General features: G+C 57.8%; 101 protein-coding genes and 7 pseudogenes (2 of these 108 cut by a window edge). 56 read left to right on the forward strand and 52 right to left on the reverse strand.

Annotated elements, in window-relative coordinates; translation table 11 throughout:
* A protein-coding gene (locus tag KGA83_RS27120; protein WP_223531280.1) for a polyurethanase crosses the window boundary here: on the forward strand, positions 1–1,115 show its 3' portion. 583 nt of this gene lie to the left of the window's left edge; the window shows 1,115 of its 1,698 coding nt (coding positions 584–1,698); the start codon falls outside the window, past its left edge; its stop codon occupies positions 1,113–1,115.
* 105 nt (positions 1,116–1,220) lie between these two features.
* On the forward strand, positions 1,221–3,074 hold the full coding sequence (locus KGA83_RS27125) for a polyurethanase (RefSeq protein ID WP_223531281.1): 1,854 nt from the start codon (positions 1,221–1,223) through the stop codon (positions 3,072–3,074).
* A 98-nt stretch (positions 3,075–3,172) separates the two neighbouring features.
* Here the strand turns inward: KGA83_RS27125 and KGA83_RS27130 are convergent.
* From KGA83_RS27130 to KGA83_RS27155, 6 genes and pseudogenes are all read right to left on the reverse strand, one after another.
* Positions 3,173–3,303, reverse strand: a pseudogene (locus tag KGA83_RS27130) (IS110 family transposase); the annotation flags it as partial.
* A gap of 147 nt (positions 3,304–3,450) precedes the next feature.
* Positions 3,451–3,594, reverse strand: a complete 144-nt coding sequence (locus KGA83_RS27135) for a hypothetical protein (RefSeq protein WP_223531373.1) — start codon at positions 3,592–3,594, stop codon at positions 3,451–3,453.
* 294 nt (positions 3,595–3,888) lie between these two features.
* Positions 3,889–5,001, reverse strand: coding sequence for a phage integrase Arm DNA-binding domain-containing protein (locus tag KGA83_RS27140; protein ID WP_223531368.1), 1,113 nt, complete (start codon positions 4,999–5,001; stop codon positions 3,889–3,891).
* A complete protein-coding gene (locus tag KGA83_RS27145; protein WP_223531282.1) occupies positions 5,001–5,213 on the reverse strand; it encodes a hypothetical protein in 213 nt (70 codons plus the stop codon). The genes KGA83_RS27140 and KGA83_RS27145 overlap by 1 nt, the downstream gene beginning before the upstream one ends.
* 219 nt (positions 5,214–5,432) lie before the next feature.
* Positions 5,433–5,870, reverse strand: coding sequence for a hypothetical protein (locus KGA83_RS27150; protein WP_223531283.1), 438 nt, complete (start codon positions 5,868–5,870; stop codon positions 5,433–5,435).
* Between the two features lie 79 nt (positions 5,871–5,949).
* A complete protein-coding gene (locus KGA83_RS27155) occupies positions 5,950–6,537 on the reverse strand; it encodes a hypothetical protein (protein ID WP_223531284.1) in 588 nt (195 codons plus the stop codon).
* 114 nt (positions 6,538–6,651) lie between these two features.
* Between KGA83_RS27155 and KGA83_RS27160 the strand changes: the two genes are divergently transcribed.
* Together KGA83_RS27160 and KGA83_RS27165 are read left to right on the forward strand one after the other, a co-directional pair.
* Positions 6,652–7,215 (forward strand): hypothetical protein, encoded by a 564-nt coding sequence (locus KGA83_RS27160; protein ID WP_223531285.1) that lies wholly within the window; start codon positions 6,652–6,654, stop codon positions 7,213–7,215.
* A 167-nt stretch (positions 7,216–7,382) separates the two neighbouring features.
* Positions 7,383–7,748 (forward strand): hypothetical protein, encoded by a 366-nt coding sequence (locus KGA83_RS27165; RefSeq protein WP_223531286.1) that lies wholly within the window; start codon positions 7,383–7,385, stop codon positions 7,746–7,748.
* A 45-nt stretch (positions 7,749–7,793) separates the two neighbouring features.
* Here the strand turns inward: KGA83_RS27165 and KGA83_RS27170 are convergent, their stop codons facing one another.
* Positions 7,794–8,138, reverse strand: coding sequence for a hypothetical protein (locus KGA83_RS27170; protein WP_223531287.1), 345 nt, complete (start codon positions 8,136–8,138; stop codon positions 7,794–7,796).
* A gap of 4 nt (positions 8,139–8,142) precedes the next feature.
* A complete protein-coding gene (locus KGA83_RS27175) occupies positions 8,143–8,451 on the reverse strand; it encodes a hypothetical protein (RefSeq protein ID WP_223531288.1) in 309 nt (102 codons plus the stop codon).
* 99 nt (positions 8,452–8,550) lie between these two features.
* On the opposite strand from KGA83_RS27175, the gene KGA83_RS27180 reads away from it, so the two are divergent.
* On the forward strand, positions 8,551–9,087 hold the full coding sequence (locus tag KGA83_RS27180; protein WP_223531289.1) for a hypothetical protein: 537 nt from the start codon (positions 8,551–8,553) through the stop codon (positions 9,085–9,087).
* 34 nt (positions 9,088–9,121) lie between these two features.
* Here the strand turns inward: KGA83_RS27180 and KGA83_RS27185 are convergent, their stop codons facing one another.
* A complete protein-coding gene (locus KGA83_RS27185) occupies positions 9,122–9,682 on the reverse strand; it encodes a hypothetical protein (protein ID WP_223531290.1) in 561 nt (186 codons plus the stop codon).
* Between the two features lie 129 nt (positions 9,683–9,811).
* On the opposite strand from KGA83_RS27185, the gene KGA83_RS27190 reads away from it, so the two are divergent.
* Positions 9,812–10,639, forward strand: a complete 828-nt coding sequence (locus KGA83_RS27190) for a hypothetical protein (RefSeq protein ID WP_223531291.1) — start codon at positions 9,812–9,814, stop codon at positions 10,637–10,639.
* A gap of 29 nt (positions 10,640–10,668) precedes the next feature.
* Here KGA83_RS27190 and KGA83_RS27195 read toward each other — a convergent pair whose 3' ends face one another.
* The 3 genes from KGA83_RS27195 to KGA83_RS27205 form a co-directional block, all read right to left on the reverse strand.
* Positions 10,669–10,977, reverse strand: a complete 309-nt coding sequence (locus KGA83_RS27195) for a hypothetical protein (RefSeq protein WP_223531292.1) — start codon at positions 10,975–10,977, stop codon at positions 10,669–10,671.
* A gap of 81 nt (positions 10,978–11,058) precedes the next feature.
* Complete coding sequence (locus KGA83_RS27200; RefSeq protein ID WP_223531293.1) at positions 11,059–11,367, reverse strand: hypothetical protein; 309 nt, start codon at positions 11,365–11,367, stop codon at positions 11,059–11,061.
* Positions 11,364–11,555 carry a hypothetical protein gene (locus KGA83_RS27205; RefSeq protein ID WP_223531294.1) on the reverse strand — a complete coding sequence of 64 codons (192 nt, stop codon included), beginning with the start codon at positions 11,553–11,555 and terminating at the stop codon, positions 11,364–11,366. The genes KGA83_RS27200 and KGA83_RS27205 overlap by 4 nt, the downstream gene beginning before the upstream one ends.
* A gap of 17 nt (positions 11,556–11,572) precedes the next feature.
* On the opposite strand from KGA83_RS27205, the gene KGA83_RS27210 reads away from it, so the two are divergent.
* Positions 11,573–11,782 (forward strand): hypothetical protein, encoded by a 210-nt coding sequence (locus tag KGA83_RS27210; protein WP_223531295.1) that lies wholly within the window; start codon positions 11,573–11,575, stop codon positions 11,780–11,782.
* A 95-nt stretch (positions 11,783–11,877) separates the two neighbouring features.
* Positions 11,878–14,070, forward strand: a complete 2,193-nt coding sequence (locus KGA83_RS27215) for a hypothetical protein (RefSeq protein WP_223531296.1) — start codon at positions 11,878–11,880, stop codon at positions 14,068–14,070.
* A gap of 88 nt (positions 14,071–14,158) precedes the next feature.
* Here KGA83_RS27215 and KGA83_RS27220 read toward each other — a convergent pair whose 3' ends face one another.
* Positions 14,159–14,896, reverse strand: a complete 738-nt coding sequence (locus tag KGA83_RS27220) for a hypothetical protein (RefSeq protein WP_223531297.1) — start codon at positions 14,894–14,896, stop codon at positions 14,159–14,161.
* Positions 14,897–17,602: 2,706 nt separating this feature from the next.
* On the opposite strand from KGA83_RS27220, the gene KGA83_RS27225 reads away from it, so the two are divergent.
* Entirely contained in the window at positions 17,603–17,821 is a 219-nt protein-coding gene (locus KGA83_RS27225; protein WP_223531298.1) for a hypothetical protein, read from the forward strand.
* A gap of 279 nt (positions 17,822–18,100) precedes the next feature.
* On the opposite strand, the pseudogene KGA83_RS27230 reads toward KGA83_RS27225, so the two are convergent.
* The 6 genes and pseudogenes from KGA83_RS27230 to KGA83_RS27255 all read right to left on the reverse strand — a co-directional run.
* Positions 18,101–18,205 (reverse strand): annotated as a pseudogene (locus tag KGA83_RS27230) (integrase); the annotation flags it as partial.
* 119 nt (positions 18,206–18,324) lie between these two features.
* Positions 18,325–19,593 (reverse strand): OprD family porin, encoded by a 1,269-nt coding sequence (locus KGA83_RS27235; protein WP_223531299.1) that lies wholly within the window; start codon positions 19,591–19,593, stop codon positions 18,325–18,327.
* Positions 19,594–19,769: 176 nt separating this feature from the next.
* Positions 19,770–21,542, reverse strand: a complete 1,773-nt coding sequence (locus tag KGA83_RS27240) for an acyl-CoA dehydrogenase C-terminal domain-containing protein (protein ID WP_108217680.1) — start codon at positions 21,540–21,542, stop codon at positions 19,770–19,772.
* Positions 21,543–21,610: 68 nt separating this feature from the next.
* Positions 21,611–23,281 carry a cation acetate symporter gene (locus KGA83_RS27245; RefSeq protein WP_108217679.1) on the reverse strand — a complete coding sequence of 557 codons (1,671 nt, stop codon included), beginning with the start codon at positions 23,279–23,281 and terminating at the stop codon, positions 21,611–21,613.
* The gene (locus KGA83_RS27250; protein WP_223531300.1) at positions 23,281–23,607 is read right to left on the reverse strand and encodes a DUF485 domain-containing protein; all 327 of its coding nucleotides are present in this window, start codon (positions 23,605–23,607) and stop codon (positions 23,281–23,283) included. Before KGA83_RS27250 ends, KGA83_RS27245 begins: the two co-directional genes overlap by 1 nt.
* Before the next feature lie 122 nt (positions 23,608–23,729).
* Positions 23,730–25,352: an acyl-CoA synthetase gene (locus tag KGA83_RS27255; protein ID WP_223531301.1), complete on the reverse strand. Its 1,623-nt coding sequence runs from the start codon at positions 25,350–25,352 to the stop codon at positions 23,730–23,732.
* Between the two features lie 219 nt (positions 25,353–25,571).
* On the opposite strand from KGA83_RS27255, the gene KGA83_RS27260 reads away from it, so the two are divergent.
* The 5 genes and pseudogenes from KGA83_RS27260 (at position 25,572) to KGA83_RS27280 (ending at position 31,152) form a co-directional block, all read left to right on the forward strand.
* Positions 25,572–27,845, forward strand: coding sequence for a PAS domain S-box protein (locus KGA83_RS27260; protein ID WP_223531302.1), 2,274 nt, complete (start codon positions 25,572–25,574; stop codon positions 27,843–27,845).
* 10 nt (positions 27,846–27,855) lie between these two features.
* Positions 27,856–28,491 carry a response regulator transcription factor gene (locus KGA83_RS27265; protein ID WP_108217675.1) on the forward strand — a complete coding sequence of 212 codons (636 nt, stop codon included), beginning with the start codon at positions 27,856–27,858 and terminating at the stop codon, positions 28,489–28,491.
* A gap of 385 nt (positions 28,492–28,876) precedes the next feature.
* Positions 28,877–30,259, forward strand: a complete 1,383-nt coding sequence (locus KGA83_RS27270) for an NfeD family protein (RefSeq protein ID WP_411741926.1) — start codon at positions 28,877–28,879, stop codon at positions 30,257–30,259.
* A gap of 3 nt (positions 30,260–30,262) precedes the next feature.
* Positions 30,263–30,355, forward strand: a pseudogene (locus KGA83_RS27275) (slipin family protein); the annotation flags it as partial.
* A 389-nt stretch (positions 30,356–30,744) separates the two neighbouring features.
* Positions 30,745–31,152, forward strand: a complete 408-nt coding sequence (locus tag KGA83_RS27280; protein ID WP_223531303.1) for an acyl-CoA thioesterase — start codon at positions 30,745–30,747, stop codon at positions 31,150–31,152.
* A gap of 240 nt (positions 31,153–31,392) precedes the next feature.
* On the opposite strand, the gene KGA83_RS27285 is transcribed toward KGA83_RS27280, so the two are convergent.
* Positions 31,393–32,340: a LysR family transcriptional regulator gene (locus KGA83_RS27285; RefSeq protein WP_223531304.1), complete on the reverse strand. Its 948-nt coding sequence runs from the start codon at positions 32,338–32,340 to the stop codon at positions 31,393–31,395.
* Between the two features lie 263 nt (positions 32,341–32,603).
* Between KGA83_RS27285 and lysA the strand changes: the two genes are divergently transcribed.
* The 5 genes and pseudogenes from lysA (at position 32,604) to KGA83_RS27310 (ending at position 38,355) form a co-directional block, all read left to right on the forward strand.
* Positions 32,604–33,959: a diaminopimelate decarboxylase gene (lysA, locus tag KGA83_RS27290; protein ID WP_223531305.1), complete on the forward strand. Its 1,356-nt coding sequence runs from the start codon at positions 32,604–32,606 to the stop codon at positions 33,957–33,959.
* A 243-nt stretch (positions 33,960–34,202) separates the two neighbouring features.
* Positions 34,203–34,313 (forward strand): annotated as a pseudogene (locus KGA83_RS27295) (serine dehydratase beta chain); the annotation flags it as partial.
* A gap of 11 nt (positions 34,314–34,324) precedes the next feature.
* Positions 34,325–35,350 (forward strand): GlxA family transcriptional regulator, encoded by a 1,026-nt coding sequence (locus KGA83_RS27300; protein WP_223531306.1) that lies wholly within the window; start codon positions 34,325–34,327, stop codon positions 35,348–35,350.
* 226 nt (positions 35,351–35,576) lie between these two features.
* Positions 35,577–36,788 (forward strand): M24 family metallopeptidase, encoded by a 1,212-nt coding sequence (locus KGA83_RS27305; RefSeq protein ID WP_108217669.1) that lies wholly within the window; start codon positions 35,577–35,579, stop codon positions 36,786–36,788.
* Between the two features lie 226 nt (positions 36,789–37,014).
* Positions 37,015–38,355: an MFS transporter gene (locus tag KGA83_RS27310; protein WP_223531307.1), complete on the forward strand. Its 1,341-nt coding sequence runs from the start codon at positions 37,015–37,017 to the stop codon at positions 38,353–38,355.
* A 120-nt stretch (positions 38,356–38,475) separates the two neighbouring features.
* On the opposite strand, the gene KGA83_RS27315 is transcribed toward KGA83_RS27310, so the two are convergent.
* From KGA83_RS27315 to KGA83_RS27325, 3 genes are all read right to left on the reverse strand, one after another.
* A complete protein-coding gene (locus KGA83_RS27315) occupies positions 38,476–39,492 on the reverse strand; it encodes a GlxA family transcriptional regulator (protein WP_223531308.1) in 1,017 nt (338 codons plus the stop codon).
* A 308-nt stretch (positions 39,493–39,800) separates the two neighbouring features.
* On the reverse strand, positions 39,801–41,195 hold the full coding sequence (gene gabP, locus KGA83_RS27320; RefSeq protein WP_223531309.1) for a GABA permease: 1,395 nt from the start codon (positions 41,193–41,195) through the stop codon (positions 39,801–39,803).
* 79 nt (positions 41,196–41,274) lie between these two features.
* Complete coding sequence (locus KGA83_RS27325; RefSeq protein ID WP_108217665.1) at positions 41,275–42,057, reverse strand: creatininase; 783 nt, start codon at positions 42,055–42,057, stop codon at positions 41,275–41,277.
* A gap of 432 nt (positions 42,058–42,489) precedes the next feature.
* Here KGA83_RS27325 and KGA83_RS27330 point away from each other — a divergent pair, with 432 nt between their 5' ends.
* The 4 genes from KGA83_RS27330 to KGA83_RS27345 are packed head-to-tail and all read left to right on the forward strand — an operon-like array spanning position 42,490 to position 46,483.
* Positions 42,490–43,617 (forward strand): extracellular solute-binding protein, encoded by a 1,128-nt coding sequence (locus KGA83_RS27330; RefSeq protein ID WP_223531310.1) that lies wholly within the window; start codon positions 42,490–42,492, stop codon positions 43,615–43,617.
* Positions 43,618–43,640: 23 nt separating this feature from the next.
* On the forward strand, positions 43,641–44,561 hold the full coding sequence (locus KGA83_RS27335) for an ABC transporter permease (protein WP_223531311.1): 921 nt from the start codon (positions 43,641–43,643) through the stop codon (positions 44,559–44,561).
* Entirely contained in the window at positions 44,558–45,355 is a 798-nt protein-coding gene (locus KGA83_RS27340) for an ABC transporter permease (protein WP_223531312.1), read from the forward strand. The genes KGA83_RS27335 and KGA83_RS27340 overlap by 4 nt, the downstream gene beginning before the upstream one ends.
* Positions 45,356–45,394: 39 nt before the next feature.
* A complete protein-coding gene (locus KGA83_RS27345) occupies positions 45,395–46,483 on the forward strand; it encodes an ABC transporter ATP-binding protein (protein ID WP_223531313.1) in 1,089 nt (362 codons plus the stop codon).
* A 323-nt stretch (positions 46,484–46,806) separates the two neighbouring features.
* Here KGA83_RS27345 and KGA83_RS27350 read toward each other — a convergent pair whose 3' ends face one another.
* Both KGA83_RS27350 and KGA83_RS27355 read right to left on the reverse strand, forming a co-directional pair.
* Positions 46,807–47,997, reverse strand: coding sequence for an acetyl-CoA C-acyltransferase (locus tag KGA83_RS27350; protein WP_223531314.1), 1,191 nt, complete (start codon positions 47,995–47,997; stop codon positions 46,807–46,809).
* Between the two features lie 61 nt (positions 47,998–48,058).
* The gene (locus KGA83_RS27355; protein ID WP_108217659.1) at positions 48,059–48,826 is read right to left on the reverse strand and encodes a 3-hydroxyacyl-CoA dehydrogenase; all 768 of its coding nucleotides are present in this window, start codon (positions 48,824–48,826) and stop codon (positions 48,059–48,061) included.
* A 391-nt stretch (positions 48,827–49,217) separates the two neighbouring features.
* On the opposite strand from KGA83_RS27355, the gene KGA83_RS27360 reads away from it, so the two are divergent.
* From KGA83_RS27360 to KGA83_RS27380, 5 genes are all read left to right on the forward strand, one after another.
* Entirely contained in the window at positions 49,218–50,243 is a 1,026-nt protein-coding gene (locus tag KGA83_RS27360) for an AraC family transcriptional regulator (protein ID WP_223531315.1), read from the forward strand.
* Between the two features lie 343 nt (positions 50,244–50,586).
* Positions 50,587–51,930: an MFS transporter gene (locus KGA83_RS27365; RefSeq protein WP_223531316.1), complete on the forward strand. Its 1,344-nt coding sequence runs from the start codon at positions 50,587–50,589 to the stop codon at positions 51,928–51,930.
* A gap of 45 nt (positions 51,931–51,975) precedes the next feature.
* Positions 51,976–52,722 (forward strand): nitroreductase, encoded by a 747-nt coding sequence (locus KGA83_RS27370; RefSeq protein ID WP_177413252.1) that lies wholly within the window; start codon positions 51,976–51,978, stop codon positions 52,720–52,722.
* Positions 52,719–54,371, forward strand: coding sequence for an AMP-binding protein (locus KGA83_RS27375; RefSeq protein WP_108217656.1), 1,653 nt, complete (start codon positions 52,719–52,721; stop codon positions 54,369–54,371). The genes KGA83_RS27370 and KGA83_RS27375 overlap by 4 nt, the downstream gene beginning before the upstream one ends.
* 279 nt (positions 54,372–54,650) lie before the next feature.
* Entirely contained in the window at positions 54,651–55,958 is a 1,308-nt protein-coding gene (locus KGA83_RS27380) for an OprD family porin (protein WP_108217655.1), read from the forward strand.
* 330 nt (positions 55,959–56,288) lie between these two features.
* Here KGA83_RS27380 and KGA83_RS27385 read toward each other — a convergent pair whose 3' ends face one another.
* Both KGA83_RS27385 and KGA83_RS27390 read right to left on the reverse strand, forming a co-directional pair.
* On the reverse strand, positions 56,289–56,645 hold the full coding sequence (locus KGA83_RS27385) for a hypothetical protein (RefSeq protein ID WP_223531317.1): 357 nt from the start codon (positions 56,643–56,645) through the stop codon (positions 56,289–56,291).
* 95 nt (positions 56,646–56,740) lie between these two features.
* Positions 56,741–56,893 (reverse strand): DUF4406 domain-containing protein, encoded by a 153-nt coding sequence (locus KGA83_RS27390; RefSeq protein ID WP_108217653.1) that lies wholly within the window; start codon positions 56,891–56,893, stop codon positions 56,741–56,743.
* Positions 56,894–57,092: 199 nt separating this feature from the next.
* On the opposite strand from KGA83_RS27390, the gene KGA83_RS27395 reads away from it, so the two are divergent.
* The 3 genes from KGA83_RS27395 to arsJ all read left to right on the forward strand — a co-directional run bounded on the left by KGA83_RS27395 (position 57,093) and on the right by arsJ (position 59,773).
* Positions 57,093–57,449: a metalloregulator ArsR/SmtB family transcription factor gene (locus KGA83_RS27395; protein WP_223531318.1), complete on the forward strand. Its 357-nt coding sequence runs from the start codon at positions 57,093–57,095 to the stop codon at positions 57,447–57,449.
* 74 nt (positions 57,450–57,523) lie between these two features.
* Positions 57,524–58,528, forward strand: a complete 1,005-nt coding sequence (locus tag KGA83_RS27400) for an ArsJ-associated glyceraldehyde-3-phosphate dehydrogenase (protein WP_108217651.1) — start codon at positions 57,524–57,526, stop codon at positions 58,526–58,528.
* 9 nt (positions 58,529–58,537) lie between these two features.
* On the forward strand, positions 58,538–59,773 hold the full coding sequence (gene arsJ, locus KGA83_RS27405; RefSeq protein WP_223531319.1) for an organoarsenical effux MFS transporter ArsJ: 1,236 nt from the start codon (positions 58,538–58,540) through the stop codon (positions 59,771–59,773).
* Positions 59,774–59,856: 83 nt separating this feature from the next.
* Here arsJ and KGA83_RS27410 read toward each other — a convergent pair whose 3' ends face one another.
* The 4 genes from KGA83_RS27410 to KGA83_RS27425 are packed head-to-tail and all read right to left on the reverse strand — an operon-like array spanning position 59,857 to position 62,911.
* On the reverse strand, positions 59,857–60,621 hold the full coding sequence (locus tag KGA83_RS27410) for an ABC transporter ATP-binding protein (RefSeq protein WP_046031503.1): 765 nt from the start codon (positions 60,619–60,621) through the stop codon (positions 59,857–59,859).
* Between the two features lie 16 nt (positions 60,622–60,637).
* The gene (locus KGA83_RS27415; protein ID WP_108217649.1) at positions 60,638–61,348 is read right to left on the reverse strand and encodes an ABC transporter permease; all 711 of its coding nucleotides are present in this window, start codon (positions 61,346–61,348) and stop codon (positions 60,638–60,640) included.
* Positions 61,345–62,073 (reverse strand): ABC transporter permease, encoded by a 729-nt coding sequence (locus KGA83_RS27420; protein ID WP_223531320.1) that lies wholly within the window; start codon positions 62,071–62,073, stop codon positions 61,345–61,347. The genes KGA83_RS27415 and KGA83_RS27420 overlap by 4 nt, the downstream gene beginning before the upstream one ends.
* A 55-nt stretch (positions 62,074–62,128) precedes the next feature.
* Positions 62,129–62,911, reverse strand: coding sequence for a transporter substrate-binding domain-containing protein (locus tag KGA83_RS27425; RefSeq protein ID WP_223531321.1), 783 nt, complete (start codon positions 62,909–62,911; stop codon positions 62,129–62,131).
* Between the two features lie 676 nt (positions 62,912–63,587).
* Here KGA83_RS27425 and KGA83_RS27430 point away from each other — a divergent pair.
* The 3 genes and pseudogenes from KGA83_RS27430 to KGA83_RS27440 form a co-directional block, all read left to right on the forward strand.
* Positions 63,588–64,253, forward strand: coding sequence for a GntR family transcriptional regulator (locus tag KGA83_RS27430; RefSeq protein WP_108217646.1), 666 nt, complete (start codon positions 63,588–63,590; stop codon positions 64,251–64,253).
* A gap of 14 nt (positions 64,254–64,267) precedes the next feature.
* Positions 64,268–65,119, forward strand: a complete 852-nt coding sequence (locus KGA83_RS27435; protein ID WP_223531322.1) for an urea carboxylase-associated family protein — start codon at positions 64,268–64,270, stop codon at positions 65,117–65,119.
* Positions 65,120–65,214: 95 nt separating this feature from the next.
* Positions 65,215–65,595, forward strand: a pseudogene (locus tag KGA83_RS27440) (SDR family NAD(P)-dependent oxidoreductase); the annotation flags it as partial.
* A gap of 195 nt (positions 65,596–65,790) precedes the next feature.
* On the opposite strand, the gene KGA83_RS27445 reads toward KGA83_RS27440, so the two are convergent.
* The gene (locus KGA83_RS27445) at positions 65,791–66,372 is read right to left on the reverse strand and encodes a TetR/AcrR family transcriptional regulator (protein ID WP_223531370.1); all 582 of its coding nucleotides are present in this window, start codon (positions 66,370–66,372) and stop codon (positions 65,791–65,793) included.
* 2 nt (positions 66,373–66,374) lie between these two features.
* Positions 66,375–66,725 carry a hypothetical protein gene (locus KGA83_RS27450; RefSeq protein WP_223531323.1) on the reverse strand — a complete coding sequence of 117 codons (351 nt, stop codon included), beginning with the start codon at positions 66,723–66,725 and terminating at the stop codon, positions 66,375–66,377.
* A 94-nt stretch (positions 66,726–66,819) separates the two neighbouring features.
* On the opposite strand from KGA83_RS27450, the gene KGA83_RS27455 reads away from it, so the two are divergent.
* The 13 genes from KGA83_RS27455 (at position 66,820) to KGA83_RS27520 (ending at position 84,561) form a co-directional block, all read left to right on the forward strand.
* The gene (locus KGA83_RS27455; protein ID WP_223531324.1) at positions 66,820–68,244 is read left to right on the forward strand and encodes a DUF1329 domain-containing protein; all 1,425 of its coding nucleotides are present in this window, start codon (positions 66,820–66,822) and stop codon (positions 68,242–68,244) included.
* A gap of 23 nt (positions 68,245–68,267) precedes the next feature.
* Positions 68,268–69,914: a DUF1302 domain-containing protein gene (locus KGA83_RS27460; protein ID WP_317850604.1), complete on the forward strand. Its 1,647-nt coding sequence runs from the start codon at positions 68,268–68,270 to the stop codon at positions 69,912–69,914.
* 8 nt (positions 69,915–69,922) lie between these two features.
* The gene (locus tag KGA83_RS27465; RefSeq protein ID WP_223531326.1) at positions 69,923–72,337 is read left to right on the forward strand and encodes an efflux RND transporter permease subunit; all 2,415 of its coding nucleotides are present in this window, start codon (positions 69,923–69,925) and stop codon (positions 72,335–72,337) included.
* A gap of 13 nt (positions 72,338–72,350) precedes the next feature.
* Positions 72,351–73,316 carry a WD40/YVTN/BNR-like repeat-containing protein gene (locus tag KGA83_RS27470; protein ID WP_223531327.1) on the forward strand — a complete coding sequence of 322 codons (966 nt, stop codon included), beginning with the start codon at positions 72,351–72,353 and terminating at the stop codon, positions 73,314–73,316.
* Between the two features lie 165 nt (positions 73,317–73,481).
* Complete coding sequence (locus tag KGA83_RS29990) at positions 73,482–74,465, forward strand: PAS domain-containing methyl-accepting chemotaxis protein (RefSeq protein ID WP_317850605.1); 984 nt, start codon at positions 73,482–73,484, stop codon at positions 74,463–74,465.
* A 244-nt stretch (positions 74,466–74,709) separates the two neighbouring features.
* The gene (locus KGA83_RS27485) at positions 74,710–76,215 is read left to right on the forward strand and encodes an acyl-CoA dehydrogenase family protein (protein WP_223531328.1); all 1,506 of its coding nucleotides are present in this window, start codon (positions 74,710–74,712) and stop codon (positions 76,213–76,215) included.
* Positions 76,216–76,268: 53 nt separating this feature from the next.
* Positions 76,269–77,402 (forward strand): saccharopine dehydrogenase family protein, encoded by a 1,134-nt coding sequence (locus KGA83_RS27490; protein WP_108217637.1) that lies wholly within the window; start codon positions 76,269–76,271, stop codon positions 77,400–77,402.
* Positions 77,403–77,412: 10 nt separating this feature from the next.
* Positions 77,413–78,972 (forward strand): AMP-binding protein, encoded by a 1,560-nt coding sequence (locus KGA83_RS27495; protein ID WP_108217636.1) that lies wholly within the window; start codon positions 77,413–77,415, stop codon positions 78,970–78,972.
* Positions 78,973–78,989: 17 nt separating this feature from the next.
* The gene (locus KGA83_RS27500) at positions 78,990–80,228 is read left to right on the forward strand and encodes a thiolase family protein (protein WP_108217635.1); all 1,239 of its coding nucleotides are present in this window, start codon (positions 78,990–78,992) and stop codon (positions 80,226–80,228) included.
* Between the two features lie 11 nt (positions 80,229–80,239).
* Positions 80,240–81,604, forward strand: coding sequence for an NAD(P)/FAD-dependent oxidoreductase (locus KGA83_RS27505; protein WP_223531329.1), 1,365 nt, complete (start codon positions 80,240–80,242; stop codon positions 81,602–81,604).
* A gap of 114 nt (positions 81,605–81,718) precedes the next feature.
* A complete protein-coding gene (locus KGA83_RS27510) occupies positions 81,719–83,197 on the forward strand; it encodes a flavin monoamine oxidase family protein (protein ID WP_223531330.1) in 1,479 nt (492 codons plus the stop codon).
* Between the two features lie 9 nt (positions 83,198–83,206).
* The gene (locus tag KGA83_RS27515; RefSeq protein WP_108217632.1) at positions 83,207–83,863 is read left to right on the forward strand and encodes a c-type cytochrome; all 657 of its coding nucleotides are present in this window, start codon (positions 83,207–83,209) and stop codon (positions 83,861–83,863) included.
* Between the two features lie 35 nt (positions 83,864–83,898).
* Positions 83,899–84,561 (forward strand): hypothetical protein, encoded by a 663-nt coding sequence (locus KGA83_RS27520; RefSeq protein WP_223531331.1) that lies wholly within the window; start codon positions 83,899–83,901, stop codon positions 84,559–84,561.
* A 147-nt stretch (positions 84,562–84,708) separates the two neighbouring features.
* Here KGA83_RS27520 and KGA83_RS27525 read toward each other — a convergent pair whose 3' ends face one another.
* The 7 genes from KGA83_RS27525 to KGA83_RS27555 all read right to left on the reverse strand — a co-directional run bounded on the left by KGA83_RS27525 (position 84,709) and on the right by KGA83_RS27555 (position 90,839).
* Entirely contained in the window at positions 84,709–85,386 is a 678-nt protein-coding gene (locus KGA83_RS27525; RefSeq protein WP_108217630.1) for a c-type cytochrome, read from the reverse strand.
* On the reverse strand, positions 85,386–86,873 hold the full coding sequence (locus KGA83_RS27530; RefSeq protein WP_108217629.1) for a flavin monoamine oxidase family protein: 1,488 nt from the start codon (positions 86,871–86,873) through the stop codon (positions 85,386–85,388). Before KGA83_RS27530 ends, KGA83_RS27525 begins: the two co-directional genes overlap by 1 nt.
* Before the next feature lie 316 nt (positions 86,874–87,189).
* The gene (locus KGA83_RS27535; protein ID WP_223531332.1) at positions 87,190–87,870 is read right to left on the reverse strand and encodes a TetR/AcrR family transcriptional regulator; all 681 of its coding nucleotides are present in this window, start codon (positions 87,868–87,870) and stop codon (positions 87,190–87,192) included.
* A gap of 208 nt (positions 87,871–88,078) precedes the next feature.
* The gene (locus tag KGA83_RS27540) at positions 88,079–88,375 is read right to left on the reverse strand and encodes an EthD family reductase (protein ID WP_223531333.1); all 297 of its coding nucleotides are present in this window, start codon (positions 88,373–88,375) and stop codon (positions 88,079–88,081) included.
* A gap of 83 nt (positions 88,376–88,458) precedes the next feature.
* Entirely contained in the window at positions 88,459–88,875 is a 417-nt protein-coding gene (locus KGA83_RS27545) for a RidA family protein (RefSeq protein WP_108217836.1), read from the reverse strand.
* Positions 88,876–88,889: 14 nt separating this feature from the next.
* Positions 88,890–89,723 (reverse strand): phytanoyl-CoA dioxygenase family protein, encoded by an 834-nt coding sequence (locus KGA83_RS27550; protein WP_223531334.1) that lies wholly within the window; start codon positions 89,721–89,723, stop codon positions 88,890–88,892.
* Positions 89,724–90,608: 885 nt separating this feature from the next.
* Positions 90,609–90,839 (reverse strand): hypothetical protein, encoded by a 231-nt coding sequence (locus KGA83_RS27555; protein ID WP_177413253.1) that lies wholly within the window; start codon positions 90,837–90,839, stop codon positions 90,609–90,611.
* A 175-nt stretch (positions 90,840–91,014) separates the two neighbouring features.
* Here KGA83_RS27555 and KGA83_RS27560 point away from each other — a divergent pair, with 175 nt between their 5' ends.
* Positions 91,015–92,676 (forward strand): SulP family inorganic anion transporter, encoded by a 1,662-nt coding sequence (locus KGA83_RS27560; RefSeq protein WP_223531335.1) that lies wholly within the window; start codon positions 91,015–91,017, stop codon positions 92,674–92,676.
* A 21-nt stretch (positions 92,677–92,697) separates the two neighbouring features.
* Here the strand turns inward: KGA83_RS27560 and KGA83_RS27565 are convergent, their stop codons facing one another.
* The 4 genes from KGA83_RS27565 to KGA83_RS27580 form a co-directional block, all read right to left on the reverse strand.
* Positions 92,698–92,886 carry a ribbon-helix-helix protein, CopG family gene (locus KGA83_RS27565; RefSeq protein ID WP_223531336.1) on the reverse strand — a complete coding sequence of 63 codons (189 nt, stop codon included), beginning with the start codon at positions 92,884–92,886 and terminating at the stop codon, positions 92,698–92,700.
* 278 nt (positions 92,887–93,164) lie between these two features.
* On the reverse strand, positions 93,165–94,082 hold the full coding sequence (locus tag KGA83_RS27570; RefSeq protein ID WP_223531337.1) for an MBL fold metallo-hydrolase: 918 nt from the start codon (positions 94,080–94,082) through the stop codon (positions 93,165–93,167).
* Between the two features lie 76 nt (positions 94,083–94,158).
* Positions 94,159–95,361 carry an NAD(P)/FAD-dependent oxidoreductase gene (locus KGA83_RS27575; RefSeq protein WP_223531338.1) on the reverse strand — a complete coding sequence of 401 codons (1,203 nt, stop codon included), beginning with the start codon at positions 95,359–95,361 and terminating at the stop codon, positions 94,159–94,161.
* Positions 95,362–95,591: 230 nt separating this feature from the next.
* Entirely contained in the window at positions 95,592–95,984 is a 393-nt protein-coding gene (locus tag KGA83_RS27580) for a response regulator transcription factor (RefSeq protein WP_223531339.1), read from the reverse strand.
* A 325-nt stretch (positions 95,985–96,309) separates the two neighbouring features.
* Here KGA83_RS27580 and KGA83_RS27585 point away from each other — a divergent pair.
* Positions 96,310–96,702 (forward strand): annotated as a pseudogene (locus KGA83_RS27585) (LysR family transcriptional regulator); the annotation flags it as partial.
* 52 nt (positions 96,703–96,754) lie between these two features.
* On the opposite strand, the gene KGA83_RS27590 reads toward KGA83_RS27585, so the two are convergent.
* Complete coding sequence (locus KGA83_RS27590; RefSeq protein ID WP_223531340.1) at positions 96,755–97,765, reverse strand: GlxA family transcriptional regulator; 1,011 nt, start codon at positions 97,763–97,765, stop codon at positions 96,755–96,757.
* Between the two features lie 308 nt (positions 97,766–98,073).
* Here KGA83_RS27590 and KGA83_RS27595 point away from each other — a divergent pair, with 308 nt between their 5' ends.
* Positions 98,074–98,745, forward strand: a complete 672-nt coding sequence (locus tag KGA83_RS27595) for a response regulator transcription factor (protein ID WP_223531341.1) — start codon at positions 98,074–98,076, stop codon at positions 98,743–98,745.
* An 83-nt stretch (positions 98,746–98,828) separates the two neighbouring features.
* Entirely contained in the window at positions 98,829–104,324 is a 5,496-nt protein-coding gene (locus KGA83_RS27600; protein ID WP_223531342.1) for an ATP-binding sensor histidine kinase, read from the forward strand.
* 160 nt (positions 104,325–104,484) lie between these two features.
* Here KGA83_RS27600 and KGA83_RS27605 read toward each other — a convergent pair whose 3' ends face one another.
* Positions 104,485–105,465: an alpha/beta fold hydrolase gene (locus KGA83_RS27605; protein WP_223531343.1), complete on the reverse strand. Its 981-nt coding sequence runs from the start codon at positions 105,463–105,465 to the stop codon at positions 104,485–104,487.
* A gap of 516 nt (positions 105,466–105,981) precedes the next feature.
* Between KGA83_RS27605 and KGA83_RS30210 the strand changes: the two genes are divergently transcribed.
* The 5 genes and pseudogenes from KGA83_RS30210 to KGA83_RS27630 all read left to right on the forward strand — a co-directional run bounded on the left by KGA83_RS30210 (position 105,982) and on the right by KGA83_RS27630 (position 109,996).
* Positions 105,982–106,101, forward strand: coding sequence for a LuxR C-terminal-related transcriptional regulator (locus KGA83_RS30210; RefSeq protein ID WP_411741928.1), 120 nt, complete (start codon positions 105,982–105,984; stop codon positions 106,099–106,101).
* Positions 106,102–106,647: 546 nt separating this feature from the next.
* A pseudogene (locus KGA83_RS27615) lies at positions 106,648–106,833 on the forward strand (transporter); the annotation flags it as partial.
* A gap of 103 nt (positions 106,834–106,936) precedes the next feature.
* Positions 106,937–107,614, forward strand: coding sequence for a DUF3313 domain-containing protein (locus KGA83_RS27620; protein WP_223531345.1), 678 nt, complete (start codon positions 106,937–106,939; stop codon positions 107,612–107,614).
* A gap of 243 nt (positions 107,615–107,857) precedes the next feature.
* Positions 107,858–108,316 carry a glycine zipper 2TM domain-containing protein gene (locus KGA83_RS27625; RefSeq protein WP_223531346.1) on the forward strand — a complete coding sequence of 153 codons (459 nt, stop codon included), beginning with the start codon at positions 107,858–107,860 and terminating at the stop codon, positions 108,314–108,316.
* A 201-nt stretch (positions 108,317–108,517) separates the two neighbouring features.
* Entirely contained in the window at positions 108,518–109,996 is a 1,479-nt protein-coding gene (locus KGA83_RS27630; RefSeq protein ID WP_411741927.1) for a DUF1254 domain-containing protein, read from the forward strand.
* Between the two features lie 86 nt (positions 109,997–110,082).
* Here the strand turns inward: KGA83_RS27630 and KGA83_RS27635 are convergent, their stop codons facing one another.
* The 6 genes from KGA83_RS27635 to KGA83_RS27660 form a co-directional block, all read right to left on the reverse strand.
* Entirely contained in the window at positions 110,083–110,754 is a 672-nt protein-coding gene (locus KGA83_RS27635; protein ID WP_108217619.1) for a MepB family protein, read from the reverse strand.
* 269 nt (positions 110,755–111,023) lie between these two features.
* Positions 111,024–111,401: a hypothetical protein gene (locus KGA83_RS27640; RefSeq protein ID WP_223531347.1), complete on the reverse strand. Its 378-nt coding sequence runs from the start codon at positions 111,399–111,401 to the stop codon at positions 111,024–111,026.
* Between the two features lie 63 nt (positions 111,402–111,464).
* Entirely contained in the window at positions 111,465–112,259 is a 795-nt protein-coding gene (locus KGA83_RS27645; RefSeq protein ID WP_223531348.1) for an SDR family NAD(P)-dependent oxidoreductase, read from the reverse strand.
* A gap of 57 nt (positions 112,260–112,316) precedes the next feature.
* Complete coding sequence (locus tag KGA83_RS27650) at positions 112,317–113,555, reverse strand: thiolase family protein (protein ID WP_223531349.1); 1,239 nt, start codon at positions 113,553–113,555, stop codon at positions 112,317–112,319.
* A gap of 55 nt (positions 113,556–113,610) precedes the next feature.
* Positions 113,611–115,167 carry a class I adenylate-forming enzyme family protein gene (locus KGA83_RS27655; protein WP_115947724.1) on the reverse strand — a complete coding sequence of 519 codons (1,557 nt, stop codon included), beginning with the start codon at positions 115,165–115,167 and terminating at the stop codon, positions 113,611–113,613.
* A 21-nt stretch (positions 115,168–115,188) separates the two neighbouring features.
* A protein-coding gene (locus KGA83_RS27660) for a saccharopine dehydrogenase family protein (RefSeq protein WP_223531350.1) crosses the window boundary here: on the reverse strand, positions 115,189–115,343 show its final stretch. The gene runs 976 nt beyond the window's last position; only the last 155 of its 1,131 coding nucleotides appear in the window; the start codon falls outside the window, past its right edge — the gene reads right to left on this strand; it ends in the stop codon at positions 115,189–115,191.

A 115,343-nucleotide genomic window follows, 5' to 3' on the forward strand; every position in this document is an offset into this window, starting at 1 on the left:
ATAACGTGCTGAACATTGGTTACGAGAACGATCCGGTGTTTCGGGTACTCGACGGCACCACCTTCAGCAGTGGCTCGCTGGGCAAGCATGACGGTCATCAAGCGTCGGCCACCAACAACATCGTCAACTTCAACGATCACTACGCATCCACTGCGCAAAACCTGGTGCCATTCAGCATTCTCAACCCGATGAGCTGGTCAGCCCATGGCTCGCTGGGCTACGCCGACGGATTGAACCGGGTGATCGACTCGCGCTTCTACGAGTTGACCGACAAGGATTCGACCCTGATCGTTTCCAACCTTTCGCAGTCGGCACGAGGTTCCACTTGGGTCGAGGATCTCGGACGCAGTGGCGAACCACACACCGGCAGCACGTTCATCATCGGCACCGACAGCGGCGACCTGCTCAAGGGCGGCTTCAGCAATGACTTTATCGAAGGTCGGGACGGCAACGACCGTTTCCGTGATGACGGCGGCTTCAACATTCTGTCGGGGGGCAAGGGCGTCAACACCTTCGAGCTGCAGAAACCGTTGCAAAACTTCAGCATCGCCAATGACGGCGAAGGCACATTGTTCGTGCGCGACGCGTATGGCGGCATCAGCATGACCCGGGACATCGGCGCACTGGTGGGCAAGGAGTCCGGGTCGTGGTGGGGGAGCAAGGAAGTCACCTACAGCGTGACTGCCAATGGTCTGCTCAATGATAGCGAATTGACCCACTACAGCCATTCGCTCAACGGTGACGCTTTGGGCAACACGCTGGAGGCCAGTGTCGTGGGCGACTGGCTGTTCGGTAACGGGGGTGATGATTTGCTGCGCAGCGACAAGGGCCATGTGACCTTCGTCGGCGGCGCCGGCAACGATGTGCTGCATTCCGGTGGCGGCAGCAACACGTTCCTGTTCAGCGGCGCCTTCGGGTTCGATGCGATCAATGGCTACCAGGGCAGCGACAAACTGGTGTTCATGGGCGTGGAAGGCGCGGGGCATGGCTACGACTACCGGCAACATGCGTCACAGGCCGGTCAAGACACACTACTCAAGGTTGGCGACTTTTCCGTGACCCTGGTAGGCGTCGGGCTGGATACCCTTTCGGATTCCGGGTTCGTGTTTGCGTAACGGGTTCAAACAACTGCACTGGATGCTCCGGGGCGCCTCGTGATGAAGGTGTCCTGGTCGTGAGCTATCTCTGACAATTCCAACAAAGAGAGAGAGGCAATACCCATGGGTGTATACGACTACAAAAACCTCGGCACAGCAGACGCCAAAGCGTTGTTTACCGACGCGATGGCAATCACGCTGTATTCCTATCACAACCTCGACAACGGCTTTGCCACCGGTTACCAGCACAACGGATTCGGCGCAGGTTTGCCGGCAACGCTGGTCACGGCGCTGATTGGCGGCACTGATTCCCAAGGCGTGATTCCCGGCATTCCCTGGAACCCCGATTCCGAAAAAGCCGCACTGGATGCGGTGCAGAAGGCCGGCTGGACCCCCATCACCGCCACGCAGCTGGGCTATGATGGCAAGACGGATGCGCGCGGGACTTTCTTCGGTGAGAAGGCCGGGTACACCAGTGCTCAGGTAGAGATCCTCGGCAAGTACGATGCACAGGGTCATCTCACGGAAATCGGCATCGCCTTTCGCGGCACCAGCGGCCCTCGGGAAAGCCAGATCAGCGACTCCATCGGCGATGTGATCAATGACCTGCTGGCGGCATTGGGTCCCCAGGATTATGCGAAAAACTACGCAGGCGAGGCCTTCGCAAAACTGTTCGGCGACGTTGCTGCGTTCGCCAGCGCCAATGGCCTGTCAGGCAAGGATGTACTGGTCAGCGGGCACAGCCTCGGCGGGCTGGCAGTCAACAGCCTGGCGGATTTGAGCAACGATAAATGGGGCGGTTTCTTCAAGGACTCGAACTACGTCGCTTATGCCTCACCGACCCAAAGCGCCACCGATAAAGTGCTGAATATCGGCTATGAAAACGATCCGGTGTTCCGTGCGCTCGACGGCTCATCGTTCAACCTGGCATCGGTCGGCGTGCACGATGCCCATCAAGACTCGGCGACCAACAACATCGTCAGCTTCAACGACCACTATGCGTCGACGGCGTGGAACCTGCTGCCATTTTCCATCCTCAACATCCCGACCTGGATTTCGCACCTGCCCACCGCTTACGGCGACGGCATGACCCGGGTGCTGGAGTCGAAGTTCTACGACCTCACCAGCAAAGACTCGACGATCATCGTTGCCAATCTTTCGGACCCGGCACGCGCCAACACCTGGGTCCAGGACCTGAACCGCAATGCTGAAACCCACAAGGGCAGTACCTTCATCATTGGCAGTGACGGCAGCGACCTGATTCAGGGCGGCAAGGGCAATGACTATCTGGACGGCGGTGATGGCAACGACACCTTTCGAGACAGCGGCGGCTACAACATCCTGCTGGGCGGCAAGGGCAATAACGTGTTCGATTTGCAGCAGTCGGTGAAGAGTTTCGATTTTGCCAATGACGGCGCCGGCAACCTGTACATCCGCGACGCCAATGGCGGCATCAGCATCACCCGCGACATCGGTAGCATCGTGACCAAGGAGCCGGGTTTCCTGTGGGGACTGTTCAAGGATGACGTGACCCACAGCGTGACCGCCAATGGCCTCGCGATCGGCAATCAACTGACTCAGTACGCCTCAACGGTGAAGGGCGGTGCAGGGGCCGATACGCTAAAGGCACAGGCTGTTGGTGATTGGTTGTTTGGCCTGGATGGCAACGATCATCTGATCGGTGGCAAGGGCAACGACGTGTTTGTCGGCGGGGCAGGCAACGACCTGCTGGAGTCAGGGGGCGGGATCGATACGTTCCTGTTCAGCGGTGCGTTCGGCCAGGACCGGGTGGTTGGGTATCAGGCGAACGACAAACTGGTGTTTCTCGGGGTTCAGGGCGTGACGCCGAACGACGACTTCCGGACCCATGCCACGGTGGTGGGGCAGGATACCGTGCTGACGTTTGGCAATGATTCGGTGACGCTGGTTGGCGTGGGGCTGGACAGTCTGTCCAGCGGCGGGATCGTTATCGCCTGAGTGTGATGCGGTTTCTGCAGGGCCTCATCGCGAGCAAGCCCGCTCCCAGAGGATATGCGCCAACCTTGTGGGAGCAACTGCCTTCACCATGCCACTCGTCACCGCCATTCGGTGCCGTCCCGCAACATGGCATTCAGTCTAATCAATAGGACCCGCATGCAGGCAGGAGCGCGACTTTCGCGCTCTTGCCTCGCTCCCGAAGCGCGTCATAACGTGCCTTGAAGTCAGGCTGATGAAGAATTTCGTCCATAACATGAGCTTCAAGAAGGGCGCCGGGTTCTTGGCCGTTGCCGCCCTTTGATGCTCAGCGCTTCGCCGTAACCGAATAACTGACCGGTATGTAGGAGTAACAGGCGTACTCTTTTTTCTGTTCGCCCTACCAATACCGATAGAACAGGCTGACCGATACACCGCCGTTGTGCACTGAGATTCGACCGGCCAGATTGCCACCTTCCCTGAGGATCCGGCCGACATCGGTTACGGTCAGCGACTCGAGTTCTTTGATGGTGATTTTGGCCATGAAATGGGTTCCCCCTACTTTTACCCCTACAAAAACGTCGGCTCTTGATGGACGTTCCTGGACTCTCGTGGAGCAGAACACCGCTGGAGCTCAAGTAAATACTGGCTTGGAAAAATCCAGAGTAAAATTTTGGAAGCTTTCAAGACGTATGAAAAAGAAGATGGGGTGCTAGGGGTCGAGTGTTCGAATCACTCCGTCCCGACCATATTTACTGAGTAAAATCAGACACTTAAGCCGATCAGATAGATCGGCTTTTTTGTGCGTGCGCAAAACCCGCGCAAAACTGGCGCAAAACTACCCGGTGATTTCGCTGATATTCAGGTCAGGAATCGCCTCAGACCAGACGATTTCCTCGTGGTCCCGCTGGTAGTTTTTGGTCATGCCTTCGCTCGCATGACCAGCGATTTTCTGCCCATCCTTTCCGGCTTTCTTGTATAGGTGCAGCGACAGCGCTCGCACTTCGTGGAAGCCCGGCATCTCTTCTTCCTTCCATCCCGCGTAGCAGTTTGCCGCCTCTCTGGCCTCCTTGAATGCTCGCGTCAAATACCGCTCTTCAATCTTCGTCCAGTGATCCTTGGTCTGTGCCTGTTTCTGTTTCAGGCGATCGGGCTTGCGGTGCACCAAGTACGGCGAAGCAGTGTCATCACGGCAGCGGCTGATCACGGCCTGCAATTCAGGTGTCAGCCGGAAGCGGATCCACGCCGCGTCACTGGCCTTTGCCGTCTTCTTCTGCACCAAGTACAGGAAGCCCTCCCGAACACCGTCGAAGCGCATGTCCAGGATGTCGGTCCGGCGCTGGGCGGTGATCAGGGCGAGGTCAATCGCATTCTGTAGCCAGGCTGGGGCTTTTTTCCGGATGGCTTTCAAGCCTTCGACGGTATGGCGTTTGCGCTGTTTCTTCTCAATGCGGTTGATTGTGCTGGCCGCCGGGTTGTCCGGGCACAGGCCCTTGGCGGCAGCGTGATTGAATATGTCGATGAGCAGCGTCCGGCATTGGTTTGCCGTCCGAGGGGTGAGGGCATCCAGCATCTCCGCGACCATGCGGATCGTGATCTGGTCGACTGCCTTGCCTTCGAACTGCTTGCGAAATCGCCGAAAGTGCACCGCATACAGATTGAGTGTGCCCTTGGCCAACTCGCGCGGAGGCAGGACATCGCGCTCGTAGGTATCGAAGAACCCGGCAAACGATTCGGCAGATTTGTTCAGCACAGTACCGACCAAGTCGGCACCGCGCATAAACTCCAGGTTCAACTGCTTCGCAGCGTCGATTGCTTTGATTCGGTCGGTACCAAACTGGAACCACTTGCCGTCGGTTGGCCGGCGGTAGCGATAGGTCGAGCGCCGCGCATCGAAGTACAGGTTCTGCGGAAGGTTCTTGTTCGCAGTGTTGCGCGGCCGTGGTGCCATCATGCAGCTCCTTTCAATACCATCGCCACCAGGTCGTTGCCGTCCGAGCGGGTGAATGCGGTCCAGTCAACGTACCAGAGTTTTCCGATCTGCTCGCCGGGGACTATTCCGTTGCGGATATGGTTGCGAATCGCTTGGGGGCATTGCGGAGTTCCGTTCTCGCGCCAGCGCCGGCATTGAAACTCGCTGATCTTGATCAGTTCTTTTTTCATTGGGTGCTCCATGCCGCTCGGGGCGGCAGAGGGTGGTATGTAAAACTCTGATGAAGGGTGTGAGGCACGCTTTGAGGTTGGGCTACGGTTTATTGGTTCACCTCGCCAGTTGCGTACACGCTTTCTCCCCTGAGGTGACTGGCGGGGTGAACCCTTAGCGCCACGGCCCCTTGTAGATGTGCCATAGCATGTAGAGCGGCGCTGCTATTGGCAGGAGGATCATGGCGTCACCTTCTGGCCGAGATCTGACAGCGAAAACACAATGCCGCGGCAGTAGTGGTCCTCTCCATCCAGCACATCGAAGTTCGCGTGGGGAACATCGGTTGAGTAGGTCCATGAATAACCGTCCTCCTTGCACCAGAGCGCCTCGATCTTTCTGGCCATAGGCTTGCGCTTGAAGTACTCCTGAAGTTCGTCGTCATCCTCGATGTTCTCCCGCTCGGGCAGCAGGCCTTGGGCATCGATCAGTGCGGTACCGCCGTCGTAAGAGCCGAACTCGTCGCGGGTGGCGCCTTCGAATTCCATCAGATCATCGCTGGCGCCGAAGACGATCACCAGGCCGGCGGCTTTGGCGGCCTCGATCTGGTCCTTTGCGATGCTTCGATGCGCCGGGTACTGAATGCCGTCCAGCAGTGCGGCTAGGTATGCTTTGATCATGACTTCGTCCTTGCCGCTATAGCGGCTGACTTTGAAGGGGGAGGGAGTTACAGAGGTGGGGTGGAGTACGGATGTACTCCTATCGGGATTCGGCTGACTGTGCACCGGCTGGATGAGTTGCGTTCCAGAGTTCAAACGCTTCCTGAGAGGTGGCCGCCGTGATCTTCTCGTCGCAGGTGTAGCAGTGCGCTACGCCACCAGCAGCGCCGATATCCCGGTGACCTTGCTTGCATGGGTTCATGTGCCAGTCGCCAGCTTCTACCGAGTCTGCGTCAGCGGCTTCAACAATCAGCGCCTTCCCGCAGGAGTGACAGAAGTGCATGCCATTCTCTTCCGGACCGTCATCATGGAATGACCAGGTCACGCCGCAGCCGCTATTCCAGATGCCACTGTCGTCTTCCCGACCCCACTCGCAGGTACCGGCGCGGTCATCAATCCGCTGATCGGCTGCGTTCAGGCGCTGCTGCAGGGCTTGCTCGCGAGCTTTGACGTCCTCGAGGTGCTGCGCCAACGTGCACGCGAAGTCGCCGGCCAGCCGCTCAGCGATGTACTGGCGATAGTCGTGACGCCTGAGCACGGTCTTGAACAAGTCGGCGATGTAGCCGCGCCCGCCTGCTGAGGTGTTCAAGTTAAAGCCAGGCTCGGCCGGTTTGTTTTCTGTGGGCATGGGGCGTCCTCATTGCTATATTGCTGCAGTTTTGTTGAGAGGGCTTGCGTCGATTATCAATGCGAAGTCTATTGGCGTTGTTTTGTGTTTGTAGAATGCTCAATAAGTGAGTTCATGAAATCTATTACAGCAATTATTGAATGGTTTGGTCCCTATGATTTTGCTGGAGCCAAGGAGGCAATGGCCAAAGATTATGGAGATGGGCTATATATGTTCGTTGGGAAACTTGGCGGAGAGTCTAGATCAAAGCTTCAGTATGTTGGGATTGCAAAAAATCTCAGGTCGAGACTAAACGCTAGGCACCCTATACTTGCGCAATTTTTAGCTGAGCACCCGAGTTATAAGGGCTTGTGGTTAGGTGAGGTTGTTTCCCCTCGGACTCCTGGTAAGAAGCTGAAGGCAACCGATCAGATGCTTGATCTCGCAGAGTGGGCCCATGCGTATTTTTTGCAATTGCCATTGAATACTCAAAAAAGGAAGACGCCGCCTGAAAGGCCTATAGTTGTTTACAATCGATGGTGGAAAACGGATTACCAAACGCCACATTCCGTTCGTCCTAATGGAGCCTGGCCCGATTTAATTGATTGGGTGGGGGAGGACTATCCAGTTAAGCTGGCTTGGTTTGGCGGAAAATTTATAAATAAACATGCCGAAGAATTCAAAACTCCAAACCCATGAAAGCTTGGTGTGTTTAATTTGTGCGATTTCTTGTGGTGGTCATTTAGTTCCTGCGGATGCAAGGCCATGGTCGTGGCCTCGATGCCCGAGCAGACCGAACCGTAAGTGATAGGCATAGAAAGGCCTCGCCGGTATATTCGGTTTTTTTTGTTGGAATCGGAGTGGGTATGGCGTTCAAAGAGCCAACAGATACGGAGTTACAACGCAGCTTGAATATCGCTTGGGGTCTTGTATTTCTCGCCGTCCTGGCACCGATTCTTTCGTTTTTGCTGCCTTACCCGCACGTGCAAGATCTGGATCGTGGGGGATGGTTTGGTCGAAGCGGTGCCGTTACTACTGTATTCGCCATTCTGGCGGAGGGCGTTTTAATCCGGGCCAAGCTTTCTATCACTCCTGTCGGTTTTGGATGGGTAGGACTACAGGAACAGCGCGATAGGTTTATTCCAAAATTCAACAATCCAGAGTGGATCATTTTCTCGCTCACCATTGTCGGAACACTTATCTGGGCATATGGTGATCTGCCATTCAAATAGCGATCAGCGCAATAGGTGAGCGTGGGTTAGGCGGCCGCTGTTGATTCAGGCGAGTAGTCCATCCACGAAAGCTTGGTCGCCGACTTCCGCTTCGCATCGTTCTGCGGCAGCTTGATCTTCGCCCTGATGATCACGTCGCGGCATCGGCCCAACTTCCGGATGCGCTCCGCATACTCGGCGGCATACTGGGGGGGCATCAAACATGCTGCTGAGTTGGGCGACCCGCTTGCCATCCATGATCTTGATCACGCGGTCTTCGACAGCCTGGAGCCACTGGCTCATGGACAGTTCGATCCGCTTACCTTTCTCGATCTTGAAGTCGCGAACCTTGCGTTTCGCCTCTTCGCGGGCGAAGTGCTCATTCATTCCGAATACAGCAAATGTGCTCATGGGTTCACTCCAGGCGGCCGAGTGCTTTCTGCAGCAGCTCGTTTACTGAAAATTGTTTTTCCTCTGGGTTCATCGCGCGACGGATGAACTCACAAGCGTCCGACATATAGGTTCGAAGCAGATTTGCTTCGTCCTCGGCGTCATCCGCCTGGCTTTCGATCATGCGAATATCTTCGCGAAGATCTTCCAGGCCCGCGTTCGGGTCTATGTCGCCCGCGGCAATTCGGCGCGCCAACTCGTCGGCGGCGCCCGGCTCCAGGGAGGCGTAGTGGAAAAGCTCATCTTCCTTTAAAGCGTTCGCGGGAATTCCCATGATGTTCTCCAGGCAGACGCCTGCCTCGCCGGCTGGCGTGATTCGTTGAAGTGGGGTATTGGTGTTCGGCCCGGCATGGAGCCGGATTGAGAGGCGCTGATGAAAGAGCTAGTCCAGAAAAAAGATTTGCCGGCGTACCTGAGGGGGCTGGCTGCCGCATCTATGCTCGTAGTGAGCATGAGCACCCCAGTTTTCGACATCGCATCGACCCTTAAGTCGTCTTATGAGATGGCGCACGTCGTCGAAAATTATGGCCAGTACATTGGCGACGGGCCGTACATGATCGAAAGCAAGGAGGCCCACGAGTGGAAAGACACACCAACTCCTGATCCGATTATCGCTGGCTACGCCCTAGCGTTCACTGCCCAGGCGAGGCTGACACGTACAGGTGAAGACATCGGGGGCCACAACACGCTGCGCGAGGCATTATCAGGATACGAGTACCTTCAAATGGCCAGGCCAAATGATGACGAAAGGGTTACTACGATCTTAATCAAGATGCCGTCTGACCCCGTTGAACTGCGAAAGCTTCGCGAGGTGCTAGCTGAAACCACAATCATGTTCTCTATCGATGATGGATCAGGTTTCTTCCACCCTGGAAATACGATGATGGGTAATGGGCTTTCTCACGCCTGACCCTTCGATGCGTAGCGCAAAAGGTGAGGATGGATCAGGCGGCCTTGCGCCGATTCAGCACCAGCTGGCGCGCAGCTTCAAACTCGCTCGCCACAATCTCGGTGGCGCTATCGATGTGCTCGCCGTCTTCCTTCAGCTGGAACCCGAGATTGAGATAAATGGCACCTTCATGTTTGAAGAACACGCCACCGCTCAACCACACGCTGCCCGAGTCCGCGCCGAGCGCTTTCCATACGTCATCCTTGCTGATGCGTTCCGGGCAGTGCTCTTGCCACAGTGCAGTCAGGCGCTCATGTTCAGCCTTGTACGCCGCTCGCGCTTCTTTCGTTGCGCCTTTCTCAGGCTTGGCCGCATGTTGTAGGGCGCGGTAGCCGTATTCGTCCGGGCGCCGCCAATGAACGTCCAGATCCCGGCTATCGCTGATCTTCACGCCGCCGACATAGCTGTCACTGCCTGAGTACATTGGAGAGCCTGGGCCGCCGAACACGTTTTTCAGCTTTTCCCGCTTAGCGTCGAAGTCCGCCTTCTTGGTTTCCCAGTCGGAAACAGCAGCCATGGCGGAAGGCGAAGTGGTTTTGTAATGGTAGCTGCTCATGCGCTATCTCCAGTCAGGCGCCGCCCTCACAGGCTGGCGTGATTCGTTGAAGTGGGCTATTTATTGATGTCTTGGCGTAACGCTGACGACGGCAAGTGGGCGGCCCCACTACAACCAAAAGGAATTTTTGTGACTATTTCTCAGCAAGTAGATGATGCTAAATTTCTAATTGCACAAGGGCGACATATTGGGGCTTTGACGATTTTGTCATTGGCCGTTGCTGCATCATCAAGAAAAGTCTTTCCAGCAAAAGTAACGAAATCCCTCAGAAATAATGACGCAATGCGTGATGAGGAAGCGTTTACATTATTTCTAGGTGGGAGGATTAGACGGATAGTTCAAAATGTAAACATAGGCCCCGAATTTTGTGCCTCTGGCTTTACTGTAATGTTCAAGGGGGAACCGAAAGCTGTCGAGTACTTAATATACAAATATTACAGGAACGGATTGGTCCATGAGGCTGATTTGCCAGAGGACGTCGAGTTTGTAGAGTCGCAGCCAGGGGGCGTTACATTTGCCAATAATGGTGTGAGTGTTGGGATCAGCTGTGGGGATAAACTTATTCTCGATTACGGATGGCTTGATGTATTGGTTAAGGCGGTAGTTGAGGCACCGTGCAACGGCGAGGAATTCGGAATAAAGCATTACAAGCTAGTCGCAAATGACGGAATAGATGAAGTTGAGTTTGAGAGTGGAATTATTGCTAAATATAATGCCTCGCCAGCGCGGGTTGGTACTTTTAAGGAAATAGTCAGGTTGCTTTCTCATGACTCCATCCTTAGTTCAAGTGATGATGAACTTATTGGTCTGTTCCTTGCTCGGGTCGGAACCGGTGAAATTAGCGGTGTTTCTCGCTTGGGCTCTAGAGGTCTTGCTGATACTAGAGGTCGGTTGCAACCCTCTGGTTTGGCAATGCTGCGAGACATCGCGGCAGCTTATTCCTTAGTTGAGTATTAACTACCGCTAAAGTCGCTTTAGTCGTATGGCTATTGTTCAACGCCCGTCTTACGGAACTCTTCAAGCTGTCGCGACCACTTTTCCTTCACTATTATTTTAGGTCGCAACATGGCGGCAAAGCGGGCGGACTCTTCAGTGGGCGCTGAGGCGAGGTTGATCAGGAACGTCGACACCGTTTCCTGCCACTCCTCGAAGTCGTGGCGCTCGCCCAGCACCTGGAGCGCATCATCCAGCGCTTTCGACACAATCAGCGCTCGTTTCTCGGCGCCGATCCGGTCGAGCAATGCCTTCTCCTTGGCGTGCTTGTCCCTCTGAATATCCGCGTTGCTCTTGGCCATGGCCTGCCTCTTCAATTCCGTGGGCCGGTAGATCCAGCCATGTCTGTCGTCGGCGCTGGCGCACCTGGCTGCTGATGCGCTTCACGATGTGAACTTGAAGCCGTTTTCACGGGCGATCAGGCGGGCGCGCTTGGCTTCCATGCCGCACTCTCTGGCAGCCTTGGCGACGGGCGTGCCGGCCTCGGCCAACTCCTTAAGCCTGGGCGCGATCTTGTCCCGCTCGGCGCGCAGCTTGTTGCTGTGTGGCGTGGTGCCGAAGTGGGGCGCTTCAGCGCTGACGCCTGAGGCGATCTGCTGCGCTGTCTTGCCAGAGCCGAAGAACTGATCCAGCTTTCGGTTGAGGTCCTCGATGATCGAGTCCTTCGGGTTGGGCATTGGTATGCCGATCATTTGTCCCACCCATCGATGTTCACCTTCATGCCGTCAGCGCGCGCTTCCAGTACTTGGGCCAGGTTGATCGCTGCCTTCCAGGTGAAGCGGAACCCCTTCACTTTGCCGGTGGCACGCTCAATGACGTGGTAGGCGTTGTCGCCTTGAGCACATCCTGTTATCGGGCTGCTTGTGGTTTCAGTGCCCACTCAAAACGCCGCTGGGCATGGATGAACACCGGGCGCGCTTTGTTGATATCTACGAGGGACCAATTCTGGTCGGCGAGAGCTTCTGGCGCTTTACCGCGAAGCTGGAACTGTTCAAACGCCCGATTCTGGATGCCGAATGGGTTATCGAGGCGCCGGACTACATTGCAATGGCAGACATCTTCGACATAACCAAGAATCGGGATTGGCCTCGGTATTGTGAAGAATGATTCATCCAGGTAATGGCAAGCCTGGCCATCACCTCTGTACGAAATTTCCACCGGTATACTGCCGACTTTTCCTGTGTTTTTGAGGTTTGGTCGTCATGGTAAGTCGCCGGCAATTGTTAAAACTCAGCGCCCTCGGCACCGGATCCTTTGCGGCGCCGCTGGCGTACTCTGCGAGCAACATAACCATAACGCATAACACCGGCAATCCGATTGGCTCAACCTCGCCAAAAGATTTATCCGATAACACACGGAATTTGGATTACTTGTTGCTTGGGCCAAACTCATCCTATGCCGATCGCAGAGGCGTGCCGCGCAAGTCCTGGGCAGGTATGGAACAGGATTTTGATAGCGATCGGGCACGGCGTGAATCTGAGTTTGGTGGTGATCAGGCAGTACGCATCGAGCAATTCAATCGCTTAATGGCGTCCAGTGGCTATGAGTCTCCCGTGCCCTACGGGACTGGCCTCACCTTAGAACGCATAACTCAAAGCGTGACCTATCACGGCAATGACTACCGGGTAAAAAGCCAATTCCTACCTCTGGTAACGACTGATTGGGCGACTGATGGACCGAAGTTAAAGCTGATTGGCGATGACTCACTTCGACAGGATATTGCCAACCCGATAGATCCGAGCAAAGGGGCGGGGATGCTGGGGTGTATCCGCACACCATTAGCCTTGGCGATTGAAGGGACCGTCGCCAAGAGTCTGTCTCAGGCCCAGATAGATTTGTGGGAATTTTCTCACTTGGTAACGTCACGCCCGGTGCCGAATGATTTCGGTACTTGGGACTGGACACCTGCCTTTGAAGCCGCTCGTATTATGTTGGGATCCTTCGGCGGTGGTGACCTTACATTCGGTACCGGTGGGGTGTACCAGGCACGGTATATCCGTTTGGATCGCACTATTGTGCTCAATGGCCGGGGCGTTAATGCCACCGAACTGAAACAGATTGCAGGCGCCAATCGGGACTTTATCAAGTCGGAGAACTTTGATGTTTTGACCGGCACTGGCCTGACCGTGACTGACTCCCGCGTTCCATCTTGGATGGGGCTCAAGGATATTCGCGTCAATGGCAACCGTTACAACCCGACAACCAACCCCACCGGCAACACCTCCGGCGTTCCTGTGAAGCTATACGGTCCTTCGATGATCCTTGCAGGCACTGTCCTTATCTACGACGGCGCGGGTGGCGGCTTGTACACAGAGGACTCTACCAGCGCCTCGGGTACAAGCTGGCGCGGACAGGAAGAGGGCAAGTTCGGCAACATTATCTGTCGTTCTAATGGCGGTTTTGCCGGCTGGCATTGCCGAGGTCCTCATAACACCAATGCAGATAGCGTCATCGTTTGCTTCAACGACGGCTGGAACTTCTACTCGGAAGAGTCGACCCTGTACTGTGGCAGCTTTGACCGCATCGGCCTGCTGCACTCCTATGCTGGCGGCCGCTCTGCGGAGCCCGCATTAGATACAGGTGTTTATATTGGCAGCATTGCGCGCATCGAGACCCTCGTGGTCGACGGGGACAATGCTTTCCTGCAGGCCAACGAGCTTCAAATCGATAAGATGCGGGCGTACAACATTGGTGGGCAGCAAGATGGAATAGTTGTTAACGGAAGGAACTGCTATATCGGCCACCTGAACGCTCTTGTTTGGGGGTTATCAGTCGGGAAGACCGCTTTAATCGTCAATGGAGACAATGCTGATATTAGCGGTATTCTTGCAACCAATAACCCGGATAACGAAGGGGCAGTAGTCAAAGGTTCCGGTTGTAATGTCGAGATGACAATCATAAACTTTAGTGCTGTCGGTCGTACAGGTCTGAAGTTGGATGGCATTGATAACGAGATTAATTGCAAAATCCGAAACTGTAACACTGCTTTCGATTATGTTTCCGGGAGTGAGAATCAAGTTGATCTGAGTATTGCAACTACAGTTGGACAAAAGCCTGTCAAAGGGCTCGCCCCAAGGGCGACTGACCGTATTAACATCCGTAGTCGTGGAGACACAGTCGGTGGCTGCAAGACGAATCTGGAGACCGACCAGGTGGCAATGGATATTACGACTTATACCATAGTCGTTATAGCGCACGGTCTGCTTTATACGCCTCCGCGCAAAGCTGTGCGCGCTAACTGGATGGCTACTGATCCGGATTCCTCAGTTTGGGATGAGGCTATTTTACGAGTAGTCACCACGACCGATAAAGAAGTTGTGCTGGGTTACAAGTTGGCCGGGGCAGCCCCTGCCGGTACAAAGGCCAGGATCGGGATATCTATTGACTTGACCTGATACCGCCTCTTGGAAATCCTAAACAAGCGCCCGCAAGCCGCGCGCTTTTTTACGCCTAGAGAACGATGCCCATCACCGAGCAACGCATTTACTTTGCATTTTCGATGTTAGGGTTGGCTCTTTCTATTGCCCTATTTCTAAGATATTTCAAATCGCTCAACCATTCCTCCAAAGGCACAACAGGGTAGTTCATTATGTCAACTGGACACAACAGCGAGGGGGTGGTGCCCCCATAACACTTGCCGAAAGGCCTCGAATGCGAACCATTTTCGTGTATAAAAAATGTGAGTACTCCTGCGGGGAAGTGCTTCTTGGCGGCTAGTAGAGCATTTTTTATAATGTCTGAGATCCGTTGGCCGTATTCTACGGTTTTTGCGTAGTCGGTTATTTTACCCTTGTGTATTACGCTATTTCGAAAGGAGCTTTGATTTGTTGTAAGTATGTCTGCAGTTGAGCCTGTTGTTAGAGTATATACAGATACGAATGCCCCAAGCTGTCGTTCTGATTGATTTGAGATAGGTGACCAAAAAGCGTCTACTTCATCTTTTGTGTGGCCTTTTTCGTAAAGCGAAGATTTAATGAAAAGTTCGTAAAAGCGTTCGAGGCTTGAGCTGAATGAAGATATCGCCTCTCTGTGATAGCCATCTATTATCGCGTTACAGGCGATTTCAAATAATGTCTCGTATTTTGAGCATCCATTTACAAAATATGTAATGTGACCATGGTCGCATTTTATTTCGTAATCTTGAGTGTCTTGAACATTTAATAAATAGTATTTTGAGGGGGTCTCGAACGAGCATTCCTTGCAGAAAACTGAGATTTTCATTTTGCTTCCGAGTCGGCCTTTAGATTTAATGTTTTGAGTTTTCTAGACTCTAACCCATGAGGAACCCCAAAAACTATCGGTTTTGTTTTCCCGCATTTTTGGGGCATCAGTCCAGCCCATATCAACGCACAAGCTTGACTCCACAGCCCCTGCCGGGATACAGGCCCGGATTGGAGTTTTTATTGACTTGACCTGATAGGCGCGGTAACTCTTTGCACGATCTGGGCAGATCGTCACCATCGATCACATTAGGCTTATGCAGTGAATGGGCATGATCGAGCAGTGCCTTGTGGTGAGTATCAGGTGCGGTAAGCAACGCGGCTTCGTCACGCAGTGAATCGTTTCACTTCGCAAGAGCGGCTACCTTCTTGGTAGACGGTCCGATATGTTCCTGGATCATCATTGGCACCCTCAGTTTTATGCAGATAACTGTATGTGCATACAAACAAGGTCAGTTGGCGAGTATTCCAATAATCGTCCTATAAAGCGCTGACCAATCCCACCAGGTGCTGCGCACGAAATCGTGGGGTCGAAGAAAAAAACCGAAGAAAAAGCACTTATCCCCCTCCCGCCGACGGGCTTTGTATACTTTTTTTGTGCAAATTCAGATGTAGCGCAAACGAACCTGCAGCCCAGGCGGGCCGTGGGACCCTGCAGGCGATCGACCATTTCACAAAATGCAAAGTTTTGAAAGAAAGTGCAGCGCGGTTGCACTGCGGCGCTCGGGTCGGTCGCGGAGGGGGTGACGGTGAAGTGCCCGGTTTCATTGGGCGAAAACTTTGAAAGCTTAGGTTTCGATGGGTTTTCCTATTCTGTACCGCTCCCTCATGTGCGTAATTTGATCCAGTCGGGAGCTATGGTGGAATGCCTGAGAGTAAAAGCGTGCGGGGCTCTTCGGGCATTCGGTAATTTTCATTGGTTAGCGTATGTAGTTTCTCCCTCGCACTCACGGTGCCTACCATTTCGCTTAGTAAGCATCTCTTGGATGCTTTTTGATCTGAAGCCATGGATAAGCGTTAGTACGGAGGGTAGAAGGACCATGGACTCTTGCTAGGTAGTTGTGCGAGCCATCGACAATTCTCGAAGGTCCGAAACCGATATTCTTCAAACCCATGTTCAATCTCAAAGAGAGAAATCAGAAGAGAGAAACTCAGTATGGTCCCTCCGATCGTCTGGAAGTTTGTGGAGCCGTGAAGGGACTGATTCCTCCAACCATAAATCAGATCGAACGGATCTTGGCTTGCATCCAGGGTAGTGAGACGCTCGCAAAAGCGGTCCAAAAGATTTTTTAGCTTTGGGCTGGCAACGACTGTGCTGTGCAGAAATAGTAAGTCTCGCAAGCTACTGCATTGGCGATTACGAAATGGTCCGTTTGGATCGTACTCTCTTGGATTGCCTTGTTTGTTCGGAACCGAAAATGCAGAGACCACTCGACCGTCGAAGGCAACATAAGCTGCACATGCCCGCTTAAGTACTGCTTCAAGTAGAGGGAAAGCCAGATGGGCGAGAATTAAACTGGATTGTTTAATAAGTAGTTTCGCATGGTGGGGTTGCAAGTCTTCTATACGATTCTGCTCTTCCCATTCCTCCTCTGTCTCCGTTGGTTTACTACAGAAAGCCAGCGCAGCGTGGATAGATGCTGCGTAGAGAGAGTGTATTTCGGATTGCGCTGCTGGGAAGTGGCGGGAGCGAGAATTCAAAAGGAGCTCTCCACACCATGACCATAGAGCGTAGTGGTCATCATTTACGATCGTACTGAACCCAGGGAGAAGGAGCACTTTAGAAAGGCCTATTAGCGCTGCGCACAATTCTTCGTGATTGAGTTCATGAAATACGACACCGTTCGCCAAAAGTCGGAATCTCTCCGTCTCTGGTCCGATCCGCATCCCACCTTCGGGAGGAGTTGATGCGGCGAACCAGTTGTCACAGAGCTTCTCAATATATGCTGCAGTTGGGTTTGGCATAGATTGACTTCACTCTCCATAGGAACCGAATGGCGCATTGGGGGATAACGCTCGGAGCCGAACAGCACCCACCGCTTGAGAGGCGGTGTGAGCAAAGGAAGGACGAAGAGTTTTTTCTCCATGACGACAATTCCCTTTGCATTCGTTGTGCTTGGCAGACTTCGAGAATAGCGTGGGACGCTGAGAAAAAACAATCGAGTAGCAATGGTAGTCCTACGGTTGGGTGACACGGCGAACGCATTTTTGCGACCGTTTTCAGGTTGTCATTCCGGGCTATGAAGGTGGCGAGCAAAAGTAGATTCAGACGAAAATTTATTTTAGAGGGAAGGGGGCTATGTGAAAAGAGCGATATCAGCCATACGGGGTCGGCAACTGGGCTGGAGACTCCGGTTTTACTGGGCTTTCGGTATTACAAGAGAAGGTAATATGAAGCGATATGAAAAGTAATATTTCTGCCAAGCCCCCGGTTTCACTGGGTTTTATAGAATAGAAATATAGCTTTATAGAAAGGTAATACTATTGCCCTCTTATCGCTAAAATATCGCCTTTTGAAAAAATCGCTGAAGGCATTGATCTACAAGGTCTGTAGCCGTTTTTCGGGATGGATATTACTAATATTGCTCTTTTTCAGCCCCCCCATGGATTTTAGGATTTCAACGCCTACAGGAGCCGCTTCGGGCTCTTAACATCGACGTGGTCGTCAGTCAATAACCTGCAAAGCCGTTTGAAAAGGATCTGATTAATGGAAAACATGGCACCGGCGTTTATTGCATTTAAGGTTGCTGTATTAGTAGGGTTCTGCAGCCATTTTGTAGCTGAGGACTACCGTAGGTTTAGAGACGGACAGGCAATAGCAGCAGTACTGGCGGGTGAACTCGGCTCGATAATGATGTCGCTTCCAGGGCTGCGGCCAAGCCTTGTCGAGATGAAAGTCATGCTAGATAGGGTTTCATGCCGGTAGGCGTGGAATAGTGTTCGGTCGTCAGGAAGACGATGGGGGGGCAAAAAAGGCCGAGTGACTTTTCGAGTGACTCTGTCACTCACGGTTCAGCACTGTTGGGCATCGTTGCAGCGAGCGCCAAGCGCGAAGCCTTGAAATTAGCGGCCTGTAGAGATACAAGCGTGCATGGGGTGCTAGGGGTCGAGTGTTCGAATCACTCCGTCCCGACCATATTTTTCAATGACTTAGCCCAACTCTAGCCAGTTGGGCTTTTTCATTGGTGGGGAGTTTTTCGGGACTTCATCCAGTTTTCCTCTTCAAGATCGTCAGCACCGGCCGCCGCGAGTCAGTTGCTGATACCCTATTTGCAGCCTCAATCAGATGCCCGAGCTCAGCGCCCGAGTAACCGCGTCATGGCTAGCCGACTCCTATGAAGGCGTGAGTGAGAAAAGCTGAAAGCTGCGCAAGGCAGCCTTCAGCTATAAACCATGTGTACTGGGCAATAGTGACGCAGAGCAGAACGCCTACCAGATTGGTAAGGTGTAGCTGACGATCAAACGGTTTTCATCCAGATCGCTGCCAAAGTTGGTCGAACGCACAGTCGCGTTGCGCCATTTCACCCCGACGTTTTTCAGCGGGCCGCTTTGCACAACGTAACCGATGTCGGTATCGCGTTCCCATTCCTTGCCTTCCGGGCGGTTGCCGCCCAGATCGATATTGTCGCCGGTGAGGTAGCGGGTCATGAAGGTCAGGCCAGGTACCCCGATGGCCGCGAAGTTGTAGTCGTAGCGAACCTGCCAGGACTTTTCGTCCTTGCTGGCGAAGTCGCCGATCTGCACGAAGTTCACCAGGAACGCGTCGGTGCCGTTGACGTAGGCGTAGCCGGTATCGCCGCTCATGCCCTGGTAACCCAGGCCCAACGCATGCCCGTCGACGCTGTAGGTGAACATCGCGCCGATGGCATTGTTATCGACATTGCTGCCACCGTCGTCCGTGGAGCGGGCGAAGCGCAGATCGGTCTTCAGCGACTGGCCGATTGTGACCGGCAACACGTAGGTCAGGTTGACCAGGTGCTGGCTGTAGAAGTTGTCGAGGTGACCGTAGCTGTAGCCGGTGGCGAGGTTGCTGGTCCATTTGTAGTTCAGGCTGGCGAAATCGAAGCTGTCGCTGTCGACATGACGTGTGGTGATGCCTTTGGCGCCGGTGCGGGTGATGCCCATGTCTTCGTAATTCGAGGAGTCGCGCTGATTGACCTGCGTCAGTCGCCCGGCATCCACCGTCATGCCTTCAATCTCCAGCGATGTCAGCTGACCTCCCTCGAACGTTTGTGGCAGCAGCCGTGAATCGTTGGCCAAGATCGTCGGCAGTTTAGGCATCAGCGTGCCGAGTTTCAGCGCACTTTTGGAGACGCGCAGTTTAGCGGTAAGGCCCAGTTCGCCATACTCGTCCTGGGAACCATTGCGGGGGTTGCTGTGGCGTTTGAGCAGGCCGGAACCCGCGCGATCGGGGCTGGAATCAAGCTTGACGCCCTCAAGGCCCAGGGCATCGAAACCCACGCCAATCAAACCTTCGGTGTATCCCGACTCATAGCGCAGCAGGAAACCCTGTGCCCATTCCTCTTGCCTGGATTGGGGAGCATTGGTCTGACGATAATCTCGGTTGAAGTAGAAGTTGCGCAGTTCAAGGCTGGCCTTGCTGTCCTTGATAAAGTCAGCAGCAGCCGGGGCTGAAAGACTGATGACACCACCCGTGAGCAGGATTCGGGAGGCGAGATTGCGGGTGCTGCGGTCCATGGTGAAGCTCCTTTGTTTTTATTTTTGGAATCATGGGGCTGCCACTGGGCGACTGGGCGCGATGTCCGTGGGGCAGTAGGTGTGAAGCAGCCCTCGCCAGAGGGGCGAGAGCTAATGGATAAAAAAACGCCAACGCCGAAAGAGAGGAGTTTTTTGACGCGGCGTCGACTTAATCGTTAGAACTGTTCCGCGCTCAGGCCATACAACGAGGCACTGCCGGCCCGAATGGATTGTTCCAGGCTCAAAATGCGTGGTAGCAAGCGCTGGATGTAAAAGTCGGCGGTGGCGATTTTCGCATCGTAGAAATCTTCGTCTTCGGTGCGTTTTTGCCGGGCAACCTGAGCCATACGCGCCCAGAGCCAGGCGTAGGCGACGTAACCGAAAAGGTGCAAATACTCCACCGAGGCAGCGCCGACTTCATTGCGGTTGGTTGCCGCCCGATCCTGCAGCCAGTCGCCGATGTCCTCCAGCCGCTGCACGGCATCGAGCAGCTGCGTGGCATAGGGTGCATCGGGCTCAGCGGCGAAACGGCGAATCTCGCCGGTGAACTGGCGAAGCACGACGCCTTTATCGGCGAGCACTTTGCGTCCGAGCAGGTCCAATGCCTGGATGCCATTGGTGCCTTCGTAGATCTGTGCAATTCGCACATCACGGACCAATTGTTCCTGGCCCCATTCGCGGATGTAGCCATGGCCGCCAAAAACCTGCTGGCCATTGATGCAGCTTTCCAGGCCGGTGTCGGTAAAAAACGCCTTGGCCACCGGCGTCAGCAGCGCAACCAGGTCCTGCGCACTGTCGCGCTCGCTGGCATCGTTGGAAAACTTCGACAGGTCCAGTTGTTGCCCGACATAACTGGCGAATGCGCGGCCGCCCTCGGTCATGGCTTTCATGCCGAGCAGCATACGCCGCACATCCGGGTGAACGATGATCGGGTCGGCCAGTTTGTCCGGGGTCACGGCACCGGTGGGCGCCCGACTCTGAATGCGTTCGCGAGCGTAGGCGACGGCGCTCTGGTAGGACGCCTCGGCGCAGCCGATGCCCTGAATGCCGATGGACAGGCGTTCGTAATTCATCATGGTGAACATCGCCGCCAAGCCTTTGTTCTCCTCACCGACCAGCCAGCCACTGGCGCCGTCGAAGTTCATCACGCAGGTGGCCGAGGCCTTGATGCCCATCTTGTGTTCGATCGAACCACAACTCACGGCGTTGGCAGCACCGAGGGAGCCGTCGGCATTGACCAACACTTTAGGTACGACAAACAGCGAAATGCCTTTCGGACCAGCAGGCGCGTTCGGCAGTTTGGCCAGTACCAGATGCACGATGTTTTCGGTCAGGTCCTGATCGCCCCCGGTGATGAAAATCTTGCTGCCGGTGATCTTGTAGCTGCCGTCAGCCTCAGGTTCGGCGCGGGTGCGGATTAGCCCGAGGTCGGTGCCGGCATGGGCCTCGGTCAGGCACATGGAGCCGGCCCAGCGGCCTTCATACATCGGTGGCAGATAGATTTTTTTCAGGGTGTCGCTGGCGTGGGCATCCAGCGCCAGGCAGGCACCGGAGCTCAACGCCGAATACAGAGCAAAACTTGAGTTGGCGCCGTAGAGCATCTCTTCGAACTGCACGGCGAGCATTTTCGGCATGCCCATACCACCGAACCCGGCATTGCCGGACAGTCCCACCCAACCGCCTTCGATGTAGGTAGCGTAAGCCTGTTTGAAACCGGTGGGGGTGGTGACCCGACCCTCATGCCACTGCGCGCCTTCTTCGTCGCCGCTGCGATTGAGGGGCGCAATCAGGTGCGAGGTGACTTTTGCCGCCTCCTCAAGAATGGCGTCCGCCGTATCGGTATCGATGCTGTCGGCCAAGGCCGGCAGGCGCGCCCACATGGCCGGGGCATCGAACACTTCGTGCAGCACAAAGCGCATGTCGCGTAGCGGAGCTTTGAATTCGGGCATAACGTGAACCTCGTTGGGACAGTTGTGTCACGGGCACAGCGCCGCACAGGCGGGCCGTGCCCCTTCAGTCAATGGCTGGAAGCGGCGGCAGCGCCGAGGCCGGTCTGAGCTCGAACGAATTGGTCGGCGTAGGCGTCACGCTCCTTGTCGGCGCGCGCACTGCGGTCGAGCCTGGACACGACGACGATCACCAGGAAGGCCAGCGGCATGGAGAACAGCGCTGGATGGTCGTACGGGAAGATCGCTTGCGCATGACCGAGTACGGTCACCCAGACAGGTGGCGACAGGATCACCAGTGCCAGTGCGCAGATCAGGCCGGCAAAACCGCCCAGGATCGCGCCTTTGGTCGTCAGGCCTTTCCAGTACATGGCCATGATCAGCACCGGGAAGTTGGTCGAAGCGGCGATGCCGAACGTCAGGCCCACCAGAATGGCGACGTTCATCTTCTCGAACACAATGCCCAGCACAATCGCGATGACGCCCAGGCCCACAGTGGCCATGCGGGTCACGCGCATTTCCTGCTTCTCGTTGGCGGTGCCTTTCTTGTATACGGTGGCGTAAAGGTCATGGGAAATCGCCGAAGCACCGGCCAGCGCCAGGCCGGACACCACTGCAAGGATGGTTGCGAACGCTACAGCGGCGAGGAAACCGAAGAAGAGATTGCCGCCGACAGCTTTGGCCAGGTGCATGGCAACCATGTTGCCGCCACCAATCAGGGCGCCGCCGACTTCGCCATTGACGTAGTACTGCGGATCGGTGCCTATGATCACCATCGAGACAAAACCCAGGGTGCAGACTACGAGGAAGAAGAAACCGATGAAACCGGTGGCGTAGAACACCGACTTGCGGGCTTCCTTGGCGCTCGGCACGGTGAAGAAGCGCATCAGGATGTGCGGCAGTCCGGCAATCCCGAACACCAGGCCCAGCGACATCGACACGGTGTTTATCGGGTTGGCGAGCAGTGAGCCCGGGCCCATGATGTTCCAGCCGCTGGCGTGAACCTTGACGGCTTTGTCGGCCAGGGTTTCATAGCTGAAACCGAACTGCGACATGGCCATGACCGCGAGGGTGGTGCCGCCGACGAGCAGCAGCACAGCCTTGATGATCTGGACCCAGGTGGTGGCGATCATTCCGCCGAAGATCACGTAGATCAGCATCAGCGCGCCAACGATCATCACCGCAACCGGGTAGTCGAGGCCGAACAGCAATTTGATCAGTTGGCCGGCACCGACCATCTGCACGATCAGGTAGCAGCACACCACCGTCAGCGAGCCGAAGGCTGCGAAGATCCGCACCTTGTTCTGGTCCAGTCGATAGGAAACGATGTCGGCGAAGGTATAGCGCCCGAGGTTGCGCAGACGCTCGGCCATCAGGAAGGTAATGATGGGCCAGCCAACGAAGAAGCCGATGGTATAGATGAAGCCATCGTAACCTTTGGCGAATACCAGGCTGGAAAGCCCCAGCAGGGTAGCTGCGGACATATAGTCGCCGGCAATCGCCAGGCCATTCTGAAACCCGGTGATACCACCGCCCGCCGTGTAAAAGTCCGAGGTGGATTTGGTTTGGCGCGCGGCCCACCAGGTGATGGCCAGCGTGCCGAGGACGAACACGAAGAACATGCCGATCGCATTCATATTCAGTGGTTGCTTTTCCACCGCGCCCATCGTCGGCGCGGCGAGCGCAATGGAGGCTGGCAGCAGGCCGGTAGCGGCGAGGATCAGTTTACGCAACAGAGTCATCACTTGCTCTCCTCGATAATGGCTGCGCCCAGGGCGTCAAAACGGGTATTGGCGCTGTAGACATACCAACCGGTCAGTAACCAGGAAAACACGATGATTGCCGCGCCAACCGGCATACCCAAGGTCAACATCCGATGTTCGCCCAGCGGTGCATGCAGCCACTGCGGGGCAAACGCCACCACGAGCATGAACAGGTAATAAGTGCCCGATACAACGGCGCTCAACGTCCAGGCCAGGCGTGAACGGCTGCTCACCAGCTGAAGGAATTTCGGATTGCGCCGAATGCGTTCGCAACGTTGGGTATCGGTTGAATGGATGTCGATCATCGGTAGCTCCACATTGTTTTTGTTGTCGTTGTGTAGGGCAGGGCACTGCCGAATTCGGCCTGCACGAACCCGCAGCAGCAGGTAAAACACCTGCTGCTTGATGGATGCAATGTCAGATGGGGTTAGAGCGCCTTGGCCCGGTCGCGCAACACGTACTTCTGGATCTTGCCTGTGGAAGTCTTCGGCAAGAGCGTGAAAACCACTGTTCGCGGTACCTTGAATCCGGCCAGATGCTCACGGCAGAAACTGATGATGTCGGCCTCGCGAACGTCCTGGTGATCAGCCTTCAAGGTGACGAAGGCGCAGGGCGTTTCGCCCCATTTCTCATCGGGACGGGCGACCACGGCTGCTTCCATCACACCCGGGTGGCGATAGAGCACGCCTTCGAGTTCGATGGTGGAGATGTTCTCGCCGCCCGAGATGATGATGTCCTTGAGCCGGTCCTTGATTTCGACGTAACCGTCGGGATGCCAGACGGCCAGGTCACCGGTGTGGAACCAGCCGCCCTCGAACGCTTCGGCAGTGGCGGTCGGGTTCTTCAGGTAACCCTTCATGACAGTGTTGCCGCGCAGGAAGATCTCTCCGATGGTCTGGCCGTCGCGCGGGGTTGGCTCCAGCGTTGTGCTATCGCCGACCATCACGCCTTCCAGCGTCGGGTAGCGCACGCCCTGTCGCGATTTGATTTGCGCCCGCTTCTCCAGAGAAAACTCATCCCATTCGGCGTGCCAGGCGCAGACCGTCACCGGGCCATAGGTTTCGGTCAGGCCAAACACGTGAGTGACCTTGATGCCCATCTCTTCGACGGCACCGATCACTTTGGCCGGTGGCGCAGCGCCCGCAACCAGGGCGTTGACCGGGTGATCGATGGCCGCTTTGGCTGATTCGGGCATGTTCACCAGTGCATTGAGCACGATCGGCGCACCGCACAGGTGAGTGACCTGATGCTCGCGGATCAGTGTGAGGATTTTCTGTGGATCGACCCGGCGCAGGAATACGTGCACACCTGCCAGGGCGGTGATGGTCCATGGGTAGCACCAGCCATTGCAATGGAACATCGGCAGGGTCCAGAGGTACACCGGATGGTTGCCTATGGCCCAGGTCATCTGGTTGCCCAATGCGCTCAGGTAAGCGCCGCGATGGTGGTAGACCACGCCCTTGGGGTTGCCGGTGGTGCCTGACGTGTAATTCAGCGAAATGGCTTGCCACTCGTCGACCGGCCATTGCCAGTCGAATGCCGGGTCGCCTTCGGCCAACAGCGCTTCGTAGTCCAGGTCGCTCGCGGCCTGACCTTCACCGTATTCCGGGTCATTGACGTCGATCACCAGAGGCGGGTGATCGAGCATGCCAAGCGCCGCCTGGATCACATCATGGAACTCGCGGTCGGTAATCAACACCTTGGCCTCGCCATGCTGCAGCATGAAGGCGATCGCCTCGGCATCGAGGCGGACGTTGAGCGGGTTGAGCACGGCACCGATCATCGGCACACCGAAATGCACTTCAAGCATCTCGGGAATGTTGGGCAGCATCACCGCGACCGTGTCGTCCTTGCCGATACCGCGACCGGCCAGCGCCGAGGCCAGACGTCGGCAACGGGTGTAGGTCTGCGCCCAGGTGCGACGAATCGAACCGTGGATAACGGCGGTGTGATCAGGATAAGTGCTAGCGGTGCGCTCGATGAAACTGAGCGGAGACAAGGCTATGTGGTTCACAGCCGAAGGGCCTAGGCCCTGGTCATAGATAGACATGTGCGGGTACTCGATGGCTGATTGTTAGCTCTATGGTTGACCTCGCCGAGGCCACCTTCAAAGTCCGGATTACCTTATATAACATTCTGCTGTGAATATGGAAGTACAACCTATGTTATATAGTATATATACTATATTTTATTCTTTTGACTCCAAATCGCCGCCGCCAGCCCTCCAAGGCTGGTATATGCTTGGTTTCCCTGACGAAGTGGACCCGCAATGATCCTGACTCCCGTTCGATTGCACAGTTGGTTGCGCCTGCAGCGCGAGGGCGTGTCTCTGGCCGCCCGGGCCGATGCGTTGTGTCGGGCGCTGCAGGATTGTCCCGAGGTGCAGCGGGCGGTTTACCTGAGTTGGCAGCCCAATGCGCGGATCTACAGCCATGAGGGCACCGCCCAGCATTTTCCGCCGGGACTTGGCGATCCGGCGCTGGCCAGCGACCAGTTGCTTTTCGAGCATCTGGTCGAGGCAGGGCGCCTGGACCTGTCTCAAGTCCGTCAACTCGATTGCTGGTTGTCCGGCCGGTTGCGGCGGGCCGCGATCAGCCATGGCCAGGTATTCGATCTGGCCTTGCAGCCGGGGCAGCCGGGGTTGTTGCTGGTGCAGGTGTGCGAGGGCGTGAGTCTCGATTGGCTGGGCTGGGTGCAGGATTTGCTGACGACGCTGCTGAGCAGCGTCAACGGCATGCTGCGTGGTTCGCCGCTGCTGGGCCACGATCCACAACCGAGCCTGTTGCTCGATGCACAAGGTCGACCGCTGGAGTTCAACGCGGCACTGATGGCACTGCTCGCCGAGAAGTCGCTGACCGATGTGTTGGGTTTTTTACCGGTCAATCATCGGGTGCTGGTGCGTGCCTGCCTGGACCAGCAACGCGCCATCGAAGGCGTCGAGGCTCAGTTTGAAGCGCAGATCCTGATCTGGACGTTCATCCCCGACCCCCAGGACAACCGAGTGCTCGCCCGTTGCCGCGACGCCACGGCCCAAGTGCTTGCGGAGCGTGAAGCGGCCACCGCACGGCGGCTGTACCGGCTGATCATCGAAAACACGACCGACCTGATTTCCCGTCACACGCCGGATGGGCACGTTATCGATGCGTCCCCGGCATCCTGGACCTTGCTTGGTTACTGGCCCGAAGAGTTGCGCGGGCAATTGGCCCAGGGCCTGTTTCATGGCCAGGATCTGGCCGGTCTGGTGCAGCGCGCGCGTGATGCGCTGGAGCAGGATGGCTATCACACCATGACTTATCGCATCCGCCATCGCGACGGCCATTACCTGTGGTTCGAAACTGCCAGCCGGGCGATCCGGGAAACCTACACCGGGACGGTGGTAGAAGTCGTCAGCGTATCCCGGGACATCACCGCCCGAGTGCAGGCCGAGGAGAACAAGCGACGCCTGGCCGAAGTGGTCGAGGCCAACATCGATCCGGTGTTGTTCATCGCCCCCGAGGGCCAGGTCACTTACCTCAATCCAGCCGCGCGCCGGATCCTCGGGATTGATGAGCAACAACCCATGCCGTCCCTGGCCGCGTTGTTCGCCAGCGGCGACCTTGCGCGTCTGCAACGCGATGGCTGGCAGAGCGCCGAGCGCGACGGTGTCTGGAGCACCGATGCGCGGTTGCAACCACCGGGTGGCGGCACATCGGTGCCGGTGTCGCTGGTACTGCTGGCGCACCGTTCCGCCGGGGGCGAGCGATATTACTCATTGGTCGCGCGCGACATGACTGAACGCGAGCTGCGGGAAGAGCAACAGCGCCGTCATCAGGATGAGCTGGCACACACCGCACGGTTGGTTACCCTCGGTGAACTGGCCTCGGGGATCGCCCACGAAATCAACCAGCCGCTGGCTGCCGTGGTCAATTATGCGAATGCGAGCCAGCGCTATCTACAGACACTGGATTCCAATCCCCAGGCCGCTGCCAGAGTGACCCAGGGCCTGGAACGCATTACCCATCACGCCACCCACGCCTCCGAAGTGATCCGGCGTTTGCGCTCCTTTTTGCGCAAGGGACAGCGGCGCATGCAGGCGCTGAACTTGACTGACGTCGCCCGCGAAGCCGTGCGCTTGTGTGCCTGGGAGGCGAGTAATTGCCAAGTGACAATCGAGGATCGACTGCCGGATAATCTGCCACCCGTTTATGCCGACCGCGTGTTGCTGGAACAGGTTCTGCTCAATTTGTTGCGCAATGCCATCGACGCCAACCGTGAGCAACATCCCGGGCTACCTTCGCAGATCGTGATGACCGTGGAGCAGGGCAGTGGCGCCTGCGTGGAAATCCGTGTGCGAGACCAGGGGCCAGGCGTCAGCGAGCCGGAACTGGAACAGATATTTACCCCGTTCTACACCAGCAAGGCCGATGGTCTGGGGCTCGGTCTGTCCATGAGCCGCAGCATTATCGAAGGTTTCGGTGGCGAACTGAATGCCCGGCGTCAGCCCGTCGGGCTGCTGATGTGTTGCCGCTTGCCGCTGGCCGGCCCGACAAAACAACAACAATAGGAATCAGGTAATGGCAGGTGTAACGGAGCAGGTTGTGTACGTGGTCGATGATGACCAGGGCATGCTCGAATCGACGGTCTGGTTGTTGGAGTCGGTCGGCCTCAAGGCTTTGCCGTTTACCAGTGGCGTCGCGTTCCTCGATGCCTGCGATGCAAGCCTCGATGCCTGCGTGTTGCTCGACGTGCGCATGCCCGGTATGGGCGGCTTGAACGTGCAGGAGGAAATGCGTGTGCGCCAACTGAACCTGCCGATCATCTTCGTCAGCGGGCATGCGGATGTGCCGATCGTAGTGCGCGCGTTCAAGGCCGGTGCCCATGACTTTATCGAGAAGCCCTACAACGAGCAGCTGTTGCTGGACAGCGTGCAACAGGCGCTCAGCAACTGTGCCGCCAACCGTTCGGGCAACCAGGGTCACGAAGCCTTGCAGGCGCGCTTGCTGAGCATGACCCCGCGCGAGCGCGATGTCATGTTACCGCTGGTGCAGGGGTACACCACCCGCGAAATCGCGGAGCAACTGGGCGTGAGCGCAAAAACCGTTGATCTGTATCGCGCGCGCGTCATGAAACGCATGCAGGCCAACACGTTGCCGGAACTGGTGGGCATGGCCATCGCGGCGCAGATGGTCGATCCGCTGAAGTTGCGTTGATCCCTCGCTCTTTATATTTCCAATGTTGTCGTCCACTTCATCATGGTCCTCGCGGAATGACGTTGACTGGCAAGCGGTGTTTACCGGCTCACAGTGACCGTCCGCTACTGGCCGAGGCTGTGTAAAAACACTTTCGTGCAGATGCGGCAATCAAAGTCGGCGCGAAAAACACGCTCCTACGCAACATCCAGTTCAGCCCGTAGAGTCCAGATTGTTTTGGTACACCATTTTCCCTCCAAGAGGCACAGTAGGGTGACATGAGATCCTGGCGAACAGTTCTGGCACTTGCCCTGCACTGACCGCCGCGCCTGTATCGCCTATGGCTGACTCAACTACGCTTTAAGTGAAGGCTGAAGACTGCCGAACCCGCTCCTGGGAGGGTCCCGTGAACAGTCACTGGTGGCGCCGCCTGCTTTTGGTAATGATGCTGGTCTGGCTACCGACGGTTTCGACGACGGTGTCGGCTGCGGGCAGTGTCGTGATTCTGACCGTCAACGATGCTATTGGTCCGGCCAGTGCCGACTACGTGGAACGCGGCTTGATACGTGCGGTGACCGAGGGCGCACAGTTGGTGGTCATCAACCTCGACACCCCCGGCGGGCTGGACACTTCGATGCGCTCGATCATCAAGGCGATTCTGGCCAGCCCCCTGCCAGTGGCCAGTTTCGTTGCCCCTAGTGGCGCACGCGCGGCCAGCGCCGGCACCTATATTTTGTATGCCAGCCACATTGCCGCCATGACCCCGGGTACCAACCTGGGCGCCGCTACGCCGGTGCAGATCGGCGGCCTACCCGGGACCGCACCCGAACCACCTCGCTCACCCACCACTGACAAGAATTCTCCGCCTGAGCTACGAGACACCATGACTCGAAAACAGATCAACGATGCGGCGGCTTACATCCGTGGTCTTGCGCAATTGCGCGGACGCAATGCCGACTGGGCCGAACAAGCGGTACGTGAATCGCTCAGCTTGTCGGCCGACGAAGCGCTCAAACTCAAGGTGGTCGATTATGTGGCCAATGACGTGGCAGACCTGCTCAAGCAACTGGACGGTAAGAACCTGAATGTCGCCGGTCAAACGTTGAGGCTGAGCACCGCCGGGGCTACGCTCATCGACCAAGCGCCTGATTGGCGCACACAACTGTTGGTGGTGATCACAAACCCCAGCGTGGCATTGCTGCTGATCATGTTCGGGGTCTATGGCCTGATATTCGAATTCATGAGCCCGGGATCAGGCGTCGGAGGGGTACTCGGTGGCATCTGCCTGTTGCTGGGGCTGTATGCCCTGCAACTGTTGCCCGTGAATTACGCCGGGGTCGGACTGATTCTGCTGGGGATCGCCTTCATGATCGCCGAGGCGTTTCTACCGAGTTTCGGTGTAATCGGTTTGGGTGGGGTGGTTGCCTTTGTAGTCGGCGCAGTGATTTTGATGGACACCGATGTACCGGGTTTCGGCATTCCGTTGGCGCTGATCATCAGCATGGCACTGATCAGCGCCCTGTTGCTGATGACTCTGGTCGGCATGGCGCTCAAGGCCCGACGCCGTGCCCTGGTCAGCGGCGATGCGGGCTTGGTCGGCAGCCTGGCTACGGTGACGGGGCTGCTGCCGGGTCTGCCGATGAGCGGCTGGGTGCAACTGCAGGGCGAAAAATGGCAAGTGCGGAGCCGCTCGCCCCTGCACCTGGGCCAACAGGTCCGGGTGGTGGCGCGCACGGGTTTGATGCTGGAGGTCATTGCATCGGATGAAACGCCACCGCGAGGAGGTTGATCCATGTTCGTCGAATTGGGTTTTGGCGCGCTGCCAGCCCTGCTCCTTGTGTTGGTGTTCTCGGCCGTCCGGATTCTGCGCGAATACGAGCGCGGGGGCGGGGATTACCAGGCTGTCGGTGATTACGGAGAAGCAAGAGACGTTGAAGTCTCTCGAGTTTTTACATAATAGGGGGGAGTATGGTCCGTCTCCCGGCGGAGAAGAGAAATAAGTCGGTACTGGTTAGATCGTTTATTTCTTTCAGTTATGTAAAAAGATTTAAGTTGCGTATCCAAAGCCGATGAAACGGCGTGATGGCTTTAAAGAGAACCGTTCTCCGGGGCCGAGAACAAGATCGGCCGTTCCTTTATTTCAGGCATGACTTCATCCTTGCCGCTATAGCGGCTATGCATTAGAGATGAGAGGGAGGTATCGTCTACCCCGGACAAACAGGCGCTGCGACGTGGTTGTTTGAGCTCTGTCACTCAATATTAAGGATTGATCTTGTGTCGAACTCAGTGACTATTAAGAGAAGGGTATTGTTCGGCGACTGTGATCCGGAGGGGATTGTCTATACACCCAGGTTTTCGTATTTCGTTGTCGAGGCCATTCATGATGCCCTTACGGTCTGGCTTTCCGGTCCCGGATTAAGAACCCTGCTAGGTTTTAACCTACTGCCTCCAGCAAGGGCCTTCTCGCTAGAGTTTCTTCATCCGGTCACTTGGGATGACGAACTTTCCATGAAGGTAAGTGTTTCCAGTATTGGGCTTCACTCGTTCACATTTCTAGTCGAGGGTAATGTAGCGCCAGATGTCATGGCATTTACTTCTAGCCTTACACACGTTTGCATCTCGCCGGTCACCAGGGAAGTGATTGAGGTTCCAGAGCAACTGAGGGCGCTGCTCCAGTCTTGAGCGTTGTAGTCGCTCGGACGAGATAGAGCTGGGCAGGCGACTGTCTTGCGCTCCACAGCCATCCAGGGAACATTGGCTGGCTGAGGTAGATCTGCTTCATGCGGCAGCCTGCTGATCCCGCGATCCAGGCAGTTCAATACGTAGTCCCAGCCGCAGTTGGTGACGAACTCCGCGACGGTGCGCGGCCCCATGCCGCCCCGGTTTTCTCCAGGGCTCGCTTCGATATGACCGGGTGAGTTGTCACTGGTCTGGGTGCGGTCTGTTTGCGCTGTCAGTGATTGATTGGAGCTGACGGGTCAGCACCTGGCAGCAATGCCTCAATGAGCTTATGAAGTTGTCGACCAGCGGCGAATAGGGGCGGTGCTGCGGGCGAACAACACTGACGGTGTACGGAATGGAAAGTGACAGCCCGCGAATTTTCAGCCCAAGTTTGGCGTAGGCCAGTGCTGTGAGCGGGTTGATGATTGCAATGCCGACCCCTAGGGCCACCGTCGCGCAGACTGCCGCTGCGCTGTGCGTTTCAACCACCAACTGTCTGTTGATTCCGAGGCTGTCGAAAAAACTGTCGATCTTGTTGCGATAGGGGTCGTTGGTTGCCAGAGAAATAAAGTGTTCGCCTTCAAAGTCCTCGGGGAACAGGACGGCTTTTTCACACAGTCGGTGGTCGGTGGGCAAGATGCAGACAATGTCCGACGTGAAGATGGTCTCCAGGTCTGTGCCGCGAGGGGCAATAGTGTCCTCGATAAGCCCCAGATCAAAGCGCTGTGAAGAAAGCCACTCGTTGAGCAGGGGAGAGTCCTGGGGAGTGATGCTGACTCCCACGCCGGGGTATTGATCGAGGAAATGTTTGCAGACAGAGGGCGCCATGGCCTGGGAGAAAGCAGGCAGGCAAACGATGGTGATCTGCCCGTGCCTGTACTGGCGAATGGCGTCAGCCGCTTTGGCTATCCGCTCAAGGCCAAAATAAGCCCTTTTGACTTCGTCGAAGAGCATCAGCGCTTGTTCGGTCGGGATCAATTTGGCATTGGCGCGTTTGAACAACGTCAACTGGGTCACCGACTCAAGCCTGCCCAGTTCTCGGCTGATTGTCGGCTGTGAGGTGCGCAGCAGGGCTGCGGCGGCTGTCGCGCTACCTGTCGTCATGACCGCCCAGAATATCTCGATATGCCTGAAGTTCAGCGTTGCCATGGCGATCCTTGCCTCGGTGATGGGGAGGGTTTGACCATATCAGATATGAATCGATTATGAGTAAATTGATATTTTTAATCTGAATGTACGTTGCAGATAATAGCCAGCAAGCAAGTTCAGCACTTAAGCAAATGCTCTGGATTATTGGTGCTTATTTGTGCGAGAGCGGCAGGTTGAATTGAATTGGCGACGCCTCGCCGCATGACTGACATTAAAAAACATGCAATGACTATTTTACTGCCGGGTTTTTCAGAGAGGTTCGAATGGACGGTTTCAGCTACAAACAAGGTGTTCTGCATGCCGAAGGGGTGAACCTGGACAGCCTGGCTGAAAAGTTGGGTACACCCTTGTTTGTTTATTCATTGAGTACCTTGGCGTCGCACTTGCAAAGCATGCGCGATGCTTTTTTTCTGATTGACCCGCTGATTTGTTTTTCAGTCAAAAGCTGCAGCAACTTGAGCATCCTGAAGTTTCTGGTGGAGCACGGCGCGGGTCTGGACGTCGTCAGTGGTGGCGAAATCTATCGAGCCCTGCTGGCCGGTGCTCGCCCCGAAACCATTGTATTTGCCGGGGTGGGCAAGTCTGCGCAAGAAATCAAATATGCACTGGAGGCAGGCGTCTATCAGTTCAATGTCGAGTCTGAGGGGGAACTGGCAAGGATCGATGCTATTGCGGGTCAGTGCGGCTGCAGGGCCAGGGTTTCTATTCGGATCAATCCCGACGTTGCTGACCGTGATACCCCACAAAAAACATCTACAGGTGGACGCCAAACCAAATTCGGCATTCCGGTGACGCGTTCGGCGCGGCTTTACGCAAAGGGTTTGTACAGCAACGTCGACGTTGTCGGAATCCATGCGCACATTGGCTCGCCTATCCATGACAGCGCTTCTTACCTGGCTTGCATTGAGGTCATCGAGACGTTGTTGGATGAGGTGGAACAGGCGGGCGGCACAGTCGATACGATCAATATCGGTGGTGGTTTTCCAGCCATATACGAGGCCTCCCATTCCGATAGCATTTCGTTGCAGGAAATGGGCCGCGTCATTTCTCACCGGCTTAAGGGACTCAAGGCGCGCGGCCTGCGGTTCGTGATCGAACCCGGTCGCTCGATCAGCGCCAATGCCGGCGTGTTGCTGACCGGCGTCGAATACATCAAGGATGGCTGGGACCGTCAGATTGTCATTGTCGATGCCGGCATGAACATCTTGCTCAGACCTACACTGTACGGTGCCCACCATGCCATGTGGCCGATCCGATACGGCCATTTCAATGGGCACTGGACGCACGCGACCAATCCTTCGCAACCCTGGCCAGACGGGGCATTGTCGCCGGTGGATGTGGTTGGGCCGATTTGTGAAACAGGGGATTTTTTCGCGTTGTCGCGTCCGCTGCCGACGCTTTCGGAACATGACACCCTGGCCATTTTTTCAGCGGGTGCCTACGCGATGAGCATGGCCAGCCAGTACAACTCGAAAGTTCGTCCGGCTGAAGTGGTGGTCATGGGCGAGCACTATCAAGTCGTGCGCCAGAGAGAGCGCTACGAGGATCTCGTTGCCCGGGAAATGGACGGCATTGAAACAGTCAAGTCTGATGCTGAAAGTTTGAAGCTGGTTAAGTAATACAAGGGATGCGAGCGAAGATCTATCGGATCGATGATGTCTTGCCGTCGATGAGCCGCGTGGTGGAAAAAATTGAGGGTCAGTTCAGGCAAGTTTGTCTCCAAGGCTCCTGCGAGCAACACATCCAGCTCGCCCTTGGTAGTGACGAACACTTAGGGGTCGATATCTGACACGCCTTGATGATTCCTGACGCCGACAATCGGGTGAATTCCTGACACCTTTGATGCGGCGCGGAGATCGACGATGGCTATCAGTGTTTTTGACTTGTTCAAGATGGGTGTCGGCCCCTCCATCTCCCATACCGTCGGCCCGATGCGTGCCGGGGCTTTGTTTGTTGAGTATCTTGACCAACGGGGGAGTGGAACATGCTGCAATTGACCGAGTCTGGCCGGCCACAACCGCCGATGCTGCGTATTGGTTTCTGGTTGATGGAAGCCTTCGATTTGTATGGCCTTGCCAATGCGCTGGAGCCATTGCGCCAGGCCAATCAGTTGGCGGGGTGCAATGTTTGCCAATGGCAAATGCTTAGCCTGGACGGACAGCAACTGAACGCCAGCAACGGCATCGCAACCGCCACCGCACGACTGGATCAGGCACAAACGTTCGATGTATTAATCCTCTGCGGTGGGGATAACCTGCAACTTCAAACTGAAAATCCAGACTTGCTCCAGCAGCTGAACCACTGGGCGAGGCAACCGATCAGCCTGGGGGCGTTGGGTAAGGCCGGTTGGCTACTGGCGCAGATTGGCGCGCTGGATGGTTTCCGCTGCAGCTTGCCGCAGCCCACCCCATCACTGACCTTTGCTGCTTTGCGCGAGTTGACGCCGGTAGCAGCACCGTTCTGTGTCGATCGCCAACGTCTGACCTGCGTCGGCCCGCAGGCCGTTCAAGGGTTGATGCACGAGCTTCTCGCCCGGACCCACGGTCGTGGTCTGATACTGCGGATGGAAAAACATGCAGCACGCCAGGCCCGGCCGCTACTTCCCTTGCATGACGCCCCGGAAAAACTTCAAGCAACACTGGCATTGATGAACGAGCACTTGCGCCGAACGCTGGGTATCGACGAACTGGCCGACACCATGGGCATTTCCCGGCGACATCTGGAACGGCTGTTCAAGCGCAGTCTGGGTTGTTCGCCGTCCCGACACTACCTGGACTTGCGGCTGCAACAGGCGCGCCAGTTGTTGCGGGCCGGTGAACATTCCTTGTCAGATGTCGCCGGGGAGTGCGGTTTCGTCTCGGTGCAACATTTCTCGCGCTGCTATCGCCAATACTTCGGAGCACACCCTCGCGATCATATGGGCGCGAGCTTGCTCACGAAGGCGCAGAATCAGCGGGTAGCAATGTTGAACGCACCGGCCACATCGCGAGCAAGCACGCTCGCGCACTGACTGCGTTGTCCTTTGCCAATGCCCCCGCCAAGCGGCTTTTACCGCGCTTGCCGGGGGCATTTTTGTTTCTGCCGGGGGCTCGGCAACCACATTCGCAAACAGCGGGTATGACCAACTACAGGTCGGATTCGCACAAAAAACCTCACCTTGCATCTGTTCGAATGATCTTCAGCGGCTCGCCAGATTGGCGCCTTCTGTTGCTCAAACAATGACAAGGATAAATGACATGCAAATGCCGAAAACCATCCAGATCAAGAACGGCGAAAAAGTGAATCCGACGTTCTCGGCTCAGGAATATGCCAACCGCCAGGCCAAATTGCGGGCTTATCTGGCGCAGAACAATATCGACGCGGCAGTCTTCACGTCTTATCACAACATCAACTACTACAGCGATTTCCTGTACTGCTCCTTCGGGCGTCAGTACGCGCTGGTCGTGACCCAGGACAGCGCCGTGACCATCAGCGCCAACATCGATGGCGGTCAGCCATGGCGCCGTACCGTCGGCACTGAAAACATCGTCTACACCGACTGGCAGCGCGACAACTACTTCGTCGCGATCCAGCAGGCCTTGCCCAAGGCCGGGCGCATCGGCATCGAGTTCGATCATCTGAACTTGCTCAATCGCGACAAACTCGCCAGCCGCTATCCGCAGGCTGAGCTGGTGGATATCGCCGCACCGTGCATGCGTATGCGCATGATCAAGTCCGCCGAAGAACACGCGATCATTCGCCATGGCGCGCGCATCGCGGACATCGGCGGTGCGGCCATCGTCGAAGCCTTGCGTGATCAGGTGCCAGAATACGAAGTTGCCCTGCATGCCACTCAGGCGATGGTGCGCGAAATTGCCCGCACTTTCCCGGATTCCGAACTGATGGACACCTGGACCTGGTTCCAGTCCGGTATCAACACCGATGGTGCACATAACCCGGTCACGTCGCGCAAGGTCAACAAGGGTGACATCCTCAGCCTTAACTGCTTCCCGATGATTGCCGGTTACTACACCGCACTGGAACGTACCTTGTTCCTGGACCACTGCTCCGATGAGCATCTGCGCTTATGGGAAGTTAACGTCAAAGTGCACGAGGCGGGTCTGAAGCTGATCAAGCCAGGCATGCGCTGCTGCGATATCGCGCTGCAACTGAACGAGATTTTCCTGGAACACGATCTGCTGCAATACCGCACCTTCGGCTACGGCCACTCCTTCGGTACGCTGAGCCATTACTACGGGCGCGAAGCCGGGCTGGAATTGCGCGAAGACATCGACACGGTGCTGGAGCCAGGGATGGTGGTGTCCATTGAACCGATGATCATGCTGCCCGAGGGCCTTCCGGGTGCCGGCGGGTATCGTGAACACGACATCCTGATTGTCAACGAACAGGGTGGGGAAAACATCACCAAGTTCCCGTATGGCCCGGAACACAACATCATCAAGAAGTAAGATCCCGCGCCGCACAGTGAACCTGTGCGGCGTTTTGCTTTGACGAGTGGCGAAAAATCTTCCCGGTGGCTGAGATAAACCGGAACAAAACAATGCATGCGCACTAAATAGCGCGCAGCATTTACCGAGCCTTGACCCTGCCAAGTAAAACAATAGAGGGTTTTGTCATGTTCTACGCCTCGACTCTTCGTTTCGATCACCACACCTCTGACACCGGAGGTGCCCAATGAGCACCCAAAGCGCAAGCCTGACGCCGACCCTGGCGCAGAAACTTGAACAGACCGCCGAGCGCAAGGCCCTGCGGCGCGCGGCCAGTGCCAGCTTCATGGGTAATTTCGTCGAGTGGTTCGACTATGCGGCCTACGGCTACCTGGCAACCGTCATCGCGCTCACGTTTTTTCCGCAAACCGACAAGACGACCGCGCTACTGGCGACGTTCGCCGTGTTTGCGCTGTCGTTTATCGTCCGCCCGCTGGGGGGACTGGTCTGGGGCCACTTCGGTGACAAATACGGGCGGCGTAGTGCGCTGTCCTGGTCGATTCTGATCATGTCGATCTCGACCTTTTGCATCGGTGTCCTGCCGACCTACAACCATATCGGCCTGTGGGCTCCGGCTTTGTTGTTGCTGATTCGCTTGTTCCAGGGTTTTTCCGCTTCAGGTGAATACGCCGGGGCCTCGGCCTTTCTCGCCGAGTATGCGCCCGAGGGTAAACGCGGTTTGTACACCAGCATTGTCCCGGCGAGTACGGCGGCAGGTTTGCTCTTCGGCGCGGTCTTTGTCGCCGGCCTGCATGCGTGGATGAGTGTCGAGGATCTGCACAGCTGGGGCTGGCGTTTACCCTTTCTGCTGGCAGCGCCATTTGGGCTCGTGGGGCGTTACATCCGCATGAGTCTGCAAGACACGCCCAAGTTCCTGGAGATGGAAAAACGCCTTGAAGCAAAGGAATGCGCAACCCACGCTCCGGTTCGCGAATTGCTGACCGTGCACCGACGCAGTGTGATGATCGGGATCGGCGCGACCTGCCTGAATGCGGTGGCGTTCTACTTGTTGCTCAGCTACATGCCGACCTACCTGTCCACCGAAATGGGCATGAGCGAAAGTGATTCGTTCCTGGCATCCACGGTATCGCTGGCGACTTACATCGGGCTGATCTTTCTGATGGGCAAACTGTCGGATCGGTTCGGGCGCAAAACCATGCTGCTGAGCGCTTCAATATTGTTCCTGGCGCTGACATTTCCGCTTTTCGGGATGTTGGAGAATCAGCCGCTGATCGTGATTCTGATGATCCAGATTGCTTTCGGCGCGATCCTGGCGATGAACGACGGCACCTTGCCGTGCTTCCTCGCCGAGATATTTCCCACCCGCGTCCGCTTCAGTGGTTTTGCCTTCAGTTTCAACATCGCCAATGCCGTGTTCGGCGGCACCGCGCCGTTTATCGCAACCTGGCTGATTCAACTGACCGGCAACAAAATGGCCCCGGCCTGGTATCTGCTGGCGGCAGCGGCGGTGGCATTGATTGCCATGCTGGCGAGCCGGGAAACGGCGCATAAGGCGTTGCAGGACTGATCTCCATCCGGTGATTTCATAGATGCCTTCGCGAGCGGGCTCGCTCCCACATTGAACCGCGTCCGCCTGGACAACACGGTCAACCGTGGGAGCGAGCCCGCTCGCGATGAGGTCATTCAATCAATGCACCGCCGCTACCTGCTTGCGCTCACCCATCGGCGATACGCCAAAGAAACGGCTGTAGCATTTGGAGAAATGCGCAGGCGAAACGAAGCCGCAGGCGAGGGCGATATCACGTACCTGCGATTCGCTGCGCAGCAATAATTGACGTGCCCGTGCAAGACGCAATTCAAGGTAATACTGACTCGGCGTGCGCTGCAGATGCTTGTGAAACAGGCGTTCGAGCTGGCGCACCGACACCTCGTTCAACCGCGCAAGTTCCTCAAGGCCCACCGGCTCCTCGAGATTGGCTTCCATGATCGCTACCATCTGGCTGAGCTTGGGCTGCGAGGTGCCCAGCTTTTGCCGCAATGGCACACGCTGTTGTTCCTGTGCATTGCGTACCCGATCACACAACAACAACTCGGCCGCATGGGCTGCGATATCGCGACCACCAGGTTCGCGGGCGATCAACTGCAGGGTCATGTCCATGGAGGCCACGCCACCGGAGCAGGTGTAGCGATCACGGTCCAGCTCGAACAACTGGTTGGAAATGATGATCCCCGGAAAACGCTCTTTCAGTGCTTCGATGTCTTCCCAGTGAATCGTGCAGCGATAGCCCTTGAGCAGATCGGCGCGCGCCAACAAGTGGCTGCCGGTGCAGATCCCGCCCAGTGGTACCTGATCATGCGCCAGCTTGCGTAGCCAATTGAGCAGTGGTCGGCTGCTGTGATTGGAGACGATCGGGTTTGATCCGACAACGAACAGCATGTCGAGTCTGGGTGCGTCGGTGATGGTATGGTCAGGCAGGATGCGCATGCCGTTGCTGGCCGTCACCGGCTCCAGGCTGGCGGCGATGATGACCGTGCGGAACAGCGGTTTGCGCGCGGCCAGGTTGGCCATGCGCAGTGTTTCCACGGCGGAGGCGAAGCCGATGGTGGTGAAGTTGGGGATGACCAGGAAACCCACGGTTTTCACCGGTCGTTGTTCATTCGCCGAACGTCCTGCGGCGGGTTTCACCACCTGGAGTTTCGCCATTATTACCGCTCCTCAACTGCATCAGTGACATGCGCCGCGGCAAGCTGCCGATACGGGCAACGTCATCTCGTTTTTGTGATTGTAAGCCCTGTTTACAGGCTTCAGGATTTTACTGTGTGTGTCCGGACAATGGACCGTGACGAAAGGAATTCGCACGCAAGATGTCATGAGTCTCGATTGGCCGAAGGGGGGCGTAGAAAACGTGGGGAGTAAGGCATGAGGATCAACAAAAAAACCGGCCAGCTCCGTGGTGGAGAGCGGCCGGAAAGAGGTGAACGAGGATGAGTGTTGCTATCGTGGATAGCGCTTCAAGCGTTTTCGGTTCGTGCGATGTCGACGGCTTGCACTGTCTTCTTCCTGGAGTTGAAGATTGCGCCCATACAGACGATGGACAGTGTCAGCGCACCTGTCGCTACAACTTCCATGCGATGCTGCGGCAAGATCAGCATGATCACCAGGATGCTCAAGATGCAGGCAATGACCAGGTAGCTGAGCCAGGGGAAAAACCACATCTTGAACGCGATCGGTTGCCCCGAAGCATTCATCTTCTTGCGCAGTACCAGTTGCGAAACAGCGATGACCAGATAGACCAGCAGCGCAACGGCACCGGAGCTGGCCAGGAGGAAGGAGAAGACTTCGTTGGGTGCAAAGTAATTGAGCGCCGTGGTCAGAAAACCGACCGCGGTGCTGGCCAGCACCGCGATATAAGGCACCCCTGAAGTCGACGTCTTCTGCAGTACTCGAGGACCATCACCGCGTTTGCTCAGGGAGTAGACCATGCGTGACGCGGTATAGATGGCTGAGTTGAGGCAGCTGGCGACAGCAATCAGCACGACGATATCGACGATCATTTTCGCGTGTGGAATGTTCATCAACTCGAGCGCCCTCTGATAAGAGCCGACTTCCATGAGCATGGGGTCGTTCCAGGGGACGATGGAGATGATGAGGAATACCGAGACGATATAGAAAATCCCCATTCGCCAGACGACGGAGTTGGTCGCGCGGGTGATCTGTTTGGCGGGGTTTTGCGATTCGGCAGCGGCAATGGTGACGATTTCCGTGCCCATGAAGCTGAACACGGTGGTGAGCATCGCGCCGATGACGGCGGTCATGCCATTGGGCATGAAACCTCCGAACTCATGACTTAGTTGAACGACTCCACTCACCGTCGTATCCGGTAATCCGCCCACCAGGGCAAGCGCGCCAAGCGCGATAAACCCCAGAACCGCGATGACTTTGAGCATGGCGAACCAGAACTCGAACTCCCCGTACCGGGCGACACTGAACAGGTTGGTCAATGTCAGCAGGCCGGTGACCGCTATGGCGAACTCCCAGGTCTGAATGGCGGGAAACCAGGCGTGCAGGATGGCGGCAGCGGCGATGGCTTCAATCGGAATGACCAGTACCCAGAACCACCAGTACAGCCAGCCGATGGTGAAGCCGGCGCTGCGTCCCATCGCCCGCTCGGCGTAGGTCGAAAACGATCCTGTATCGGGCGACGCTACGGCCATCTCTCCCAGCATGCGCATCACCAGCACGACCAGGGTGCCGGAAAAAATGTACGCCAGGATGGCGGCCGGCCCCGCCGAGGCGATGGCGTGTCCTGAACCGATGAACAGGCCGGCGCCAATGGCACCGGCAATGGAAAGCATGGTGACGTGACGCTGCTTGAGGCCTGGGGCCAAGGTTGAGCTGCTGGACATGAGACTTACCCTTTTTATTTTATTTGGGGAGGGTGAAGCAATAACCGTGAGTACTCGTTTGGGCACGTCCGTGTGTTCTTCAGGTGTCCAGATCAAAAGCCTCGCGCACAGCGGCGCTGATGCCAGAGACACAGACTTCGAGAATCAGCTCGCCTTTCTCGCGACTGGAACCTTTAGGGGATGACAGTGTTCCGCAGGCCGGCGTGCGCTCGGCAATGATGGGAAAGACGTCGTAAGGCGGGAAGGTCGCGGGAGGATGATCAACCGCACGACTCAGATCGACCTTGTCGGGGTGCAGGGCCAGCATCAAAGAGGTTTCGAAAATACCGCCATGCTCGATATCCCAGCCGAGAAATCCCTCGGGATATAACTTTTCGATGACGGCAGGGTCGTTGACGAAGTCCCAATAGGACAGCACGACGACCTTGAAGTCACTGATGCCACCGTAGCGAAGTTCCCGAAGGGCAAGGTCTATGCCCTCGACAATGAACATCGAGTTTTCAAAGTGCCCGTTCATCATCACCAGTTTGCGTGCGCCATGGCGGGCAAGTTCTCTGATGATGTCCTGCACGGTATGGGTCAGCGTGGCGCCATCGAGGCTGGTTGTTCCCGGGAAGTGGTTGCCGCCGCCTGATTTCTGCTGAGACTTGTAGCCATAGGCAAGGGCAGGCAAGACCAGGCCGCTGACATTCTGCGCTACCGCCTTGCATATCGCGGTAGGCAGCAGCACATCGACTTCCATGCACATGTGATGTCCATGCTGTTCCAGTGCACCCACGGGCAGAAAGATCGGGCTGCCGGCAGCGACCTTCTCTGCATACGCAGGCCAGGTGAGTTCTCCAATAACGACACTGTTGTTCATCTGCACACCCTCTGAAAGTGTTTGACCGTTGGTGATTTTCAACCGGTGGTTGGGGGCGTTTGCCTATCGTCTGACTGACCTTCCAGATTGCAGGAATCGAAGGCGGCGCATGGATCAATTCGATCAGAGGGGGAGGGTGCAGAATTGTCTAAATCCGACCCGTAAATGACAAAACACCCTCTGGTTTGTCATTTCTGTCCGGTTATCGGATTGGGGCTCGTCGCTTTTGCGTGAGAAGGGGCATGAGTCGGATCTGACAAAGTCCAGGTCGAGCGCGCACAAAAACGGGTGATGGCGACCTGCTGCAATGCATCCAGCCAGCGAATGATGCTGTGGTTGGCAGCGATAGCAGGCAGCAGGCAAGAGCAAAAGGATGAGACGGACAGGAGCACTTTTCATCAGAGCCACTTTCCATCACCAGGCGAGACAATAATGAAAAATCGCATCGACCTTTCACGCCGTACATTCCTCAAGACCTCCAGCATCCTGGCAGGCACCGCAGCGCTTTCTGGTTTGCTGCCCTTGAGAAGCTTCGCCGCAGTGGAAAAAGAACTGGTCATACTCGCATGGGCCGGACACGCAGAACCGGACATCGTCGCTGATTTCGAGCGCCAATATGGGGTCAAGGTCCGGGCCAAGTACTACACCGGCGGCGACAACATGCTGGGGTTGATCTCACAGTCCCCGCCCGGCACTTTCGACCTGATCCTGTCCGACGCCGAATACGTCCAGCAACTCAATGCCGCCGAGTACATCGAGCAACTTGACCCCGCTGACTACCCCTTCGATGACTTCTACCCGGAGTTCCAGCATTTTCCCGGCCACTGGCAGGGGGACAAGCTCTACTCGGTCCTGATTCGCTTTGGCTTCCTCGGCATCGCCTACAACACTCAACTCGTTCCCGAAACCAAGGTGCACAGCTATGACGTGTTCTGGGACGAAAGCCTCAAGGGCAAGGTTGGACACTTCGACTGGCACCTGCCGAATCTCGGACAGATCAGCTTGATGAATGGCAACGCGCGCCCGTACGACATCGATACCGCGCACTGGCAAACGGTGCAGCAGAAGATGATGAGCTTGCGTGCGCAAATCGGTGGCTTCTTCGATTACGGCGGAACCTTTTCTTCTCTGAAGAATGGTCAGATCCATGCCATGTGCGGCATCGGCGACTGGATCACCGGTGTCTTGCAACGTGCCGGCGCACCGGTGAAAACCGTATTGCCCAAGGAGGGCGGGTTGCAATGGACGGAGTCTTACTGCATCGCTAAAAAAGCACACAGCCCGGAGCTGGCGAAGAAGTTCATCCAATACATCACCTCACCTGAAGGCCAGGTCAAGTCGGCGAAGATGGCTGCTTATCCCGCGCTGATCCCGAGCAAAAAGGGCTGGGAACTGCTGAACCAGACCGATCTCGCCGAGGCGAAGCGCCAAGGCATGCTGCTCGGTCAGCGCAACGTCATGGATGACATCCGCGATGGTCGTATCAAGTACCGCGAACTCCCGGTCCGGCAGAGTCTGGATGAGTGGAATGACTTCTGGTCGCAATACAAGGGTGCTTGACGAGACGAGTGGAGGTGGTCGCTATGATTTCAGACAAGTTGAAGGCTTCGCCGTCGGTACTCTCCGGTAATGCCGGTGCCCGAACAGAGCGCCGTTCAAGGAGGGTGTGGCGCTTGCCCTGGTTTGGCCTCTGTTTCTCGATGCCTATCCTGATCTGGCAATTGATGTTCTTCGTATTCCCGCTGGCGTTTCTGGTGGCCATCAGCTTTTGGCTTGTACGTAACTTCCGGATGGTGCCGACGTTCGAATGGCTCAACTGGAGCTATATGCTCAGTCGCGCCTTTTTTTGGGACGCCTACGTCCATACACTCGCCATGGCGGCAGGTGCCACTGTGCTGGTCAGCCTGGTGGCCTTTCCCTGCGCTTATGCAATCGCCTTCAAGTTTCGCGAGTCGGCAAAGCAGCTGCTGGTGTTGCTGCTGGTCACTCCGTTCTTCACCAGCTACCTGGTGCGCACTTATTCATGGCAGGTGTTCCTCAGCGATAACGGCATCTTCAATGCCGCGCTTGGTCTGCTTGGGATAGAGCCGTTTGCCATGTTGAATTCGGCGTTCGGTACTTATGTCGGTTATTTCACGCTGTGCCTGCCATTGGTGGTTTTGCTGCAACTGTTCAGCTTGATGTACATCGATCGTTCGTTGATCGAGGCCGCGCACAACCTCGGCTGCGGACGATTGCGAACGGTGCTGCTGGTGGTGGTGCCGTCGGCGCGGATCGGCATTGTCGTCGCGGCACTGTTTTGTTTCATCCTGAGCTTCGGCGACTTTGTCAGCCCGCTCTACCTGGGCGGTGGTCAGCCGCCGACCTTGAGTACGCTGATCACTGACACCACCAAGTCGGGCCAGCAATGGCCACGCGCGGCGGTGATCGCAACGATGATGATTGTGACGTTGCTCATCGTGGCTTTTGGTGCGGTTCGCTTCGCTTACCGGAGGCGCGCATGAACGAGCATCGGTTGATTAACTTCTTGCTGCGCAGCTTTGTCGTACTGGTGTTCCTCTTCATCTTTTTGCCGATTGCCGGCAGCTTCGTGTTCTCGTTCAACATTGACCGTTTCCCTTCCTTGCCACTGGGCGGGTTCAGCCTGCACTGGTACGAGACGATCGCCAGCGATCCGGCGGTCTGGCAGGCATTCAGGAACAGCCTGACGGTGGGTGTGGTCGTGTCGCTGGTATCAACCCTGCTTGGGTTTACGGCGGCTTACACAGACTTCCGTTACCCGTTCTTCGGCAAGTCAATCTATATGGCGCTCGCGCTACTGCCGCCCACCATTCCGGTGGTGATCATGGGGCTGGCGATGCTGGCTTTCCTGTCGCGGGTCGGGCTTTCCGGCGAGATCTACGCGGTGATGATCAGCCATATCGTGATGTGCGCTCCGTTCGCAATGGCGGTCATCAGGATGCGCCTGGCGCAGATGGATCCGAACATTGAGGCGGCGGCCTGGAACCTGGGAGCCAACCAGTGGAAGGCCATGCGTCATGTGATCCTGCCATTCACGGCGCCGAGCATTTTCGCCGCGCTGTTCGTGACCATGGCCGTTTCCTTCGATGAGTTCGCTGTCGCCTGGTTCGTGTCGGGGCTTAACGAAACGGTGCCTGTGCGCATCCTCAATACGCTGCAAGGGCAGGTGAGCCCGACCATCAACGCGATCGGCACCATCGTCTTTATCACGACCATGACCCTGGTGATCCTCGCGCAACTGCTGTTGATGCGGCGGCGTAAGCCCGCCAGTGCCTGATACCACCCTGACAATCATCCGAACACGAAGGATTCAGCCATGACTCAACCGTTGGTGGTATTCGACAACGTGGTTAAACATTTCGGTAGCTATCAGGCTGTCGAGCGTATGAACCTGGAGATTTACAAAGGTGAGTTCGTCGCGATCATGGGGTCGAGCGGCTGCGGCAAGACCACAACGCTGCGCATGCTCGCGGGGCTGGATAAGCCCAGTGAAGGCGAAATTCGTCTTAACGGTGAGCGCATCAATGATCTCTACTCCTGGGAACGGGAGACGCCGCTGGTCTGGCAAAACCTGGCGCTGTTCCCGTTTCTTGACGTGCTGGAGAATGTCGAGTTCGGTCTGCGAATGAGAGGGATGGCCAAGGCTGAGCGACGCAAGAAGGCGCTACTGTGGCTTGAGCGGCTCGGATTGGAGGAGTTCGCCACTCGCGATATAAGCCTGCTCTCCGGTGGCCAGCGGCAACGCGTGGCGTTGGCGCGCTCGTTGGTCACCGAGCCGCCGATCCTGCTGCTCGACGAGCCCCTGAGCGCCCTCGACGCTCATCTGAGTGTGCGCATGCAAGGCGTGCTGACTGGACTGCAGAAGGACCTGGGTATCACTTTTGTCTACGTCACTCACAGTCAATCCGAAGCCTTTGCAATGGCCGATCGAGTAGTGATCATGAGTCGAGGCCGGGTCGAACAGATCGGCTCGCCTCAGGAGGTTTTCCTTGAGCCTCACAACCGCTTCGTTGCCGAGTTCGTTGGCGGTAAAAACATCCTTGAAGGCACTGTCGTTGGCTTCGACGATAGCGGGTTGGTTTGCCTCGATTCGCAGCATGGTGGATTCCTGGCGCGGCTGCCTGAGGGTAAAACGGTAGTTCCCGCTGAGCGCGTTACAGTCTGCGTAAGCGCCGAGCATATCGACTTGACCGCGCAGCCTATGCGACGCAACCGGCTGAACTGCACCGTGGTCGGTGAAGAGTTCATCGGCTCGATGGTCAATATTTATCTCGAAGCCAGTGGCGGGCTTGAGTTGCAGGTGCAGAAACGGCATGCCGATTACAACTTGCCTGGCGTGCACTGCGGGCAAAAAATCTTCGCCGAGTGGGATGGCGCAGATGCGCTGATTCTGCGTGGGGGCTGACCTGGTGAAAATCAGGGCCTGCCTAGCGGCAGGCCGTTACCGGCCCGCACACAAAAAATCTGACAGTCCCCAGTTCTTTCTCTGCCACGGTATCTCCTGGATTCTGCAGCGTTAAACTCGCAACACCGACGCTCAAAACCTGGCTGCGCGTTTCTCCACAAATGCTCGCATCCCTTCTTTCTGGCCAGGCGTTGTGTTGACCGTATTCAGCGCGTGATCAAGCCAACCCCTTTCGGGGCTGGTAGTTCACAAACAAATCCTTTGCGCAAAAAAAAGATTTCCGAGGCGCAGCGGGAGACTTATTACGGCCAGTCAACGCTCCTCTATGAGAGGAGTTCGATAGCAATCGCGGTCGACTCGCCGCCACCAATGCACACAGATGCGATGCCACGCTTTAGCGTGTTCTGCCTCAAGGCATTTATCAACGTAACAACAACACGCGCGCCTGACGCGCCAATCGGGTGCCCCAAAGCGCATGCCCCACCGTGGACATTTAATTGCTCATGTCCGACGTTCAAGTCTCGGATAACAACCATGGGAACCACGGCAAAGGCCTCATTGATCTCAAAGAGATCAACATCCTGCATTGACCAGTTGGTTCGCTCCAGCAAGCGTTTAATCGCACCGACCGGAGCGCAGGCAAAGAGGCCGGGAGCGTGCGCGTAGGATGCATGACCTGCTATCCGGGCCAACGGTGTAAGGCCTCTACGCTCGGCTTCAGACAAGCGCATCAGCACGAGGGCAGCCGAGCCATCCGAAATAGAACTGGAGTTCGCTGCAGTCACCGTCTCGCCTTCGCGAAACGCAGGTTTCAACGTAGGAATTTTGTCGATCCGGGCCTTACCCGGCTGTTCATCGCTTTCAATCGAAACCGTCTCACGGCCAGACGAAGCCTGCACCGGGACAATCTCGTCCTGGAAACGCCCTTCGGTGATTGCCTTCTGAGCTCGGGTCAACGAGCTGATCGCAAACTCATCCTGCTGGCCTCGAGTGAATCCATAACTCTGAGCACAGTCTTCGGCGTATGTGCCCATGAGCCGGCCTTTCTCGTAGGCATCTTCCAACCCATCGAGAAACATATGATCAATGATCTTGCTGTGGCCCATTCGATAGCCTGAGCGAGCTCGCTCCAACAGGTAGGGAGCGTTTGACATGCTTTCCATACCTCCGGCAACTACCACCTCCGCGCTCCCCGCATGGAGAAGGTCGTGGCCGAACATCAGCGCTTTCATGCCAGAGCCGCACATCTTGTTGACTGTTGAGCACACCACTTGCTCCGCAAGATTCGCCAACAGGGCAGCTTGGCGAGCCGGAGCCTGGCCTTGCCCAGCTTGTAGCACGCATCCCATGATGACCTCGCCAATGTCACTGGGCTGCAGGCTGGCTCGTTCCACGGCGGCACGAATTGCTACCGCACCCAGCTGCGCAGCAGTGACTTCCTTGAAGTTCCCAAGAAAGCCTCCTAACGGAGTTCGGACAGCACTGACAATGACGATAGGGTCGGTATGGCTCATAACTGAATCCTCTGTTTCATGTTGGGGGGGCTTGTGCCCGATCACAGACTTTTAGCTCGAACTATTTCGCGGCCATTCTCAAAGCACCATCCAAACGAATCACCTCACCATTGAGCATGGAGTTTTCGATGATGTGCGCTGCCAGCGCTGCGTACTCGGAAGGCCGTCCCAGCCGTGGAGGGAACGGCACATTGGCTGCCAATGATGCCTGCACGTCCCGAGGCATTCCCGCCATCATCGGGGTCTCGAATATTCCGGGTGCAATGCACATGACACGGATGCCTGAACGAGCCAGGTCGCGAGCCAATGGCAATGTCATGGCAGCAACTCCACCTTTGGACGCGGCGTAAGCGGCTTGGCCCGTCTGACCGTCAAAAGCTGCGACAGAGGCCGTATTTATGACTACGCCGCGCTCACCTTCTTCATCGGGCTCTCCTCCCGCCATAGCTTCAGCAGCAAGGCGAACCATGTTGAAGCTACCGATCAAATTGATTTCGATAGTTCGGCGAAAACTCTCAAGCCCATGTGCGCCATTACGGCCTAAAACCCGTTCGGCTGGCGCAATACCCGCGCAGTTGATCACCCCTTGCAACGCGCCAAAGACGCCTACTGCAGAGGCAATGGCTGTACGGCAATCACTTTCACAGGTGATGTCTGCTCGCACGAAAATCGCACGTTTTCCTAGCTCGTCAGCGCGAGCTACACCAGCGGCTTCGTTCACATCGACCAGCACTACGTTTGCACCTCGGCCCACCAACTCGCGCGCCGAAGCCAGCCCGAGTCCAGAGCCTGCGCCAGTAATCAGGAAGACTGAGTTTTCGATGCGCATGATGTTTCCTCACAATTTGGCAGTACCGCATACGCGGTTATTTGACATGTAAAAGGCCCAACGGCCAGATCGGTTCCGGCCGCCGGTTTACTTCAGGTGTAAGCCGCGCTGGAGATTCTTGGACGGATATTGTCGGTGATCAGTGGCCTCGACAATGCTCAAACGCCTCAGCTTGGTTGAATGCTTTGGATAATCGAGACCAGGCATCGAGGGCCAGGAGGAGGGGTTGCAAAAGCGTTCCCTGATAACAAAACCTTCGGGTTGACATGCAATGCTGTGAAGCCGGAACGTAGATAAACAATTCAGGCTCGTCAGGTTGCTCAAAGCAGACCTGCCGTAGAGATTTGAAGATCAGCATCAAGTCAGATATCAACTGCGCAGAGGAATAAGCATGCTCATCCAGGACAAGGGAACTACTTCGATTGGATTGGTGCATGAAGCCCTCGATGGCGCATTGCGACGCCAACTGGACATATCCGGCGCATTGCAGCAAGCACGTATAGATCCGGAGCTCCTCACTTCTCCCCAGGCCAGGGTTTCGGCTGCTGCATTTTCTCGCCTGTGGGTCGCTCTTTCAGATCTACTCGACGATGAGTTTTTCGGAATCGACAGCCATCCAATGCGACGAGGTAGTTTCCGATTGATGTGCCAGGCTTCGATTGACTGCGAGTCGTTAGAGCAAGCGTTGCGGCGGATTCTGAAGTTTCTACGCCTTGTGTTGGACGATATTCACGGTGAGCTGAGGCTTGAAGATGACTCCGCCGTCATCGTTATCCATGACAAAGGAATTGAGCGTCGCCTCTTTAGCTACGGAACATGGCTGATCCTGGTACATGGATTGCTTTGCTGGCTGGGTAACAGGCGCATTCCGATAAAGGAACTCTGCTTCAGACCGAATCGACCGCTCGACGATAGCGACTATCGGATGCGCTTTTGTGAAGAAATTCAGTTTGGCGCTCCCGTTACGATGATGCGTTTTGACCGTATTTTTCTAAGCCTCAAGGTCGTGCAAAACAAGGCCAGCCTATCGACGTTTTTGAAAGAGTCGCCTGCTAATCTGCTGGTGAAATATCGTAACGAGGACAGCATCAGCGCCCAGATCCGAATGAGATTGAGAGACCTGAATCCAGAGGAATGGCCAGAGCTGGATAAGGTGGCCAAAGTGCTCCGCATGTCATATTCGACGCTTCAGCGAAGGCTCCAGGCCGAGGGGGTCAGCTATCAGCGTTTGAAAGACAATCTGCGCCGCGACATGGCGATCAACCTGCTGTGCCAGCCAAATATGACAGTCACCGAAGTCGCTGCGCTCACAGGCTTCCAGGAAAGCAGTGCCTTTCACCGCGCCTTCAAGAAGTGGACGGGAGTGAGCCCTGGCGCTTATCGCCGCTCCAATGCGCAAGATCCGGGCGAAAGCTAAAAGCCTTACTTGCGGAACAAGAGCACTACTTCCCCCGCCAGATTTCGTACTGAGATCTGCAACCCGTTGCACCCGCCAAAATGCCGATGGACAGCTCTTCCCCAAGATCACACTGGTGGTTTCTGGCCAGCTATGGGTGTCCAAATCGGTCAAACAGAACGATGTCGTAGGGCATAGGCCGCAGCAAGCCCAACTCCTACGATGCGACGCAGGTAACCCAAGTGTCGCATCTCAAGCAGACCACCGAGCCTTCAGCCGGTACGTCCCCCCTCGATATGCCTCCAGGACCGGGTGCCTGGCACGTCACAAACAAAAACAAAAACAAGATCGAAGGAGACGCGATATGCAGCCGGTAAACGTTTATGCGCTCGCGGTTGAATCGAAGTTCAACCGCTTCCATGGGCTCATTCTATTTTGGTGTGTCCTCATTCTGATAATCGATGGCTATGACCTCGCTGTAGTCGGTGCAGCCCTTCCGGCGATCATGAAGGACATGAACATTGATCCAACCAGCGCCGGCATCATGGCTGGTTCTGCGCTCTTCGGAACGATGCTCGGAGCGATATTTCTTGGCACGCTGGCTGACCGCATCGGGCGTCCCAGGATGATCGCAATCTGTGTGGCCTTGTTCAGCATTTTCACTGCCGGGGCTGGTCTCACCAGTGACCCGGTCAGCTTCAGCATTTCTCGCTTCATCGCGGGCCTTGGCATCGGCGGCGTACTGCCAATTTGCACCGCTCAGATGGGTGAGTTTTCTCCACTCAAACTCCGTACTCGCCTGGTGACCCTCGTTTTCGCGGGGTACTCCGTGGGCGGTATTCTGGTTGCACTGACTGGCAAGCAACTCATTGAGAGTCATGGATGGCAGTGGGTGTTTTATGTGGCGCTGCTGCCAGTGCTTTTGATTCCTATGATCCTGAAGACCATGCCTGAGTCCATAGGCTACCTGCTGAAAACCGGACGTCACGATGAGCTACGGGCTATTGCTCGCAAGATAGACCCTACTCTCATGATCGACGAAAACACTGTGATGACCGGAAACGCCACCGTATTGGATAAACAGGAAGCGCCAGTTCGTAACTTGTTCAAGGATGGTCGAGGCTTTAGCACCGTCATGATTTGGGCGGCGTTCATGACCGGCCTCTTCATGGTGTACGCCCTTAACTCTTGGTTGACCAAGCTTATGGCGATGGCTGGATTCAGTCTTGGCTCTGCGTTGAACTTTGTGATTGTTTTCAATGTGGGGGCCATCGCCGGTGCAATTGGCGGAGGATGGTTGAGCGACAAGCTAAACATCAAACACGTGCTGGTCTGCTTTTATATCGTAGGAGCAATGGCTCTAACAATCTTGGGCTATACGCGCTCAACAACTTTGCTGTTTCCAGTGGTGTTCACTGTCGGGGCATCGACTCTTGGTACCCAACTGTTGGCCTATGCGTACGCCGGGGATTTCTACCCGTCATCGATTCGTTCAACCGGAGTGGGTTTCGCGTCTGGTGTAGGAAGAATTGGCGCTATCGTCGCCCCCGTCCTCATCGGTTGGCTGGTATCACTAAACCTTCCGCTTGAGAAAAACTTCATGGCTATCAGCCTTGCTGGTCTTATTGGCGCTGCCGCAGTCACCATGATTAACCAGTCCCGCGCAGACTCGACTCAAGTCAGAAAGGCCCCAGCCCTGTCTAGTTAATACCATGATGCATCCGTCTGTAACTGAATCCGTGGACTCTAACGCATGAAAATGAATCGCTTATCCCAACCGCCAGTATCGTCTGAACTGCTTAGCCAAACGGTTGATTGGGCGATAGCTTCACGACGCAGCATTCGGGCTTTTTTGCCCACGCCTGTACCACGCGAAGAAATTGAATCGATCCTTGATATCGCTCGATTCTGCGCAACGGGAGTGAACATGCAGCCTTGGCGCGTCCATGTTGTCACTGGAGAAGCAAAGACTCGTCTTTCATGCGCCATCGCGGAAATTGACAACGATCCGTCACTCAGCAACCACCTTGAAGACGCATACGAATATTACCCACGCGAATGGACTTCACCCTACGTGGATCGGAGAAGGCAAGTAGGCTGGGAGCTCTACGGATTGCTGGGAATCGAGAAGGGTGACAAGCAGCGAATGCATGCGCAACACGGCCGCAATTACCGTTTCTTTGACGCGCCAGTCGGCTTGATCTTCACCATTGATCGAGTGCTAAAGGAAGGGAGTCTCCTCGACTACGGAATGTTTCTGCAGGCCGTGATGGTGGCAGCACGAGGGAGGAAGTTGCACACCTGCCCGCAAGCCGCCTTTTTGAAATATCACCGCGTTATCTCGCAATCCCTTGCGATCCCCGCTGATCAAATGCTGGTTTGCGGAATGAGTCTTGGATACGCCGACGAGACCAGTATTGAGAACACCTTGGTTACTGATCGGGAGCCGGTGAGCGCGTTTTCCACCTTTCATCACAATAATAAGGAGACAACACCATGAAGCCTGGTGCTTATGAGAATGGGCTTGATCACTGCAAGGCAAACTATTTGCCCCTGACTCCCCTTGGATTTCTGGATCGGGCAGCACTTGTGCACCCGGATCGGATAGCGGTAGTTCATGGAGAACTTCGCAGAACCTGGAGTGAAACTCGCGAGCGGTGCTATCGACTCGCCTCAGCACTTTCCAAAAAAGGCATGGGTGCGGGAGACACCATTTCAATTCTGTCTCCCAATACTCCTGCCATGCTCGAAGCCCATTTTGGGATCCCTCTCTGTGGCGCGGTACTGAATACAGTTAACTACCGCCTGGATGCAGAAGGCGTGGCATTCATACTTCGCCATGGGGAATGCAAGCTCCTCTTGGTGGATCGAGAGTTTGCAGCACTGGCCGATGCCGCGCTTGAACTCCTGGAGCACCGTCCGTTGGTCATCGACATCAATGACCACCTGGCGCCCATTTGCAAAAGCATTGGAGACATCGATTACGAGACCTTGATTTGTAGCGGTAGTCCAGATTTCGAAGGGGTTTGGCCAAGCGATGAGTGGCAGCCGATAGCGCTCAACTACACCTCAGGTACAACCGGCGATCCGAAGGGTGTCGTCGCCAGCCATCGCGGCACTTACCTCATGAGTATGCTGCAGATGACTAACTGGCCGCTTTCTCGGGCTCCTCGTTACCTGTGGACACTCCCTATGTTCCACGCTAACGGATGGTGTTTTACCTGGGCGATCACTGCGGCGGCCGGCACGCATGTGTGCCTGAGAAAGGTTTCCGCAGAGACGGTGTTTGAGTCGATAGATAACCATGGCGTCGACCACTTCTGTGCGGCGCCTATTGTTATGGCCATGATTGCGAACGCCGCAGACCGTCCTGCGCTTAAAACGCCGGTACGAGTGCTGACTGCCGGTTCCCCACCTCCGGCCAGCGTACTCAACGCCGTAGTCTCACGAGGCTTCGACGTTGACCACGTTTATGGAATTACTGAAGTTTCCGGCACCCCGATCAGCTGCGTATGGCAAGACGGTTGGGACGATTTGACACCGAGTGAGCAGGGCGCTTTTCGTGTGCGCCAAGGGGCTCGTGCAGCAGCCTTCGAAGGCTTGATGGTCGCTGACTCCGAAACGATGCAGCCAGTTCCAAAGGACGGCCAAACAACGGGTGAGCTGCTGCTCAAGGGCAACACCGTTATGATGGGTTATCTGAAGAATGAAAGCGCAACCCGAAAAGCCTTTGAAGGCGGCTGGTTTCATACTGGTGATGTAGCCGTTGTGCACCCCAACGGTTATGTACAAATTACCGACCGTTGCAAGGACGTCATTATTTCTGGAGGGGAGAATATCTCGTCCGTAGAGATCGAAGAAACCATCCATTGTCATCCAGCTGTTTTACATGCTGCAGTCGTCGCTCAGCCTGATGACAAATGGGGGGAAGTCCCGTGCGCGTTTGTCGAACTAAAAAGTGGTATTGAGCTTCCCACCGAGGCAGAAATAATTGTGTTCTGCCAGAGCCGTCTTGCTCGATTCAAATGCCCTCGCAGAGTGATTTTTACAGAGTTGCCAAAAACCGCAACCGGGAAAATCCAGAAGTTTTTACTTCGAGAGCAAGCAGGCAGTCGCGATGCAATTGTCCGTTTGGCTTCAAATTGCTAAGGCGTGCTCAGCTCACCCCAAGGGGAACTGAATTGTTTAGTATGGATGAAAACTTTGGTTCGCAGATATAACTCGCACGGTGCTGCCAATTAGGTAGTCAAAAATCATACGCACTGCAAACAAACAAAAGTTGCCTGAAGGGTTGAGCAATTTGCGCATATTCAGTTGATGAATTCGCGTGAGCGAACTCTGCGTGGGATTCGTGTGTGTTGCGTTGGCCTGGAAGATTTCCTTGTTGCTTCTGTTACTTACAAATATAAAAAAATCGGAGCGTTATAAGTGAGCGTAAAGAAAGTTTCTGCAACTTTGCTGTTTGGCAGCATTGCCCTGAGTAGCCAGGCGTTTGCTGACTTCCTGAGTGATAGCAAAGCTGCCTTGGGAATGAGGAGCTTCTACTTCAATAACGACAACCGTGATGGCACCGCTGCACCTTCGAAAACCGAAGAGTGGGCGCAAGGTTTCATGTTGGACTTCAAGTCGGGATATACCGAGGGTACCGTTGGTTTTGGTGTTGATGCCCTGGGGTTGCTGGGCATTACCCTGGACACTGGCAAGGGACGACACGTCGGCAGCTCTATGATTCCCTCGGACAGTGACAACCGCGCCGTCGACGAGTGGAGCCGGCTGGGGCTGACCGGAAAAGTCAAAATGTCGAAGACTGAACTGCGCTACGGCACCTTGATTCCGAAACTTCCGATTCTGGTCGCCAACGATGGGAGGGTGCTTCCACAAACCTTCGAGGGCGGCCAAATCACCTCGAGCGAGTTCAAGGATCTGACCCTGACGGGTGGGCGAATTGAACATGCAACAGGTCGCGGTTCAACGGATCAGACGGGGCTGGCCGCTATGGGCGGTACGCGTGAAAGCAACCAGTTCGACTTCGTCGGGGGCGACTGGAAAGTCACCAGGGATCTGACGGCTCAGTACTACTATGCCCATCTCGAGAACTACTATAACCAGCAGTTTTTCGGACTGATTCACACGCTTGCGTTCTCGGACAATCAATCCCTGAAAACCGACCTGCGTTACTTCAAAACTGACTCGTCAGGTGAAAACAGCTCCGGTACATCAGGTTACAGAATCAGTGGCTTCACCGAAAACGGTGATGGCGTGATCGACAACCGTCTCTGGAGTGCTGCATTGATTTACAGCCTTGGCGCCCACGCATTTACTGCGGGCTACCAAAGCGTTTCGGAGGGTAGCAGCTTCACCCAGCTCAACCAGGGTAGTTTGGTGGATAAAGGCGCCGCAGGCAGCAGCTTGTACCTGTACACAGACCGTCTGATCCAGAGCTTCACCCGCGCAGGGGAACGTACGTCATTCGGTCAGTACGCCTATGACTTTGCCGCCCTGGGTGTCCCTGGCCTGAAAGCCTCGGTCATGTACCTCTCCGGGGACAATATCAAGACGAGAACCGGCGACAATCAGAAAGAATGGGAAAGGGATATCTTTCTGGACTACGTCGTTCAATCCGGTGCACTTAAAAACGTGGGTTTCGGCTGGCGCAATGGTAAATCCAATAGCGAAGCCGCCCGTGATCAAGACCAGAACCGGGTGTTTGTGAGCTACAGCATTCCACTTCTCTAAGAGCGCAGCATAAGCGTATCGCGCTCATTTCGAGAGTTCTGAACGGGTCAATTTACCTCTGCGCCGACACGTCCTGTTGACGCCGACGCCGAATTGACCCACGTGCCGAGTCAAGACTGACTCACCTCTAAATCTGCACAAATCCCGCATAGGAAAAGGTTCGAGAGGAACAGACAGGCTCAGTGACATCTCGGCGACTGGGTCAATTCGGCATCGGTGCCAACACACCAGGACGTATCCAGTGCGGCTTTCAAGGTCGGCTATGAAAGTCCATCGCAGTTCAGCCGTGAATACTATAGCGGCTGACTTTGAAGGGGAGGGGGAATGGTGTTACTTGAGGGAAGACGCAGAGATTTTGGAGTAAGTGTCGACATCAGTTGTGGCAAGAAGGCAACGGCCATCCTTGAATTTTGCGTAGAAAGTTATTTCCTTTTCTTTGTCGCATAGCCACCAGCCCGCAGCCAGTCCAACCGGACCTAAAAGCAATGCTCCAGCCAGGCTCCATCGAATAACGCTGCCTTTCTTATTAACTATTTCCTCGGTTGCTGTTTCTAAAGTTTCTATTTTTGAAAGGGGTATCTTTATTTTAAGGGAAGGTTTTACTGCGGATTTCAAAATGAACAGTCCAGATTGAAATTCAGCATCACCTGTCAGAAAGTCACCGGATATCACCGTTATCTTCGACATGGTGTTCCTCTCCTGATCAGGTTTAGCCAGCTGATCACTGGGCTCCAAAGGTCTCTGTCAGTCAATCGGCTTACGACAAAAGGTGAGACCGACAGTCACCCCATCGATACCGGATCCTGGTCATTCACAACCGTCATGCCGAGGCGGTCGGCGATCAGCACTTCCAGTCGTGCGCCTTTCGAATGCGCCCAGCCAGGGAGCGTGGCCACGGTGTCGCAGTCCATCAGGGCGTCGATGTCGAGGCGCATGCAGTGGTACGAAGTCCAATCGCTTTGATGTATTGGTTTGCAGTTGTCTCTTTACGTTGCATACGGTAATCCATATATGCGATAAACCGTATATGATCCGAGGCTTCATAATGACCGGCAAAGCCCGTGTCCTCCTTCACGAAATGCATGAGCGCATCAAGATGTTCGTCTTGGTCAAAAACAAGCACTGAGAACCGATATGGCTGACCATCTGACACCGACCACTGTTTTCAAATGCCTGGCTGACGACACTCGGGTGCGCACGATGATGCTCATCACCCGTGAAGGAGAGTTATGTGTTTGCGAGCTGACCTGCGCGCTGAACGAGAGTCAGCCAAAAATCTCCAGGCACCTCGCACAACTGAGAACTTGTGGTCTGTTGTCGGACCGTCGGCAAGGCCAATGGGTCTATTACCGACTGCACCCGACTCTCCCGGATTGGGTTCATCAAGTGCTGACAACGGTGCTCGAAAGCAACAAGCACTGGTTAAGTCCTGATGCCAAACGCCTTGAAGAGATGGGCGACCGTCCTGAAAGGGCACTCGCCTGTTGTTAAAGCCAGGTCGACTACATCGGCCAGTTCGAGATCCAGTCGAACGCCCACTGACAACAAATACAGAGCACAACAACATGACTATCAAAGTTGGCATCAATGGTTTTGGCCGGATCGGTCGCCTCGCGCTGCGGGCCGCCTGGAGCTGGCCAGAGTTTGAATTCGTGCAGATCAACGATCCGGCAGGGGACGCGGCGACCCATGCGCACCTGATCAACTTCGACTCGGTGCATGGCCGTTGGCACAATGAAGCCAGCACCGAAGGCGACAGCGTCGTCATCGACAATAAGCGCATCAAGGTCACGGCCAACAAGGCGATTGCCGACACCGACTGGTCGGGCTGCGATCTGGTGATTGAAGCCAGCGGCAAGATGAAAACCGTGGCGGTGTTGCAGGCCTACCTGGACCAAGGCGTGAAGCGTGTGGTGGTCTGTGCACCGGTCAAGGAGCAGGGCGCCTTGAACGTGGTGATGGGCGTCAACCAGCACCTGTTCGACCCAGCGCAGCACCGCATTGTGACCGCCGCCTCCTGCACCACCAATTGCCTGGCGCCAGTGGTGAAAGTCATCCACGAAAAGCTGGGCATTCGCCACGGTTCGATCACCACCATCCACGACCTGACCAACACCCAGAGCATCCTCGATCAGCCGCACAAGGATCTGCGCCGTGCGCGTGCGTCCGGGATGAGTTTGATTCCAACCAGCACCGGCTCGGCCACCGCCATTGCCGAAATCTTCCCGGAGTTGCGCGGACGCCTGAATGGTCACGCGGTACGGGTGCCACTGGCCAATGCATCGCTGACCGATTGTGTCTTTGAAGTCGAGCGTGCCACCACTGTGGAAGAAGTGAATCAGTTGCTCAAGGACGCTTCCGAGAACGAGCTCAAAGGCATCCTCGGTTTCGAGGTGCGTCCGCTGGTGTCCATCGACTACCGTACCGACCCGCGCTCATCGATCATCGATGCGCTGTCGACCATGGTCATCAACGGCACCCAGGTCAAACTCTATGCCTGGTACGACAACGAGTGGGGTTATGCCAACCGCACTGTCGAACTGGCGAAAATGGTCGGTCTGGCGGTCTGAGGAGCGGTCATGAAAGCGTTGTCAGCCCTCGCTCCGCAAGTGCGGCAGTACCTGCTCGTGACAGGCAACTACTGGGCCTTCACCCTCACCGACGGCGCCTTGCGCATGTTGGTGGTGCTGCACTTTCACGCGTTGGGCTACAGCCCACTGCAAATCGCGGCGTTGTTTCTGTTCTACGAACTCTTTGGCGTGATCACCAACCTGGTGGGTGGCTACCTCGGCGCCCGGCTGGGGCTGAACCGAACCATGAACATCGGGCTGGGCCTCCAGGTCGCGGCGCTGCTGATGCTGACGGTTCCGGTGGCCTCGCTGACCATCCCATGGGTGATGGGCGCGCAGGCGCTGTCGGGGATTGCCAAAGACCTGAACAAGATGAGCGCGAAAAGCTCGATCAAGCTTCTGGTTCCGGATGGGCAGCAGGGCAAGCTCTACCAGTGGGTGGCAATCCTCACCGGCTCGAAGAACGCGCTCAAGGGTGTCGGCTTCTTTCTTGGTGCAGCCTTGCTGGCCTTGATCGGCTTCAAGGGCGCCTTGCTGGCCATGGCCGGTGTCCTGGCGCTGACCTGGATCAGCAGTTTGATCCTGTTGAAGAAGGATCTGGGCAAAGCGAAAGCCAAGCCAAAGTTTCGCGACATCCTGTCCAAGAGCCGGGCGATCAATATCCTCTCGGCGGCGCGTATGTTCCTGTTCGGTGCCCGCGATGTCTGGTTCGTGGTGGCCTTGCCGGTGTACCTGAGCGGTGTCTTCGGCTGGGACTTCTGGCAGGTTGGCGGCTTCCTGGCGGCCTGGGTGATTGGCTACGGCATCGTGCAGTCCTTCGCGCCCCACATCACTGGCAAGAAGCGCGGGCACGTACCGGATGGTCGTGCGGCATTTCTGTGGGCGCTGGCACTGGCCGGTCTGCCGGCGGCCATTGCTCTCGGGCTGGACACCGGGCTGTCGCAACAGGTGGTGCTGCTCGGCGGATTAATGGTTTTTGGTGCGTTGTTCGCAGTGAATTCGTCGCTCCACAGCTACCTGATCGTGTCCTACGCCAAGGAAGATGGTGTGTCGCTGGATGTGGGGTTTTATTACATGTCCAACGCCATGGGGCGCCTGATCGGCACGGTGCTTTCCGGTTGGGTTTATCAGGTGTATGGGCTGGGGGCGTGCTTGTGGCTATCGAGCGCGTTCGTACTGCTCGCAGCCTTGATTTCCATAGGTCTGCCCAAGCATTCTGTGTCGCTACTTGACGACGTAGTTTAGGGTTTTCCGAGGGCGGCTATTGAGTGGCCTTTGAGGGAGCCAGCGCCTTCGAGCGACCCTGCGGTTGCTCGAAGGCGCTCTGGTTACTTCAGGTTGCCGCTGAGGAACTGCTGCAGACGCTCACTTTTAGGGTTGCCCAATACGTCCTCGGGCGCACCCTGTTCTTCGACTCGCCCCTGGTGCAGGAACAGCACCTGGTTCGATACTTTGCGCGCGAAGCTCATTTCGTGGGTCACCATGATCATGGTGCGGCCTTCTTCGGCCAGCCCCTGGATCACCTTGAGCACTTCGCCCACCAGTTCCGGGTCCAGGGCCGAAGTCGGCTCGTCGAACAGCATGATCTCCGGCTCCATGCTCAAGGCGCGAGCAATGGCGACCCGTTGCTGCTGACCACCCGAGAGAAACGCCGGGTATTGATCGGCCACCCGTGCCGGCAAACCGACCTTGTCCAGGTAGCGCCGGGCGCGATCCTCTGCGTCCTTCTTGCTGACGCCCAGCACCCGGCGTGGGGCCATGGTGATGTTCTCGAGCACGGTCATGTGGCTCCACAGGTTGAAGTGCTGGAACACCATCGCCAGGCGAGTGCGGATGCGTTGCAGTTCATTGGCGTCGGCCACGCGCATGCCGTGGCGGTCATGGACCATTTGAATCGGCTGGTTGTCCAGGCTCATGGCTCCGTCATTGGGCGTTTCCAGGAAGTTGATGCAACGCAGAAAGGTGCTCTTGCCCGAACCACTGGCGCCAATCAGGCTGATCACATCGCCGGTCTTGGCGTTTAGCGAAACGCCCTTGAGGACTTCATGGTTGCCATAACTTTTGTGCAGGTTTTCAACGGTCAGTTTGTACATGAACAAGCATCCTGAATTAGTGAGCCGGGCCGAGGAAAGACAACCAACGGCGTTCAGCCAGGCGGAACAGACCGACCAGAGAGAAAGTGACTGCCAGGTAGATCAACGCGGCGATGCCGAACGACTGGAAGGTCAGGAAGGTCGCCGAGTTGGCGTCCCGTGCGACTTTCAGGATGTCCGGGATGGTCGCGGTGAAGGCCACGGTGGTCGAGTGCAGCATCAGGATCACTTCGTTGCTGTAGTACGGCAACGAGCGACGCAAGGCCGATGGCATGATCACGTAGGCATACAGCTTCCAGCCGGTCAGTCCGTAAGCCTTGGCCGCTTCGACTTCACCGTGGGCCATGCTGCGGATTGCCCCGGCGAAAATCTCCGTGGTGTAGGCGCAGGTGTTCAGGGCGAAGGCCAGGATGGTGCAGTTCATCGCATCGCGAAAGAACGCGTCCAGCACAGGCTGGGCACGCACCGCGGCCAGGCTGTAAATGCCGGTGTAACAGATCAGCAGCTGAATATAGAGTGGAGTACCCCGAAACAGATAGGTGTAGAACTGCACCGGCCAGCGCACCCAGACATTGCTCGAGACCCGGGCAATCGACAGCGGGATCGACATCACGAAGCCGAAGAAGATCGAGGCACTGAGCAGCCAGAGGGTCATGGCCAGCCCGGTGATGTGAGTGCCGTCCTGGAACAGGAAAGGTTTCCAGTATTCCTGCAGTAGTTCGATCATCGCACGGCCTCCCGGGTGCCTGCGGCGTAGAAGATTTCCATCCGGCGCAAGACGTAGTTCGAAACGGTGGTGATCACCAGATAGATCAAGGCGGCCAGAATCAGGAAGAAGAACAGCTGATAGGAGCTCTTGCCCGCGTCCTGGGCCACCTTGACCAGATCGGCCAGGCCAATGATCGACACCAGCGCGGTGGCCTTGAGGATCACCATCCAGTTATTACCGATGCCCGGCAGGGCAAAACGCATCATTTGCGGGAACACCACCAGGCGAAAGCGCTGAGCGCGGGTCAGGCCGTAGGCGGTAGCCGCTTCCATCTGCCCTCGCGGTACGGCGAGAATCGCGCCACGGAAGGTTTCGGTGAAATAAGCCCCGTAGATGAAGCCCAGGGTAATGACCCCGGCGCTGAACGGGTTGATTTCGATGTATTCCCATTCCATGAAATCGGTAAACGAGGTCAGCCAGGTTTGCAGGCTGTAGAAGATCAGCAGCATCAGCACCAGGTCCGGCACCCCGCGGATCAGCGTGGTGTAGGCCTGCGCAGGGACGCGCAGCAGTGCCGATTTCGAAAGCTTGGCGCTGGCGCCGATCAGGCCCAGGCCAACGCTCACCAGCAAGCACAGAAAGGATAATTTGACAGTCATCCAGGAGCCTTGCAGCAACAGCGGGCCGAAACCCTTGAGGCTGAAGCCTGACAGCCCAAGAATCTGCATTAGGTTTTCTAACATTGAGCAGCCCTACATCGATCAAAAAAGTGCCCATCCGGAAATGGGCGCAGGGTCATTATTTGCCGCTGTAGAGATTCAGGTCGCCAAAGTGCTTCTGCTGGACGGCCGCATAGGTGCCATTGTCGTGCAGTGTCTGGATACCTTTGTTCAGCAAGGCCTGGAGCTCGGTGTTGCCTTTGGTCAGGCCCACCGCGGTTTTGGCTGGCAGCAGGGGGCTTTCGACCGGCTCGCTGACCTGGAAGTCGGCGCCTGGCGGCGACTTCAGGAAGCCCAGTTCGGCTTGCAGCATGTCCTGGATCCCTGCATCGAGACGTCCGGAGATCAGGTCAGCGTACACCTGGTCCTGGTTGGCGTAGGCCTGGGTCTCTACCCCGGCCTTGTCCAGCACGGCCTTGGCGTAGGCTTCCTGGATGGAGCCTTGCTCGTAGCCGACTTTCTTGCCCTTGAGGGAGGCCGGGTCGGTGCCGATGGCCACGCCTTTCTTGAATACCAGCGCGGTCGGGCCGGAGAACAGCTCGTTTGAGAAGTCGATGACTTTCTCGCGTGCTGGCGTGACGGTCATGGAAGAGATCACGCCGTCGAACTTGTTGGCCTTGAGGCCGGGAATCATGCCGTCGAAGTCGCTTTCGACCCACTTGCACTTGACCTTCAGCTGCGCGCAGATCGCGTTACCCAGATCGATATCGAAGCCCACCAGGCTGCCATCGGCGGCCTTGGATTCGAACGGCGCATAAGAAGGGTCGACGCCAAAGCGCAACTCCTTGTACTCCTTGGCCAGCGCAGAACCGGCAGCCACACACAAAGCCAATGCAGAAAGGGTGAGAAATGCTTTTTTCATTGTTTTATTCCCTGGGACCATCGAAAGCGCTTGTGACGCAAGAACACGGGTACTGCTTGGCAATATGTCTTATGCACACGCAGATACTTGTACAGACAAGCATATGCAATCACCCGGCCAATTCGCGGATTTTGCATCTGAGAAAGCGCGTACAGCGCTCTGGGATGGGCTTTGCAGGCAAGTTAGCGCAGGGAGGGAGGCAGCCTGCGAGGCTGTTACCAAAGCAGGTTTTTACACACGAATGGGGTATGCGGTAACAAAGTGTGAGATTCAGGACGCCGGCTTTCCTGGCTCAATCCTTGATGTCCCGGCAGCATCGACGGCCAGAACGACGGAGTGTCATCGCGGGCAATGAGTGGTCATGTGTACGACGAGTTCGACCCGGGGAACATGAAGCTGTATGGGAGGAAATGTAAGGCGCATCCAGCGGAGATATTGGCAGGCAGACCGCTATCGTCGGATCGCCGCCCGGAGCAGGCTCGCTCCCGGACAAAAAACTTTCAAACAGGTCTTGAATTCGGTAATTGGCACAGTATTAGCAGATATGTAATCAAATGATTGTTGAACAATCATTGCCGCCCTTACTGCTTCCACCTACCGAGGATACGAACGTGCGAAAAGGTCTGATGGGCAAGAAAACCACGCGCAACCTCGCGTGAACGGAGGGAGTGCAACGGTGAGTCAACCCAAGGAAAAAAGCCTGTCGCTGCCGGACCAGGTCGCCATCGAGCTGCGCGAAGACATCATTGGCGGGCGCCTGTTGCCAGGCACGCCACTGGTGGAAAGCGAGCTGGTCAACGCCTACAACGCCTCGCGCAACACCGTACGCGAGGCGCTACACCAGTTGGGTCGCGAAGGCCTGACCAGCTATGTGCGCAACAAAGGCGTGATGGTGCGCCGAATGGGTATCGACGATGTGCGCGACATCTTCAAGGTCCGCCGCACGCTCGAATTGCAGGCGATCGCCGCGAGCAAGCCGTTACGCGAGTACCAGTCCGATCTGATGTTCGATGCCATCGAGGCGGCGCAACTGGCCCAGGATCGCGAGAACTGGCAAGCCTTCGGTACCCACAGCCTGCGTTTTCACCAACACATCGTCGGCCTGATGCGCAGCCCGCTGTTCGACGAATTCTTCACCCACGTGGCGGCCCAGACGCGCCTGGTGTTTTCCAACGCTCCCAGCGAGGAATCGTTCCAGAAACCCTGGCTTGAACGCGACCGGCATATTCACGATCTGCTGGGCGACGGCCGCAAGAAGGAAGCCGAGGAAGCCATGAGCAGCTATCTCAACGACTCCGAACTCGTGCTGCTGGACATTCTGAGCAGCCGACCAAAACACTGAAGAGAGGACCCATCATGTACAAGGATTATCCAGCGGCCTACCAAGTCAGCAAGGGCGCCGCATTGCAGGTAGACAAAGCGTTCTATGACCGCGTGCGCGAAAGCAAGGAAGGCCGCACGCTGGTCGAGCAATTCGAAGTGCCGATTCGCACCGGCCGCGCCTGGAAGGTGCCGGCGGGGCATGTGTTTCGCGTGACCACGCCTGTGGGGCCGCAGGTCGGCGACTTCAACGTGTGGAGCGCCAACGATCCCCGCGAACGCATGTGGGCGGCCCGAACCCGTCAGTTGCAAGGCGCGCACGTCACCACCTACGACCGCTTGTGGTCGAACCTGCCGTTCCTGCGACCGATGGTCACCATCACCGACGACAGCCTGGCCGGCTACGGCATCGACGAACATGGCGGCCGTTTGCACGACCTGCTCGGCACCCGCTGCGATCCTTACGTGAACAAGATGCTCACCGGCGAGGATTTCCATCACCATTGCCACTCCAACCTGACCCGCGCGGTGTTGCCGCACGGCCTGACCGAGTTCGACGTGCACGATGTGTTGAACATTTTTCAGTGCACTGGCCTCAATCACGACGACATGTACTTCATGAAGGCGTGCCCGGCGAAGCAGGGCGACTACCTGGAGTTCTTCGCGGAAATCGACCTGCTTTGCGCGCTGTCCACCTGTCCGGGCGGTGACTTGTCATTGCCGATGTGGGGCCCCGACGCCGAGGATCCGCTGAAGGTTTGCCGTCCTCTCGGTGTGGAAATCTACCGTCTCGACAATTCGCTGCTGGAGGGTTGGAAACAGCCTGAGCGCGCCGCTTACAACGGTAACCACGGTTTGATGATTCCCAAGGCCGAGTGGGAAAAGTAAGGGCCGCTGGAAGGATGTGCCCTCTTGCGCCAGGCAGCGTTGGGCCAGCCAGTTGACCCTGTGAGTCATCTGTACCGCAGTCGAGGTGTATTGATGGATCGCGACTTCGCCTAGCGCTTCTCCTTGGCCGGCCGAACGGTGCTGATCACTGGCGCCTTCGATACTTGGTCTATAGCCATTACTGCGCCGCCAAAGCAGGCGTGGTGCAACTGACCAAGTCGCTGGCGCTGGAGCTCGCGCGCTACAAGATTCGCGTCAACGCCTTAGCCCCGGGCTACTTCAAGACGGAAATGAATGAAGCTTTTTTCGATAGTGACAAGGGCATCAACTACATACGTGAGCTGATTCCCATGCGCCGATTAGGCGAACTCCACGAGCTGGAGGGGCCGTTTCTACTACTCGCCAGCGATGCCGGTGCGTTCATGACCGGCAGCGTTATGGCTGTGGATGGAGGTCAATTGGTCAGTAGCTTGTAAGCAAGTTCGATGACAAGGCTTGTGCTCAATCAGAGTCGCCAGCTGCAACCATGATCTGGTTGAGCACTGACTTGCCATACTTCACCGGTACCTCCAACAGCTGTATCCGCCACAGCTCAACAAATCACTCAGGCCCCGGCGATCACCCACCGGGGTACAGGTTGATGATCGTCAGGTAGATACGGATCGAAATGTTCAGCGGCTGGCCACTAATAGCGCTACCGCTTCGCAGGCCGTTTCAGTTTCTGCCTCCAGCCGTGCCAAGTCTCCATGAGCGGACCAGGCGATGATCAGACCATCCACAAGGTGAACCAGCAGGCGACTTGTGGCCTTCAAGAAGGCCTTGTCGAATTGCATACCGATGGCTTTTTCCATGGCCTGTTCCGTTGCTTCTATTGCTACCGCGTAGATCCTGGTCGCCATCTCGGGGTTGTTGCGCATGGCCCAGAAGAAAAGCTCGGTTTGTGCCTTGGCGATGTCGGGGTTGGTGGAGAACCACGTGACTAATTGGCGAAGCATTTCCGCTGTCGTTTCAGCTGCGGTAGTCCCCGCAGGCACGTTCGTCAGGGCCTGGTGTGGCAAGTTGAAAAGAGACTCATAGACTGCATAGAGGAGGTCGTCTTTTGTATGAAACACGTAGTGCAGCGACGCGAGAGGACAGCCTGCGGCAGCGGCGATACGTCGAGTCGTTGCATTGGCAACCCCATGTTCAGCAATCACTTTGACAGTGGCTTCCACGAAGTCCTGTCTACGCAATTCAGCGCCCACTCTGGCCATAGTCAAGCAATCTCCTTTGTTACTGCAGCAGCGCCTGCCTGGGGGGCGGCGTCAACGCCGGCGGATGCTACAGCATGACGGGTCTGCGAGTCATGAGCCGGCGTGGAGCGGCGCATGGGTTTTGTTGCCAATGGCACACGTGAATAGCTCATTCCAATGCAGTGATAATGCGTAACAACTGTTTCGTAAATTCCCAGATTGGTGCGGCCTGCTGAAACAAGCGGGTGCGTCGGTGAGTAAGCAGTGTTGCCTGGCCGATTGATCAAATTTCTAACACATTGATAACTAAGCAAATTCATTTTACCTCCATGGTTTGGCATGTGGTTTGCTTTGTAGTCAATTGACTTGGTCAAGTGATCAAGTCAATTGATTAGAGAGTGTGGCACAGCCCGAGTCTTCCCTCCAGGAAGGTCGCGCCGCCGGTTTCAGCCCCATGAGGATCTTCCAATGAATGAAGTTATTGAGCGGCCATGCGCCGGCATTTCCACCAGAAGTGGAGTCAGGCATCTGATCGTGGCATTGGCAGCAATGGCTGCTATCGGCACTGTTCAAGCTGCACAGAAGGATCCTGCGCTGCTCGGTACGAAGCTAACGCCGCTGGGAGGGGAGGTCGCGGCAAGTGCTGATGGGGTCATCCCGGCCTGGACGCCACCCGGTCCGCAGGGCGGTGGCTGGAGTTATGGCCAGGTGCGTGGTCAATCCTGGAAATTCAAGAACGACAAACCGCTTTTCAGTATCGACTCCAACAATGTCTCGCAATATGCGGACAAGCTTTCACCCGGTCAGGTGGAACTGTTCAAGAAAATCCCGGGCTATCGCATGGATGTGTATCCGACCCGTCGTAGCTGCGGTGTGCCCGACTTCGTCGCTGATAACACCAGGAAGAACGTCGGATTCGCCACATTGGATGCCGATGGTCTGGCCCTGAAAGAAGCTCACGTACCCGGTATTCCATTCCCTATGCCGAGCACCGGTGCCGAGGTGATGTGGAACATGAAAATGCGCTACCGCGGCGTTGGTTTCGATATGTCCAAGACCGTTTCCGGGATATCGCCGCGCAAGGGGGGGAACGACTGGCTGCGCACTTCGACGGACTGGTTCATGTATACCCCATGGGGAGAAAAGGGCAGTGCGTTGTTCTCTTCCTTCGATCGCCTGGAAGTCGCCACTTATTTCTCCTATCTGGATCCTGCTGCCCTTGCCGGACAGGCCGGTGTGGTGACTACCAAGGCTGGCGAACAGGCGACCACGTTCTATTACTTCCCCGGCCAGCGTCGTGTGCGTCGCATGCCCGCCTACTCCTACGACTCTCCGCAAATTGGTCTCGACAATCAGTACACCATCGATGAGTCGAACGTGTTCTTCGGGCCGATGGACCGCTTCGACTGGAAGCTGGTCGGCAAGCAGGAGTTGTTGGTGCCCTACAACGCCTTCGGGGCCTATGACGCCTCTGCCAACATTGAGAATGTGGCCAAGCATGATTACATCGCGCCCGAATCACGCCGCTATGAATTGCATCGTGTCTGGGTCGTCGAGGCCACGGTTCGCCAGGGCATGCGCCACCAGGCTCCGAAGCGACTCTTCTACATCGATGAAGATAGCTGGAACGCGCTGATGGCTGTCGACTACGACAAGCAAGGGCAAATCTGGAAGGTTCGCGAAGGCTATACGATCCCGGTCTACGAGACAGGCACCTGCGATATGGAGGCACAGGCGCAGTACAACCTGGTTGACGGTCGCTACCTGTACGACATGACGTCTGTCGGAGTGGGCAAGAACGATCACCGCTGGCTCACCGAGAGTACCGGCAACCCCCGCCTGAAGCGTGACTTCTACACCTCCGACAACTTGCGTGCCATCAGCGAACGCTAAAAAGCGATCGATCGAGAGCCATCATGAAAAAAATAATCACAAAAGCATCAGGCCTTGTCATCGCGTGTGCAACCCCTTTGGCAATGGCGTTCACGTTTGAAACCGAGAACATCCGTGGTTCATTCGATTCCACCATCGCCGTGGGCATGGGCCTGCGCACCGATTCGCAATCTTGCAATCTGGTCAACGCCGGCGCTACCGGACACAACCCGCCCAGTGGTTGCCTGGCACAAACCTCTGGCATTGGTGATCAGGGCAACTTGAACTACGACAAGGGTGACCTGTTCACCAACTACATCAAAGGCTCCCATGAGTTGCTGCTGAAGTTACCGGAGGACTTCACCTTCATGGCGCGTGGAAGCTGGATTCGTGACTTCGCCGCCACCGATACCACCGGCGCCCTGTCTTTCAACACACCTGCGGGCGTTGGCAGCGACGGTCTTACCAATGATGCGCGTGACGACCTCGAATTCAAGGCTCGCCTGCTCGACCTGTGGGTGAGCAAGAGCTTCGATGTCGGCGATCAGCGCGTACGGGCTCGCTTGGGCAATCAGGTGATCAACTGGGGCGAAAGCCTGTTCGTGGTGGGTGGCATCAACAACACCAACGCTTACGATTACCAGGCCCTCGCGCGTCCTGGTGTCCAGCTCAAGGAAGCCGTGCTGCCGGCCCCGATGCTCAGCCTCGCTTCGGGTCTGGGTTCCGGTCTGAACATTGAGGCCTACTATCAGTTCGGCTGGAACAAGAGCGAGCTGCCGCCCGTTGGCAGTTACTGGTCGACCACTCACGGACTCGGTGAGGGCATGCAATCCTACGGGTTCGACGATAAGGGTGCTCGGGATAGCGGACAGTGGGGCATCTCGCTGCGTTGGCAACCGGACGACACCGATCTCAATCTCGGCCTTTACGTGATGCGCTATCACGAAAAGCTGCCGTCACTGACGGTGCAGGTGCTCGATCCGGAGACCTTCGCCCTTTCGCAAAAGTGGGTATATCCGGAAGACCGTATGCTCTATGGCATCAGCGCCAACATGCCGATTGGCGACTGGGCTGTCGGCACGGAGTTGTCCTACCGTCCCAAGGATGCGGTGCCACTCAACCCCGTTCTCGATCTCTGTGCAAACAATGGCGGCAAATGCTGGGACGACCAGAAAAAATTCCAGTGGCACCTGACCGGCCTATACAGCCTGACACCCTCCAACTCCCCCGGACTGCTTGACTTCACCGGCGCCAGTACGGGCACCCTGCTGTCTGAATTGGTGGTCGTGAAGTATCCCGATCTGCATGACAGCGTCCACGGTGAGCTGATTTCCGCGGGTTTGAACACCTGGCAGCTGGATCCATCGACCCCGCCGACGGCCAAGGGCAACAAAACCTCATCGGGCGTCAATGTGGATTTCAGCCTCACTTATGACGGGACGTTGCTTCCGGGTTGGCAGGTTACGCCTGGGATCTTCTATTCGCGCTCCCTGGGCGGACGGACACCCAATCTGTCTGCAACCTTCACCGAGGGTGCCAGCAGCATGAACCTGTATTTGAACTTCGTGCGTAACCCCGCAAGTTGGCAGGTCTCTTTCAACTACGCGAAATTCATGGGAGGCGATACCCCCTACGATCAATTGTTGGGTGATCGCGACTATGCCGGTTTCGTGATTTCGCGCACTCTGTGAGGCATGTCGTGAATACTTCTGTAAAAGTGCCCGTCAAACGGGGGCGTGGCGTGCTGCCTCGCATCGAAAGCTGGCTTTTCGGGCATCGCCGGCCAGTACTGGCGAGTCTGGTCATCTTCACTCTGATCATGGCCTGGTTTGCTGTTCAGTTGCGTATGGACGCCGGCTTTGAAAAGCAGCTGCCCATCGGCCATGAATATGTAGAAACGTTCGAGGCGTACCGCAATGACCTGTTGGGGGCGAATCGCCTGACCATCGTGGTCAAGGCTCGCGCAGGCAAGATCTGGAGCGAGACGGCTCTCAAGCGTCTGTATGACGTCACTCAGGCAGTCACCTTTCTACCCAATGTTTCGCGTAGCAGCGTGCGTTCGTTGTGGACGCCGAACGCTTTCGTCAACGAGATAACCGAGGAGGGCTTCCGTGCAGATCCACTTGTACCGGGTACGGTAACCCCCGAACGCCTCGATGATGAAACCATTGCCAGGATCGCCGATTCGACGGCTCAGGGTGGCTTTATCGGCACGCTGGTCTCGCGGGATCAGAGCAGCGCGATGATCACCGTCGAACTCAACGAGTTTGATGCCACTGGCGCGCGTCTGGACTATGTGGCCTACAACCAGGTCCTGGAAAAGCAAATTCGTCAGCAGTTCGAGGACGGTGATTTCGAAATTCAGATCATCGGCTTTGCGAAGCAGATCGGCGATATTGCCGATGGCGCGTCTGCAGTATTGGAGTTTTGCCTGCTGGCATTGCTGCTGACGGCCGCTGCGGTGTACTGGTACTGCCACTCCGTACGTTTCACTCTGCTGGCACTGGGGTGTTCATTGGCGTCGCTGGTCTGGCAGTTTGGCAGTCTAAGGTTGCTTGGCTATGGCCTCGACCCGCTTGCCGTGTTGGTGCCCTTTCTGGTGTTCGCCATCGGCGTGTCCCATGGCGTGCAGCAGATAAATTTCATCGTGCGGGAAATCGCCCATGGCAAGTGCGTCGAGGAGGCGGCGCGTTCCAGCTTCAGCGGTTTGCTGATCCCCGGCACGCTGGCACTGGTGACCGCTTTTGTTTCCTTTGTAACGTTGGTGCTGATCCCGATTCCGATGGTACGCGAGTTGGCCATCACCGCGTCGCTCGGTGTGTCCTTCAAGATCATCACCAATCTGGTGATGTTGCCGCTGGTGGCGTCGATGCTGCGGGTCGACGGTGACTACGCCGCGACCGAGGAGACCTCCCGTCAACGCCGTGCCCGTTGGTTGCATGGACTGGTCAGGCTCACCGAATGGCGTAATGCCAAATGGGTGCTTTGTGTTGCTTTGCTCGTCTTTCTCGCGGCGGTCTGGCAAAGCCATGACCGAGTCGTTGGCTCCCTGCAGGCAGGTGCACCGGAATTGCGTGAGGATTCTCGCTTCAACCGTGATGCAGTAGCCATCGCCAGCAACTACGACATTGGCCTGGATTGGCTAAGCGTCGTCTTCGAGGTCAATCCGGGCAAGTCTGGTGAAGGCGCTTCAGTCGCCTGCGAAGAGGTCGCCTTGGGTCAGTACCAGGATCGCTTTGTGTGGGCAATGGAAGGCGTACCCGGAGTGGTGTCGGTTGCCGCATTTTCCACCAGCATGCGCCAGTTCAACGAGGGTTATAACGAGGGCAATCCGAAAATGAATGCGGTGCCCATCGATCCGGCGAACTACTCCTCGTTGGCTACCGAAGTGGCTCGTATTCCGGGAATCATGCGTTCTGACTGCAGCATGGCCGCCGTACACCTGTATCTGGCGGACCACAAGGCAACGACTATCAACAAGGTGATCGAAGCTGCCAAGGCCTTTCGTCGCGAATTCCCGATGCCAGGGGTGACGGTGCGACTGGCCTCGGGCAATGCGGGGGTGATCGCAGCCATCAACGACGAAGTTGAAAAAAGTGAGACGCCAATGATGCTGTATGTCTATGCCGCAATCGCGCTGCTGGTGTTTGTCGTTTATCGGGATCTGCGCGCTGTGCTGGTGTGCTGCCTTCCTCTGACCATTGGCACCTTTATTGGCTATTGGTTCATGAAGGAACTACAGATCGGTCTGACTATCGCGACGCTGCCCGTGATGGTATTGGCGGTTGGCATCGGTGTGGACTACGCCTTCTACATCTACAACCGCATGCAACTGCATCAGTCCCTGGGCCTGCCGATCGACAAGGCTGTCGAGCACGCCTTGCTCGAAGTCGGTGTGGCAACCATCTTTACCGCAATTACTCTGGCAGTCGGCGTCGCCACCTGGGCGTTCTCCGACCTCAAGTTCCAGGCCGATATGGGCAAGCTGCTCGCCTTCATGTTCATGGTCAACATGGTCATGGCCATGACCGTGTTACCGGCTTTCGCAGTCTGGCTCGAGCGGGTGTTCCCGCGTAAGCGCCCTGTGCGCATGGTCGGCGCACTGGCGCACTGAGGAGAAAAGCAACATGCGATACATGATTTCATTCGCGGGGACTTTACTCGCTGCGGTGCTGCCACTGTTCACACTTCAGGCATCTGCACTGGAAGCTGTGCCGGCAGTCCCTTCGAGCAACGCCACGCAGGCCACCTTGCTGGATGCCGCATGGGCAAAGGATCGTGTGGTCGCCGTTGGCGATCATGGCATGGTGTTGCTTTCCGATGATCAAGGGAAAAGCTTCCATCAGGCAAGCTCGGTACCGTTGTCCTCGCCACTGACCGGTGTTTCATTCGTCGATTCCAGGCAAGGTTGGGCGGTTGGTCACTGGGGGGCAATTCTGGCCAGCAACGACGGCGGTGACTCCTGGCAGATTCAACGACTGTCCAGCAATGAGGATCGGCCACTGTTCGCTGTGCATTTTTTCAACGCCGAACAAGGTGTCGCCGTCGGCCTTTGGTCACTGGTGTTGACGACCGATGACGGCGGAAAAACCTGGGATGAGCAGAAGCTTAAAGCTCCACCAGGATCTAGCCGTGCCGATCTCAACTTGATGGGGCTTTTCGTCGACGCTCGCGGCAGCGTGTATGCCGCTGCCGAACGAGGCCAGGTGTTGCGTTCCGATGACTTTGGGAAAAGCTGGAGCTATCTGGATACCGGCTATGAGGGCACGCTTTGGTCGGGAGCCGTGTTGGCCGATGGCACCCTGCTGGTCGGTGGCCAACGCGGCACACTGCTGCATGGCACCGCGGACGGACAGGTTTGGCAACGCGTGCCCTTGGAGAGCAAGAGTTCGATCACGGCCATCGCGGTGTCAGGAGAGCAGGTAGTCGTGGTCGGTCTGGATGGGCTGATGGTACGCAGCAGTGATGGAGGAGGGAGTTTCCAGGAGCAGAAGACGTCCGATGGCGTTTCGCTGACGGCTGCATTACTCAGCGGCAATGACTATCCCGTTCTGTTTTCTCGACGTGGTGTGGTGCCGGTACAAATCAAGTAAAGGCATCTCTCGAGACGTCGCTGGAACGGCGAGTTGTTGACTCTGTTCTTTGACCCCTTAGCTGATTTTGATTCCTCCCTTTGAGGGACCTCGTCGGATCCGGCGTCCGGTCCCTTTTTTTTGAAATCAGCCAATCATGAATTCGACTGTTTTTAAGGAGGACCCATGTTTTCCGGAAGAAAGCTCAAGCGTCTGGCTGAAGAGGTCAGCTCGCGAATATCGTCGCTGTTGAGTGGTCAGCCAGCCCCCCATTTCCAAGGGGGTTTGATCAACAAATATCCATGGTTGGCTGACAGCTTCGATGGGCTGGAGCAGCGGCTCAACCATCAGGAGCATAACAGTGCTGGTCAGAGACCAGATGACTCTGAAAGTGCCCTGGTCAGTGATCTGAAAAGCTCTCTGCAAGCCGCTCGGGATGAAATGCACGAGCTTCAATGTGAGATCAAGGAGAGCAACCTGAAGCTGTCCGATCTGAATGAGCAGTTGGTTTCATGCAGGGAAAAGGAACAGGTCTGGGAAGTGACCAAGAATGCGCTCACAGAGGTTTGCTGGGAGCTGTTTATCGTTGACGGAAATCCGGATCACCCTGAAAACCAGCTTCGCTGGTCGAAGCAGTTCCGCGAACTCGTGGGCTACTCGGAACAGGATTTCAAGGATGATTGGGAGGGGTACTTTTCAATCGTCCATCCGGATGATCTGAAGCATGTCGTGAAGGTGGTGACGCAATACCTCAATGCCGCAGACCCTTCCTCAGGTTATACGGTCGAGTACCGAATGAGGCACAAATTCAAAGGCGAGATCTGGTACCGCGAAAGGGGCCAGGGCGTGATGGATCGCAGTGGCAGGCTCCGCCGCATCATCGGGGCAGTACGTGATATCTCGGACGAAAAGCTTGCCCAAACGATACGCGCGCGCGAGTTGGCTGGCATGCAGGCGACTTACGAACAGATTTCGCAGATCGTGAACGTGATCAAGAGCATCACTGACCAGATCAACATGCTCGCCCTCAATGCAGCAATCGAAGCGGCACGAGCCGGTGATGCGGGACGCGGATTTTCCGTAGTGGCAGATGAAGTGAAGAAGCTCGCGGGCAGAACTCGAGAAGCCACTCAGACGATTCAGGAAATGCTCTCTTCAAAGGCGCGTTAGCCATCTGAGAGGGTGTCCTGTCGGGGCACCCTGCATAGCGGATTTATCTGTGCACAAGTGTCCGTTGCTCCCACGACCTGCATGTCAGGAACCCTCTGGATGAGCAGGGCACCTCGTACTTTTTGGCCTGTTGTCAGGTGGTGCCTGCGCTGGGTCTTCCATCTCCCGGTTGAACGACTGGCGAACCATAAGGGCTCGCTTTCAGGGAAAGTCTTGTGCGCGATTATTATTAACATAACAGTCGTTGCGTAAAATAAAACTCCTTGTTAAAGTCGACAAAACAACAAAAGGCCCCCAGGAGGTCGAACATGAAAAATTCCAAGGCTGGTTCCTGTCCGAACAACGGCTTGGCCGTTGCCAGAGGCTTTCTGGGCGAAACGCCAAAGGCCCCATCCACTATCGAACTCAACTGCCTGGGCGGTCGCCAGCCAATGACTTGCGTGCCGGTTCCGGCGAGGGTGCTCTGATGATTACGCTCAAACCCACCATGACGTTGCCGGCTGCCGGATTGTCCGGTTTCGAGCCCCCCCTGAGCGAAGAGGAAGCAGCGATCCAGGCCTCGGTACACCGTTTCTCTAAGGAGGTGCTGCGGCCGCTGGGTCGGGAACTGGACCGGATGAAAGCGGAGGAGGTCATCGCTCCTGGCTCGCCTTATTACTCACTCTTCAGTGAGTACGCCAAGCTGGGATTGGATCCCGCGCTGCTGGCGGAGCTGCCGCCGGAAATGGCGGTGCGGATCGAATCCCTGATTGGTGAAGAGCTTGGCTGGGGTGATGCAGGTCTGGCGGTTTCTCTCGGCTGTGCCGGTTTCCCGCTACAGATGGCGGCCGCTGCCGGCAATGCTGAACTGGTGGAGCTTTGTCAGGGCCGAATCGGTTGCTGGATGGCCACCCAGCCTGATCGAGGGAGCGACAATCAACTCTTCGATATAGCGCGCGATTGGCCTGCGGGGCAGCAGGCTAACATCGGCAACCTGACTGCAAAGGTCGTCGGCGACGAGATCATCATCAATGGACAGAGCTCGGCCTGGGTGTCCAATGGCGCAGTAGCGCAGGTCGCTTTTGGCCTGATGTGCGCCGACTACGGTGACGGCTTTTTCGATAGCAACGGACTGCCCCATGGCATCGCCGTGGTCATCCCGCTGGACCTCAAGGGGGTTTCCAAGGGCAAGCCGCTGGACAAGATCGGGCAGCGTTCCTTGCCTCAGGGTGAGATCTATTTTGACAGTGTGCGGGTACCTCGGCGCTTTGCCATCGCCGAGCGGGATGCCTACTACGGCGCCGTCAGCTCGTCCTGGTCCTATGCCGGTACTCACATGAGCCAAGTCTTCACAGGCGTCGCTCGGGCAGCCTTCGAGTATGCGCTGCAATACTGCCATGAGCGTCGCCAGGGCGGTCGGATGTTGATTGACCACCAGATGACGCGCCTGCGTCTGGGCGAAATGCTGCGCCGCGTAGAGATCGCCCGCGCCGTGGCTCGTCGTTCGCTGAGCTTTGCTCGTCTGTCGCCGCAAACCCACCCTTACGCCACTGCCTCCGCCAAGGTCACGGTGACTGAAGAGGCGTTGGCCGTTGTCGAGGAAGCCTTCCGCTTGTTCGGGGGTAACGGGACCACGCGCGAATACCCGATCGAAAAGCTGTTGCGAGACACACAGGCCGCTTTGATCGAGGACGGGGAAAACCGTGTCCTGACCATGCGCCTGGGGCTGCTGGCCCAGCAGCTCTATGCCGAAGGTTGGGCCCAGGGCTGAGCCGACCAAAACACCCAACAAAAATCATCCAATAAGAAAGCGAGGAACACGAGATGGCCAAATATCCTGTCGTTGTCTATGGCGCCAGTGGTTACACCGGCATGCTGACCATGGACTGGCTGATCGACCAGAACATTCCTTTCACTGCTGTGGCGCGCAACGCCGGTCGTGCCCAGGAAATGATGGCGCAACGCGTCGTCGGCCTGGAGTCTGCCAAATATGAAATCATCGAGTGCCCGCACGAGGTCGAAGCGCTTGTAAAGGTGTTCAAGGGCGCGCGCGTGGTCTGCAACACCGTCGGCCCGTTCGTCAATTTCGGCAAGGTGACGGTCGAGGCCGCGCTCAAGGCGGGCTGTCACTACCTGGACCCTGCCGGTGAGCAGGAGCACATTCGTGCACTGCGTGATGAGTTCGGCGAGTTGTTCCGCCAGGCCGGCCTGCTGCTGTCGCCGTCGCTCGCCTACATGTACACCTTCGCCGAGATCGCTGCCGAGCTGGCCCTGGAAACCCCCGGCGTGGACTCCCTGGAAACCGCGACTCTGACCCGTGGGCCGCGTGTCGGTGCCGCCGGTGTGACCGTGGGCTCCACCGCCACCATCTTCGAAGGATTTCGCCATCAGGGCTCCTATCTGTGGGACAAGGCGCTGGTTCCCTATGCGCCCAACGCCAGCTTCAACATCGTTTGCCCCAATCTGATGGAATCGGTGTTCTGCCTGCCCTGGGGCGGAACCTCGCTGCCAGTGTATTTCGAGCAGGATGCGCGTGTGCGCAGCTGCATGTCCTGCGTCGGCTTCTACGACAACCCTGTGATGAAGAGCGTCCACGCGCTGGGGCAGAAGTGGGAAGCCGAATACAAGCACCTGCCGAAAGAACAGCAGGATGAGGTGATCCAGAGTCTGGTGGATTCGACCACGCCGAGCATGCCGCCTCGTGAGCGCAGCACCCTGCAGCGCACAGTGGACTTCGCGATCGGCCGCGGTCAACTGGCGGCAGTCCGTGCGACCGTGCACGGCATCACCCCCTACATCGCCACCGGCGCCCTGCAAGCGGCGGCAGTGGCCAAGCTGCTGGACAACGACGTCGCCAAGGTGGGTTTCGCCTCGTCCTCCAAGGCATTCGGTCACCGCTACATGCTCGGCTTCCTCGAGCAGCGCGGCCTGGCACGCGCCACCATTACCCAACTGTGAAGTGACGAAGATGGCGATTATTGATTTTTTCGATCGTGGCTGGCGGATCAATCCGCACGGCGCGGCATACATCCAGGACGGCAAGGTCACGACCTTTACTGAAGCGGGGGAACTGTCCTGCCGCATCGCCAACGCGCTCCTCACGCAGGGGTTCGCGTCCGGAGTCAAGGGCGCGGTCTGGGCGGCCAACGATGTGACGGCCTGGCTCTGTGCGCTGGGCCTGTGGCGCGCCAATCTGTGCTGGATTCCGGTGGGCGCGCGCAACGCGCCCGAGGAAAACCGTTACGTGCTGGACGCCTTCGACTGCGAGATCCTGTTCTTTCAGCGCGAGTTTACCGAGGTGATTGTTGCCCTGCGGCCGCAGCTGCCCAAGATACGCCGGTGGATCTGCATCGACGGCGAGGTGGAAGGTGCCGAGTCTCTTCAGCACTTCGTCGCGCAGCAGCCGGCAACCGACCCGCAGGTGGACGTTGATCCGGAAGACGTAATCTGGGTTGGTCCCACGGGCGGTACGACGGGCTTGCCCAAGGGCGTCATGAACACGCATCGCAGCGTGCAGACCAGCTTTGCGCACTTCATGATCAATACCCCTTATCCGGCCAACGCCAGGCCGGTGAATCTGGCGGCGGCGCCGATGACCCACACCGCCGGCATGCTGTCCATGCCCTGCACGGCCAGGGGCGGTACGGTTGTCGTGATCACCAAGCCGGAACCGCAACAGCTGCTCGCAGCAATCGCGCAGTACAAGGTGACGGAATTCTTCCTGCCGCCGACCGTCATCTATCGGCTGCTCGACATTCCCGATCTGAACAAGAAGGTCGACTTCTCGTCACTACGCTACTTCCTCTACGGTGCGGCGCCGATGTCGGTCGAGAAGCTGCGCCAGGCGATCGAGGTCTTCGGGCCAGTCATGATGGAAGGCTACGGGCAGACCGAAGCACCAGGCGCCATCGCGCATCTGACACCGGGCGAGCACTTTGTAGATGGACATGTTGCGGGTGATGAGCGGCTGTCCTCCGTCGGCCGACCCAATCCCCTGGTTCGCGTCGAGATCATGAACGACGACAACGTGATTCTGCCGCAGGGAGAAACCGGTGAGATCTGCGTACGCGGCGATCTCATCATGAAAGGCTATTACAAGGATCCGCAGAAGACCGCCGAAGCCATCATCGATGGCTGGCTGCATACCGGCGATATCGGTCATCTCGACGCTGATGGCTATCTGCATATCACCGACCGCAAGAAGGACATGATCATTTCGGGTGGCTTTAACGTCTATCCGAGCGAGGTCGAGCAGGTGATCTGGGGGCATCCCGCTGTGCGCGACTGTGCAGTGATCGGTGTGCCGGACGAGACGTGGGGCGAGGCGGTCAAGGCCGTCATCGAGTTGAACGAGGGTCAAACCGTCGACGCGCAAACGCTGATTGCCCTGTGCAAGGAACAGCTGGGCTCGGTGAAGGCACCCAAGACGGTGGACATAGTGCTGTCCCTCCCGCGCAGCCCGGTCGGCAAGGTGCTGAAGAAAGACCTGCGTGCCCGTTATTGGCAAGACGCCAAACGGCAAATCTGAAGTCCAGGAGTCCTCTGATGGAACCAATCTATATTGCCGGCATCGCCATGACCGAGTTCGGGCGCCATCCGGACCGCAGCCTCCAGGACATGGCCCTGGAGGCACTCAATGGTGCGCTGGCGGATGCCCGCGCCCAGCGCTCCGATATCGGTGCCGTCTTCTACGCCGGCATCACCAACGGCCAATTGCAGGGGCAACTGTCGATCCCCGGGCAGGTGGTGTGCAGCAAGATCGGCATTGAAGGGGTGCCGATCTACAACGTCGAAAACGCTTGCGCCTCGGGCAGTACCGCCGTTCATCTGGCGGTGCAGAGCCTGCGCGCCGGCGCCACCGACGTGGCGCTGGCCCTGGGCGCCGAGAAGATGGTCGTACCCGACAAGATGAAAACCCTTTCCCTGTTCGAGGCTGGCTGGGACGTCTCCACCGCCGAGGAGAACTACGCGACGCTAGTGAGGATGGGGGAGGGCATCGTCCTTCCGGCGGGCTCCGAGTCCGATCGGCCGTACAGCAAGTTCATGGCCATCTACGCGGCCATGTGCCGTTGGCACATGAAGACCTACGGCACCACCCAGCGCCAGATCGCCGCGGTGTGCGCCAAGAACCACAATCACTCGGTGCACAACCCCTATTCGCAGTTTCGCAAGCCCTTCACCATCGAAGAGGTGCTGGCCGCGCCGCCGATCACCTATCCGATCACCCTGCCGATGTGCGCCCCGATGACCGACGGCGCTGCAGCCGCGATCATCTGCACCGAGGCGGGCCTGAAGCGCATAGGTGCCGACCCCAAACGTTGCGTGCGGATCGCCGCCAGCGTGATTCGCAGTTTCACCCTGCGCGACATGGCCGAACCTGAGAAGCATGTCAGTCACCTGGCCGCGCTTCAGGCCTACGAGATCGCCGGGCTAGGCCCGCAGGACATGCATGTCGCCGAGGTCCATGACGCCTCCGCGATGGGCGAGATCATTCAATCGGAAAATCTCGGCCTGGCGCCCCTGGGGCAAGGCGGGATCTGTGCCGAGCGCGGTGATTTCACCGTGGGCGGTCGGATACCGATCAATCCCTCTGGCGGCCTGGAATCCAAAGGTCACCCGCTCGGCGCAACGGGCATTGGCCAGTTGTTCGAGCTGACCACCCAACTGCGGGGCGAAGCAGGGGCTCGCCAGGTCCAGGGCGCACGCCATGCGATCCAGGAAAACGGAGGGGGACTGATCGGCATCGAGGAAGGCGCTGTGGCTGTCCATATTCTGAGTCGTTAGGAGAACTCGCCATGTCTACCCACCATCGCAACGAAAACCAAATAACCCTTACCGATCCGGGGCAGTTTCGACGCTTCGGTGGGTGGATGGATAAGCCGGACGATCTGCAACCGCAGCTACAGGACGATGTCAGTGCCGACGTGATAGTGGTCGGTGCCGGCTTCGCTGGATTGTCCACCGCATTGGAGCTGACGGCTCGCGGGGCCAAAGTCATCGTCCTCGAGCAAGAATTTGCCGGCTTTGGCGCCAGTGGGCGCAATGCGGGCTACCTTGCCGGCAGCATGGGGCTTGAGTTCGAATTGTTCGTCAGTCGAGTGGGGCGCGAGCGGGCGAAGCAGATCGTCCGTTTCTACGATGCAGGCGTCCCCTATGTGGAAAAGCGGTTGATCGAGCTGGGCATCGACTGCGACTACAACCCTTCCGGGCTCATCCGCGCCGTCGTTCATCCCTCTCAGGAAAAGCGACTGCGCAAGAGCATGGAAGTCGGGCTCGATCTGGGTTCGGTCACGCGCTTCGTGGATCAGGCCGAGATGCGTGCACGCGGGATTCCGCCAGCCTTCCTGTTCGGTTGCACCCAGCGCGGCGGCACGCTGGATCCGGGCAAATACGTACTGGGGCTGCGCCGTGCAGCGATTCAGGCGGGCGTGAAGCTGTACGAGCAAACTCCGCTGCTGTCCTATAGCGAGGGGCGAACCATCACCTGCAAGACCTCGCACGGTAGCGCGAGTGCGCCAATCATGGTGCTGGCCACCAACGCCTTTACCCCACAACTGGGCCTGCTGCGCAATAAGGTCGCGCCGTTCCGGGTTTCTGCGATCGAAACCCGGCCGCTGTCCGCGACGCAGTTGTCGTCGCTCGGCTGGCGAGGACGCGAAGGCATTGTGACGCCGCATATAACCATGGAGAGTCACCGCCTGACTGCACGTAACACGCTGGTGCTGACCACCAAGCAGCTCAGTTACGTCTATGGCTCGAAGACGCCCAACGTGCCGGACGCCAGCGCCTATCGCGCATTGGGGCAGGCGCTGCACGAGCGCTTCCCGACCCTGCGCGGCCTTGGCATCCAATCTTGCTGGAGCGGTTACGTCAGCATGGCGTACGACGCTCTGCCGGTGGTGGGCGCAACCGGGGCCCAGCAAAACATCCTCTACACGGCTGGGTGTGCGGGACACGGTGTTGCTACCCAATCGCTCATGGGGCTGCTACTCGCCGAGCGAATCGGTGGTGTCGAGAATCCGCTAATGGAGGCGTTGCACCACAAGACGCCTTCAATGCTTCCCGAACCCATGCAGTGGTGCGCCATGAATGTTGGCCTTGTGGCGGCCAAAGCGCTTGATGAGTGGACGAACTGGAGGGCCCTGCAGCGGCGCAGCTGATCATCGTTGTTCTGATGTTTCCCATGTGACTGATCATGTTCGCTTCGCCAATGTTGCGCAGCGAAATACCTGTTGGTCAGTGATCTCGATTAACCGCTGCGCGAGGCATTAGCCATGGCCAAGAGGCCTACCTCCGATACCGGACTCGATTCAAAACGTAGACAATTTCTGAAACTCGCCGGAGCCTCCGTGGCCGTAGGAGGTTTCGGCCTGAACGTGGGGCTGGCGCATGCCGGTGCAGCCACTGGCGAGGCGGGCGATGTTCTGGATGTCGCCATCATAGGCGCCGGCCTGGCTGGATTGACTGCCGCCCGGGACCTGCAGCTGGCCGGCAGCCAGTCCTTCGTGGTCCTCGAGGCACGGGACCGCGTGGGAGGTCGAACCCTCAATTTCGACATGGGCAACGGCCATGTTTCCGAGGTCGGTGGCCAGTGGATCGGACCGGGCCAGACCGCTGTCGAGGATCTCGCGCGGCAGCTGGAGGTGGGAACCTTCCCGAGCTTCTACGAAGGCAGCACAGTCATTCTCGGCGGCGACGGCCGCCTTGAGGTCGATCTCAAGGGAACCTTCGGCACTGATATGACCGTCGCTGGAAAGCTCAGCGAGCTTTCGCGCGATGTGCCCTCGGGGGCGCCCTGGAATTCGCCGAAGGCAGCGGAGCTGGACAAGCTTTCGGTTGGCGATTGGCTGGCCCGGCAAAACATCAAACCCGAGGATCAGCCAGGCTGGGATGCCAGCATGACGCTGAGCGGAGGTGTAACCCCGGCCAAAATGGGGCTCTTGCATTTCCTGTCCATGATCAACTCAGCCAGCTGTGATTACGAAAAGCTCGACTCGATCAAGGACAGCGCCCAAGGTACTCGGTTTGTCGGCGGCTCGCAGATTCTCAGCACCAGAATGGCCGGGCAACTGGGGGACAAGGTGCGCTTGCAGTGCCCGGTCCGCAGGATTGCCGACTGGGATCGCGAGGTCGTCACGCTACACACGGACCAGGGGCTGGTGCGTGCGCGCAAGGTTATCGTGGCCATCCATCCAGCCCTCTGCAACCAGGTGCAGTTCGATCCGCCCCTGCCGCCAGCGCGTGCCGCTCTGCAGCGTGCCTGGCCAGCGCACTCCCCGGCGCGCAAGACGGCCATGGTGTATTCCCGGCCGTTCTGGCGCGACAAGGGCCTGAATGGGCACATCATCATGCTCAACGGTCCCATTATCTGGGCCTGGGATAACTCGCCACCCAATGGGGACGTGGGCGTCATCAACGCCTTCATCTCCAACGCCAATCTGCCCTCGGACCCTGCAACGGCGAAGCACATCCTGACGGAACTCTACGCGCGCGCCTGGGGGGACAAAGCGCTGCAGCCCGTGGCCTATCACGATCAGGATTGGGGGCGTGACGATCCTTGGTCGATCACCTGCATTTCGGCCATACCTCCGGGATTCTGGACCACCCATGGCGAGGCGCTGCGACCGGCCTGCGGCAACCTGATCTGGTCCGGTACCGAGACCGCCGATATCTGGGCCGGCTACATGGATGGCGCCGTACGCTCGGGCCACCAGAGTGCCCTGCAGGCCCTTAACGCCCTGCGTCGGGCATAGGAGGTGAATATGAAGAAGTGGATTTTGCTGGGATTTGTTACGGTCGTTGCCGGCCTGCTGACTGTTTACGGCAGGGACCTGCTCGATCTTTATCGCCTGCTGACTCACATCAGCACGTCCAGCGAGGCGCGGCAGACTGATGGTGGGCCGTGGCCACGCCTGACCGATGCATGTGTCGGTTGTCATGGCGCCCGGGGCAACTCGCTGCATCAGGGTTACCCGAGTCTCGCGGGTCAGCCGGCTCCCTACCTGGCGGCTCAGTTGCGCCACTTCGCCAGCGGCGAGCGAGCCAACCCGAACATGGGCCCGCTGGCATTGAGCCTGAGTGAGGCTGACATTCAGCTCCTGTCGGAGTACTTCGCCAAGCACCCTGCTGCTCAAAACGGGTCGTTCAAGCCTGATCCCGCTCTGCAGGAGAAGGGCCAGAAGCTGGTGGCGAGCGGGGGCTGCGCCGCTTGTCATGGTGAAGGTCTGATGGGGCACGACCAATTCCCGCGGTTGGCCGGGCAGGGGCATGACTACCTGCTGGCGCAGCTGAATGCTTTTGCGCTGGGTCGCCGCAAGGATCCGTCAGGCGCGATGACCGCCATTGTCACGACGTTGTCCGCGGATGATCGCAAAGCACTTGCCCATTATCTCGCGGCGCTCGCCCCTGTGGCGAAGTGACGTATTACGTTCAGTATTTGATAGAGGCTATTACTATGGAAATCAGGGATACCTTTGCGTTGCTTGCTTGCGCTCTGTTGGTGCTTTGCGGAGTGACTTACGGGATCAAGTTTCTTAAAAAACAGAATTATCTGCTCGGTTTCGAGTGGCTGATCGTTGCCTTCTCCGGGTCGAATCTTCTGATATACCTCCTCACTGAGTGGAAGATTAACTACAGCATCTCATTCTTTCTCGATGCCTTTTCCCGCGGGTTCGGTGTACCAATTGTTGCCACTCTTGGCCTGATGGCGGTCACCCATAATTACAAACCATCGGTCTCCAAGGATGTCATGATATTCGCGGCTTCATTCGCTGCCACCTTCGTGCTCGTTCTGGCTGACTTCGTTCGCGAGCCGCTCCCGTACTTCTATGTGATCATGTGGTCGGGCTACACGATTTATCTCGCCTATTTCACCTGGCAACTGGTTTGTGCCGGAGAGAACCTGCACGCCCTGGCCACGGCGGTGGGTGCTGCGGTCGCCCTGGTCGTGGCTCTCGTCTATGACTTCTTCCCGATCCCGGGTGACGACACCAAAATGGTGTTCATGACCTTTGCCTTGACCACTTGGTCTTACACCATGGTCCAACTGTATTACGCCTATGGCGCGCTTGCGCGCGCGATGGGAGGTTCGTCTCGATCGCTTGTGCAGGCCCGCTGACCGATTTGCGAGCTGCATGGAATGAGCCGCCATTTTCTGGCGGCTCATTCTTTTACTCCGGCCTCTCTGTAGATCCGGGGGAGTTCTGTCTTTCGAATGGGAATGTGGGGCAGGTGAGCGTCCATGCCCACCTTCACGAACAACGGATTACTTGGCTCTCGGGGGCGAAGTTGGCGTCTGGTTGGCCAGGAAGTGGGCCGTGGCCCTGATCTCCTCCTCCGAGAGTGTGCTGGTCATGGCGTTCATGACCTGGCTGGGGTCCTTGCGTTGCCCCTGTTTGAAGGCGGTGAGCTGGTCTATCAAGTAGCGTTCGCCCTGGCCCGCAATGCGGGGAGCGAGCGGGCCGCCCGACAGACCCTCGCCATGGCAGGCGGCGCATCCCCTGGTCGCGACTGTGGCTTGTCCGCGTTGTTCCAGCGGTTCATCGCGGCTGGGGGCCTCTGTCCCTTCCGGCTGCTGACGCGCGAAATAGTCCGCCAGGGACTTGATTTGATCTGCAGTCAGATTGGCCGCGAGCGGGCTCATTTGCGGGCTGTGTCGACGCCCTTCGGCGAAGGCGTGCAACTGGGCTTCGATATATGGCGCGGGTAGACCGGCCAGGGAAGCATACTGCGCGTCCCGGGGCTGGCCATTGGCGCCGTGGCAAAGTGCGCAGGAATCCTGGATCTGTGGCCAGGCACCGCCATTGGCCTCGTAGTTGGCATAATGCTGGTCGAGGGCGTCCATGAAGCGATAGCCCGCCACCATCTCCGGGCCATATATCACGCTCGATACCGCCAGGGCCGCCACAGTTACGACCGCCCCAATCACAAATGCTCGCTTCATCACACGCGCCTCCGGCGTTGAACCAGCGCCTGGAGCGCCTCGAGTGCTGCCCGGTGGCCGGCACGGATAGCACCATCCATCGAGCTGGCCCAGAGATCGGCCGTTTCAGTGCCCGACCAGATCAGACGGCCGGCCGACGGTTTCAGGTACTGACCCCATTTGGTCAGAAAACCGGGTGGTATCGACGCAACGCAGGTGAGGGTCCAGGGATCGACTTTGCCCCAGTCGTGGTCGTGGAACTGGATGGGGTGCAGCGCCTCATCGCCCATTGCTCGCGCATAGATGGCTGACAGGGTGCTTTGGGCGGCGTTGGCATCGTGGGGCAATTGGCCGCTTCTGACGAAGGCGCTGAGGACACCGACGCTGCCATCCGGGGGCGAGTTGTCATAGGACAGGATCAGCGGTCCGTCGGCTTGCGTGATCTGGCCGTTCAGGCCCTTGTCCCGCCAGAACGGACGCTCGTAGACATGCACGGTCTTGCGCATGGGGGCATGGGACGGCCAGCGGCGCTGTAACTGCGCCCGCCCGTCGGGGAGGGGCGGATCGAAGCTGATCTGGTTGCACAAGGCCGGGTGCAGCGCAGCAATGACCTGTCGGGCGCGAATGACGCCCTGGTCGGTATGCAGTTCGACCACATCTTGGTCCCAGCCGACGATCTTGCGCACCGGGCAGGACAATTTGACCTTGTCACCCAGTGCCTCCGCCATCTTGATACTGAGGATCTGTGAGCCGCCGACGAAGCGAGTTTCCTGGGCGCCGCCCTTGAACCCCTCGAGTTTTTCCATGCGGCAATCGGCGGAATTGATGAGGGACAAGTAGTGCAACAGCGCCAGGACTGAGGGAGGGGTACCCGTTGTCAGGCCGATGGAGGTATCGAAGCCGAGCTTGCTCTCATTGCTGACTCCCTGCTGCGCAAGCCACTCCCCGACCGACAGTTTGTCCAGGGCGGCCGCATCCGTCGCGGTCCATGGCTCCTTGCTAGGCACTCCCCGTGCCAGTTCATTCAGCTTCTCGACTATCGAGGCATTGGAGTTCTGGCCTTTGGTCAGGTCCTGCTCGAATTTGGCGTCACCCACCAGGTAGACGTTTTTGCCCTGGTACCAGGTCGGGAAGGTGTCGATCTCGAGTTCACGGGCCAGGTCGAAGATGGCCGTCTGGCCGGGGCCGATCCACTCGCCGCCGGCTTCCGACACAACGCCTTTGCCCAGGTCGTGGTTGTAGGTGCGCCCACCGACACGGTCCCGGGCCTCAAGTACGACGAAGGACTCGCAGCCAGCGCGGCGCAGGTCCCGCGCCGAAGTCAGGCCGGCCAGTCCTGCCCCGATGATGGCTACGTCAAGGATGTCGTCCTGGCCAGCATGTAGCACCTGAGCCGTGGCCCGCCCGCTCAGCGCGATCCCTCCGATCAAGGTGGCGCTTCCAATCGCCTGAAGCAGCAAGCGTCGCTGGCGCGCTGGCAGCGACAATTCATCGTTATCTGAATCCATCTTCGCCTCTGTCATATCTATTGTGTATTTTTACATAACAGTTGTTATGTAAAAATACAGCACATTTGAAACCGTGCAAAGCAGAATAGAAGGCGTTTGGTTTTAAGGAGGGTGGAGGACGACGCAGGCCTTGGCGCCGGTGGGGTGGGCCGCGGCATGATAAGGGCAGGTGGCCTGCTGGATAGGGCGGTCAGAACATGGCAGCCGGTGCCAATTAATGGCCATTGCAAGAAAGCGCGGTGCGCAGCCCTGACCTGATGATTCTGGAGAAGCGCGCTGCCCGTGAAGGCCAACTCGGCTGCGCGCGTCAACTGCTTTACTTGGCGACTGCCTTTCTCTTGGAAGATGGTTTTTGCGGTTGGGGTGGAGTGATCAAGGTCATGAGGGCATCGAGAAGGGATTGACCTCGGCTCGAACCGAACCGTTCAGGTTCGATCGGCAACATCATCATCCATCCATCGCTGATCGCGCTGAGCTGATCGGCGAGCAGTTCGGCGGGGATATCGTCTCGGATTATGCCTTGGCTTTGCCCTCTCTCCAGTACCGATGTAAATACCTGGCGGAACCTTGCATATCGTTGCTTGATGACGCCGGCGAAAGCCGGTTCGTGCCTTGCGTAGCCAAGCAATTGGAGCCATGCGAGCCATGCGTCCGGCTCGTCGGTGTTCGTCCAGTCGAGCCATTGTTCGATGAGAGCCTTGATATCGATCCGCTCCTGGTTGTTCTCCAGCAAAGTATCGATCTGGTCGAACAGGCTCTGTGCGACAGCGGTGATCATCTCCTCCTTGTTTGCGAAGTAGTAGGTCACCGCTCCCGTCGTGCACCCGGCGTGCTGCGCCACTTTGCGCATCGAAGCTCCGGCATAGCCCTCGCGTGCGATCACCGCGATCGCCGCTGCCAGCAACTCGGCCCGTTTCGCCTTGTGGTCGCCTACGGGCCGACCCCGGCGGGAGACCGGTTCGGATTCGCTATCAATCGCTTGAGAGCTTCTGTTCATGGGAGGCTGGGGTCGTGAATCAGGCATAGGAAATGGGTAATTTTCGCTGGCTCAATTGATCGGAGTAACAGTTGCAATGAAAAAGCTGCAACCTGCTATTAGCGGCTCAGCATATGGAATTTATTAGAAGAAAGCACCCATGCAAGACTCGATACCGGGGCTCTCCCGAAGGGCGCATCAGCGGCCTTCGGGAGAGCCGCGCGATGCATCAGTCGTCCGCGCGGAAGATCACTGGAGCGATATTGGTGAAATTCGCCACGTCGCCGAGAACCTCAGCCGTCCTGGGGGAGGTGAGCGCGGCATCGATTCCGGTCTGATTGTTGAAGCGCAGAATCACCAGGCCTGCCAAGGGCTGCGGACCGACGGCCGGAAACAGGATCTCGGCCGATTGCAGTCCAAACTCACCCCATGCGGAGCGCGCAAGCGGGATGTGGGTGGAAAGGTAGTACTCCCGGTCGAATTTCGCATCTTCGGTTAAGGGGTAGCTCACGATAAGGGTAGCCATGGGTAGTCCTTGCTCTTGTTGTGATGGGGTAGAGAGGGCATGACGCGCGCCTCGGCAACCTGAGGCGCGATGTTTTTGTGAAATCAGCTTTCGCCGCAACCCACGACCGCAACGGCGCGAATTTCCACGCGAAGCCCGGGAAGGGCCAGTTGCGAGATGCCGATGGCGGTCCATGACGGATACCGGTCGGGGAAGTACTGGTGCTTGACCTGGATGAATGCGTGCGTGTCAGCTTGAAGCTCAGTATGAAATGTCATCAGCTCGACAACATCCGCCAGGGTCGCGCCCGCCGCCTCAAGGGCGATTTTCAAGCCTTGGAAGGCTAGGTGCGCCTGCTCTTCGATACCGTTGCCCGGTGTCATTGTGGCGTCGATTCCGACCTGGCCGGAAACCCAGATCATGTCCCCGACACGCGTCGCTTGCGGAAAGTGATAGTTATCGTAGAACACTTGGGATTGGGGAGGGGTGATGGTTTGCCGTTTCAGGTTCTGGGTACTCATTGCTTGATCTCCGATCATACGAGCTGGCGGAAGGTGGGGTGGCGGAAGGGTTCTCCCGGCTTCAAGGTCATCAATTCTTCGGTGAAGAGAACGCCTTCCTTCGGATAACCCGCATCACTGTGGTCCGGCAGGGGGTTAAAGGTTGCGTCGTCACCAAAGAAGCGGAAGACAAAGGTGTGGCGATCCGGGAAGACTTCGTCGACCGGCGCGCCGCCGTGTAGCGAGCCGGGATGGAGCACGACCACATCCCCGGGCTCCGTTGCCCACGACAGAATTTCGTACGCATCGGGCGCCTGCTCGCGCTCAGCCTCGATATCGGGAAGGCGTGGCAGCGTGCCGCCTCCATGCAAGGGTTGGGTTGGGTCGTTCGGGTCGAGGAAGGTGGTGCCATCAAAACGCGTTCCGCGGTGTGAGCCGCGAATGATCTCCAATGCATTCTGCTTGGGAACGGATTCGAAGCTGATCCATGCATTGCCCCAATGCATGCCGGCCCAGGGCAAATAAGAGGTGTCCTGATGCCAGAGTGTGCGCGAACCGCGTCCGCCGGCCTTGAGGAACACTTCCTCGGCGAAATACCAGACGTTTTCGGAACCCCAGAGGTGTGCGAACAACTGGCCAAAGGGGAGGGAAGACACCAATTCCTCCAGGCGCTCCTTGGCGAGCGGATTGGCGTTGTCGACGTGCGACTGCTGCAAGGTCCCATCGAACATTCGAAACGCGTTGGGGCCGTGGTTCTCGACTGCCCAGTCATAGGCAGTCCGACACTGAGCTAGTTGCTCCTCGCTCAGAAGTCCTTTGATCAGGACTGCTCCGTCTTCCTGGAATGCCTTGCGCAGAGAGTCTTGCATAGCGGCTTTCTCCCACGAAATTTTACTAAGGTGAGATTGATCCTAGCAGCCAGGCCTATTTAACGCAACACTCGTTACGGTAATTAGAACTGGCATCGAATGTGCCAATTTCCTGGATGTGATGGCGCCGGCTATGGGCAACTTTTCCCTTCAAAAAAGTTGCCGGTTCGCTGCCGTATCAATTAGGCCACTCGAACAATCGGCGAGGATCTATGCGTGGCGCAAAGGGGGGCGCTAGAAGAAGCAATAGAGACGTAAGCCTCTATCAGATTCGAGTCCTTGCCGCTGGAGAGGTACTGTTAGGCGCCGTCGCAGCCTATCACCGGCATTGCCAATATCGAGGGGGGCGGACAGGCTTGCCCGCATTAAAACCTAATGAATTCTTTTTGTTTTCTAACGACCGTCGAAGTAGAGCCTTCGTGGATGAATGGACGAGTAGTCGTCAAACGAGCTCAATAACATGGAGTTTCCCACAATGTCGTCGATGCACGACTGGCCGATCAGGGTCGAGTTTTGCCTGCCGTCACCGTCGGCTATTGGCCGATTCTGTTGAAAAGTCGACCATGGTTTGCGCAGCAGAAAAGTATGCGTCCGAGATTGAAATCTTTACTTTCGGCAGAGGCTTCCGGGCTCGGATTTCACGTAGCAGTGTGCAAAAAAGGCGTCTTCACCAGTCAAAGATCAGGGAGTTTGGGCAGACCGACTGTTTTCAACAGAATCGGCCAGAAGCAGCCACTCCCGTGTAGTTGCACGCTTATCTGACCGGCGATTGAGTTGCTCGGCTTTTTTACCGGAGGTCCCGAGTTCAATCGGATCCGTCATGTAGAACAAACAGGCAGGTATGAGGGCGAGGTTCAATCTGCCTGTACCGATCAGCCATGATTTTTAGAAATGGATTTCAGCGGTCTTGAGGCCCAAGTCTCGAAGCTCGGCGATCAGGTCATCCAGATGCCCGAAAGACTCGACTTCCTCGTTGTCATCAACCAGGAAATAACTTCTCCCGGCGTCCTTCTTGAAGAACACGATCCACTCCTTGGGGTTGGTCGGATTCGCGATCACATGGGTGTCAAAGGTCACGCCTTCGGCGTGTTTGCTTCTCACAGCTTTACGATTCATGTCAGTCACCACGCTACACGCGCTTTCAAGATTCTCTATTTGCAGTGCATGCCCGCCCAGCTCCATCTGAACTTTCACTATAGACATCTCCAGCCGCACGAAGCGGTGGATCAAGGGCATTTCAATTATCACTGTATGTTAATATTATGCACATGCATCCACTGAGGAGCTAGCCATGATTGCGATAGGTGAGGCATGGAAGGCGGGGTTGTTGAGGCGAGAGCATTGGCTCCGCAATTTGGTGTCTGGCGTGATCGTCGGGGTCGTGGCGCTCCCCCTTGCCATGGCGTTTGCCATTGCATCTGGCGTCAAGCCTGAGCAAGGCGTCTACACCGCAATCATCGGTGGCCTGCTGGTTTCACTCTTTGGCGGAAGCCGCTTGCAGATTGCCGGGCCGACAGGTGCGTTCATCGTGATCTTGGCGGGGGTCACCGCCAAGCATGGTGTTGACGGTTTGCAAATCGCCACGATGATGGCAGGGGCCATGCTGTTATTGCTGGGGATGGCCCGCCTCGGTGCAATCATCAAGTTTATCCCTGACCCGGTGATAGTCGGATTCACTGCGGGCATCGGCGTGATCATCTGGGTCGGACAGTGGAAAGACTTTTTCGGTTTACCGAAGATCAGTGGAGAGCATTTCCATGAAAAGCTCTGGCATTTGCTCCAGGCGCTCCCGGATCTTCACATGGCCACGAGCCTGCTGGCGGTACTTAGTCTTTTCCTGGTCATCACCGCGTCCAAAGTCCCCGGACTCAAACGGCTACCTGGCCCATTAGTCGCAATGGCGGTCGCTACAGCGATACAGTCAACCTTTCATTTCGAGGGGGTAGCCACGATCGGCAGCGCATTTGGGGGAATACCTCAAGGCCTTCCAGCGTTGAGCCTGCCTGAAATCACGTTGTCTCGCGTCATCGACTTGATTGGTCCGGCGTTCACTATCGCCATGCTTGGAGCAATCGAATCACTGCTGTCCGCCATGGTGGCCGATGGCATGGCAGGCACCAAGCACGACTCCAATCAGGAGCTGATCGGTCAGGGAGTGGCTAATCTGGTCACGCCATTGTTTGGCGGTTTCGCAGCGACCGGAGCCATTGCCCGTACTGCAACCAATATCCGTAATGGCGGCACGAGCCCGCTGGCCGGCATTACGCACGCGGTCACCCTGGTGCTTATTGTTCTGTTCCTGGCACCTCTGGCCTCAAACATCCCACTGTGCTCCCTGGCCGCCATTCTTTTCGTGGTCGCGTACAACATGAGCGAGTTGAAGCACTTCAAACGCATGATCCAGCGGGCCCCACGCGCAGACGTAGCTATCCTGCTCATCACCTTCAGCCTCACAGTGTTCAGTGACCTGGTGATCGCCGTGAATATAGGCGTCATTCTTGCGATGCTGCACTTCCTGCGCCGCATGGCCTCATCTGTGGAGGTGCAACAGGTCGTCGAGCACGAGCTTGAAGAAGAACTGAGGGCCAATGGGCACACTCGTCTGCCGCCAGGGACATTGATTTATACGATTGAAGGGCCATTGTTCTTTGGCGCGGCAGAGACCTTCGAGCGTGTCTTGGCACAGACCCATACCGATCCACGTCTGCTGATCATTCGCTTGAAGCGTGTACCGTTTATGGATATCACTGGCTTGCAGGTGCTGGAGGAAGTCATTCAGCAACTGCACAAGCGCAACATCGTGGTGAAACTCTGCGAAGCGAACGCGAAGGTGCTCCACAAGCTCGATAGGGTGGGTATCCTGCAGGAAATCGGCACGGAGCATTACCACGCCGACTTCAACACCGCACTGGCTGAAGCGGTCGGTATTGCAGAGGGTCCGTCGACCCTCTAAAGGCTTACCGCCCGTGTCAGGTCATGATTTGGTGCTGGCGGCATGCTTGCTCTTGGTCGAATAGCTGGCACCGTGGGCGTCCAGGTAGTCACGAATCAGTTGGCGGACAACCTGTGAAGACGTCAGGTCTTGTGCCGCACAGAGTTCCTCGAACGCTTTTTTCTTGACGGGATCAATGAGCACAGTGAGGCGCGCAGTCTTGCTTTCCATGGGGGTATTCAATCGCTCAAGTCGCTAGATGTTAATCAAATTGTAATTGCCTTGTCCGGTGCTGTCACTGTGCTGCTCGTTACTTGGACTTTACCCACAAGAAAAGATTTGGCTCCCATGGTGTCTGCGTTTTTACACAGCCCGGGCCGATTGCTGCCGTTGGCGAACAACAGACCTCCAGCGAATGCTTATCCAAAGTTCTTAGCGGGCCTGCGCCTGGTCCGCTCTCCCGTGAATGCGGGGGGCGGACCAGGCGCAGGCCTGATACCAATTGGCGATCAATAATTCCAGAAGGCGGCAATCCAGCGGAAAACGTCACCGTCGACGGCCACTCGGCCGACCGAGGGGAAGGGCAGGTGAGTGGCGACAAACAACTCGCCGCTCGCCGCCGCCTCCTGTAGCAGGCGGACTCGAACGCGAACCGATTCCTCGGGATCGTGCTCGAAGCCGTTGTGCCAGTCGGGATGCTCGAAGGCCACCGGGAACAGGGCGTCACCGGCGAAGGTCAGGCGCTCGCCGCCGGAGGTAACGTAGACCACGCAGTGCCCGGGAGTGTGACCGCCAGTGAGTTTGGCGACCACGCCCGGTGCCACTTCATGCTCATCCTCGAAGATGTGCAGCTTGCTGTGGTACTGCTCCATGAACTGATTGGCGGTTCTGCGCAGGACGTCCGGCACCGGTTGCGGCATCGAGGTGTGGGAGAAATCGGGGGTTGTCCAGAAGGCGACTTCGGTGGCTGTGACGTGGATGCGCACGTCGGGACGCAGGCGGTTCTTCACCTCATCGACGAGCAGCCCGCCGATATGGTCCATGTGCATGTGGGTGATCACCACGTCGGTGATTGACGCGAGGTCGATACCGGCGGCTTCCAGTCGCTTGGGGAACTGCCCGGCTCGCGGAAAGCCGGGGAACTGGCCGCCCAGCCCGGCGTCGACCAGAATGGTCTGCTCGCCGCTGCGTACCACCAGCACGTTCAGTGCCCAGTCGAACATGTCCGGCCCGAGGTACATGTCCTTGAACCAGGCCGCGCGGGCAGCCGGGTCGGCGTTGGTGGACATTGTCTCGGTCGGCAGCGGCAGCACTCCATCGCTGACCACCAGTACGTCAATCTCACCGAGCCGCAGTGCGTAGCGCGAAGGAACCAGTTCCTCGGCATCCGCTTGCTGGTGGGGGAAGGATTTCAGAGGCATGTTCATGGTCATTCTCCTATTGCTTGGGTCGAATACATCAGGCGAATGTCGCTCTCGCGACGGCAGAGACGGCGCTAAGCGGTCAGGCCACCGGGATCAGGGGGTCGGCTGCGGCCAAAGCGGTGCGTCGGTCGGCGGCCGGGGGGTAGATCCAAAGGGTGTTGATCTGCGTCTTGAGTTCCTTGGCTTCCTCCTTCACCAGTTTCAGCTGACGATCCCAGCCTTCGGTGTACACCGCGCCCCAGGCACCCAGGTCCAGGCAGGTCACGTACTTGGGCTGGCGGTAGAGAGTCGGGGGTACGCCCAGCAGGTCGGCAGCAGCGTTATTGCCGGCGTGGCGACCCAGGCTGATCGCGTGCTGGCAGGACATCGCAGCGAAATTGCCGATATCGTCGGTGGCCGCGTAAGCCACATCGCCTGCAGCGAACACGTTGTCCTGGCCACGGACCTTCAGGTTGCCGTCAACGTGCAGACGGCCCTGGCCATCGCGCTCGCCAGTGAGCTGTTCGGTGAGGGGACTGGCGCGGAAACCGACGGTCCAGATCACCGTGTGGCTCTCGATGTGTCGGCCGTCGGCGAGGGTTACGCCTTTGGCGTCTATCGAAGCAACCGTTGCGCTGGTGATCCACTCGATGCCCAGCTCCTCGGAGGCCTCGACAATGGAAGGACGAATGCCATCGCCCATAGCAGCTGCAATGCGCTCACCGCGGTCGACGATAATCACTCGTACGTCCTGATCTGCACCCAGCACGGCGCGCAGGCGGGCTGGCATTTCGGTGGCGGTCTCTATGCCGGTGAAGCCGCCACCGGCGATCACTACCGTGTTGCGGGCGCGGCTCGCAGGTTGGTTGCCGAGCGACATCAGATGACGCTCCAGGCGTGCGGCAGACTCGATCTGGTCGACGTTGAAGGCGTGCTCGTTGAGGCCCGGCACCGGGGGACGTGACAATTGGCTGCCGGAGGCCAGCACCAGCCTGTCGTAGGTCAGTTCGGCAGGACGGCCGGCCTCGTCACGATAGCCGACGTGGCCGGCTTGCTCGTCAATGCGTTCAGCGGTGCCTTTGACGAAGCGCACGTTCACCGCGTCGAGCAGGGCATCCAGCGGGGCGAACATGCTGTGCACATCGGGCTCGTAAAAGCGCGGGCGAATGCGCAGTTCGGCTTGCGGTGCCAGCAGGGTGATCTCCACATCCTGGCGGTCATGCATGTCCAGCAGGCGGGCAGCGCTCAAGGCACTCCACAGACCTCCGAACCCCGCGCCAATAACCAGAAGTTGCTGTTTCATGATGTGCTCCTGACTCGAATGAATGAAACTTGAAGGAGTGGCTTCAAGCTCGGCGTGACAATGAATGGCGCCACGAAATACAAGCGGTGTTGTTCTGTTTCCAGTTATCCGCTGTGGATTCATGCTATGGGAGCGAACGTCGAGGTGCACTTCTCCATCGGTGTGCGAGAACTATGCATCCGTTGAAGAAAGTTATACGAAGGTATCGGTCAGGAACTTGGCCAGGGAATTCAGTGCACTTGTCGCAGGGCGGCTTCGACACAATCCAGTAACTGTTCGGCTGCGAACGGCTTGGGCAGGCAAGCGATCACCCCGGGCATGCTCGACGTGATGCGCGGCTTCTCGCCCGGGTAGGCGGTGATGAAGATCACCGGGATGTGCAGGCCACGGGCGCGCAATGCCTCGTAGAGCTCCACGCCACACATGCCGGGCATCTGGATATCGGAGATCAGGCAGTGGGCTTGTGCCGGACCGTCGGAGTCGAGGAACTCGCGGCCCCCGTCATAGGTGCGCGCCTGGTAGCCGGAGGCGCGTAGAAGGCCTTCCAGGGCGGTGCGAAGGGATTCGTCGTCATCGACAACTGCAATGACGGCCCTATTGCGGATTTCAGTCTGTTGGATCATTTGGGGCACTCGTGGCGGCGCCTGCCGTACTTGCAAGATACGCTGTCGCCCGAGTCGGAGAAGTATACCTAGGTATAAGTGAACAAAACTTAAGTGTAGAAATTCTGACTGGAAGTCTGCTGCTCATGATGTTTGCTGCAGAAAGTTCGAGAGGAAAATACGCAAGTATAAGTTCGCACGCCCGAGGGATGCTTTCATTGACCCCATGAACTAAAGACTCGCCCGCTTTGCCTGAATACGCTGAAAATACATCGCAGACCCCGACTTTTTATTCGGTTGCGACGAGGCGTTGTTCGAATCCGACTTTACCAGGTGGGTAGGCAAAATGAACAGAAACGATCTACGGCATGCCGACATCAATCTGTTGGTTGTCTTCGAAACCATGATGCGTGAACGCAACGTCACCCGGGCGGGCGAGCGCCTGTTCTTGTGTCAGACCACCGTCAGCAGCGCGCTTGGGCGGCTCCGGTCCATGTTCAATGATCCGCTGTTCATCCGCACCGGGCGGGTGATGGAGCCCACGGCCCGAGCGGAGGAAATCCACGCGCGACTGGCGCCTGCGCTCGAAGGTATTGCCCTTGCCCTGAGTTGCAGCCAGGCGTTCGATCCGCGCACCAGCGATGCATCCTTCCATGTCGGGCTCTCCGACGATGTCGAGTACGCGCTGCTGCCAAGGTTGATGAAGCACCTGCGCATTGAGGCGCCCAACGTCACGCTGGCGCAGCAGCCGGAACGCCCGGTGGTGCTGGCCGTGGCCTGAGGATGGGGCTTCAGCCTTCACGGGTAAAGCGGCTGCGGTAGTCGCGCGGCGAAATCGACAGGTGACGCTGGAAGGTGGTGCGCAGCCTTTCCTCGTCGGCGAATCCGCAGGCGCGGGCGATCTGCTCGATGTTGCACGGCGAGGTCTCCAGCAGACGCTTCGCCGCCTCCAGGCGCAACAGTTCGATGGCCTTGGCGGGCGTGCGCCCGGTGTGCAGCTTGTAGACTCGGGAGAAGTTGCGCAGGCTCATCTTCGCCTGTTCCGCCAGGCGCTCCACGGTCAGCTCCGGTTCGCTCAGGTTCTCGGCCAGCCACACGTGCAAATCGTCGAATACCGGACTGTCCTGCGCTTGCATCTGCAACAGCGTGCTGTATTGCGCCTGTCCACCCGGACGCCTGAGGTATACCACCAGTTCGCGGGCCGCCTGCATGCTGACCTCGCGGCCGCAGTCCGCCTCCACCAAGGCCAGTGCCAGATCGATGCCGGCGGTCACACCCGCCGAGGTCCACACCGCGCCCTGCTGGATGAAGATCGCGTCGGCGTCCACCTCCAGGGCGGGGAAGCTCTGTTGCAGCGCGTCGCACATGGCCCAATGGGTGGCGGCGCGGCAGCCGTCGAGCAGGCCGGCCTTGGCCAGCAGGAAGGCGCCGCTGCAAACCGAGGCCACGCGGCGTGCGTTGGGCGCTTCACGATGTAGCCACGCCACCAGCCCGACGTGGCTGTCCAGGGTTTGGCAGATATCGGGAGCACCGGGAACGATGAGGGTATCGATTGCTGCGAGATCGAGATCGCCAAGCGAACAGGTGTCCACCGCCAGACCCTCGACGGTGCTCACCAGGCCGCCATCGAGACTCGCCGTGCGCAACCGGTAGCCGGGCAACCCGCGCTGGGAGAGCGCCTTGCTGGCCGCCCAGAACACCGTCTGTGCGCCACTGAGATCGAGCAGGCCCATCTGCGGGTAGGCGACGAACACCACCTCGCGCTGGCCCGGCCAGGGCTGGTGGTGTGTCGAGTGGTGCATGGTGGGGGAGTTCGTCATTAAATCCTGCCTGTTCGAACGGCGGCTGAGATAGGGTCTGCACGGGGGGGGCAAGCGCGCAAAGCTGGCCGTTTTTCAGGGGGTTTTGGCCTAACGGTGGCTCGCGTCGGCGTGCTAGTTTTGTTCGCAACGCAAGTCTTGGCGCCACCGCGCGCGTGCTGACGCTGACTCCCGAAACACTGGCCAGGTTGCGGATGACCGTTTGGCTGGCGCATTGCTGCGGGTGTCATCATGGACTATCTTTTTTGACCTGCAAACCGCGCATGGTGCGGTCCCGCTAAGGAGGCAAGATGACTTCGTGGTCGTATTCCAACCCGCCGCAAGGCCCGCGGGCTCCCAAGGAGCCGGTGGTCTATGTGGTCGATGACGATGAGTCCATGCGTCTTGCGCTCGATGGGTTGCTGCGCTCGATCGGCCTGCAGGTTCAGACCTTCGAATCCTCCCAGGACTTCCTCACTTTTGCCAAGCGCGACGTGCCCGGTTGCCTGATTCTCGATGTGCGCCTGCGCGGCGAAAGCGGCCTGGCATTCCAGGAACAGATGGAGAAGAACGGCGTTCGCATTCCCATCGTGTTCATGACCGGCCATGGCGATATCGCAATGACGGTCAAGGCCATGAAGGCCGGCGCGGTGGACTTCCTGGCCAAACCGTTCCGTGATCAGGACATGCTTGACGCCGTCGCCAGTGCCCTGGAGCGTGACAGCGAACGCCTGCTTGCCGAGCAGTCAGGCGCGGCCCTGCGCACCGCCTTCGAGGCGCTGACCCAAAGAGAGCGCGAGGTCATGCGCTTCGTGGTGGCTGGGTTGATGAACAAGCAGATTGCAGCGGAGCTCAACCTGAGCGAAGTGACTGTGAAGGTCCACCGCGGCCAGGTGATGAAGAAGCTGGGCGCGCGTTCGGTTGCCAGCCTCGTGCGCATGGCCGAGACGCTGGGCGTCGAACCTTCGCGCCGGGCAATCTGAGCGGGTCGCGCGCCAAATTGCCAAACACGCCGCAGGCCACAATTGCGAGCGGCAGCAGAAACCCCATTGACGGTGCCGTGCCGATGGCGAGCAGACAGCAGATCTTGTGGGACGATGGCGAGCGGGTGTTCTCCCGCGTTCGGCGCTTGGGGCAGAGCGGTGGCAGTGAGTTGCTGGTGCAGCCGTCCGCTGAACAACCGCTACCCGCGACCCTCGACCGACTGGCTCACGAATACAGCCTCAGGGATGACCTGGACAGCGGCTGGGCCCTGCGGCCACAGGCGCTGACGCGCGAAAGCGGTCAGACGCGCCTGTTGCTCGACGACCCTGGCGGCGAACCGCTGTCGCACCTTCTGCTGGCCGCTTTGGAGGTAGAGCCCTGTCTGCTCCTGGCCATCAGCATCGCCGGGGCGCTACGCCAGTTGCACCAGCATGGTCTGGTGCACAAGGATCTCAAGCCCAATCACATACTGGTCAATTGCCGCGACGGCCAGACACGGCTGACCGGTTTCGGCCTGACTTCCCGGTTGCCACGCGAACGACAGGCGCCCGAGCCGCCGGAGACTATCGCCGGCACCCTGGCGTACATGGCGCCCGAGCAGACCGGACGGATGAATCGCTCCATCGACTCGCGCAGCGATCTCTATGCCTTCGGCATCACCCTCTACCAGATGCTCACCGGCGTCCTGCCGTTCAGCGCCAACGACCCGATGGAGTGGGTGCACTGCCACATCGCGCGCAAGCCTCTGCCACCCTGCGAGCGGGTGTCCGGTGTGCCGGTCATGCTGTCGCAAGTCGTGATGAAACTGTTGGCCAAGACTGCCGAAGAGCGTTACCAGAGTGCCGCCGGGGTCGAGCATGACCTTCGCCGGTGCGTGGTTGACTGGCAGCGCGACAGGCGCATCGAAACCTTTTCGCTGGACGAGCAGGGCACTCCTGACAGGTTGCTGGTTCCCGAGAAACTCTACGGTCGCGAGCGCGAGGTGCAGACCCTGGTCGAGGCGTTTTCGCGCATCGTCAATAGCAGCGCCCCGGAGCTGGTGCTGGTGTCTGGGTACTCCGGAATCGGCAAGTCCTCGGTGGTCAACGAACTGCACAAGATACTGGTGCCGCCACGCGGGCTGTTCGCGTCCGGCAAGTTTGACCAGTACAAGCGCGACATCCCCTACTCGACGCTGGTACAGGCCTTCCAGGGCCTGGTCCGCACGCTGCTGGGCAAGAGCGACGAGGTGCTGGCTGACTGGCGCAGTGCATTGCTGGAGGCGCTGGACCCCAACGCCCGGCTGATGACCGACCTGATTCCGGAACTGAAGCTGATCATCGGCGAACCGGCGCCGGTGCCGGAGCTGGAGCCGCAACAGGCGCAGCGGCGTTTCCTGCTGGTGTTTCGCCGATTCATCGGCGTCTTCGCCCGCGCGGATCACCCCCTGGCGCTGTTCCTCGATGACCTGCAATGGTTGGATGCGGCGACCCTCGACCTGCTCGAAGACCTGCTGACCCATTCGGAACTGCGCCACCTGATGCTGGTGGGCGCGTACCGAGACAACGAGGTGGATGCCAGCCATCCGCTGATCCGCAAGCTCCAGTCCATTCGCCATGCCGGCGTGCGCGTCGATGAGATCAAGTTGGTACCGCTGGCCAGGGCGCACATTGAACAGCTGATCGCCGAGGCGCTGCATTGTCCTCTACCTGGCATCGTGACCCTGGCCCGGCTGGTGCAGGACAAGACCGCCGGCAACCCGTTCTTCGTCATCCAGTTTCTTCAAGCCCTGGCCGAGGAAGCGCTGCTGAGCTACGACCATACGGTGCGCCGGTGGCGCTGGGAGCCGGAGCGTATCCACGCCAAGGGGTACACCGACAACGTCGTCGATCTCATGGTCGGCAAGCTCGCGCGCCTGCCAGCGCAAACCCGGCAGGCGCTTGAGCAACTGGCGTGTCTGGGCAACGTGGCGCAGATCGACACCCTGGCGACTGTACTGGACCTGACGCCGGTTCGGGTCCATGCGGTGCTGTGGGCGGCGGTGCGCCAGGAGTTGGTCGAGCGACTGGAGGGCGCCTGTGCGTTCGCCCACGATCGCATCCATGAAGCCGCCTATTCGCTGATCGCCGAAACTTCCCGTGCCGAGGCGCACTTGCGGATCGGCCGGATCCTGGCTGCGCAGACGCCAACGGAGCGGCGCGAGGAAGCCATCTTCGAGATCGTCGGCCAGCTCAACCGTGGCGCCGGTCTGATCAACGCGCGCGGTGAGCGAGAGCAACTGGCCGAGTTCAACCTACTGGCCGGCCAGCGCGCGAAGGCTTCCACTGCCTATGCCTCAGCGCTGGCTTATCTGGGAGCCGGCGCGGAGTTGCTCGACGAGGATTGCTGGGAGCGCCGCCACGAACTGTGCTTCGCCCTGGAACTCAACCGTGCGGAGTGCGAATTCCTTACCGGTCAACTGGCGCTGGCCGACGAGCGACTCACCGCGTTGGCGGCGCGCGCCACGACCACGGTGCATAGCGCGGCGGTGGCCTGTCTGCAAATGGACGTCTGCCTGCTGCTCGATCGCAGTGACCGTGCGGTAGGTGTGTGCCTGGCATATTTGCGCCAGGTCGGTATCGGTTGGTCATCCCACCCGGACGACGAGGAGGTGCGCCGCGAGTACGAGCAGATCTGGACTCAGCTGGGCGAACGCAGCATCGAGCAGCTCATCGACCTGCCGCTGATGGAAGACGCAGCCTCGCTGGCCACCCTCAACGCCTTGAGCAAGCTTTTCGCGCCGGCATTGCAGACAGACGCCAACCTGGCCTGCCTGACCATATGCAAGGCGGTCAGCCTGAGTATGGAGCGCGGCAATTGCGACGCTTCCTGCGTGCTTTATGCCAACGTCGGGCGGGTGGCCGGTCGGCGCTTCGGCGACTATCAGGCGGGCTACCGATTCGGCCGTCTTGGCTGCGAATTGGTCGACCGGCGTGGCCTCAAACGCTTCGAGGCGAGCACCTACCTGTGTTTCTCGATGTTCGTTGCACGCTGGATGAGACCGGTGCGCGAGTGCCGGGAATTGCTGGATCGCGCCTTCGTCGCGGCCAACCGGGTCGGCGATCTGCCTTATGGCGCCTTTGCCGGCAATGGCCTCATCTCCGACCTCCTGTTCATCGGCGAACCACTGCAGGAAGTACAGGGCGAAGCCGAGCACGGCCTGGCCTACGCGCAGAAGGTGCACTTCGGTCTGGTCATTGACTTCATCAGCACCCAGCTGGCGTTGATCCGCATGCTGCGGGGACAGACTCCGGTCTTTGGCTGCTTCGACGATGGCCGGTTCGATGAAGCGCGTTTCGAGGCGCACCTGAGCAGCACGCCGGACCTGGCACTGGCAGCGTGCAAGTACTGGGTGCGCAAACTGCAGGCACGTTACCTGGCCGGCGACTATGCGGTGGCGGCAGACTGCGCGGCGCAGGCCAAGGCGCTGATGTGGATCGTTTCGTCATTCTTCGAGGAAGCCGAGTATCACTTCTACGCGGCACTCACGTTGGCAGCCCGTTTTGATCCCGGCTCCACCGGGGAACCGGCTGCACCACTGCAGGCTTTGGCCGGGCACCATGGCCTGCTGCAAGTCTGGGCGCAGCAGTGCGCGGAAACCTTCGCATGCCGGGTTGCGCTGGTGGGCGCCGAAATCGCACGCATCGAGGGTCGTCTGGTCGAGGCGCAAATGCTCTACGAGCAGTCCATTCAGTTGGCGCAGGATAGCGGCTTCGTCCATCTCGAAGCGCTGGCCAACGAGCTCGCGGCGCGCTTCTACGGCGCCCGCGGCCTCGGCAAAATCGCCCGGCTGTACCTGCAGGATGCTCGCTACGGCTACCTGCGCTGGGGCGCCGACGGCAAGGTCCGGCAGTTGGAGAGGCTCCACCGGCACCTGCGCAACGAAGATGTGGCACCCGGCCCGACCACCACCATCGCCACAGCGGTGGAGCACCTGGATCTGGCCACAGTGCTCAAGGTTTCCCAGGCAGCCTCGGGAGAGATCGTCCTTGAAAAGTTGATCGACATGGTCATGCACACGGCCATCGAGCAGGCCGGCGCGGAGCGTGGCTTGCTCATTCTCGCCGAGGCCGGCGAACTGCGCATCGCGGCGGAAGCCGACACCAGTAATGGCACCACACAGCTGCGCGACGGGCCGGTGAATGCGACCGCGCTGGCGGAATCGGTGCTCTACCAGGTGCTGCGAACCGGGGAGAACCTGTGCCTGGAGGACGCCTCGGCCGATCCCGCGTTCGCTGCGGACCTCTACATCCACCAGCGCGGGGCGCGGTCGATCCTGTGCCTGCCGCTGATGAATCAGGCCAAGCTCACCGGCGCGCTCTACCTGGAGAACAACCTCACGGCCGGCGCGTTCAGCCCGGCGCGAATCGCCGTTCTGCGACTGCTGGCGTCGCAGGCGGCAATCTCGCTGGAGAACGCGCGCCTGTACCGCGATGTGGCCGAACGCGAGGCGAAGATCCGCCGACTGGTGGACGCCAATATCATCGGCATCATCGTCTGGAGTGCCGATGGCGAGATCATCGAGGCCAACGATGCCTTCCTGTGTATGGTCGGCTACGAGCGCGACGACCTGGTTTCCGGGCGTGTACGCTGGCACGACATGACCCCGCCGCAGAGGCGCGCAGAAAGCGAAGAGGCCCTCGCCACGGCCGTGCGCACCGGCCGTGCGCAACCCTTCGAGAAGGAATACATCCGCAAGGACGGCAGCCGCCTGCCGGTGATCGTCGGCCTGGCTGCCTTCGAGGCCAGCTTGCAGGAAGGGGTCGCCTTCGTACTCGACCTGACCGAACGCAAGCAGGCCGAGGAGCAGGTCCGCAACGGCGAGCGGCGCTACCGCGAGGTGCAGGCGGAACTGGCCCATGCCAACCGTGTGGCCACCATGGGGCAACTGGCGGCCTCTATCGCCCACGAAGTGAACCAGCCGATCGCCGCCACCGTGACCAATGCCAACGCCGCCTTGCGCTGGCTGGGCGCGCAACCGCCGGAACTGGGTGAGGTGGGCCAGGTGCTGGGGCGCATCATCAAGGATGCCAATCGTGCGGCGGACGTGCTGGGGCGCATCCGCGAGCTGATCCGCAAGACACCGCCGCAGAAGCAGGCGGTAGACGTCAACGCGGCGGTGCGCGAGATGGTCGAGTTCACCCGCGGCGAAGCCGTCAAGCATGGCGCTGTGGTGCGCACACGACTCGCCGATGGCTTGCCGCAGGTGAATGCGGACCGGGTGGAGCTGCAGCAAGTGCTGCTCAACCTGATCATCAATGCATTCGAGGCCATGGGCGACGTGCCCGATGGGGAGCGTCACCTGCTTATCAGCACCGAACATGAGCCGGACGGTATGCGTGTGACGGTCGGCGACAGCGGGCCAGGGTTCGCCGCGGAGAGCACCGAGCGGGTCTTCGCGCCGTTCTACACCACCAAGGCCACCGGCCTGGGCATGGGCTTGTCGATCTGCCGCTCGATCATCGATACCCACGGTGGTCGCCTGTGGGCCAACGCAAACCTGCCGCGTGGTGCGCTGGTGCAATTCACGCTGCCGGCGTATCTCGCAATGGACATCTGAATTTCAGCACGGCGCTTGACCTTGAGTGCCGATGTCTGTCACCTGGAGGATATCGACGACCTGTGCCAGTGCATTGGCGAGCGATTCGGCGAAAAGGTCCAGAGCAACAGCCTCCCGACCTTTTCGCCTGCAACTGCACGGCGTTACGACGGCCGATCCATCATCCCTGGATGAACGCCAGCAGATCCGCATTGATAGTTTCGGCATGGGTGGTGCACATGCCATGGGGCAGGCCGGGGTAGGTTTTCAGCGTTCCGTGCTTGAGCAGCTTGATGGTCAGTCGCGCTGAGTCATCGATGGGGACGATCTGATCATCTTCACCATGCAGGATCAGGGTTGGCACCTCGATCATCTTCAGATCCTCGGTGAAGTCGGTTTCCGAAAAGGCCTTGATGCAGTCGTATTGCGCCTTGGCGCCGCCATTCATGCCCTGGCGCCACCAGTTGTCGATCACCGCCTCGGATACCTTGGCGCCCGGCCGGTTGAAACCATAGAAGGGGCCGGCGGCCACGTCCCGGTAGAACTTCGCGCGGCTCGCCGCAAGCGCCTCGCGGAAGCCGTCGAACACTGTCAGTGGCAGACCGCCCGGGTTCTTTTCCGTACGCAGCATGATGGGCGGTACGGCACCGATCAGCACCGCCTTGGCGACGCGACCACCGCCACCATGGCGCGCAACGTAGCGGGCTACCTCGCCGCCACCGGTGGAGTGGCCGATGTGCACGGCGCCCTTGAGGTCCAGGTGGGCGGCCAGCTCCGCAAAATCGGCGGCATAGGTGTCCATCTCATTGCCCACCGCGGACTGGCTGGAGCGCCCATGACCACGCCGGTCATGGGCGATCACGCGATAGCCCTTGCTGAGGAAGAACAGCATCTGGTTATCCCAGTCGTCGCCGGACAGCGGCCAGCCGTGATGGAACACGATGGGTTGGCCGGTGCCCCAGTCCTTGTAGAAAAGACGCGTGCCGTCCTTGAGCGTGAAGTATCCCGAGCCCTGATCCCGGCGGCGTGAGCCGCCACTCGCAGGCGCTTGGGCTTTGCTCGATTGACCCGCCAGGGCAGGCACGGCCACTGCCAGTGCGGCAGCCGCCACACCGGCGTTCATCAGGGCGCGGCGGGTGGTTCCTTTGGTTTCGTCGGTCATGGTGAATGCTCTCGTCTGGGTACCGCTCTTGCGGCGAATGAGGGGCGGTACGATCGGTCCCGCGAAGTGCGCAAGGCTTTTCGCAATGAGGCCGAAGTACCGGTCCGCAAACCCTATTCCCAGGCAATAGCCCACACCATCGTCCATGGGTATCGCGCAACCATACTTAGGTTTCACGGATGGCTTGGAAGGTTGCACCATGGGATTGCTGCCGAGACCATCTCCCCAGCGGCGGGGAGCAAGGCAGGGCTCGGAAACCGGTTGGAGCATCTGCTTGTTTCGCTCATTTTTGCGCCCATTGCTGTATCTCGGCTGGGCGTCTTCGCGAACCTCTGCTTGCGACTGTGGATTCAACCGGTTGCACCACGCGGTGCCGGGAAACCTGATACGTCTGGGTGGTTTTCGTTCGGCGGTCTGCCGTGTATGGCGGCGAGCCCTGACACGTCCTGGCCAGCGTAATCGGCTTCAATGGTCACGCTGACTCAAGGTGCCAATAATAGTGCTATTGCGCAACACATGTTGGTGAGTGAGAAAACGGTAAGTACCTATAAGGCGCGAGTGGTAAAAAAACTTAAGTCCGGCAATTTAGTTAACTTGGTCATGATTGCCAGGCGTTGTGGCTTGGTCCGGGAATAATGGTTTTCATTCGTAGTATCGTGAGCCTTACAGCTACCAGTACAGGCTTGCCCCCGGAAGGCTGTCTCCTCAGGTGAGCAAGTAAGGCCAATGGAGTGGCGTTTGGCTATCAAGTCACTTGCGTAATGACCTGTGCAACGAATGAGATTTCAGTTCACTAATTTACTCCTTGTTTTCGGGTGCTCTGCCGGGAGCTTAGGAGGGCGGTTAGTGCGCTGAATCTTTCTAAAAACATTTTATAGGCATCGTGCATGACTGGCACAACAAATGTGCGCATCCAACTGAATCAACACGAAAGTAATCTAAAACTACTATTGCAAAGCATGGTCGACGGGTTGAAATTGCCAGATCGAAATGGACGCGCGGTGTGAACCGATAAATTGTTCAGCACCTCCTTGAGTTACCTTTTCTAGGCTATGGTTAGTTGGGGTTGAGACTGTGCGTGGGGGCTTATTGATGCCCCGGGGGGGCGCCATCGACCACTTAATCCAAAGTGGTATCTATCAAGGATGATTCATGAATATCAGAACAGCGATCTTGCCCGCCTCTGCGCTACTTGCCCTGTATGGCGACCTGAGCTTCGACCGCGACTCCGGCACCAACACTCCGGGCAGCGGCAGTGACAATGCCCTCGATCCGATTCCCGGGGGCAGCTTCTTCATCAGCCATGAACTGGACGAGCACTGGAGCGTCGGTTTCGGCCAGTACGGTGACTTCGGGTTGGCGGTGAATTCGACAATGCCTGGATTCAAGCCTTGGCCGGCAGCATGACCTGGCGATTCTGATGTTTTGTAAACGAAAGAACGACGATTTCTTCCAAGGAGTAAACACCATTATGAATCTGTCCCGAAATTTGCTCATCGGTGCTGCGCTGACCGGCGTCTTGTTGAGCGGTTGTACCTCGAAAGTCACTGAGCAAACCCAGTATTCCGGCTTCCTGGACAACTACAACAACTTGCAGGAAGTCAAAACACCCAGTGGTGGAACAGTGATGCGCTGGACCAGCCCGACCTGGAGTTCGAATGCTTACGACACCGTGGTGTTCAACAAACTGGAGTTCTACCCGGCGCCCAAGCCTAATGAGCGAGTCAATCAACAGACGCTGACCGACATTCAGAACTACATGAGCAGCAAGGCTGAGGCCACGTTGAGTCAGAAATACCGTGTAGTGTCCAACACCTCATCTGCCCCGGCGGGTTCCCGGTCCCTGATCATGCGGGCGGCAATTACCGGGGTCAGTGCCTCCAACGAAGGCATGAAATGGTATGAAGTCGTACCCGTTGCGGCCGTTGTCGGCGCGACACAGGCCGCCACCGGTCACCGCGACCAGGACACCAACCTGTTCATCGAGGCCGAGCTCATCGATGCGAAAACCAACCAGACCGTGGCCAAAATGGTGCGCAAGGTGTTTGGCACGACACTGGAAAACGAAAGCCAGCAGGTCACCGCCAAGGACTTCAAGGCTGCAATCGACAAGTTGAACGTCGATCTTTGGGCGTTCATCCGCAGTTAAGTCTCGTTTGAATCGCCAATAGCCATTGGCGGTTCAAAAGTGCTCAAGCACAGGATTGCTGACATGGGCCGCTATTCATCGCTTCGACCCTTTAGATTGCAAAGACCGTTACTTTTTGCATCGCTCGCCAGTGTACTTGCGTTAAGCGCTTGTGCATCTGTCGATGCCCGGACGATCAGTGGGTTCGTGACATGGAAACGATTCAACTTCGCAAGTTAAACACCAATAACGAGGTATACCGCAATGAAATCAATCCTGTTCAGGTTGACGGTCACGTTGATGACTGTGCTGGTCAGTGCCTGCTCCGTCGTAGGATCAACCGATGGCGGTGCCGGTGAAACCGAGATCCGCTCAGGCAAGATCGAGCAGATATCGTTGGCGCAGATGCAGACCAATCATGACAGTGGCGTCGGTGCCGTACTCGGCGGCCTTGGTGGTCTCGCTGTCGGCAGCTTGATTGGTCATGGCACCGGCCGCGATGTCGCCATGGTTGCCGGTGCACTCGCCGGTGCTGCGGGCGGTAATTACGCAGAAAAGAAAAAGTATGACCAACCGATAGAGGCACAACAGATCATTGTGCGAGTAAGAAACGGCGTGTTGGTATCGGTGACTCAGCCGATCAATCCGTCCTTGGGTAAAGGCATGAACGTTTACATCGAAGGTTCTGGCAATGATGCCCGAGTAGTACCGCAAGGCAGTTAAGGTTACTTGGGGCTTCTGCGCAACGCTAGTCGGTGCGAATCACTGCGGGTTTTGCAGACGCCTCGGTATTTAAAAATGGGTCCATCAAGAGAGGCCCAGATACAAGCCGCTTCACGCTAAAGAATTAAAAATATCAACAAGCGAAGTCATGACCACATGATTGCTCACGACAGCAATGCGCTCATGGCTATTGAGGTGAAAATGAACAGGAAGTTTAACAGGGGCTGGACCATGGCTGCGGCGGTCGTCGTGGGTTCAACGCTTTTCGCGGGGTGTGCGGGCAAGAACGATCCGATCGCGCAGGCCGACAAGGCGGATGTGGCCAAGGGCGTGGCCGCGCCGAGTCTGGAGCAGACCAAGGCGATCGCCGAGGAAGGCTTTATCTACGGCTTGCCGCTGGTCATGAACTACGCCGTGATGAACGAATTTGCGGTGGACTCCAGGTCCAGCCAGTTCAAGGCCCCCTTCAACCAGCTGTACAACGAGCATCGGGTTTCTACTCCCGCCGATACGGCCGTCATTACGCCCAACAGCGACACCCCGTACTCGATACTCTGGGCCGACCTGCGCGCCGAGCCGCTGGTGATCACCGTGCCGGCCGTCTCCAAAAAACGTTACTACTCGGTGCAGTTGATCGACGGCAACACCTATAACTACGGTTACATCGGCAGCCGGGCCACCGCCAGCGCGGCCGGGAGCTATCTGATCGCAGGCCCCGACTGGAAGGGGGCGACACCGCCAGGCATCGACAAGGTGTTCAGCTCCACGACCCCTTTCGCACTGACGCTGATCCGCACCCAGCTGTTCAATCCGGCCGACATGCCGAATGTCGAGAAGCTGCAGGCGGGTTACAAGATCCAGCCGCTGTCCGCCTTCCTCCATCAACCCGCGCCGCCCGCTGCGCCGAAGATTGCTTTCGTGCCGGCCACCACGGAGGGTATCAAGGCCAACTTCTTCGAGTACCTGTCGGCCGCATTGGAGTATGTGCCGCCATCGGCTGAGGACAAGGCGATCCGGGCGAAGCTGGCCAGCATCGGCGTAGGTCCCGGTCGCAGCTTCGAATTCAAAGACCTCTCGCTCGAGCACAAGGCCGTGGTCCTGCTGGGGATGAAGGCCGGCGACGAGAAGGTCGACAAGTTCCTCGCGAGCGGAATGAAGAACATCAACGGCTGGAACGTCGGCGCGTTCTTCGGCGACCAGGCGTTCTACAAAGACGACTGGCTGATGCGGGCTGGCGCCGCGAAGGGCGGTCTGTACGGCAACGACGCCGCCGAGGCGACATACCCCTACACGCGCACCGATGGCAGCGGCCAGACGTTGAATACCGGCAAGCGCAACTACACGCTGACCTTCCCGGCCGGCAAATTGCCGCCCGTCAATGCCTTCTGGTCGGTGACCATGTACGACGGCAAGAGCCAGCTGCTGATCAAGAACCCGATCAACCGCTACCTGATCAATTCGCCGATGCTGTCGGCGATGAAGAAGAACGCGGATGGCTCGCTGACCCTGTACATCCAGAAGGATTCGCCGGGCAAGGCCAAGGAGGCCAACTGGTTGCCGGCGCCTGACGACACGGTCTATCTGGTGATGCGCCTCTATTGGCCGAAGGCCACGGCGCCTTCGATTCTTCCCGCCGGCAGCGGTAGCTGGCAGCCACCGGCAGTGGTGGCATCGAAGTAACGCGAACTTGCGGCTGCTTGCCAATTGCAAGCAGCCGTTTGATTTCCGAGCTATTCGCAATGGCGTTGGTCGGCTACCGGTGAGCACTAGCCGACGGATGACGCGCGCCCCCCAGTCTTCTCCGACCCAGGGTGCTGTAATTCCTGCGGGTATGACTGCTCCTTTGCCGGTAATGACGGATAAGGATCTTGAACTTCAAATAGCCGACGCACCTGCACGGGATCGGCGCTTGCGCTTTGTTCAAGAGGAAGGAAGTATCGTAGTTGCCATTGTTGTGTCCTAACGGCCTCTTTGGCGACGGGTTTGACCCAAGGTGGATAAACGCGGATGGCGCGTTTACCGCCTTTACCGTTAATCGCCATGATGCCCTTTGATACCAGTATCTTCTGGTCGAAAACAAACTGTCCGCGATGCGTTGCATCGAACACACTCACCACAACAAAGGCTACGCCGTCATCGACATCGAGAGGCGCAATGGTGCTGCCTGACGTCGGGCGCTTCCATATTGTGACGAACTGTCCAATCTTCGTCGGCGTTGTTTTAGCCACACGGAAGACAATGGAGTGTCCGTCGAGGCCAAAGCGGGAGGCACCATACTCGGCACTCTCAGCCTCGCGCAGAGCCTGATCCGTCAATTGCATTCCCGCCGGCTTGTACACATTCTGGATAGCCGCTATCAGATCGTTCGGAATATGGCCGAGGGCAGGGTCTGCCGCGCTTGCATACTTTGTGTCTGGGTCAATTAAATCGGATTTCAACGGGAACAGCTCCTAAACGACTCATTGACCATACGACCCATTTCAGAACATAGGCTACGCCATTCGACATGCCGAAGCGGACTACGTGCGGTTACGTCGTGTGATCGCGCAAGGTGGGATAGCCAGACATCCTCGTAACTTGCGTCGATGATGAAGCCGCGTCACATACACGAGGCAGGAGCCGTATGCGGTAGTTCCGCACGTAAGTTCCGCACGTACGGATCTGAGCGGGGGGGACGGCAGGTAACTGCCGTCCCTACCGCAACCGTTCAACGCTCGGCATGCTGGTAATAGCGCCAGAACAGTAATGCATAGACGATGTCACCCGATGCCGCTACTGGCAATGGCCACGGGATGCTGCCCGCCAGCCAGTGGCCATAAACCACCACGACAAACAGTACTTTCAGGATTATCCCGAGCAGGATATAGGGACGATACTGCAGCGGATCGCGAGCGATCATCCAATAGGCCCAGCCGAATATGATAACCAGGCACGTGGTGAGTTGAATGAAGAGGGTTGAGGTGGGGGTAATTTGCAGCCCCAACAGTGCAGCTACGGGGCGCAGAGCTACAAGTAATGGAAGGCCCGCGAGTACGTTGAAGCAAGCGGCAGAAATAAACAGCTTGCGGGTATAACTGTCGGTCATGGGATTGTTCCTGAGCGGTGGTGACGCCTCGCATCACGCAGAGACATCTGCTAATTTTGGGTCTCAGCCAAGCAGCTTGAGCAATGCCGGATAGCTATTGGGGAACAGCCTGCTTATCCAGAACAAGGTGCTCGACTTGTTCCCTGTGATAATGCGTTTGGTTCCGTTGCGCAGCCCCCTGATGATGTCGCCGGCACAATCCTCCGGCGGCGTCAGCAGCATCTTGTCGGCAAGCGCTTTGAACTTTTCTTCTGTACTACCGGCGGCTTTACAACGTCGTCCGGACTTCTCGATATTGGTTCGGATTCCTCCGGGGTGCACACACACGGCGCGTACACCGCTACCTTCGAGTTCCGACCATAATGCTTCGGTCAGACCACGTACGGCGAACTTCGACATGTTGTAGGCGCTTTGCATCGGGAAACCCACCAGGCCAAATACGCTGGAAATGTTGACGATGCAGCCTTCTCGCTGGGCCTGCATCATCGGCAGGAACGCTTTGGTACCGTACAACACGCCCCACAGGTTGATACCGAGTTGCCACTCGTACTCATCGATGGAGGTGTTGGCAACTGTCCCGATGACTGCGGCGCCTGCGTTATTGATGACGAAGTGCGCCGTGCCAAAATCGCGCTTCACCTCGTCAGCATGGGCCTGGAAGGCGTCCCAGGACGATACGTCCAGGAGGTAACCTTTCGCTTTGCTGGCGTCAGGCAATAGCTTCATGGTTCTGTCGAGACCCACCTGGTTGATGTCTGACAGGGCGACATGTGCGCCCGCTTGCACCATCTGGATAGCCAACTCCCGACCAATGCCGGATCCTGCGCCAGTGATGACGACTACTTTGTCTTGGAACATGTTTTTATCCTTTTTGTTTTGATTGGTTTCGCCGCTACACATTTTTTCTGACAAGCACTATTTGCTGAGAATGTGGATCGCGACGGCTGCCTCCTCAATGCCCTGCAAACCGCCGCCGTTCTCCTGGATTGCGTGGCGTGCACCATGTACCTGGCGTGCGCCAGCCTCCCCGCGCAGTTGCGTCACCAGTTCGTAGAGCTGGCCGATTCCGGTAGCACCGAGCGGATGACCTTTCGATTCCAGGCCACCTGAGGTATTGACCGGGATGCGTCCGCCCAGGGTGAATTCGCCACGTTCAGCCGCAGGGCCGCCCTGACCGAACGGGACCAGGCCCAGGTTTTCGACCTGAATGATTTCACCCATCGCCGAGGCGTCATGGACTTCGGCGACATGCATGTCTTGCGGCCCCAGGCCCGCCAGGTCATAGGCCAGGTTAGCGGCCAGGTGACCGACGTTCAGTTCCGGCTGATCGAGCCGGCGATGGCTGAAGCTGCGGATGACACTGGCCGCTACCTTGATGCAGCGGCTCCTGTCGGCACCGATGCGTGCGAGTCCTTCCTCGGTGCACAGGATGGCTGCTGCCGCACCGTCCGACAGAGGCGCGCACATCGGCAGGGTCAGTGGGTAGGTGATCGGAGGGGCGGCAAGGATTTCGTCGATACCGAAGGCTTTGCGAAATTGCGAGTAAGGGTTATGGACCGAGTGGGTGTGGTTTTTCGCCGACACCGCTGCGATCTGACGCTGCGTGGTGCCGTAGGTTTTCATATGCTGACGGCATAATGCGGCATAGATGGCCATGAATTTGCTGTAAGGCTTGTCCGATTCCGACCCGGCGGGCGGCACCACTCCTTCGCCCATTTTCACCAATATCTGGTAATTCTCTTCGGCGCGAGAAACATCCCATCCAGCCTCGAACAGCGAGAGGGCTTTCAGTTTATCCGGGATGTTCATCTTTTCCGCACCCAACGCCAGCGCGATACTGGCCGTACCGGCCTTGAGACTTTGCACGGCGAGATTGAAGGCTGAGCTACCCGAAGCGCAGGCATTCTCGACGTTATAGATAGGAATGCCTTGAATACCGATCTTGCTGAACACGACTTGACCGGGGATCGAGAGCTGGCCTTGCAATGGGCCATTGGTCATGCCGGCATAAAATGCGATATCGAGATCGGCGGCACTGCAGTGGGCGTCCTTCAATGCGCCCTGGAAAGCTTCGCGTGCCAAGTCGTCGAGGCTGCGTTCGGTGTGGCGACCGAAGACGGTCATGGCGATGCCGGCGATATAGATATTGCTCATTGAAAATTCCTTATATTCAGTTGGTCGGTGTCCAGTTCGCACCCCTCCGGTTGTGTCAGATCTTGCGAGCTGCGTTTTCCCAATACGGCTGACGCAGTTCTTTTTTCAGCACCTTGCCCACCGGACTGCGTGGCAGGCTGGTAGTGAAGTCGACCGACTTCGGTGCCATCACGCTGCCCAGCCTGGCTTTGCACAGCTCGATAAGCTCCTGCTCGGTGGTTTCCTGGCCTGGGTTGAGCTCGACCACGGCCTTGACGGCCTCGCCCCATTTCTCATCGGGCACGCCAATCACGGCGCAGTCCTGAACGGCCGGATGTCCCCACAGCACTTGCTCGACCTGGCTGGGATAGACGTTGAAGCCGCCGGAAATGATCATGTCCTTCTTGCGATCGGTGAGGTGCAGATAGCCTTCGGCATCGATATGGCCGATGTCGCCGGTATGCAGCCAACCGTCGACGATGGTCTCGGCGGTCTTCTCCGGCTGCTTGTAGTAACCCTTCATGATCAGGTCGCCACGCACGCATATTTCACCGGTTTCACCGCGCGCCAGGATCTGGTGGGTGTCGCTCATCACTTCGACGCGCACCAGCGGGTTGGGGCGGCCGACCGAGGACAGGCGTTCATCGTCGGCGAATTGGTCACCCACCAGATGCTCGTCGGGACGAAAGTTGGCGATGCTGGCCGGTGCTTCGGTCTGACCATAGCCGCCGGTCATGACCGGGCCGAAAATCTCGATAGCTTTCTTCAGCTTGTCTACCGACATCGGAGCAGCGCCATACATCAGGTACTTCACCGAGGAGAAGTCCAGTTTCTCGATACCGGGAATTTCCAACAGCCTGTAGATCACCGTTGGCGGCAGAAAGAGCTCGCTGACCTTGTGCTGCGCAATGGCGTTCAACATCAATGCCGGATCGGGTTTGGTAATAACCACGACAGTGCCGCCTTGCGCCGTGCAGGGTACGGCCAACAGGCCGGCAGTGTGGGTCATCGGTGCAGCGGCCATATTCACCGGCTTTTCACCATTGCGATAAGCACAGGTCAGCATGAAGTGGGCAATGAACGTCTGCACGCTGCGGTGGGTGTTCATCACTCCCTTTGGCGTGCCCGTAGTGCCGCCAGTGGGTGAGACCGCCACCACGTCGTCCATGTCATAGGCGACTTCGGGACGGCTCGCCGGCTGACCGGCGCTCCATAGCTCCAGCGAAGGTGCATCGACAGCGTCGGCATCGATGCAGATCCAGTGCTTGATCTTCGGCAGCCTGGGCCGCAGCTCGGTGATGATTGGCGCGAAGTCGTTCTGGTAGAACATCACCTCGCAGTCGAATGCGTCGAGGATGTAGTGATTCTCTTCGCTGGAGTTGCGCGCGTTGACTGGAATCCAGGTCATGTTGGCGCGCCATAGACCCAGTGTGCAGGCCCAGGCGGTGACGTCGTTACCTGACCAGACGGCACCCTTGGTTTCCTTCGGCAAGCCCAGTGCGAGCAGCTTGTTGGCGATGCGACACGAGAGCTCGCCGATTTCGTTGAAGGTGTAAGAGCGCTCGCCCTGGATGTAGGCGACCCCGGCAGGGTTGATGCCCCAGCCGCGGTCGTAAAAGTCGATGATGGCCATAAGTGGTTCCTGTGCCGGTAATCAGAGTTTGGTAACGGTGGCACGGGCCAGGCCGCGCTCTTCCAGGAAGCCGAGCAGATAGCGGTGTCCAAAAGCTTTGGAGCCGGAAGCGAAGCCGACCTTGTTGGTGTCGCCGTCGAGCAGCCTGATCGCCGCCGCGGCTTGTAGGGCTCCGG

The organism is Pseudomonas sp. GL-R-19, assembly GCF_019956375.1.
Classification (GTDB): domain Bacteria; phylum Pseudomonadota; class Gammaproteobacteria; order Pseudomonadales; family Pseudomonadaceae; genus Aquipseudomonas.

Excerpts from the sequence above, each read along its gene's own strand:
- KGA83_RS27185 (WP_223531290.1), bottom strand. The coding sequence starts at position 9,682 with ATGAGCAGCTACCATTACAAAACCACTTCGCCTTCCGCCATGGCTGCT.
- KGA83_RS27435 (WP_223531322.1), top strand. The coding sequence starts at position 64,268 with ATGTACAAGGATTATCCAGCGGCCTACCAAGTCAGCAAGGGCGCCGCA.
- KGA83_RS27590 (WP_223531340.1), bottom strand. The coding sequence starts at position 97,765 with ATGCACCACTCGACACACCACCAGCCCTGGCCGGGCCAGCGCGAGGTG.
- KGA83_RS27370 (WP_177413252.1), top strand. The coding sequence starts at position 51,976 with ATGAAAATGAATCGCTTATCCCAACCGCCAGTATCGTCTGAACTGCTT.
- KGA83_RS27410 (WP_046031503.1), bottom strand. The coding sequence starts at position 60,621 with ATGTACAAACTGACCGTTGAAAACCTGCACAAAAGTTATGGCAACCAT.
- KGA83_RS27150 (WP_223531283.1), bottom strand. The coding sequence starts at position 5,870 with ATGATCAAAGCATACCTAGCCGCACTGCTGGACGGCATTCAGTACCCG.
- KGA83_RS27605 (WP_223531343.1), bottom strand. The coding sequence starts at position 105,465 with ATGACCGACGAAACCAAAGGAACCACCCGCCGCGCCCTGATGAACGCC.
- KGA83_RS27595 (WP_223531341.1), top strand. The coding sequence starts at position 98,074 with ATGACTTCGTGGTCGTATTCCAACCCGCCGCAAGGCCCGCGGGCTCCC.
- KGA83_RS30210 (WP_411741928.1), top strand. The coding sequence starts at position 105,982 with ATGTTGGTGAGTGAGAAAACGGTAAGTACCTATAAGGCGCGAGTGGTA.
- KGA83_RS27250 (WP_223531300.1), bottom strand. The coding sequence starts at position 23,607 with ATGATCGACATCCATTCAACCGATACCCAACGTTGCGAACGCATTCGG.
- KGA83_RS27545 (WP_108217836.1), bottom strand. The coding sequence starts at position 88,875 with ATGAGTACCCAGAACCTGAAACGGCAAACCATCACCCCTCCCCAATCC.
- KGA83_RS27415 (WP_108217649.1), bottom strand. The coding sequence starts at position 61,348 with ATGATCGAACTACTGCAGGAATACTGGAAACCTTTCCTGTTCCAGGAC.
- KGA83_RS27285 (WP_223531304.1), bottom strand. The coding sequence starts at position 32,340 with ATGGCAACGCTGAACTTCAGGCATATCGAGATATTCTGGGCGGTCATG.
- KGA83_RS27345 (WP_223531313.1), top strand. The coding sequence starts at position 45,395 with ATGACTCAACCGTTGGTGGTATTCGACAACGTGGTTAAACATTTCGGT.
- KGA83_RS27420 (WP_223531320.1), bottom strand. The coding sequence starts at position 62,073 with ATGTTAGAAAACCTAATGCAGATTCTTGGGCTGTCAGGCTTCAGCCTC.
- KGA83_RS27225 (WP_223531298.1), top strand. The coding sequence starts at position 17,603 with ATGGAAAACATGGCACCGGCGTTTATTGCATTTAAGGTTGCTGTATTA.
- KGA83_RS27470 (WP_223531327.1), top strand. The coding sequence starts at position 72,351 with ATGCGATACATGATTTCATTCGCGGGGACTTTACTCGCTGCGGTGCTG.
- KGA83_RS27640 (WP_223531347.1), bottom strand. The coding sequence starts at position 111,401 with ATGACCGACAGTTATACCCGCAAGCTGTTTATTTCTGCCGCTTGCTTC.
- KGA83_RS27535 (WP_223531332.1), bottom strand. The coding sequence starts at position 87,870 with ATGAACAGAAGCTCTCAAGCGATTGATAGCGAATCCGAACCGGTCTCC.
- KGA83_RS27550 (WP_223531334.1), bottom strand. The coding sequence starts at position 89,723 with ATGCAAGACTCTCTGCGCAAGGCATTCCAGGAAGACGGAGCAGTCCTG.
- KGA83_RS27140 (WP_223531368.1), bottom strand. The coding sequence starts at position 5,001 with ATGGCACCACGGCCGCGCAACACTGCGAACAAGAACCTTCCGCAGAAC.
- KGA83_RS27390 (WP_108217653.1), bottom strand. The coding sequence starts at position 56,893 with ATGCGCCTCGACATCGACGCCCTGATGGACTGCGACACCGTGGCCACG.
- arsJ (WP_223531319.1), top strand. The coding sequence starts at position 58,538 with ATGAAAGCGTTGTCAGCCCTCGCTCCGCAAGTGCGGCAGTACCTGCTC.
- KGA83_RS27510 (WP_223531330.1), top strand. The coding sequence starts at position 81,719 with ATGGCCAAGAGGCCTACCTCCGATACCGGACTCGATTCAAAACGTAGA.
- KGA83_RS27165 (WP_223531286.1), top strand. The coding sequence starts at position 7,383 with ATGGCGTTCAAAGAGCCAACAGATACGGAGTTACAACGCAGCTTGAAT.
- KGA83_RS27325 (WP_108217665.1), bottom strand. The coding sequence starts at position 42,057 with ATGAACAACAGTGTCGTTATTGGAGAACTCACCTGGCCTGCGTATGCA.
- KGA83_RS27575 (WP_223531338.1), bottom strand. The coding sequence starts at position 95,361 with ATGAAACAGCAACTTCTGGTTATTGGCGCGGGGTTCGGAGGTCTGTGG.
- KGA83_RS27365 (WP_223531316.1), top strand. The coding sequence starts at position 50,587 with ATGCAGCCGGTAAACGTTTATGCGCTCGCGGTTGAATCGAAGTTCAAC.
- KGA83_RS27530 (WP_108217629.1), bottom strand. The coding sequence starts at position 86,873 with ATGGATTCAGATAACGATGAATTGTCGCTGCCAGCGCGCCAGCGACGC.
- KGA83_RS27600 (WP_223531342.1), top strand. The coding sequence starts at position 98,829 with ATGGCGAGCAGACAGCAGATCTTGTGGGACGATGGCGAGCGGGTGTTC.
- KGA83_RS27385 (WP_223531317.1), bottom strand. The coding sequence starts at position 56,645 with ATGTCGAAGATAACGGTGATATCCGGTGACTTTCTGACAGGTGATGCT.
- KGA83_RS27565 (WP_223531336.1), bottom strand. The coding sequence starts at position 92,886 with ATGGAAAGCAAGACTGCGCGCCTCACTGTGCTCATTGATCCCGTCAAG.
- KGA83_RS27195 (WP_223531292.1), bottom strand. The coding sequence starts at position 10,977 with ATGGCCAAGAGCAACGCGGATATTCAGAGGGACAAGCACGCCAAGGAG.
- KGA83_RS27160 (WP_223531285.1), top strand. The coding sequence starts at position 6,652 with ATGAAATCTATTACAGCAATTATTGAATGGTTTGGTCCCTATGATTTT.
- KGA83_RS27175 (WP_223531288.1), bottom strand. The coding sequence starts at position 8,451 with ATGGGAATTCCCGCGAACGCTTTAAAGGAAGATGAGCTTTTCCACTAC.
- KGA83_RS27260 (WP_223531302.1), top strand. The coding sequence starts at position 25,572 with ATGATCCTGACTCCCGTTCGATTGCACAGTTGGTTGCGCCTGCAGCGC.
- KGA83_RS27525 (WP_108217630.1), bottom strand. The coding sequence starts at position 85,386 with ATGAAGCGAGCATTTGTGATTGGGGCGGTCGTAACTGTGGCGGCCCTG.
- KGA83_RS27255 (WP_223531301.1), bottom strand. The coding sequence starts at position 25,352 with ATGTCTATCTATGACCAGGGCCTAGGCCCTTCGGCTGTGAACCACATA.
- KGA83_RS27330 (WP_223531310.1), top strand. The coding sequence starts at position 42,490 with ATGAAAAATCGCATCGACCTTTCACGCCGTACATTCCTCAAGACCTCC.
- KGA83_RS27460 (WP_317850604.1), top strand. The coding sequence starts at position 68,268 with ATGAAAAAAATAATCACAAAAGCATCAGGCCTTGTCATCGCGTGTGCA.
- KGA83_RS27155 (WP_223531284.1), bottom strand. The coding sequence starts at position 6,537 with ATGCCCACAGAAAACAAACCGGCCGAGCCTGGCTTTAACTTGAACACC.
- KGA83_RS27360 (WP_223531315.1), top strand. The coding sequence starts at position 49,218 with ATGCTCATCCAGGACAAGGGAACTACTTCGATTGGATTGGTGCATGAA.
- KGA83_RS27315 (WP_223531308.1), bottom strand. The coding sequence starts at position 39,492 with ATGGCGAAACTCCAGGTGGTGAAACCCGCCGCAGGACGTTCGGCGAAT.
- KGA83_RS27200 (WP_223531293.1), bottom strand. The coding sequence starts at position 11,367 with ATGATCGGCATACCAATGCCCAACCCGAAGGACTCGATCATCGAGGAC.
- KGA83_RS27300 (WP_223531306.1), top strand. The coding sequence starts at position 34,325 with ATGCTGCAATTGACCGAGTCTGGCCGGCCACAACCGCCGATGCTGCGT.
- KGA83_RS27375 (WP_108217656.1), top strand. The coding sequence starts at position 52,719 with ATGAAGCCTGGTGCTTATGAGAATGGGCTTGATCACTGCAAGGCAAAC.
- KGA83_RS29990 (WP_317850605.1), top strand. The coding sequence starts at position 73,482 with ATGTTTTCCGGAAGAAAGCTCAAGCGTCTGGCTGAAGAGGTCAGCTCG.
- KGA83_RS27520 (WP_223531331.1), top strand. The coding sequence starts at position 83,899 with ATGGAAATCAGGGATACCTTTGCGTTGCTTGCTTGCGCTCTGTTGGTG.
- KGA83_RS27455 (WP_223531324.1), top strand. The coding sequence starts at position 66,820 with ATGAATGAAGTTATTGAGCGGCCATGCGCCGGCATTTCCACCAGAAGT.
- KGA83_RS27580 (WP_223531339.1), bottom strand. The coding sequence starts at position 95,984 with ATGATCCAACAGACTGAAATCCGCAATAGGGCCGTCATTGCAGTTGTC.
- KGA83_RS27400 (WP_108217651.1), top strand. The coding sequence starts at position 57,524 with ATGACTATCAAAGTTGGCATCAATGGTTTTGGCCGGATCGGTCGCCTC.
- KGA83_RS27350 (WP_223531314.1), bottom strand. The coding sequence starts at position 47,997 with ATGAGCCATACCGACCCTATCGTCATTGTCAGTGCTGTCCGAACTCCG.
- KGA83_RS27265 (WP_108217675.1), top strand. The coding sequence starts at position 27,856 with ATGGCAGGTGTAACGGAGCAGGTTGTGTACGTGGTCGATGATGACCAG.
- KGA83_RS27630 (WP_411741927.1), top strand. The coding sequence starts at position 108,518 with ATGAACAGGAAGTTTAACAGGGGCTGGACCATGGCTGCGGCGGTCGTC.
- KGA83_RS27310 (WP_223531307.1), top strand. The coding sequence starts at position 37,015 with ATGAGCACCCAAAGCGCAAGCCTGACGCCGACCCTGGCGCAGAAACTT.
- KGA83_RS27515 (WP_108217632.1), top strand. The coding sequence starts at position 83,207 with ATGAAGAAGTGGATTTTGCTGGGATTTGTTACGGTCGTTGCCGGCCTG.
- KGA83_RS27335 (WP_223531311.1), top strand. The coding sequence starts at position 43,641 with ATGATTTCAGACAAGTTGAAGGCTTCGCCGTCGGTACTCTCCGGTAAT.
- KGA83_RS27425 (WP_223531321.1), bottom strand. The coding sequence starts at position 62,911 with ATGAAAAAAGCATTTCTCACCCTTTCTGCATTGGCTTTGTGTGTGGCT.
- KGA83_RS27655 (WP_115947724.1), bottom strand. The coding sequence starts at position 115,167 with ATGGCCATCATCGACTTTTACGACCGCGGCTGGGGCATCAACCCTGCC.
- KGA83_RS27490 (WP_108217637.1), top strand. The coding sequence starts at position 76,269 with ATGGCCAAATATCCTGTCGTTGTCTATGGCGCCAGTGGTTACACCGGC.
- KGA83_RS27645 (WP_223531348.1), bottom strand. The coding sequence starts at position 112,259 with ATGTTCCAAGACAAAGTAGTCGTCATCACTGGCGCAGGATCCGGCATT.
- KGA83_RS27355 (WP_108217659.1), bottom strand. The coding sequence starts at position 48,826 with ATGCGCATCGAAAACTCAGTCTTCCTGATTACTGGCGCAGGCTCTGGA.
- KGA83_RS27495 (WP_108217636.1), top strand. The coding sequence starts at position 77,413 with ATGGCGATTATTGATTTTTTCGATCGTGGCTGGCGGATCAATCCGCAC.
- KGA83_RS27395 (WP_223531318.1), top strand. The coding sequence starts at position 57,093 with ATGGCTGACCATCTGACACCGACCACTGTTTTCAAATGCCTGGCTGAC.
- KGA83_RS27540 (WP_223531333.1), bottom strand. The coding sequence starts at position 88,375 with ATGGCTACCCTTATCGTGAGCTACCCCTTAACCGAAGATGCGAAATTC.
- KGA83_RS27215 (WP_223531296.1), top strand. The coding sequence starts at position 11,878 with ATGGTAAGTCGCCGGCAATTGTTAAAACTCAGCGCCCTCGGCACCGGA.
- gabP (WP_223531309.1), bottom strand. The coding sequence starts at position 41,195 with ATGTCCAGCAGCTCAACCTTGGCCCCAGGCCTCAAGCAGCGTCACGTC.
- lysA (WP_223531305.1), top strand. The coding sequence starts at position 32,604 with ATGGACGGTTTCAGCTACAAACAAGGTGTTCTGCATGCCGAAGGGGTG.
- KGA83_RS27620 (WP_223531345.1), top strand. The coding sequence starts at position 106,937 with ATGAATCTGTCCCGAAATTTGCTCATCGGTGCTGCGCTGACCGGCGTC.
- KGA83_RS27505 (WP_223531329.1), top strand. The coding sequence starts at position 80,240 with ATGTCTACCCACCATCGCAACGAAAACCAAATAACCCTTACCGATCCG.
- KGA83_RS27570 (WP_223531337.1), bottom strand. The coding sequence starts at position 94,082 with ATGAACATGCCTCTGAAATCCTTCCCCCACCAGCAAGCGGATGCCGAG.
- KGA83_RS27135 (WP_223531373.1), bottom strand. The coding sequence starts at position 3,594 with ATGGCCAAAATCACCATCAAAGAACTCGAGTCGCTGACCGTAACCGAT.
- KGA83_RS27500 (WP_108217635.1), top strand. The coding sequence starts at position 78,990 with ATGGAACCAATCTATATTGCCGGCATCGCCATGACCGAGTTCGGGCGC.
- KGA83_RS27555 (WP_177413253.1), bottom strand. The coding sequence starts at position 90,839 with ATGAATCGTAAAGCTGTGAGAAGCAAACACGCCGAAGGCGTGACCTTT.
- KGA83_RS27305 (WP_108217669.1), top strand. The coding sequence starts at position 35,577 with ATGCAAATGCCGAAAACCATCCAGATCAAGAACGGCGAAAAAGTGAAT.
- KGA83_RS27625 (WP_223531346.1), top strand. The coding sequence starts at position 107,858 with ATGAAATCAATCCTGTTCAGGTTGACGGTCACGTTGATGACTGTGCTG.
- KGA83_RS27220 (WP_223531297.1), bottom strand. The coding sequence starts at position 14,896 with ATGAAAATCTCAGTTTTCTGCAAGGAATGCTCGTTCGAGACCCCCTCA.
- KGA83_RS27445 (WP_223531370.1), bottom strand. The coding sequence starts at position 66,372 with ATGGCCAGAGTGGGCGCTGAATTGCGTAGACAGGACTTCGTGGAAGCC.
- KGA83_RS27245 (WP_108217679.1), bottom strand. The coding sequence starts at position 23,281 with ATGACTCTGTTGCGTAAACTGATCCTCGCCGCTACCGGCCTGCTGCCA.
- KGA83_RS27170 (WP_223531287.1), bottom strand. The coding sequence starts at position 8,138 with ATGAGCACATTTGCTGTATTCGGAATGAATGAGCACTTCGCCCGCGAA.
- KGA83_RS27180 (WP_223531289.1), top strand. The coding sequence starts at position 8,551 with ATGAAAGAGCTAGTCCAGAAAAAAGATTTGCCGGCGTACCTGAGGGGG.
- KGA83_RS27145 (WP_223531282.1), bottom strand. The coding sequence starts at position 5,213 with ATGAAAAAAGAACTGATCAAGATCAGCGAGTTTCAATGCCGGCGCTGG.
- KGA83_RS27125 (WP_223531281.1), top strand. The coding sequence starts at position 1,221 with ATGGGTGTATACGACTACAAAAACCTCGGCACAGCAGACGCCAAAGCG.
- KGA83_RS27650 (WP_223531349.1), bottom strand. The coding sequence starts at position 113,555 with ATGAGCAATATCTATATCGCCGGCATCGCCATGACCGTCTTCGGTCGC.
- KGA83_RS27560 (WP_223531335.1), top strand. The coding sequence starts at position 91,015 with ATGATTGCGATAGGTGAGGCATGGAAGGCGGGGTTGTTGAGGCGAGAG.
- KGA83_RS27340 (WP_223531312.1), top strand. The coding sequence starts at position 44,558 with ATGAACGAGCATCGGTTGATTAACTTCTTGCTGCGCAGCTTTGTCGTA.
- KGA83_RS27235 (WP_223531299.1), bottom strand. The coding sequence starts at position 19,593 with ATGGACCGCAGCACCCGCAATCTCGCCTCCCGAATCCTGCTCACGGGT.
- KGA83_RS27240 (WP_108217680.1), bottom strand. The coding sequence starts at position 21,542 with ATGCCCGAATTCAAAGCTCCGCTACGCGACATGCGCTTTGTGCTGCAC.
- KGA83_RS27210 (WP_223531295.1), top strand. The coding sequence starts at position 11,573 with ATGGATGAACACCGGGCGCGCTTTGTTGATATCTACGAGGGACCAATT.